Source organism: Paraburkholderia unamae (genome assembly GCF_003268775.1).
Lineage (GTDB): Bacteria > Pseudomonadota > Gammaproteobacteria > Burkholderiales > Burkholderiaceae > Paraburkholderia > Paraburkholderia unamae.
Genome location: NZ_QLSU01000006.1, coordinates 1 through 114549 on the forward strand (window position 1 = coordinate 1; position 114549 = coordinate 114549).

Consider the following 114549-nt stretch of genomic DNA (forward strand, 5'->3'; position numbering starts at 1 on the left):
CAGAGGCAGGCGGTACGCGAACAATATCTGCCCAAGCCCGATGTTCCGGTATTCCGGCCTCGGTTTTTTTGTGGCTTCTGCCATGCTAGACCCCTTGCAGCGAAAAATCGACTTCAAAGTTGAAAACGTCAGGACTGCGGAGCAACCTGATTAATGCGGTCTCTCTGAGAAGCCGGAAAGACCGGAACATCTGTGCGCCGCGCGCCGCCGTGACAATCCGGCACGGCAGCGCGGCGCGAGTCGCCTACCCCTTGCGTTGCACCACGAGATCATTGTCCCGGGCGAACTTCAGCACGAAGTCGAAGGCGTAGGGCGCGACCTCGCGCATCCGGGCGTCGAGCACGACACACTTCAGGTTGCCGATAATCATCGGGCACACATAGGGCGAATAGCCGATGTGCAGGTTTTCCCGCCTGACGCCGCGCGCCCGCGGCCCGAAGCAAGACAAGGCGCCGGCCAGGCGCTCGGACCAGTCACTGGGCCGGAATGTCTTGCCCTTGCTGGTGATACCTTGAATGACGTATGCAGAGGGATTCGCGGTGGTCATATGCAAATCTGTTCAGGCTCTGAAGAGGGGAGGCTCCTCAATGGAGGCGTTCAGTGCGCCAGTTCGACACGTCTGCTGCGCGCATTCGCATTCGCGTAGACAGCGCGGGCCTCGGGCATGTCGGGCTCGGTCGCGGCACGGTCCGCCGGCAAGCTCAGTTGCAGGATTTCGCTCGTCGTTTTCAACGACTCGCGCGCCTTGTCCGGATTCGACGAAAGCTGCGTGCCGAAACCCGGAATGATCTTGCGGATCGTCGCCTGCCACGCGGACGTGCGGAACTTGCTCTGAAACGCCCTTTCCAGCAGGTTCAGCATGATGGGGGCCGCCGTCGACGCGCCGGGGGAGGCGCCCAGCAGGCCCGCAATGCTGCCGTCCTGCGAGCAGACGATTTCGGTGCCAAGCTTGAGCACGCCGCCCCTCGTCTTGTCGCGCTTGATGATCTGCACGCGCTGACCGGCTTGCCAGAGTCGCCAGTCTTCCTGGCGGGCAAGCGGAAGATATTCCTGCAATGCCTGGAGGCGGTTGGCGTCGGAGAGCGTCAGTTGACCGGCCAGATACTTGATCAGCGAGAACTCGGAAAGCCCCACGCGCACCATCGGCACGATGTTGGTGATCTTCGTGCTGGCGAGCAGGTCGCTGTACGAACCGCTTTTCAGGAACTTGGTCGAGAACGTGGCGAACGGTCCGAACAGAATGGCCTTCTTGCCGTCGAGAATGCGCGTGTCCAGGTGCGGCACCGACATGGGCGGCGAACCGACAGAAGCCTTGCCGTATGCCTTGGCGAAATGGCGGGCCGTGATCTCGCTGCTGTCCGCGACGAGGAACGAACCGCCCACCGGAAAGCCGCCGTACTCTTTCGCCTCGGGAATGCCGGATTCCTGCAACAGCGGCAGGGAGCCGCCGCCTGCGCCCACGAAAACGAAGCGGGCATCGATCTGGCGGGTCTGCACGCGCGACTGCGTATCTTCCAGCGTCACGCGCCACGTGCCGTCGTCATTGCGCGAGATCTTCTGAACGTTGCTGTTCAGGAGCAGATCGAAGTTGGACTGACTGCTCAGGTAGCGCACGTATTGACGTGTGACTTCGCCGAAGTTCACGTCGGTGCCTTGCGGCGCCCACGTTGCGGCAACCTTCTGGCGGGGCTCGCGGCCTTCCATCATGAGCGGAACCCACTGCGCGATCTCGTCGTGCGATTCCGAATATTTCATGCCCTGAAAAAGCGCATTGGTCTGCAAGGCAGCGTAGCGATTTTTCAGGAAACGAGTGTTCTCGTCGCCCCAGACGAAACTCATGTGCGGCGTCGTGTTGATGAACGAGCGCGGCTGCTTCAGGATTCCGCGGCTGACACCCCAGGCCCAGAACTGCCGCGAGACCTGAAAGTCCTCGTTGATGCGCACGGCCTTCGTGATGTCGATGGCGCCGCTCGACGTTTGCGGCGTGTAGTTGAGTTCGGCGAGCGCGGTGTGCCCGGTGCCCGCGTTGTTCCAGCCGTTCGAACTCTCCGCGGCGACGCTGTCGAGCCGCTCGGCCATCATCATCGACCACTGGGGTTCGAGTTCGTGGAGCAGGACGCCGAGCGTCGCGCTCATGATGCCGCCGCCGATGAAGAGGACATCGACCCTGGCGTGGTCATTGCCGGATCCTGGTAGCGAGCGGCCAGAATGTTCCTGTCCCGATAGTGCTTCTCGATTCATTTGTGCCAAGATTCTCACCCGCTGTGGTTGATGCGGAAGTGGTTTGCCGTAATGGCCGCGTGAGCTGTTTCTTCCCGCAGGCCTTTTGTCGATCGATCCTGTCGAGCTCGCTCGTGGCGATCAGTCATGAAGAACGACAAAAATGGAATTCAGTTCGTTGACAGTGAATTGAAAAGGAAATCGCGAACCCATGATTGATTTCCTTCTTGTCCAGACGAACGCAATGGTACGGGCTCACTTCTGCTACATATAGCCGCAGTGTGGTAATGGACCTTTGCTTGATGGGTGTGAATTCTTGACGCAGGACGCGAGCGAACCTCGCATGCGCATTCTGCCGATGATTTCGCTTCAGTGTGTGCGAGTGTCAAGATTTCTTTTATTCCATTTCACGACTAATCGGCACTCGTGGGCTATGCCGTTGCGAGGCAATGGCGCGTCATGGAAGCCTGTTTGGCAACGGATGCGCGAATATGCGATGGCGCAGTCAATAGGGCCGCGAGCCGGCGCTCGGCTGAATCTAGGGGCTGCGGAAAAGATCAATAGCGTCGTCTGGAGCAGACTGTTCCAGAATCCGGGGTGAATCCTGGCAGCGGCGCGCCGCGTAGAAGGGAGAGTGAAAGGGTGGAAATGGAAGGCGTTATTTTACCGGGCGGTCGGTCAATCGATATATCGATGCCGTATTCACTGACTATTAAAAGAAGACGTCGGTAATACGAAATCGGTCAATACAGCATTTCCATTTCCAGCATTACGATTGCCTTGAGAGCAGGCGCAATTCGCGCAGTTCGCCAGCGGGGCGCATGGAAGGAACTCTTCCATTGCCAGCACTTAATCAGGGCGGGGCGGCAAACTATAGTTCGCGGCACAGCAGCACGTTACGCTGCGCGTGAGGAGTTTAGTCGTGAAAGTTATGCCTTGTCTCTTGGTCGCCATGTCGCTTTTCGCCACCGCTGCGTATGCACAGGGAAACCATGCCCAGCCGTCCGCCGCCACCGAAACCGCCACGCAGAATGAAGCGGCGCCGGCGGCGCACAAGTTTGGCCGCGTTGACCACGATCGCCGTGAAGACAAAAAGGACGACTGTGTCGGTCCGGTGTCGTTCTGCAATATCTATTTCGGTAGCTGAGCGTTTGCTTCTGCGAATCGCTGCGAGCAAGTCGGTGCTGGAAACGCATGGTATGGCCCGCCCATTGATCTGAATCGTTTTGCTGAACGGTTCGGAGGTGAAAATTGGACAACTCGAATGAGCATGTGTGGAAAAGCACCGTTGCTCTGCTCGGCCGGATCTCTTCGCCGGATGCCGGCGTAGGCAAGTACACAGTGAGCGGCCCCGATAATGGGCGGGGCCTCGCAAAAAGAGCCGCAGCGGCGCGCGCCGGAGGACGGCCGGCCGATCTGGCCAACTGCACCATCGTCGATCGCATTTCCGCCTGTTCCATCATGGTTCGCTGGGGCGACGCGACCGCGGGGCACTATGGCGAGCAACTCTGGAAGCGCGGCATCGCGCGGCGCTCGACGTATTGCATCTTGAGCGGCATGCGGGTCAGGCGGGGCGATATCGTGTACCGGCCCTGCACGCGTGGACTGCGTCCGGCGAATTGCGAAGAGGTGATCCTGGCGGGCGTGCTGGAAGAGGCTGACGGCGGCCTTTGCCAGGTATCGTGCGAGGTTTCGCCGGGCATCGACTAGAACGTTGCCCCGTGCGATCCTAGTGGCGCGAGAACTGGCGCAATTCAGACTCATTCTGCATGAGTGTCGAAGGAAGTTGCTCCCGCAACATCTCCACCCACAGCCGCACCTTCGCGTCGGGATAACTGCGCGAAGGATGGATCGCGTAGACGCCCAGCGCGCGCGACGTGTAGTCGGGCAATATCCACGCGAGCTCGCCGCTGCGCAGCCCGCGCATTGCCGTGTAGATCGGCAGGAGGCCCACACCCATGCCTTCGCGCAACGCGACGGCCAGGGCATCCGCAACGTTGACGCGGAACGTCGTCTGTTTCAGGTTGATCGTCTCTTCGCCCCAGGGGCCGCTGAAGCGCCATTGCGCGGGCGGGGCCTCGGGCGTTACGAGTTGCAGGCAGGTGTGCGCGGCAAGGTCGGCCGGCGTGCGCGGCACGCCGCGCTGTTCGAGATACCGCGGCGACGCGCACGCAATGCTGAACGTGCTGGCGAGGTGCTGCGATACGTAGCCTGAAGCCGGCTGCGCGGGCGCGAGAACGAGCGCCACGTCATAGCCCTCTTCGAGCAGATCGGGCGTTTGCTGCGTGAGTGTCAGCTCCACGCTCACATCGGGAAAGCGCCGCCGGAATGCGCCAACGGCGGGCACGACGTAATGCTGGCCAAAGCCCGTTATCGCGTGGACCTTGAGTTTGCCGGACGGATGAGGGAGCGTGTCGGTGGCTTCGACTTCCGCCTGATCGACGTAGGCGAGGATCTGCTCGCAGGAATTCAGGTAGCGTTTGCCCGCTTCCGTGAGCGCCATGCGGCGCGTCGTGCGGTTCAGCAGGCGCGTGCGCAGATGCGCTTCCAGATCCGATACCGCTCGCGACGCGCACGCAGTGGTGGAATTCAGGCGCCGGGCGGCGCCGGTGAAACTGCCGGCCTCGACCACGCGTACGAATACACGCATGTTTTGAAGCGTATCCATGCTCATCCTTCTTTTGACGCCGGGATTGTTACACGCTTCAAAAAAAGAATTGTCGCCTATATCGTGAATAATGCCTTCTAGCATTGTCGGTTATTCCGATGCCGTTCAAAAAATACAATGGCGCGTCGCAAACTAACGGCAAGTGAAGGAGTCAATTGTGCAGTCTCCGGTACCGAGAGGACTCGCCGCGCTCACGGTTCTTGCGTTCTCATTGATCATTGCGGGCTGTGCCAGTACCGGGGGAATCGCGCCGCAAGCGAAGCATGTGCAAGCATCGGAACTGGACGCGGGGTCGGCCATTCGCGCCGCCAACACCGACGCCCAGTGGCCCGCGAGCGACTGGTGGCGCAGCTACAACGACGCGCAGCTCAATGCCTGGATCGAAGCCTCGATCGCGGATAACCCGACGCTCGCGGCCGCCCAGGCGCGCGTGCGCGAAGCGCGCTCGATGGTGGGCGTGGCGCGCGCCGGCTTGCTGCCGCAGATCAACGGCAACATGTCCGTGCAGCGCCAGCACTGGTCCAACAATATTTATTACGGCCCGGGCGCGCTCGGTGATTCCAATTCCTGGAACAACACGGCGACGCTCGGTCTTTCCTATCACCTCGACCTGTGGGGCCAGGACCGCAACAACGCCGAGCGCGCGCTCGACATGGCGCACGCCACCGCGGCCGACGAACGCGCCGCCCGGCTCGAACTCGAAATCAATGTCACGCGCGCGTATATCGATCTTTCGATGAACTATGCGTTGCTCGACATCGCGAAACAGACGCTGGCGCAGCAGGAGAAGCTGCTTTCGCTCGCAAAGGGACGCTTTACGGGAGGGCTTGGCACGCAGCTCGAAGTGAGCGAGGCCGAAACGCCGCTGCCGGAGTACGAACGCCAGATCGATGCAGTCGAAGAGGACATTGCGCTTGGCAAGAACCGCCTGGCCGCGCTTGCGGGCAAGGGGCCGGGCGCCGGTGAGTCGATCGAGCGTCCGGCGCTCTCGCTTGCCGCGCCCGCGGGGCTGCCGTCTGCGCTGCCGGCCGAACTGATCGGGCATCGGCCCGACGTGGTCGCGGCGCGCTGGACCGTGGCGGCGCAGGCGCGCGGCATCGACGTGGCCAGGGCCGACTTCTATCCGAACGTGAACCTGCTCGTGTCGATGGGCGGCTACGCGGCCGCCGGCCCGCTGTTTCAGTTCCTGAAGTCGATGAGCGGCAGTTACACGGGCGGGCCCGCCGTTTCGCTGCCGATTTTCGACGGCGGGCGTCTGCGCGGCCAACTCGGCGCGCAGTCGGCGATTTACGACGTGGCCGTGGATCAGTACAACCAGACCATCGTGACCGCGCTCAGGGAGATTGCCGATCAGGTGGTGCGCATGCGCTCGCTCGCGACCCAGGAAGAGGACAGCCATCGCTCGGTGGCGAATGCCCAGCGCACGTTCGATCTGGCCACCGAAAGCTATCGGCGCGGGTTGCGCGATTATGTGAACGTCGTGATCGCGCAGAAGGACTTGCTGGCCTCGCAGCAGGGTCTCGTGCGCATTCAGGCCGAGCGCCTGGGCGCGCACGCGGCGCTGGTCGGCGCGTTGGGCGGCGGGGCGATCGATTCGTCAAGCAATCCTGCGCAGGCGGAGCAGCTTCCCGCGCACGGCAAAAAGAAACGCGTCTTGCCGCCGATGCCCGCGGCATGGCTGGCCCCCCCGCTGCCCGATGCGGGCGCGCAGCCCGCGGCACCGGTGGCGCGCCCCACTTCGCACGGTGGCTGATGCCGGCTATCCGCGAGTTTCTGTTTGTGTGCGCGGCCCACGCGTGCGTTCAGCCGGACCGTTGCCGTCCGGCCGGAGTTTTTCATGCCTCGTGACATTGCAGTTTTTGAAGCCCTCATTCCGACCGCCGTGCTGCTGTTTTTTCTCGGCGCGGCGCTCACCTGGATACTCGATTCGGCGCTCGCCCGCATCGGCGTTTACCGGTTCGTCTGGCACGTCTCCCTCTTTCGGGTGAGCCTGCTGGTCGTCGTGTGCTGCGCGCTGGGTCTCGTCGTCTATCGTTGAACTCGATTCGAAGAATTATGAAATTGCGCAATATCATCGGCTTCTTTGCAACGGCCATTATTTTTGCCGTTGCCATCGCGAGCGGCCGTGCCTTGTGGGTCCACTACATGGACGAGCCGTGGACGCGCGACGGCCGCGTGCGCGCCGAGGTGGTCAATATCGCGCCGGACGTGTCGGGCGCCGTGGTGGAATTGCCCGTGCGCGACAATCAATGGGTTCGCAAGGGCGACCTGCTCATGCAGATCGACCCGTCGCACTACCGCATCGCGGTCGAGCAGGCGCAGGCCAATGTCGCTTCGCGCAAGGCCGAATTGCAGATGCGCCGCGACGACGCGAAGCGGCGCGCCGACATGGACAGCCTCGTGGTCTCCACGGAAAACCGCGAGAATGCCTCGCACGCCGCCAATGGCGCGCAGGCGCAATACGATCAGGCGGTGGCGGAACTCGATGCGGCGAAGCTCAACCTGGAACGTACGCGCGTGGTTTCCCCGGTGGATGGTTATGTGACAAACCTGCAAGTCTGGAAGGGCGATTACGCGATCCTTGGCCAGCCGAAGCTGGCCGTGATCGACAGCAATTCATTCTGGGTTTACGGCTATTTCGAGGAAACCAAACTGCCCGGCGTGAAACTCGGCGAGAAGGCCGAAATGCGGCTCATGAGCGGCGCCAGGTTCGAAGGTCATGTCGAAAGCATCTCCAGCGGCATTTACGACCGCGATAATCCGCAAAGCCGCGAACTGCTCGCCGATGTCAATCCGACCTACAACTGGGTGCGGCTGGCGCAGCGCGTGCCGGTGCGCATCCATATCGACAAGGTGCCCGAGAACGTGCACCTGGCCGCCGGGCTCACCTGCACCGTGGTCATCAAGCCCGGAAAATAAGCGCGCGCTGAGCGGCGGCTGGATTCAGCCGCCGCTCAGATTTTTTCGAGCAGGCGCTCGCCGATCAACAGGGCGTCGATGTCGTTTTGCGCGAAGCCGCGCAGGGCGTCGGCCGGAGATTCGACGAGCGGTTCGCCCGCCACGTTGAACGACGTGTTGAGGAGCACCGCCATGCCCGTTTCGCGCTCGAACGCGCGCAGCAGCGCGTGGAAGCCGGGGTTGTCCTGCTGCGAGACCGTCTGTGGCCGCGCCGTGCCGTCCACGTGCGTCACGGCCGCCAGGCGCGCTCGCCATGCGGGCCTCACCGCGCAGATGCGCAGCATGTAGGGGCTCGGAAGGTCGAGTTCGAAATAGCGCGCGGCGTCTTCGGCCGGCACGCAGGGCGCGAACGGGCGGAACGCTTCGCGGCGCTTCACGTCCAGGTTCATGCGCTCGCGCGCGCTGGCGTGCTCGGGGCTCATCAACAGCGAACGATTGCCGAGGGCGCGCGGCCCCATCTCCGCGCGCCCGGCGTGCAGCGCCACGCAGCGCCCGGCCGCGAGCAGTCTTGCCGCTTGCGCGGCGAGTTGCGCAGGCGTGCCGCGCGTTTCGCGGTAGCGCAGATGGGGCGGCATGGCCGCGAGCGCCGCCTCCACGCTGGCGAGGCCGTATGGCCTGCCGCCATAGGGCGAGAACGGCCCGGGCCGGAACGGCTCGCCGAGCACGCCGTGCCAGCCCCACAACGCGGCGCCGAGCGACGTGCCGCAATCCGCGCCGGCCGGCCCGGCGAACACGGCGTCGAATCCCGCTTCGCGCCACACGAGATCGTTGGCGCGGCCGTTGAGCGACACGTTGCCCGCGAGGCACAGGCGGCGCATGCCCGTCATCGCGCGCACCGTTCGCGCGAGATGCAGCATGGCGCGCTCGCATTCGCGCTGCGCCGCATAAGCGAGCGCGGCGCGCGCCGCGTCGTCCGGCAGCGGCGGCGCGTGGAGCAGACGCGAGCCGTGTGCGTCGCAATCGTCGCTGTAGTCGACATTGAGCCCTTCGAAGCGGCCTCGAAACACCGGCGCGCGCGCCGGGTCGCCGTAGGGCGCGAGGCCCATGGTCTTGCCCGTTTCGCGCGCGCCGAAGCCGATGGCCTGGGTGACGGCCTCGTAGAGCGCGCCGATGCCGCACGACGTGCTGCGCGCCACTTCCTCGATCCGCTCGTCGCGTGCGATCCAGACGCTTTGCGACGCGTGGCGCGCGCCCTGATCGCGCCGATGGCCGTCGACGACGAGAATGGCCGCTTCGTCGAACGGCGAGCAGTAGTATCCGGCCGCCGCATGGCACAACGCGTGTTCGACGTCGAGTTGCGCGACGTTGCCGAAGTGCGGCGGCGCAAACGTCGCGCCGCCGCCCGCGACGCGCGCAACGAGCGCGGGCCGGGCGTGTTCGGGCAGCCCGAGCGCGCTGCGGCACGCGGCCGTGGCGTCGCTCGGGTAGGCGTTCGAATGCTTGATGCGGTCAAGGCGCTCCTGACTCGCATGCGCCACCGCGCGCTCGCCGTGCGCGCCGAGCACCCAGGCCGCGCCGGCGTCGGCGGCCGGTCCGGGTTGCAGGCCCAGTACGCCGCCGGCGCGGTCGTCGTCCGATATCGAGGAGGGAAATGCGGTTGACATGAGGCGGTCTTGCGTCGAGGGTTCGGGCGGCGGCGTGAGGCGAGCCGCGATCATACCCGCGCGCCCGCGCGAGCCCTGCGGCGCTGGCGCTGACGCTGAGCCGTGGCGGCGAATAGCCAGCTACCCGCGAAGACGGCCACGATGGCGTACCCGGCTGCGCCCAGGTGCGCGTCCAGCGCGCCTGCGCCGTCCCAGAGCGATCCGCGCAGCGCGAACTTGTCGCCAATCAGTCCGATGCCCTCGATCCCGCCAATCAGCAGCGCAAGCGCCGCCGAGAGCGCAGTGACGCCGACGTTGTAGCGGTGCTTGCGGGCGGGGTCGCGCAGCGCCCAGCCGTAGACGCCGAGCATCAGCATGCCGTCGGCAGTGTCGATGAGCGTCATGCCGGCCGTGAAGAGCGCCGGAAAGACCATGATCGACCAGATCGGCAAGTCATGCGTCGCGCTCGCGGCGGAGAGGCCGAGCACGCCGATCTCGGTCGCGGTGTCGAAGCCCAGACCAAACAGCACGCCGAGCACATACATGTGCCAGCTTTTCGTGACGATGCGCGTGAGCGGCCGCAGCACGCGCGCGAGCAGGCCGTGCGCATGCGGCGCGGCATCGTCGTGCGCGCCGCCGCGCCGCGCGCGACGGTACGACTGGATCACGGCGCGCAGCGTGAGCAGGTTGGAAATCGCGATCGCGAACAGAAAGATCGTCGAAACGGCGGTGCCGATGGTGCCCGCGACGTCGCGCACGGCGTCGAGCCGCTCGCGCAGGCCGAACGCGGCCGCGGCGATCGCCGCCGAGGCGAGCACCACGATGGTCGAGTGCCCCAGCGAGAACATCAGCCCGATCGTCACGGGCCGCTTGCCGTCGTGCATCAGCTTGCGCGTGACGTTGTCGATCGCGGCGATGTGGTCCGCGTCCACGGCGTGACGCAAGCCGAACGTGTAGGCCAGCATGCACGCGCCGAGCAGCGCGGGCCGCGAGCCGAACATCGCGATGGCCCAGCACCACGCGGCGAGATTGCACGCGAGAAGCATCGACAGCACGACGCCGATTTTCGCGCGCGTGGCGGAGCGTTTCGGGAATGACGGCGGGCGATGCGGGGGGGGAGGCAACGGAATATCCATCGTGTCTTGCTCGAATCGGTCGCCGGCCGTCTTGAGTGAACGGCGCGCCGGCGAAAGGCATTCGATCAAGCAACCTCCGTTCCACCTTGCGGGCCATGCCTGTGGCCCGCGCCATTAGAAGGGTTTCTCAGCGCGATACGTGGTCGCGCTTGCCGCCCGCCAACGGATTGCGCGCGCGGCGCAAGTGGTCACGACGTTTCCACTTTGGCGCGCGAATGGTTGCGTCGTAGCTACCCGCGCGGCCTGAACGCCGCGTCGCGACCGGCTTGTGACACACCGTCTGCGGAAGCATTTTTTCTTTTGTGATCTAGATCAACGGCATCTCCGACGCCGGTTTGGTGCACCCGTGCACGCAGTTGGCACGAATCTTGATCTTTGAGACCGCTAAACGCCGACAGGGGGGCGCCCGGAGACGCCGCCGTATGCCGGCGTCGCAGGGCCGAAGGCCATCAAGGAACCACACAGTGATCGAAACGTTTTATGAAGTCATGCGACGCCAGGGGATCTCGCGCCGCAGCTTCCTCAAATTCTGCTCGCTGACGGCGACGTCGCTCGGCCTCGGGCCCGCGTTCATGCCGAAGATCGCCCACGCGATGGAGACCAAGCCGCGCACGCCGGTGCTCTGGCTGCACGGGCTCGAATGCACGTGCTGCTCGGAGTCGTTCATCCGCTCGGCGCACCCGCTGGCGAAAGACGTCGTGCTCTCGATGATCTCGCTCGACTACGACGACCTGTTGATGGCCTCCGCGGGGCACCAGGCCGAGGCGATCCTCGAAGAAGTGATGACGAAGTATCGCGGCAACTACATCCTCGCGGTCGAAGGCAATCCGCCGCTGAACCAGGACGGCATGAGCTGCATCATCGGCGGCAAGCCGTTCGTCGATCAGTTGCGCCGCGTGTCGAAGGACGCGAAGGCCGTGATTTCGTGGGGCTCGTGCGCGTCGTGGGGCTGCGTGCAGGCGGCGAAGCCCAACCCGACGCAGGCGGTGCCGATCCACAAGGTCATCACCGACAAGCCGATCATCAAGGTGCCCGGCTGCCCGCCGATCGCCGAGGTGATGACGGGCGTGATCACCTACATGCTCACCTTCGACCGCATGCCGGAGCTGGACCGCCAGGGCCGCCCGAAGATGTTTTACAGCCAGCGCATTCACGACAAGTGCTACCGCCGTCCGCATTTCGACGCGGGCCAGTTCGTCGAGTCGTGGGACGACGAAGCGGCACGGCGCGGCTACTGCCTCTACAAGGTCGGCTGCAAGGGCCCGACGACCTACAACGCCTGCTCGACGGTGCGCTGGAACGGCGGCACGAGCTTCCCCATTCAGGCGGGCCACGGCTGCATCGGCTGCTCCGAGGACGGGTTCTGGGACAAGGGCTCCTTCTACGACCGGCTCACCCAGATCAACCAGTTCGGCGTCGAAGCGAACGCCGACAGGATCGGCGGCACCGCGGCCGTCGTGGTGGGCGCCGCCGCGGCGGCGCATGCGGCCGCTTCCGCGATCCAGCGCGCCCGGTCGAACCACGACGCGAAGCGGGACCTGAAGCAGGACGCGAAGCAGGACCACGACGGCCGATAGCCGCATCCAGCGTCCCCGCGCCGGGGCGCCGCCCACAAGTACAGGAAGCAGCACAGGAAGAAAACAAGCATGACAGCCATTTCCACCCAGGGGTTCCAGCTCGACAACAGCGGGCGGCGCATCGTCGTCGATCCGGTCACGCGCATCGAAGGCCACATGCGCGTGGAGGTCAACGTCGATTCGAACAATGTGATCCGCAACGCCGTCTCCACCGGCACCATGTGGCGCGGACTCGAAGTCATTCTCAAGGGCCGCGACCCGCGCGACGCGTGGGCGTTCGTCGAGCGCATCTGCGGCGTGTGCACGGGATGTCACGCGCTCGCCTCCGTGCGCGCCGTCGAGGACGCGCTCGACATCCGCATTCCGCCGAACGCGCACCTGATCCGCGAAATCATGGCGAAGACCTTGCAGGTGCATGACCACGTGGTGCACTTCTACCATCTGCACGCGCTCGACTGGGTCGATGTGGTCTCGGCGCTGAAGGCCGACCCCAAGCTCACGTCCGAATTGCAGCAACGCATCTCGCCCGCGCATCCGATGTCGTCGCCGGGCTATTTCCGCGACGTGCAGACGCGCCTGCGCAAGTTCGTCGAAAGCGGCCAGCTCGGGCCGTTCATGAACGGCTACTGGGGCAACCCCGCCTACGTGCTGCCGCCGGAAGCGAACCTGATGGCCGTGACGCACTACCTCGAAGCGCTCGACCTGCAAAAGGAGTGGGTGAAGATCCACACGATCTTCGGCGGCAAGAATCCGCACCCGAACTATCTCGTGGGCGGCGTGCCCTGCGCGATCAACATCGACGGCGATCTGGCCGCCGGTGCGCCGATCAACATGGAGCGCCTGAACTTCGTCAAGTCGCTCATCGACGAAGCGATCACCTTCTGCCGCAACGTCTATGTGCCCGATCTGCTTGCCATCGGCACGATCTACAAGGCGCGCGGCTGGCTGCACGGCGGCGGCCTCGCCGCGACCAACGTGATGGACTACGGCGCGTATCCGCTCGTCAACTACAACCCGTCCACCAACCAGATGCCGGGCGGCGCGATCCTCAACGGCGACTGGAACACGATCCTGCCGGTCGATCCGCGCGACCCCGAGCAGGTGCAGGAGTTCGTGGCGCACTCCTGGTATCAATACCCGGACAACGACCGCGGGCTGCATCCGTGGGACGGCATCACCGAGCCGCATTACGAACTCGGGCCCAACACGAAGGGCACGCGCACCGCCATCGAGTCGATCGACGAGAGCGCCAAATACTCGTGGGTCAAGTCGCCGCGCTGGCGCGGGCACGCCATGGAAGTCGGGCCGCTGGCGCGCTACATCCTCGGCTACGCGCATGCGCAGCAGGGCAATACGCATTGCGGGCGCATCAAGGAGCAGATCGACGCCTCGCTGGTTGCCGTAAACCAGGACATGCCGAAGCTGCTCGGCTTGCCGGAAACCGCGCTTGGCGCGAAGCAACTGCTGCCGACCACCATCGGCCGCACGCTCGCCCGCGCGCTCGAAGCGGAGTATTGCGCCGAGATGATGGCGGACGATTGGCAAAGCCTCATCGACAACATCCGCAACGGCGACACCTCGACCGCGAACGTCGACAAGTGGGACCCTTCGACGTGGCCCGCCGAAGCGAAGGGCGTGGGCGCGGTCGCCGCGCCGCGCGGCGCGCTCGGTCACTGGATCCGGATCAAGGACGGCCGCATCGAGAATTACCAGTGCGTCGTGCCGAGCACCTGGAACGGCGGTCCGCGCGACGCGAAAGGGCAGATCGGCGCGTTCGAGGCGAGCCTCATGAACACGCCCATGGCGAACCCCGAGCAGCCTGTCGAGATCCTGCGCTCGCTGCATTCGTTCGATCCTTGCATGGCGTGCTCGACGCACGTGATGAGCGAGGACGGCGCGGAAATGACCACCGTGACCGTGCGCTAACTCCACCAGGCCGCCACGGCGCCTGCGCTCGCCGGCGCCGTGGCGGCCAAGAAAGGATGATGACGATGCAATCGTATTCCCGACGCGAAGAGGCGCGCGACACCGTTCCGCCCGCCGAGGCGATTTACGTGTACGAAGCGCCGGTGCGCATCTGGCACTGGATCAACGCGGCGTCGATCGTGGTGCTGGCGGTGACCGGCTACCTGATCGGCTCGCCGCTTCCCACGCAGCCCGGCGAGGCGAGCGCGCATTTTCTGATGGGCTATATCCGCTTCGCGCATTTCACCGCCGCCTACCTGTTCGCCATCGGACTCGCGGGCCGCGCGTATTGGGCCATTGTCGGCAATCACCACGCGCGCGAAATGTTCTGGGTGCCGGTGTTCACGCGCGAGTACTGGCTCGACATGCTCGCGATGCTGCGTTACTACGCGTTCCTCGGGCCCACGCCGCGCCAGTTCAGCGGACACAATCCGTTGTCGCGATTCGCGATGTTCTTCGTGTTTCTGCTGGTCTCGCTGTTCATGATCGTGACCGGCTTCGCGCTGTACGGCGAAGGCGCGCAGGCGGGGTCGTGGCAGCAGATCGCGTTTGGCTGGGTGCGTCCGCTGCTCGGCCAGTCGCAAGGCGTGCACACCTGGCATCACCTCGGCATGTGGGCGATCCTGATCTTCGTGATCCTGCATGTCTATGCGGCGATCCGCGAGGACATCATGGGCCGCCAAAGCGTGGTCGGCTCGATGATCTCGGGCTACCGCACGTTCAAGAAGTGAGGCCGCGATGCTGACTTCCCCGCAAAGCGGCGCGCCCGCCATCGTCGTGCTCGGCATCGGCAACGTGCTGTGGGCCGACGAAGGCTTTGGCGTGCGCTGCATCGAGGCGCTCCAGCAGCGCTTTGAATTCGCCCCGCACGTGAGCCTCATGGACGGCGGCACGCAAGGGCTGTATCTGGTCCAGTACGTCCAGGCCGCCGACAGCCTGCTGATTTTCGACGCCGTCGATTACGGTCTCGCACCCGGCACGCTGAAGATCGTTGAGGATGACGAAGTACCGGCGTTCCTCGGCGTGCGCAAGATGAGCCTGCACCAGACCGGCTTTCAGGAGGTGCTGATGCTCGCGCGCCTGACCGGCCGGTATCCGCGCCGCGTGCTGCTGGTCGGCTGCCAGCCCGACGAAGTGGACGATTACGGCGGCAGCCTGCGGCCCGCCGTGAAGGCGTCGCTGGAGCGCGCGCTCGAACTGGGCGTCGAGCGCCTCGCCGCATGGGGCGGCGAGCCCTCGCCGCGCCGCACGCCGCTGCGCGCCGACGAGGCGGTCACGCTGCCGCATCTCGCGCTCGCGCGCTACGAAGGCGAGCGGCCGAGCGAGGCCGATGCCTGCCGTACCGGCGACGAGCGGGTGTTGCTGCGCTCGCGCCACGCGGAGCCGCCGTCGTGTGCATAGGCGTGCCGATGCGGGTGATCGAGGCGCAGGGTTTGCAGGCGTGGTGCGACGCGCGCGGCGAGCGCCGCCGCATCGACACTTCGCTGGTTGGCCCTTGCAGCGCCGGTGAATGGCTGCTGGTCTTTCTCGACGCGGCGCGCGAGAAGATCGACGCGGCGCGCGCGGCGGAAATCGACGCGACGCTCTCGCTCGTCGAACGGGCGCTGGCGGGCGACGCCGCCATGGCCCGCGCGAACGCGCATTTTGAATTGCCGTCCGCGCTCGGCGTGGACGACCTGATCCGGCTGACCGGCGGCGTGCGAACGGCGCGCGGCGGTCACCGGTCCTCCGAGGAATCGACATGACAAATACGAGCGGCGCCGCGCATGACGCGGCGCCCGTGGTGCAGCGGCTGATCGACGACGGACACGCCGTGTTCGTGGACGAACGCACGCTCGACGAATGGCTTGCGGACGGCGGCGAATGTGTCGTGCTGCTCGCGGGCGACCCGGTGCGCTTTCCCGAATCGCTCGACGTGGCCGTGGTGCTGCCCGAACTCGCGCGCCTCGCGGCGGCCCGCTTTGGCCGCACCTTGCGCGCGGCGGTGGCGACGCGCGCAAGCGAGGACGCGATTGCGCGCCGCTTCGGCTCGCAGCGCTGGCCCGCATTGCTGTGGCTGCGCGACGGCGGCTATGTCACGACGCTCGCGGGCATGATGGACTGGGACGATTACGTGGCCAACGTCGCCCACGCGCTCGCGCAGCCGACTACGCGGGCGCCTTCGGTCGGCATTCCCGTTCACGCCGCCGGCGCTTCGGCGGGCTGTCACTAATCGTCGTTAAGCGTCGATTGCACATCGATCAATCATCGGGATTGCCAACCATGTCCATGATTCCGTTTCCCGTTCCCGTCGTGCCGTTCGGCCCTGGCAGCCAGGACGAGGGCGATGCGGTGCTCGACTATCTGCCGATGCCGCAAGGCATGCGCACCTATGTCGCGCCGTCGCTGCCTGAGCGCGCCGATGCGCGCTCGCTCGACGCCGCGCGCGGCGTGCTGCGCGAAGTATTGCGCGTGCTCGCGGCATACGAACCCGGCACGCCGCCCGAAGTGGTCGATCTCACGACCTGCGACGCGGCGGCGCTGCGCATTCTCAACGACGTGCTGGGCGAGGGCGAGGTCAGCGCGCGCGTCGACGACGCGCAGCGCGGCAGCGTTCTGATCCAGGAGACCGTGTTTACCGGGCTGTGGCGCGTGGTCGAGCCCGGCGGCGCGAGCGGGGCCGACCGCCTCGAAATCGGCGCGGCTCCGGCGCTTCTCGCGCGGCCCGCGCAGGGCACGCAGCCGATGGCGCCCTTGCCGGCGTTGCTGCCGCCGGGCGTGATGAACGCGCCTTCGATCCTGAGCGAGGTGCGCGATCACGTCGCGCGCTGGCGTGCCGGCGATGCGCCTCACGTTCTCAATCTGACGCTCCTGCCGTTGTCGCCGGGCGACGAGCAAATGATCGACGCCGTGCTGGGCGAGGGCGCGGTGCAGGTGCTCTCGCGCGGCTATGGAAATTGCCGCGTGGGCAGCACGGCGATCGCGAACTGCTGGCGCGTGGCCTATTTCAACTCGCAGGACACGCTGATCCTGAACACGATCGAGATCACCGATCTGCCGGAGGTCGTGCGCGCCGCGCCGGAAGACCTCGCGGATTCGCGCGAGCGGCTGGCCCAGTTGATCGAGTGGGTGGGCGAGGCGTGACGATGGACGAGCGTACGAGGCAATTCGAGGGCAGCTATCTCGGCGACAGCAGCCGCATCGGGGCGCATACGCGGCTCGAATGCAAGATCTGCTGGTGGATCTACGATCCCGAACAAGGCGACCCGGTGTGGCAGATTCCGCCGCACGTGCCCTTCGCGGCGCTGCCCGCGCACTGGCGCTGCCCCGTTTGCGACGGCGCGGCGGACCAGTTCATGGTGCTGGGGGACGCGGCTTGACCGCGCGCGCTGTCGTGCGAGATGCGGTGAGCGATGCAGTGCAAGATGCGGCGCACGGCGATCCACGGGTGGCGGCGCTGGTCGCGCACTTCGAGACGGTCGCAAGCGGTGCGATGCGCGACATGCCGGTTGTGAATCGCGCGTTGCGCGTCGAAGCGATCGGCTTCGCGCCGAAGGCGGGCGAAGCCGGGGCGCGAGGCGCATGGCTTGGCGTGCTGATCACGCCGTGGTCGATGAATCTGCTCTGGCTGCCCGGCGCGACGCAGGACTCGGCGCCATGTCCGCGCCCAGGCGGCAAAGCGTGCTTGCGCGTAGGCAACGTCGATTTCGAATGGATCGGCGCGCATGCGCAAGACGTGGGGGCGTATGCGTGCTGCTCGCTCTTTTCGCCGATGTTCGAATTCGCCGGGCAGGAGAGTGCCGCCGCGACCGCGCGGGCCGTGCTTGCGCAGTTGCGCGGCGCAGAAGGCGGCGGCCAGGGCGAGGGGAAGGACGACGCATCGGCCGTCGCGCCGCGCGCGTCGCGTCGCGCGTTCCTGTTGCGGCCGGGCGCGTTCGGGAGCGCTGCATGAGCGCGGCGACACCGGCCGCGTTGGCTGCGCTGGCCGGGCAGTACCGGGTGCGCCCCGGTCGGCCGGACAGCATCGCGGGTGGCCGTCCGCCGCTCGCCGCCGCGCTGCTGCGCGGGCAACCGGCGGCAAGCGCCGCGTCGCGGCTTTCGGCGCTGTTTGCGCTGTGCGGACTCGCGCACAGGCTCTGCGCGGAACTTGCGGTCGGCGCGGCGGGCGCTTCCGTCGAGCACGAGCGGGAGGACGACGCGAACGCGGCTCATGCCGCGATGCTCACGCGCGAGACGCTCGCCGTGCATCTGCGCTGCATCTGGACCGACTGGCCCGTGCGGCTGGCCGCCGCCGCGCCGCATAGGCCGCCTGATGTCGGAACGGCGGTCGAAGCGGCAGGCGCGCCCGAATGGGTGGAGCGGCATGTTCTCGGCAAGCCCGCGCGCCAGTGGCTCGCGCACTGGACGGACGATCCGCGCGGTTGCCTGAGCGCCTGGAGCGCGCGGGCCGAGACGTTCCCGGCCCGGTTGCTGGCGGACTGCCGCGCCTATGCCGATACGACGCGTGCCTCGCCGCGGCCGCTCGTGATCGACGAAGCGCGGTTGAGCGAACTGGCCACGGCGATTGCCGGGAGTCCCGCTTTCGCGCAAGCGCCCTTGCAGCACGGCCTGCCCGCGGAGACCGGCGTGTGGACGCGTAGCGACGATCCGCGCGCGCTGGACTACGATACGCCCTGGCTGCGGCTTGGCGCGCGCGTCGCGGACGTGGCCCGGCTGGTGGCGGGCAGCGGCGGCGCAGGCGCGCTGCGCTTTGGCGCGCGGACCTGCGCGCCCGGCGAGGCGATCGGCTGGTGCGAGATGGCGCGCGGCGTGCTGGTTCATTGGGTGCGGCTCGCGCCGGACGATGCCGGGTTCGACGACATCCGCATCGAGGACTACCGCGTGGTCGCGCCGACCGAGTGGAATTTCCACCGCCAGGGCACGCTCGCGCAAGCCTTGTCGCGGCTCGACCCCGCGCCGGATGACGGCGCGCTGGCCGCGCGCACCGGCGTGTGGATGGGCGCGTTCGATCCGTGTATCGCCTATACGGTCGACACGGACGGCGCGTGAGTGCAGCGCGATGAAACGAAGCATGGAATACCGGGCGGGACCCACGATATGCATGAAGTAAGCCTGGCCGGCGGCGTGCTGGCATCGGTCGAAGCGGCCGCCGAGCGCGAGCGCTTTGTCCGCGTGAAGGTGCTGAGGCTCGAAGTCGGGCGCCTCGCGGGCGTCGAGGTCGAGGCGCTGCGCTTCGCCCTCGAAGCGATCGCCCCCGGCACCTGCCTCGCCGGCGCGCGCGTCGAGATCGAGGAACCCGCGGGCAGCGCGTGGTGCATGAACTGCAACGCGACCGTGCCGCTGGCCGCGCGGGGTGAGCCCTGCGCGCATTGCGGCGGCTACTGGCTCCAGCCGAACGGCGGCACGGCGCTGCGCATCGTCGACCTGATCGTCGACGATGCCTGACAATCATCGGATTAGCGCAAGGAGAAGCAACATGTGCGTGGTATGCGGGTGCAACAGCACCGGCGATCGGCAAAACGCCGCTCAGGGGCACGAGGGCGCGCAGGCGCACGGCCACTCCGGTTCTCAATTCCACGCCCAGCCGGGTGCAGCGGGCGCAGCGGTGGCTTCGGGTGCTTCGGGCGAGGACCTGCACTACGGTCTCGGGCCCGCGGGCGTGACGGTGCCCGGCCTCGACCAGGGGCGCACCATCAAGCTGGAGCAGGACGTGCTGGGCGAGAACAATCGCCATGCCGCCGCCAACCGGCAGCACTTCATGGCGCACGGCGTGCGTGCGCTCAATCTCGTGTCGAGCCCCGGCTCGGGGAAAACGACGCTGCTGTGCGCCTCGATCGCCGCGCTGCGCGAGCGGATGCCGGGCCTTCCCGTCGGCGTGATCGAGGGCGACCAGCAGACGGCGAACGACGCCGAGCGCATTCGCGCGGCCGGTGCGCCCGCGATCCAGGTGAACACGGGCAAGGGCTGCCATCTCGACGCGGCGATGGTGACGGCGGCCTTCGGGCGGCTGCCGCTGCACGACCATGCGCACGAGCACGAGCACGAGCACGAGCACGAGCACGAGCACGAGCACGAGCACGAGCACGAGCACGAGCACGAGCACGAGCATGGCCATCACCACGAGCACGGTCACGGCCACCACCATGACCACAAGCACGAACATGAACACGCGCCCGTCGCGACCAAAGCACCCAACACCCCGCGCAGCGTGCTGTTCATCGAGAACGTCGGCAATCTCGTTTGCCCCGCGCTGTGGGACCTCGGCGAAGAGGCGAAGGTCGCGATCCTCTCGGTGACGGAGGGCGAGGACAAGCCCCTCAAGTATCCCGACATGTTCGCCGCCGCGCGCCTCATGATCGTCAACAAGATCGACCTGCTGCCCTATGTGCAGTTCGACGTCGAGCAGTGCATCGCGTATGCGCGCCGCGTGAATCCGTCGCTCGAAGTGATCCGGCTTTCGGCCACGACCGGCGAAGGCCTCGATGCGTGGCTCGACTGGATCGCGCGTGCGCGCGACCCGATTGCCGAGCGCATCGGCATGCTGGAGAGCGAGCTTGCGGCGCTGCGCGCGCAGCAGCGGCGCTCGGGAGGCGCCGCATGACGGCGCGTGTGCAGCATCTGCCGCATGCCCTCGGCGATCAGACGGTGCTCGCCACGGGCGCGTGGCTGAAGAACGCCGCGTGCGTGTGCATCGGCGGCGAGGTGCACTGGTCGCCGCTGCACGGCGATCTCGACGACCCGGCGCACTGCGTGGCGCTCGATGCGTCGGTGGCCGCGCTCGTCGAGACCGCCGCGCGCGCGGGGCGGCCCGTGCGCGCGATCGCGCACGATCTGCATCCCGACTTCTACAGCACGCGCGTCGCGCTCGAATGGGGCGAGCGGCTCGGTGTGCCGACCGTCGCCGTCCAGCATCATCACGCGCACATCGGCGCGGTGGCGGCCGAGCACGGGCTGAACGAGCCCGTCGTCGGGCTTGCGCTCGACGGTGTGGGCCTGGGCACGGACGGCGCCGCGTGGGGCGGCGAACTGCTGGAAGTGGCGCCCGCCGGCTGGCGGCGCCTCGGCAGTCTCATGCCGCTTGCGCTGCCCGGCGGCGACGTCGCGGCGCGCGAGCCCTGGCGCATGGCCGCCGCCGCCTTGCACGCGCTCGGGCGCAGCGACGAAATCGAGCCGCGCCTTGCGGCCGCCGTGGGCGAGAGCGCCGCGCGCACGGTCGGTGTCATGCTCGCGCGCGGCCTCAATTGCCCGCCGAGCACCGGCGCGGGTCGCTGGTTCGACGCGGCGGCGGGACTGCTCGGCGTGTGCCTGCGCCAGCGCGCCGAAGCCGAGGCGGCCATCGCGCTCGAACGGCTCGCAAGCGGCTACCTCGTCGCGCACGAGGCTCCCGCCGTGGCGGGCCTGTGGCGAGTCGCGGACAACGGCGAGCTCGACCTGCGCGCGCTCCTCGCCGAGTTGCTGACGCTCGCGGACGCGGGCGAAGCCGCGCGCGGCGCGGCCGTTTTTCATCTTGCGCTGGCCGAGGCGCTCGCCCACTGGGCCGCGCACGCCGCGCAGGGGCGCGCCGTGCTGTTGGGCGGCGGCTGCTTTGCGAACCGGCTGCTCACCGCGCGCCTGCGCGAGTCGCTCGCGGCGCGCGTGGTGCGCACCCTCATGCCCGAGACGGTGCCCTGCGGCGACGCGGGCCTGGCGCTCGGCCAGGCCTGGGTTGCCGCAAACGATCCGCAGGTGTTATCCCTTCCCACGACCGCACGAGGAGTCAGCGCATGTGCCTAGCCATTCCCGCACGGCTCATCGAATGGTCCGACGCCGAAACCGGTGTCGTCGATCTCGGGGGCGTGCGCAAGACGGTGTCGCTCGCGCTCGTGCCCGACGCGCGCCCAGGCGATTACGTGATCGTGCACGTCGGCTTCGCGCTGGGCGTGATCGACCCCGAAGAGGCCGAGCGCACGCTCGCGCTGTTCGGCGAGGTCGCCCAGTCGCTTGGCGAGGCGCATGACGCGTCCGTCGCGCAACCCGGAGCCGCGCAATGAAATACGTCGACGAATTCCGCGACGGCGAAATCGCCGCGCGCATTGCCGGGCGCATCGAGGCGGAGACGCAGACCGGGCGCCGTTACCACTTCATGGAGTTCTGCGGCGGTCATACGCACGCGATCTCCCGCTACGGCGTGGCCGATCTCCTGCCTGACAACGTGCGGATGATCCACGGTCCAGGCTGCCCGGTTTGTGTGCTGCCGATCGGGCGCATCGATCTGGCGATTCGCCTCGCGCTCGAACACGGCGTGATCCTGTGCACCTATGGCGACACGATGCGCGTGCCCGCCTCGGACGGCCTGTCGCTCCAGCGGGCCAAGGCGCGCGGTGCGGACATCCGCATGGTGTATTCGCCGCGCGACGCGCTGCGCATCGCACGCGAGCATCCGGAGCGCGAGGTCGTTTTTTTCGCCATCGGCTTCGAGACCACCACGCCGCCCACGGCGCTCGTCGTGCGCGAGGCGGCGGCGAGCGGCGCGGAGAACTTCAGTGTGCTGTGCTGCCATGTGCTCACGCCCGCCGCGATCACGCATCTGCTCGCCGCGCCGTCCGTCGACGCGAACGCGGTGCCGCTCGACGGCTTCGTCGGCCCCGCGCACGTGAGCATCGTGATCGGCTCCGCGCCTTATGAGGCTTTCGCGCAGGGGTATCGCAAGCCGGTCGTGATCGCCGGTTTCGAGCCGCTCGACGTGATGCAGGCGATCCTCATGCTCGTGCGCCAGGTCAACGACGGCCGCGCCGAAGTGGAGAACGAATTCGCGCGCGCCGTCACGCGCACGGGCAATGCGGCCGCGCAGGCGCTCATGCAGGACGTGTTCGAAACGCGCGAGTCATTCGAATGGCGCGGCTTGGGCGAGGTCCCGGCGAGCGCGCTGCGCATTCGCCCGAAGTACGCGCGCTACGACGCGGAAAGCCGCTACGAACTCGCCTACCGGCCCGTCGCCGATCATCGCAAGTGCGAGTGCGGGACGATCCTGCGCGGTCTCAAGCACCCGCGCGACTGCACGCTGTTCGGCACCGTCTGCACGCCCGAGAATCCCATGGGCTCGTGCATGGTGTCGAGCGAAGGCGCGTGCGCCGCGCACTACTCTTATGGTCGTTTCAAGGATATCCCGGTCGTCGCAGCATGAGCCCAGCCCAACCCTCTCCGGTCAAGCCCGCCTACGTGCGGCCCCTGAACTTTCGCGACGGCCGCATCGACATGGGCCACGGCGCGGGCGGGCGCGCGTCGGCGCAACTGATCCGCGAACTGTTCGTCGCGGCCTTCGATAACGAGTGGCTGCGCCAGGGCAACGACCAGGCCGCGTTCGCGCCGCTCGCGCCCGGCCCCGGCGAGCGCATGGTGATGGCCACCGACGCGCACGTTGTCTCGCCGCTGTTCTTCCCGGGCGGCGATATCGGCAGCCTTTCCGTGCACGGCACCGTCAACGACGTCGCAATGGCGGGCGCGCGGCCTTCGTATCTCAGCGCGAGCTTCATCCTGGAGGAAGGCTTCCCGCTGGCGGACCTGCGCCGCATCGTCGAGTCGATGGCCGCGGCGTCGCGCGCGTGCGGCGTGCCGATCGTGACGGGCGACACCAAGATCGTCGAGCGCGGCAAGGGCGATGGCGTGTTCATCACCACGACCGGCATCGGCGTCGTGCCCGCGGGCATTCATATCGACGGCTCGCAGGCGCGGCCCGGCGACGTCGTGCTGCTCTCGGGCACGATCGGCGAGCATGGCGTGGCGATCATGTCGCAACGCGAGGGCCTGGGCTTCGAAACGGAGATCCGCTCGGACAGCGCCGCGCTGCACACGCTCGTGGCGGACATGCTCGCCGTCGCGCCCGGTGTGCGCGTGCTGCGCGACCCCACGCGCGGCGGGCTTGCCACCACCCTCAACGAGATCGCCGGCCAGTCGGGCGTCGGGATGCGCATTCAGGAGCGCGCGATTCCCGTGCTGCCGCAAGTCGATGCGGCGTGTGAGCTGCTGGGCCTCGATCCGCTTTATGTCGCCAACGAAGGCAAGCTGGTCGCGATCTGCGCAAGCGACGACGCGCCGCCACTGCTCGAAGCCATGCGCGCGCATCCGTTGGGCGCGGCGGCGGCGCGCATCGGCGAAGTGGTCGAGGACGCGCACGGCTTCGTGCAGATCGAGACGAAATTCGGCGGCCGGCGCATTGCCGACTGGCTCTCGGGCGAACAACTGCCGCGGATCTGCTGATCCTGTTTGCCTCGATGACGCCGGTGGTGACGATAAGTATCGGGAGACTCAAGGTATGATTGCGGATCGTCCGCCCTCCAGTCGCGTTGCGCTCGCGGGGAGCCCTGAAAGACCGGTTCCCCACGGCTTCGATCAAGCAATGAGTTCGCCCGTCCCCGCCAGTCCCGCCACGCTCCCGCTGCGCCAGCCCGCCACCGTGCTTGTCGTCGACGACGAGCCGCGCTTGCAGGAGACGACCCGGCGCGTGCTGGACGACGAGTTCGAGGTGTTGACGGCGGGCTCCGCCGACGAGGCGCGCGCGATCCTCCAGGAGCGCGCCGTCTCCGTGATCCTGTGCGACCAGCGCATGCCGGGGCAGACGGGCGTCGAATTCCTGTGCGAGGTGCGCGAGACCTGGCCCGACGTCGTGCGCATCATCGTCTCGGGCTACACCGATTCGGAAGACATCGTCGCGGGCATCAACCGGGCGGGCATCCACCAGTTCATCCTCAAGCCCTGGTTGCCCGATCACCTGATCGATACCGTGCGCCAGGCCGCCGAGGCCCAGTCGCTCCAGCACGACATGCGCCGCCTCGATCTCGAACTGCGCGGCAGCGTTCCGCTGTTGCGGCGGCGCAGCCATGAAAAGCTCGCGCGCGTGCAAAGCGAGTTCGGTTTCGATTCGATCGTGCGCTCGCCGGGCAGCCCGCTCGACCCGGTCTGCGTGCTCGCCGCGAAGCTTGCGCGCTACGACCTGTCGCTGCTCATTCTCGGCGAATCGGGCACGGGCAAGGAACTGCTCGCGCGCGCGATCCATTACGCGAGCCCGCGCGCGGCGGGGCCCTTCGTGGTCGAGAACTGCGCGGCCGTGGCCGACACGCTGCTCGAATCGGAACTGTTCGGCCACAAGCGCGGCGCGTTCACGGGCGCGTTCCAGGATCACACGGGCCTGTTCCAGCAGGCCAACGGCGGCACGATTTTCCTCGACGAGATCGGCGACATGTCGCTCTCGTTCCAGGTCAAGCTGCTGCGCGTGCTCCAGGAAGGCGAGGTGCGTCCCGTGGGCTCCACGCGCGCGGTGCCGGTGGACGTGCGCGTGATCGCCGCGACGCATCGCGACCTGGAACGCGAGGTCGAAGCGGGACGGTTTCGCGAGGACCTGTACTATCGGATTGCGACCGCGACGCTCTCGATGCCCCCGCTGCGCGAGCGCAGCGGCGACCTGGTGCCGATCGCGCAGAAGCTGCTTCAGGACATTGCCGGTCAGGTTCCGCAGCGCGGCGGGCTGGCGTTCGCGGGCAACGCGCTGGCCGTGCTGCTCAGCTATCCGTGGCCGGGCAATATCCGCGAGCTGCGCAACGAAATCTACCGGGCGGTGGCGCTGAGCGACGACGACCTGATCCGCGCGGACGCGTTTTCGCCGAAGGTGCTGCGCGGGCAGCCCGCCACGCCGGGCGCCTCCGGCATGGTCATGCATGCGACGACCGGCACCCTGCAAGAACGACTCGACGCGATGGAGGCCATGTTGATCAAGGAAGCGCTGTTGCGGCACCGCTGGAACAGGACGCGTGTTGCCGCCGAACTGGGTCTCTCGCGCGCCGGGCTGCGGCAGAAGATGCAGCGCTTCGGGCTGGAGGAGCGCACATGAGCACGGCGGCAACGGGCGCGTTCAACGTGCTGTGGCTCCAGTCGGGCGGCTGCGGCGGCTGCAACATGTCGCTGCTGTGCGCCGATACGGTCGATTTCGCGGGTACGCTCGTGCGCGCGGGCATCCACGTGCTGTGGCATCCGTCGCTGTCGGTCGAAACGGGCGCCGAGGCGCAGACCATCCTCCAAGCCTGCCTTGACGGCGAGATCGAACTGCACGCGCTGTGCGTGGAAGGCGCGATGCTACGCGGTCCTAACGGTACGGGGCGCTTTCACGTGCTCGCGGGCACCGGCGTGCCGATGATCGACTGGGTTGAGCGGCTTGCGCAGGTCGCGCACTACACGGTGGCGATCGGCACGTGTGCGGCGTTTGGCGGCATCAGCGCGGGCGGGGCGAATCACACCGAGGCGTGCGGCCTCCAGTTCGACGGCGAGCGGCCCGGCGGCCTGCTCAGGCAGGCTTACCGGTCGCGCCGCGGCCTGCCGGTCGTCAACGTCGCGGGCTGCCCCACGCATCCCGAATGGGTGCTCGACACGCTTGCAAGCCTGTCGATGAACCTGCTCGATGCAACGGGGCTCGACGCGCTCAACCGGCCGCGCTTCTACGCCGATCAGCTCGTTCATCATGGTTGCACGCGCAACGAGTTCTACGAATACAAGGCGAGCGCCGAAAAGCCCTCCGACCTCGGCTGCATGATGGAGCACATGGGCTGCAAGGGCACGCAGGCGCACGCCGACTGCAATACGCGCTTGTGGAACGGCGACGGCTCGTGTACGCGCGGCGGCTACGCGTGCATCAACTGCACCGAGCCGGGCTTCGAGGAACCGGGCCACCCGTTCCATCAGACGCCGAAGATCGCGGGCATTCCGATCGGCTTGCCGAGCGACATGCCCAAGGCCTGGTTCGTCGCGCTGGCTTCGCTTTCGAAGGCCGCGACACCGAAGCGCGTGCGCGAGAATGCGACGGCGGATCACACGAAAGTGCCGCCCGCCGTGCGCTCTACCGTGCGCAAGTAGGCCCCATGTCCCGGCTCGTGATCGGTCCATTCAATCGTGTCGAAGGCGACCTCGAAGTGCGCCTCGATATCGCGCACGCGCGCGTGACGAGCGCTCACGTGAACGCCACGATGTATCGCGGCTTCGAACAGATTCTCGTGGGGCGGGAGCCGCTCGACGCGCTCGTCTACGTGCCGCGCATCTGCGGAATCTGCTCGGTGTCGCAAGGCGTCGCGGCTGCGCGCGCGCTCGCTAGTCTCGCGCACGTGAGCCCGACGCCGAACGGACTCATCGCGACGAATCTGATGCTGGCCGCCGAAAATCTCGCGGACCATCTGAGTCACTTCTACCTTTTTTTCATGCCGGATTTCACGCGGCCCGTGTATGAGGGGCGGCCGTGGCATGCGCAGGCGGTCGAGCGATTCACGCCGTATCGCGGCGAGCGCCATCGCGTGGCGCTCGCCGCGCGGCAACGCTGGCTGCGCCTGATCGGCACGCTCGGCGGCAAGTGGCCGCATACGGGCTCCATCCAGCCGGGCGGCAGCGCGCGGGCGATCGAGCACGGCGAGCGGTTGCGCCTGCTTGCCTGCATCGGCGAATTCAGGCAATTTCTCGAAGAGACGCTGTTCGCCGCGCCGCTCGAAGAAGTCGCTCAACTCGACAGCGAAGCCGCGCTCGACGCCTGGCGCATGCGCGCGCCGCAGCGGGGCGACTTGCGTTTCTTCCTCTCGATCGTCGCGGATCTCGGGCTCGACAGGCTCGGGCCGGGGCCGGGCTTGTACCTCTCGTACGGGGCGTACCCGCAGCCGGACGGCACGCACGCGCTGAGCGGCGGCGTGTGGGACGCTCAAGCGAACCGGCTCGATGCGGTCGATCTGGCGGCCATCACCGAGGACGCCACGCATGCGTGGCTCGACGACGCGGGAGGCCCGCGCCATCCGTCCGTGGGCGTGACCGCGCCGCTGGCCGACAAGCCCGGCGCCTATACGTGGAACAAGGCGCCGCGCCTGAACGGCGCGGTGCTGGAAACGGGGGCGATCGCGCGCCAGTTGACCGACCGGCATGCGCTGATCGCCGATGCGACCGCGCGTTGCGGCGGCACGGTGTACACGCGCGTGCTGGCGCGCCTGCTGGAACTCGCGCGCGTGGTGCCGATGATGGAGCAGTGGGTGAAGGCGCTGGCGCCGGGCGAGCCGTACTTCGCGCCATTCACGCTGCCGCACGAAGGCAGCGGCGTGGGGCTGAACGAAGCGGCGCGGGGCAGCCTCGGGCACTGGGTCGAAGTGAAGGGCGGCCGGATCTCGTGCTACCAGATCGTTGCGCCGACCTCGTGGAATTTCTCCCCGCGCGATGCGTCGGGGCGGCCCGGCGCGCTGGAGGCCGCGTTGGTCGACGCACCGGTGCAGCCGGGAGAAACGACGCCGGTCGCGGTCCAGCACATCGTGCGCTCGTTCGATCCGTGCATGGTCTGCACCGTGCACTGAGGCCGAGCGCCGCCGAAGCCGAAGCAGCAGCCGTAGCCGTAGTTGCAGCGAAACCCTTACGAATGTCATGGCACGCAACCCATCCCATCGTCGCGATCGAACCCCGAAGCGCCAGAACACGCCAGGCGAGGACGCGCTCAGCCGCGCCGTCGCCAGCGGTGACGCGCCGCTCGGGATCGAGGGGCTCGACGACGCGGCCTGGCTGGAAGTCATCCACAAGATGGACGAGGTGTACGCGCAACTCGTCGAAGACGAAATCGCGCTGGAAGAGAAGAACGCGCAGCTGGAGCAATCGCAGCAGTTCATTCTCGGCCTGCTCTCGTCGATGTCGGACGTGCTGGCCGCCTGCAACGAGCGCGGCGAGATCGAGGAAACCAACGCCGCGCTGTGCGAGTTGCTCGGGCAGCCGGACAGCGTGTTGCGCGGCTCGCGTTTCGAGCACTGGCTGGCCGACGAAGCGAGCGCCGCCGCGCTGCGCGAAACGGTACGCGCCGGGGCACCCATGCGAGACGCCGGAATCGAGCTGAATTTGCGCAGCCGCGACGGCGTGGCCGTGCCCGTGGATTTCAGTTGCACGCCGCGCGGCGGGCCGCGTGGGCGGCGTGTCGGCTATCTGCTGGTGGGGCGGCCGATGGGCGAGCTCAAGCGCGCGTACCGGCAGTTGCGCGAGGCGCACGAGGCGCTCAAGCAGGCGCAGCAGCAATTGCTGCACTCGGAGAAGATGGCCGCGCTCGGCCGGCTCGTGGCAGGTGTGGCGCACGAGCTGAACAATCCGATCAGTTTCGTGCTGGGCAACGTGCACGTGCTCAAGCGCTATGCCGAGCGCCTCACGCGCTTCGTGGACGCTTCCGCGCAACCGGCCACGCCCGCGGAGCGCGCCCGCTTGCGCGAGACGCTGCGCATCGATTCGATCCTGACCGACCTGCCTTCGCTGATCGACGGCACGATCGAAGGCGCGCAGCGCACGGCCGATATCGTGATCGCGCTGCGGCGATTTTCGGCGGTCGATCGCGAGGAGCGCGTGGCCGTGGACCTGAACGATGTCGTGGAGCGCGCGATTCAATGGATCCGCAAAGGCGCGGGCCCGGACTTCGATGTGCACTGGACACGCGGCGCGCCGATGCTCGTGCGGGGCAATCCCGGCCAGTTGCTCCAGGTGCTGATGAATCTGATCCAGAACGCCTGCGACGCCGCCACCGGCGCGCAGCGCGAGCGCCCGGAATTGTGGATCGAGCTGGCCTGCCGCGAGGGCAAGGTGCGCGTGACGATACGCGACAACGGCCCCGGCATTGCCGACGAGCATCTGCCCCACCTGTTCGAGCCGTTTTTCACGACCAAACCGCCGGGCCGTGGCACCGGACTCGGTTTGTCGATCAGCTATGGCATTGTCGAGCGCCACGAAGGCCGGCTGACGGCGCGCAATGCGTCCGATGGCGGCGCGGTGTTCACGGTCGAAATTCCGCAACTGAGCGCCGAGGCGTGAGCGGCCGCGTCGGCCTGCGCTTACGCAATGAAAGGTCGATACGGTATCAGCCGATCGATTGAGATTAATCGCGAAATAATCATTTTCCTCTTTTGAAAAAGAAGCCAATTTATCTTTAAGAAGAGAAATGATGGACATACTTTTTCCGTGAATTATTTCGTTAAATATGCCTTTATAATTATGGCGGATATTGAAACGATGCAATGCGGGAATTCACATTTATTCTCCTCATCTCTATTGTTAGCATGATTGCTCATCGTTACCAAGCGAAGCGATGATGTTTTCCCCCGCTTAACCTCCTGCAACCTCGCACGGAGGTTTTTTTTCGCACCGTTTGCGGTATTTGCCGCGTTGTGGACCTTCGGCGCGGTGGCGAAAGAAGCGTCGATCCGGCTTTCGACATGCCGTCGATCAACCGGGGACTGGATGCAAAAGCAAAAAGAATGAGGAAGAAATTGAAAGAAGGAAGGCTTCGGCTTGGGGTGCTGTTTGCCGTATTGTGCGCGAGCACGACGTCTGCCTATGCGGACCAATGGGGTGTTCAATTCGCCGGCGGTGTGGCGGATCACAACGTTCGTAAAGCCGATCTCGGTATTGTTTGGGACCCGGGACTGAGCTGGTGGGAAATTGGCGGCTATCATTTCACCGTGGTGGGTGAAGCGCATGCCGCCTACTGGGATATTCAGGAAAAACCGGGCTCGCATCCGAACCTTTGGGAATTCGGGCTCACGCCGGTGTTTCGCTTCATCAAGAGTTCCGGTTATGTCCGGCCATTCGTCGAAGCCGGCGTGGGCGTGCGACTGCTGACTCACGTGGATGAAACGCCGGACCGTAGCTTCTCGTCTTCGTTTCAGTTCGCCGACATGGTGGGCGTGGGCGCGCAGTTCGGCGCGCACCAGAACTACCAGGCCGGCTTTCGCTTTCAGCATTTGTCGAACGCGGGTTTGAAACACCCCAACCCAGGCATCAACTTCAGTCAGGTCTATCTTCAGTACAACTTCTGATTGCGTTGTCGTGGAGACCCGATGCCGGAGCGCTGCCGAAGCCGTTAGAAGCGGGTGCGCAACCCGGCCGTCGCCACCACCTGATTCGCGGTGGAGGATGCACCGCCCGACGTGTTGATGAACGCGACGTACTGCTTGCCGCTCACGTGCTGGTACATGGCTTCGGCGTAGACATCGGTTCGCTTCGAAAGCGAGTAGATCGCCTGTGCGTTGACCTGATTCCACTTCGGGTCGGCGCCATAGGTCGTGCTGCCGGTCACATGGCCGTCCGTGTAGGCGTACGCGATGCCGAGCTTCAGCGCCGGGGTCACCGTATAGCGGCCGTTCAGTTCGAAGTTGTCGAAGCGCACTGTGCCGTTCGCCGAGCCGAACGACTTCGTGCCCTGGTACTGGCTATGGGAATACACGAAACCGAGCACGGCCGGACCCACCGTGTAGTTGATGCCGGCGGCGGCCACGCGCTGCACGTCGGCGCCGAGCAGGAATCCGGCCGTGCCGTTGGCCGTGGACTCCGCCGTGTCGATCGCGCCGGTCGTGTTCGTGCTGTTCGAGCCGTTGATCTGGAGATAGCTGGCCGCCACTTTCAGCGGTCCGTTGCCGTAGCTCGCGCCCACGCTGTATGCGCGGTTTGCGCTGAAGTCGGTGCTGTTCGAGAAGGCATACAGGCCGCCGAACTTGAAGCCGCCGATATTCGGGCTATTGAATTTGACGGCGTTGTTGATGCGGACCGAGTAGTCGAGATTGTCGTTGTCGAACGGATGGGAGAAGCCGGTCTTGCCGAACGTCGACGCCACTTCGGACAAGGGCGCGACGAAATCGACGCCCGAGTCGTACTGGCGGCCGAGTGTGAACGTCCCGTAGCGGGCGCTATCGAGGCCCACATAAGACTGCCGCCCGAAAAAGCGGTTGTTTTGCCCCATCTTGCCGTTCTGCACGTTGAAGCCGCTTTCCAGCACGAAGACCGCATGCAGGCCGCCGCCAAGATCCTCGCTGCCGCGCACGCCGAACTGGCTGCCGTTGATGTTGCCGCTGGTGGCCTGGACGAGCGAGCCCGCGCTCGTTCCTTTTTTTACGTTGTTCGTGTACATGAGCCCGGCGTCGATCAGGCCGTAAAGCGTGACGGAATTTTGCGCGTGGGCGAGTGGCGCAAGCAGGCTGGTTGTGACCGCCGCGCCCAGGAGAAACTTCTTGGACAAGGTTGACTCCGGGAAAAATGAGGGCACCGCGAGGTGTGCGAAAGGGAAGGGCGATCATAGGAGCGGGTGGATTTCACGCGAAGCGATCTCTTGTCATATGGAAATCGATGGCGCTGCTTTCGGGATTGAAGACGAGGGATGAATCGGCTATTGACTTGGCAATGCGAAATAAAATTAAGCAGGGACGCGAGGAGACGCGAAAGCCTTGTCGCACGGCGCTTTTCGGCACGTCAACAGTTCGCTGAAGGAGCGAGGAAATCATGCCGGCACTCAGGCTTGTGGACGCACCGCAGCGGGCCGCCGAAAATCGATTCCTCAGTGATCTGGAAGAGTCTCTTCCAGTTTTCGGCTGAAAGTCGTTGCGTGGAGCGTGCGTTGGCTGTGCTGGCCGCACGCTTGCCCTATATCACCATGCAACGCGACCGACTAGCCACCGCGCGAATAAATGTCCCTTCTCGATTGCGTGCTAATGCAAGGGGCGATTCCGGACGTTAGTGATACCAGTGATTTGCGTAGCTCACATGCGAGCGCGTCACTGATCCTCCGTTCCGGTTACTGTCACTATGATTAAAAATATTAGTATTCGCGCCCGCCTTGGCCTCGCCATGGGTTTTCTCGCGGCCCTGCTGGTGATGGGCGGCCTCATGGGCGTGGTGGGCGTCTTGATGAGCAACCGCGACGTAAAGGAGTTGTACGCGAACCGCCTCGCCTCTTCGCAGGCTTTGGGCCAGTCGAACGTGGCGCTTTCCAGGGCGCGTCTGTGGCTGTATCGCATCGCGCTCGATCCGGCGGGGCCGGAAGTCGAACAGGAAACGCAGACCGCGCACGATCTGCTCGATGCCTCGAAGACAGCGTGGAACGCCTATCGTGCGCTGCCGTTCTCGGGTCCGGAGGAAGCGCGGCGCGCGGCCGACGTGAACGGCAAGTACGACGCGCTCGTCGCCAACGGCCTTGACCAGATGTTCAGCGCGATCGCCACCCGCGACGCCGCGAAGATTCCCCAGGTATGGCGCAGCCTGCCTCCCGCGCTCTTTATCGACGTGTCCGACGGGATGGATTCGCTGGGCGAGATCCAGGTCACGGCCGCGCGCGCCCTGTTCGACAGCGCGCAGGCGCGATTTCGCTGGTTTGTCTGGGTCGCCGCTTTGGGTATCGCGATTGCGTTGGCGGCCGCCGTTTTCGCATGGTGGTCGCTGCAACGGGCCGTCGGTCTGCCGCTCGCTCGCGCGCTCGACCACTTCAAGGCAATTGCGGACGGCGACTTGACGAGCGCTGTCGAAGTCCATTCGGACGACGAAATGGGGCAGTTGATGTCGGGCCTCGACGCGATGCAAGGCAAACTCGTGTGGACCATTGGCGTCGTGCGCAAAACATCGCAGTCGATCAAAGTCACCACGCAGGAAATCTCGGCCAGCAATCTCGACCTGTCGCAACGCACGGAAGAACAGGCGGCGTCGCTCGAACAAACCGCGGCGTCCATGGATGAGCTCACCTCGACCGTGCGCCAGAATGCCGAGAACGCGAAGCAGGCGAACGAGGTGGTGCGCAACACGACGCAACTCACCGAGCGGGGCAATCGGGCAACGCAGGATGTCGTGCAAACGATGCGGGGCCTGTCCGATTCGTCGGGCAAGATCGCTGAAATCATCGGCGCTATCGAAGGTATCGCTTTTCAGACCAATATTCTCTCGCTGAACGCGGCAGTCGAAGCGGCTCGCGCGGGCGAACAGGGCCGCGGCTTCGCCGTGGTAGCCGGCGAAGTGCGCTCGCTCGCGCAACGCAGCGCGACGGCGTCAAGAGAGATCAAGGGCCTCATTACCGACTCGCTCAAACGCGTCGAAGCGGGCGCGAGGCAAGCGGACAGTGCGATCGCCACCATGGAAGCGATTCTGGATTCGATCAGGAAAGCCAGCGCCTTGATGAGCGAGATTGCCAGCGCGTCGGAAGCGCAATCGAAGGATATCGAGCAGGTCAATCGGGCCGTTTCGGAAATGGACCACGTGACGCAGCAAAATGCCGCGCTGGTCGAACAGGCCTCGGCGGCGGCGCTTTCGATGAAGGAACAGGCGGGGCAACTGGACAACGCGGTTTCGGTATTCGTCGTAGGGAAGCATTGAATATCCGATGGGTCGATCATTGTTGATTCTGGAAAAGGCTATTCCAGATCGGCCCATATAAGCCGAAAATACGACGCACTATCCTCCCGCCACTGATCGCAATCGGTCCGCAATTAGTCCGCAATTAATCGAATTGGCAAGCTCGTCGAGTTGCCGGAAAAAGTCCGTCCGGGGAGGCAAATCTAATGAAAAAAGTCGCGATTTTCGGCGCCATTGGCGCATTTTCCGCTGTAACGGCAACGTCGGCGTTCGCGCAGAGTTCCGTCACCTTATATGGACTCGTCGATACGGCAATCCGTTATCAGACGAATGCCGCGCCGGATGGCAAGGACCTGATCGGCATGACGGTCGGTCCGGAAACGCATAGCCGCTGGGGCCTGCGCGGCAGCGAAGATCTGGGCGGCGGTCTTTCCGCGATCTTCCGCCTCGAAAACGGCTTCGAACTCGGCGACGGGAAACTGCATGTGCCGAACACGTTGTTCAGCCGCCAGGCGTATGTTGGTCTTTCGAGCAGCCAGTTCGGCTCGGTCACGTTCGGCAACCAGTACGCACCGATGTACGACACGATGGGCGATATCTTCGACCCGATGGAGGTCGGCGACTACTGGCAAGACAGCTGGATGTACAACGGGATCGGCAATTACCTGACCGTGCCTAACTCGGTCAAGTACAAGTTCTCGTCCAACGGCCTGAGCGTCAACGCAATCTATGGCTTCGGCAACCATGCGGGGGCAATGGGCCTCGACAGCACGTATGGCGTGGAATTGACGTATGAGCACGGACCGGCGTCGATCAACACGGGCTATCAGCAGACTTCCGTTTCGTCCGTGAACGGCAGCTCGGTCAATGGCGCGAAGGTCAGCTTCCTGCACGTAAGCGGCGCGTATCAGATCACGCCGAGCGTCCGCCTGCTGGCGGGCTGGCTGCATGGTCAGGACCAGACCGGCACGACCGACTTCAACATGCAGCAATCCGGTGCGCCGACGCTGCACGGCGGCAGCCCGAACCGCATTGACGACACGTTCTACGTGGGCGGCAACTGGCAGGCCACCACCCCGTTGCTGATTACCGTGGCGGGCTACTATGGCCACACGCGCAATGCCGAAATGCTCGACGGCTCGCTTGGCCGCGGCATCAACTATTCGGCCACGGTGCTTGCCGAGTATTCGTTCTCGAAGCACACCGAGGTATACGGCACCGCGGACTTCGCGCGCGGCAACGGCGCCTTCGCCGCCGACTACCCCGGCGTGACCAACACGGCGACCGGCGCTGTCGACCGGGTCGGCCGCACCAACAATGTCGGTGTGGCGATCGGCATGCGGCAGATGTTCTGATTTTCGCGCGGCACTCACACCAATGCCGCATCGCGCGAACGCAGCCACAGCGTGAGCGCTTCGTGCGGCATGGGCTTCGCGTAGAGAAAGCCCTGCAATTCATCGCAGCCGATGCGGCGCAACGCGTTGGCTTCGTGTTCGTGCTCGACGCCTTCCGCCACCACCCGCAGGCCGAGTTCGTGGCCGAGTTCGACGATCGCGCGAATCACGGCGAGATCGGAAGGCTCGTTGAGCCGCCCGTGCACGAACGCGCGATCGATCTTGAGCCGGTCGAGCGGGTAGCGGTGCAGATAGCTGAGACTCGAATAGCCCGTGCCGAAATCGTCGAGCGACAGCTTGACGCCCAGCGCACGGATCCTCTTGATGGCGTCGAGATAGTGACCGACGCTTTCCATCAGCACGGTCTCCGTGATTTCGAGTTCGAGCCGGTCCGGTTCCACGCCATGCGCTTCGAGCGTCTCGCGTAGATGGGTGACGAGCCGTTCGTCGTCGCGCAACTGGATGGCGGAGAGATTGATCGACACGCGCATGTCGGGCAAACCGGCTTCGCGCCAGCGCGCGATCTGGCGGCACGCTTCCTCGATCACCCACGCGCCGATCGGCAGGATCAGCCGCGTTTCTTCTGCGATGGGAATGAACTCCGACGGCTGCACGAGGCCAAGATCGGGATGTTGCCAGCGCAACAAAGCCTCGACGCTCATCAGCTCGCCCGTCGATGCATCCACGCAAGGCTGGTACGCAAGCCACAGTTCATTGCGCTCGACAGCCGTGCGCAAGCGCGCTTCGATTTCAAGGCGATGACGCGTGCTTTCGGCCATGTCGGGCGAGAAGAACTTCACGAGATTGCGGCCGCTCGACTTCGCGCGGTACATGGCGGCGTCGGCGTTTTGCATCAGCGCTTCGATCGTCGTGCCGTCGTCGGGATACAGGGCGATGCCGATGCTGCACGCGACCTGCAAGGTCATGCCGCCGATCGAGTGGGGCTCGCGCATGAGCGGCAGCAGCCGTTCTTCGATGAGCCGTGCCACGTCGGCGCTGCCGCCCGCGCCCGAGAGCAGCACCGTGAATTCGTCGCCGCCGAGCCGGCTTACGGTGTCGCCCGCCCGCACCGATTGCAGCAGACGCCGCGACACCGAGCGCAAGAGGCCGTCGCCCGCGTGGTGGCCGAGCGTATCGTTGATGTCCTTGAAGCGGTCGAGGTCGATGAACAGCACGGCCACGCGGCCGCTTGTCTGGCGCGCGTGGTCGATGGCCGCCCCCACGCGTTTGGTGAAGAGCGCGCGATTGGGCAGCTCCGTGAGCACGTCGTGTTCGGCGAGAAACTGGATGCGCGCCTCGCTCTTCTTGCGGTCGGTGATGTCGATGAGCGTGCAGATATAGTGCGAGACGCTCGCGCGTTTGTCGCGCACGGCGCTGATCATGAGCCACGCGGGATAGTCGCCGCCCGCGCGACGGCGCACCACGGCTTCGCCGTTCCAGACGCTCGAAATGTCGACGAGGGCGGTCAGTTGCGGCATCAACGGTTCGCCGTTCGGCGAGGCCAGCACGAAATCGGGCAGCGTGCCGCACACGTCTTCGGCGCGATAGCCCGTGGCGCGATAGAACGAGGCATTCGCGGTGAGCAGGCGCCGGTTGCCGTCGAGAATCAGGATCGCCTCCGACGAAGCCTCGAACACCTTCGCCCATAGTTCGAGCCGCTGCTCCATGAGCTTGATCTGGTTGATCGGCGTGAATGCGGTCAACACGGCGTCGCGCCCCTGAAACGTGAGGTGGCGCGCCGAGAGCATGGCCCATGTGGGTTCTTCGCTGCCCATCCAGCGCACTTCGAACTCGTCCACGGCGTCGCGATCGGAAAGCTGCTGGAAAAAGCGCGCACGCACCGCGGAATCGAGGCCCAACGCCCACGGGTCGGACGTGCAGCCGTTGAGCCAGTAAAGGGCAGGGCGATTCGCGTGCAGCACCTCGTGGCCCGGCACGGCCGTGACCATCATCGGCACCGGCGTCGCTTCGACGAGCGCATGCTGCGCCTGCGAGGCGCGCGCCGTGGCCGCGAGTTCCTTTTGCACGTCGCGCTCGCGATCGAGCTGCACGAGCATGTCATTGAAGCCGAGCACGAGCTGGCCGATCTCGTCCTGACTGCGCCAGGTGGCGCGCACGCCGTGGTCGCCCGTGCGGCGCACGGTGTCCATCACGCGCGCGAGCTCGCGCAGCGGCCGCGAGATCTGCTGCGCAACGAGATAGACCATCGACAAAATCCCGCACAGCAGAAAGAGCGCGGTGCCCAGATGGAGCCACATGCGCGAGAAGAGGCCGCGTACGCGCGCGTGGAGCAGCGTGTCGAGCTCGGCTCCCGTGGCGCGCCATGCCTCGCCCACGCGCGCGACGAGCGCCTCATGCGCGGCCTGCGCGGCCGCGCGGCTCGCGGCGTTGCCGCCGGACTGCGCGACCACCGTGCGCGCCGCCTCGCGATATGCCTCTAGCGCGTCGAGCAGATTCGCGACCGGCGTGGCGAGCGCGCGCTTCACGTCCTTGTTGGCGGCGGCCGCTTCGGCGAAATCCGAGCGCAAGCCTTGCGCGACGGCGTCGAGCTGGCCTTCGAGCACGAGATAGCGCGTGCTCAGATCGCGGCGCGCGGGTGCACTGTCCGCGCCGATGCCGCCTTCGCGCAAACGTTGGCCGATGCCGTTCGCGGCGTCGAGCAGCGCCGGATAGCGCAGGATCGACAGCGACATCGAGTAATAGCTGTCCAGATCGGGGTCGAGGATCAGGTTGGACTGATTGCCCACACGCGTGATGAGTTCGCGGCACGCGTCGAGCGCCGCGCGCACGACCTCGGGCGCGGGCGGGTGCTCTGCGCGTGCGCCAACTGCGAGCGCGCCGAGCGCACCACGCGCGCGCGCGTTCAGCTCGCTGCTCTCCAGGTTCGCGCCATATTGCGCTTCGGCGCTCGCGAGCGCGGCCGTCAGGCGGGCGACCCGCTGCGTGTCGACGTGACCGTCGGCGCCGCTTTGGGCGACGTCGATCAGCACGTCTCTCAACGTGCCGAGATACGCATTGCCGATGATCTCTTTTTGCGAGAAGTCGATCGAAATATATTTTTCGTGAATCAGGATGCCGCTGATATACACCACCGCACTCAAATCGAGCAGATAGATCAGCAGCAGCTTGCGCCCGACACGCAAGCGTCCAAGCAAGCGAAGAAACGGATTGTGTTTCATCGGACGCGCCAAAACGACACCGGAAATTGCGCCATATTCATGACCGAACAAACGACGCGCCTGAGAGCAAGCGGCTCACGCCGGAGCGCGCTTGACTCTTGCGTAACGGCAATAGATTACGGCAACTTTAATATGCCAAAATCAATTCACTGTGTTGATGCGCGCTTGCTTCGGTGTGGTGCGTGGGTGCACCAAATGTGGGGGAATTGCGGGGTGGTTGCATGCGCAACCCATAACCGTCGTTCGCACTCCTTGGCGGCCACGACGGCTTTCGGGCTGAAACGGACGCTCGCCGCGTTGCGTTAGCAGGCCAGGCGTGCCGGAGAATCTTCCCCGCTTCGAGTTGTGCGTGTTCGTGCCGGCGTAGCCTTCGACTCAGGTCACGTGAAGCGCCAGCGCCTGCCGACTGGCACCGGGCGGCTGGCCGGTGATGCGCTTGAAAGCACGGCTGAACGCGGCTTGAGACGTATAGCCCAGGCGTTGCGCTACGGCTTCAATCGGCAGCCTGTCCTGGGTAAGCCACTGACTTGCCAGGTGCATTCGCAATGCTGTGGCGTAGCGCAACGGCGGCATGCCAACCGTGGCCTGGAAGCGTTCCGCGAAAACGGAACGGGAGGTATGGCACTGCGCTGCCAGCTCCGCCACGGTCCAGTCGCGTCCCGGCTGTCTGTGCAAGGCGAGGATGGCGCGTGCCAGTCGGGGATCCCGCAAGGCTGCGACGAGGCCAGATGCGTCGTCGCAGCCGCACTCCACCCAGCCGCGCACGATCATGGCGGCGACCACGTCCGCGAGGCGAGCGAGGATACCTGCGAAACCGATCCGCCCGGAGCAAATCTCGCGCTTCATCGAAGCGAGGATCGGCATGAGGCCAGGATAGCGCGGCTCGGTGGCATCCACCACCATGAGGTCGGGCATCAAGGGCGCGAGACCCTGCATGCCGCCAAGATCAAACTCCATGCATCCGTAAAAGAGAATGGCGCTGGGGATGACGCTGGTGCTGGGGCAGGTATCCACGCCGCTTACCGCGTCGCCGAGCGGGGCCACGTCGAAACTGTCGATGTCCTGGGCAGGCGTTTGCGGGCTCGACAAAAGTTGATGGCTAACGCCTTGTGGCACGAACACGGCATTCCCGGCCGACACTTCATGCAAGGTACCGTCGCTCGTGCGCAGGACGGCGGAGCCAACGGCCAGGTAGTGGAAGTAGGCGTGTCCGGGCCTCGCATCGAAGTGCAGGCCGAAAGTCGGCCCGGTCTGGATGCGGCGGTACTGGACGCCTCGCAGGCGCATTCCGGTCAGCAGTTCGCTGATGAGGTCGGAAGACAGCGCAAACGGGTCTGTCGAATTCATTTCAGGCGTTTCGATCAAAAATCCCAGACTCTCAATCATAGATCATCCTGGATCGCGAGCCTAGACTTCGGGTCGGCAATCGTTTTCAAGGGATATTTCTGTGATGAGTGATCGTGTTTATGAAGCTGCGCAAGACGCGCAGTCGGGGGCCGGGCCGGACGTGGAGCCTTCATCGGCGGCCTGGATGGCGGTGTTTTCGCTGACGATGGGGGTGTTCGGGCTATTAACGGCGGAATACCTTCCGGCCAGCCTCCTGACGCCCATGGCCGCCGGGCTGGGGGTGTCGGAAGCATTGACGGGTCAGGCGGTTACGGTAACCGCCGTGACGGCACTGTTTTCCGGGTTGCTCGTGCCGCGCCTCACGCGCCGGCTTGATCGCCGCATCGTCCTGCTGGGCTTTACCGCGCTGATGATCGCTTCCAACCTGCTGGTCGCCCTGTCGTCCAGCCTGGCGGTGCTGCTGACGATGCGGGTTCTGCTTGGCGTCGCCATAGGCGGATTCTGGAGTATGGCCGCGGCGGTGGCGATGCGCCTCGTGCCGGCGAGATCGGTGCCACGCGCGTTGTCGATTATCTTCAGCGGCATCGCGGTGGGCGCCGTCGTAGCGGTTCCACTGGGAAGCTATCTGGGTGGTCTGTATGGATGGCGCAGCGCCTTCATTGCCGCCGCGGCGGTTGGCCTGGTGACGTTGGCGTTCCAGTGGTTCACACTGCCGCGAATGGCGCCGCGCAACGTGGCACGAACCGCATCGGTCCTCGAGTTGCTGCGCCGGCCTGGAATCGGCATTGGGATGCTCGGTTGCGTGCTGGCGCACACCGGTCAATATGCGCTGTTCACCTACATCCGGCCCGCCCTGGAAAGCCTGGTGCACGTTGATGCCGACGGATTGGCCTTGATGCTGCTGGGATTTGGTATCGCCAACTTCGTCGGGACGCTAATGGCGGGTTGGCTGATGGAGCGCAGCCTGCACGCGACCCTCGTCGTGATGCCCGCGCTGGTTGGCGTGGCGGCGCTGGGCATGGTGGCACTCCCGGTTCAAATAACCGGGTTAATGGTGCTGGTGGTGCTTTGGGGGGCGGCGTTCGGCGGCGTGCCTGTGGCGTGGTCGAACTGGGTGGCACGCGCGTTACCCGATCAGGCGGAAAGCGCAGGCGGGATGGTCGTGGCAGCGGTGCAATCATCCATCGCAGCCGGTGCCGCTGTGGGTGGCGTGGTTTTCGGTTTTGGCGGAGTCACAGGGGTTTTCATTACCGCAGGCGTCGTGATGCTGCTTGCGGCTCTGGTGATTGCGCTTCGCGTTAAGGTTGACGCTGCCCGTCGCGGCGTTGAAGCCGGTCATGGCGTTCATTTCTAGGACGCTTCCGCTCTTGTTTTAGGTAACGGCATGGGATTAAACCGCTTCGCTATTTCCCAGTCGTTCCCAAATAACGAATAGTAGTCCGTATATTTGTGAAACGCGCGCCAATTTCGCCAGAAACCCGGTGGCTTTTTTTGAGGGTTATACGTCCTTTGCGTCATCTCCCGTACGTTCCATAATTTGCCCACGAAATCGAGTTGAGGCAAGCGCGGTTGCGCTTTGAATGTTTGGCATTGACCAATACGAAGCACAGAAAGGAACCTACAGATGAGGCTCAAAAATAAGTCGGCGTTGATCACGGGCGGCACGAGTGGCATCGGTCTTGCCACTGCCAGGCTCTTCATCGCGGAAGGCGCCCGAGTGGCGGTGACTGGCCGCGATGAATCCGCGTTTGAACGTGTGAAGGCGGAGTTAGGAGAGAATGCGCTCGTTCTCAAGGGCGATGTCCGTTCGCTCAAGGACATGCGGGCGATTGCCGCCGAGTTGAAAGAGCAGTTCGGCGGTCTGGACATCGTGTTCGCCAACGCGGGTTGGGCTTTTCCGTCCGCAGTCAACGATATCAACGAGGAGCTCTATAGCGAGATCATGGACATCAACGTCAAAGGCGTGGTGTTCACGCTTCAAGCGGTGCTGCCGGACTTGCGGGAAGGCGCGTCGGTCATCCTCAATACGTCGTTCGTCGCGCAGACCGGCCAGCATGGCATTTCGTTGACTGCGGCGGCGAAGGCCGCCGTGCGATCGCTCGCCCGCAGTTGGTCCTACGAGTTTCTCGACCGCAAAATCCGCTTCAACGCGATCGCTCCCGGCGCGATCAACACGCCCCTGATCTCAAAGTGGGGCATGTCCGATGAGTGGGTTCGCGACCGCAAGGCCGAGTTTGCCGAAGCCATTCCGGTGGGCTACATGGGCAAGCCCGAGGATATTGCCTACGCGGCGCTCTATCTCGCTAGCGACGAATCCACCTATGTCGTCGGGACCGAACTGGTTGTCGATGGCGGGGCCTCGCAGCTTTAAGGCTTCGGCTCCCGATTTCAGCCGTTTTCAGCCGCTGCGTGTCATCCCGGCTTATTCGAATTTGAATCAAGCGCCCGCCAGGCATTTCGTCGTGGTGGCTCGTTAATTTGGCCCAACCTGACTGCGCGTGCAGAGGGGCCGAAGTGCAAGGAGAAGTTCTCTTGACCGACAATAGCAACAATCACGCCGCTGGCAAGCCACTCACCAGAGCGGGCCACGCCCGTCGCGACGCGCTCAAGTTTGGAAGTGTTGCCACGCTCGGCGCCATCCTGGGCGGTGGAGCGCTGCTTGGCCACGCCACGCCTGTCCTTGCGCAGCCAGGCAGTAAGGCGGAACTCGCCCCGAATGAACCCCTCAATATTCTAATCGTGAATTACGACGGCGGCACGCTTCTCGATTTCGCCGGCCCCAGCGAGATTTTTCACCGGCTACCGAATACGAATGTTCGCTATGCGAGTCTCAATGGCGGCAACGTCACGCTCGAATTCGGCGTCGTTTATGGCAAGACCGAACGACTGGCCGATATCGAGCGGACTGACCTGATCCTGGTTCCCGGCGGGTCCGATTTGTCGGTGCCGATGCGTCCGGAGTATCAAGCGCAGATCCGGCGTCTGGCTGAAGGCGCCAAACACGTTACGTCGGTTTGCAACGGATCGCTCGTGCTCGCCGCAACGGGCATTCTCAACGGCAAGCGAAGCGCCTGTCATTGGGCCTTCATCAACAAGCTGTCCGAATACGGTGCGATCGGCGTTCCGGATCGCTTCGTAGAGGACGACAACGGCCGGTTCATGAGCGGCGGCGGCGTGACGGCGGGTATCGACTTCGCACTTCGTGTTGCGGCGAAGATGCGCGGTCAACAGGCCGCCGAATTCACGCAGCTTGTGATCGAATACGATCCCGCTCCGCCGTTCCATTCCGGTCACCCCAGAGACGCGCGGCCGGAGGTGATCGCGATGGTCGACAAGGAATTGCCCGGCGCATCCAGGGGGCTCGCACGCGTCCCAGGCGTGCGCTGAAGCGGTCGCAGGCAACGGATGTCGGACGTCCGCTGGTTTCGATGAAGCTGCGGCCGACATGGCTTGCGCCACCTGCCCAGGTTGGCGCGGCCACCTTCAATTCAAACCATGACGGGAAATCATTAGATGCGACGGATTCGTTTATTCGCTGCCGGCCTCGCAGCCTGCCTCTCCTTTTTCGCGTTTGCCGCGCCAGCAGCAGCCAGTGGCCCGCAGCCTCAAATCGAATCGGCCATCAAGGCCGAGAATGCACGGTGGGCGGAAGCCTTTGGACGCGGGGACTATGAGGCAATAGGCCGCCTCTACACGAAAGACGGCGCGCTTTTGCCGCCCGGGGGCGACAAAGTCATAGGGGGCAGCGCGATCGTTCAATACTTCGCAAGCGGGTATGCCGGGTCAAAGCCTCATACCGTATCGTTCAGCAATTACGAGTTCTACGGCAATAACCGGATGGTGACAGAGGTTTCGGATGCGGAAGTCCGTGACCATAGTGGAACGCTCACATATCGCGGTAAGCAGATTCTCGTCTTCCTGAAGCAGGGCGATACCTGGAAGTTGCATCGCGACATGTGGAACGATTACGGTCCGTTGAAATCTGACGACCACTGAGCAGGCGGCAAAATAGATCGCCCTATACCGAAAGCCCCCATAGGACGTTGGACGAACGCCGACCAGGCAGCGCGCTGGTCGGCGTTCGATCGATCAGCGCTCGCTGGTTAGCCGGCTTGCGCGTCGGATCGATTGCGGCGGATGTCCATGCAGTTTGACAAACGCCCTGCGCATGCGCTCCGAATCAGTGAATCCCACGGCTAGCGCAATCTGTTCGATTGGCTCACTCCCATCCTGAAGGCGCAATCGCGCGGCTTCCACTCGCAAGCGCTCGACGGCCCTGGCAGGCGTCTCACCGGTTTCCCGACGAAAGGCTCGTCCAAAATGCCGCAAACTCAATCGTGCCGCGTCGGCGAGTCGTTCGACCGGTAGCGCTTCAGCCAGATGTTCCCTGGCAAAATTCAGGGCGATGCGGATACGATCCGATTCGGGCTCCATTTGCGACATCGCAGAGAATTGGGACTGACCGCCGGGCCGACGATACGGAACGACCAGGAGCCTGGAGACCGTGCGCGCAATTTCCGCGCTCATATCCTTTTCAATCATGGCGAGCGCCAGATCGATACCGGACGCGATGCCCGCCGATGTCCAAACGTGGCCGTCCGCGATATAGATGCTATCGCCCTCGACCTTGGCAAGCGGGAAGCGCGACTGCAACTGAGTTGCGTATCGCCAGTGGGTCGTGGCTCTGCGGCCGTCCAGCAAGCCGGTTTCCGCAAGCAAGAACGCCCCCGTGCACACGCTTGCCACCCGTGTGGTTCTGGCGCCCAGTTTCCTCGCTGCGGCGATGTTCTCCGGTGTCTGCATCGGTTCGATATCGCCGCCCACGAAAATCACGGTATCGAACGTGCGCCTGCCGACCGGCTTTGTTTCGATGGGCAGGCCCGTGTTGCCGGGAATGGGTCCTCCCGCCTGCGAGATGATGTGAAGATCATAGGGGCTACGGCCAGCGGCAGTGGCCACCTGATTAAAAGTCGAGAGTGGCCCCGCAAGATCCAGCGCATCATGGCCACGGCAAACGAAGAATCCAACTCGGTGCATGATGAATCGCCAACTGAAACCGTCGATAAAGCATATTTTACGGAGAACCCTCAAATAGCGCCATTCGAATTTTCCATTCGAGGCGGCAATGAAGAGTTTCGGCAGACCATGATCATGATCGGGCCGCCGTGGTCCCCGACGGCGGCAGCGGTGGTGTACGCGATGTTCTCCGAGCGGATCCTTTCTGGACTGTGTCAATGCATGGTGCCGTGCCAGTTCCTGCTTCGCCAATTTGATCGGCCTGTGTGCGCTCGCGAACGATGCCACACCCCTTCCCGCCGCTGCGCAGCAAGCTGATCCACTATATTTTGAAATGCGAACTATCGCGTGGAGGGACCCGTGCGAGGAGCACTGCCCGACCAAACGGAGGGGCGTCGTGCCACCTGGGCGGTGCGTCACGCGCATGAAGGAGCAACGAGGATGCCGCGCATCATCAGGTTTGGAATGGTTGGCGTCATGGCGACCGGCGTTCACGTTTCGGTCGCCTGGGCCGTCTTCAACTGGCTGGTGCGCGACGCGACAATCGCGAATGTTGCTGCGTTCGTCGTCGCCAACATCGTTTCGTTTCTCATGCAGACGCTGTGGAGCTTTTCCTCTCGTCCGAGCGTTGCACGGTTCTCGCGCTTTGCCACCGTATCGGCCGCAGGTTTTCTGGCAGCCGCGACGATTCCCTGGGTGTGCGGCCGGCAGGCTATCTGGCTTCCTACCGTTGCTGTCGTCGTGTGTATTCCGGCGCTGTCTTATGTTCTGCATGCCAGATGGACTTATCGGGTGGCGTAGCCGCGCCCGATGTATGTCGCCATCCTGCATCTCAGTTGCGGTTAGCCAAACCCCCGAACCTTCCCGAATAATTCGATTTGAAGCCGCCTTGCCGGGTTCCGTCCGGCGATACCCGATGCAGGCAGGCGTGCTTCGAATCCCGGTCGTCACGCTGCGCCCGCGCGGGGCGCAGCATGCCTTCATGGCTTGCGCGCGACACAGAAAATCGTCAGGCCGCCTATGCGATTGAAGCGCATGAGTGCCAACTCCGTCGAGCAGAGCGACTGGAGGACCCGATTGACGAACGGGTGATGCGCATGCATCTGCGACTTCGGGGCATTGGCGGGCCGGTGTGTTCTTTCCGCAAGACGCAGTGCCGCGGCAATCGGCAAGACCAGGCCGAAGTAATAAGCGCTGTGCTCGATTTCGAGGCCGGCACCGCGCACGGTCCTCTCCAACTGACCGAGCGTGTAGCGGCGCTTGTGGCCGAGGAATGTGTCGTGTGTGCTCCAGAGGCACTGGAACGCCGGCACGGTAATCAGAAAGCGCCCACCCGAGGGCACCTTGGCGGCGTACTCGCGCAGCAGTCCCGCATCGTCGTCGACATGCTCCAGGACATCCATCAGCAGCACCAGGTTTGCGTCGACCGGCTCGACGGTGCGCAGGTAGCGAATCGGCTTGCCCGCTTCGCGAGCTTCGGAGTCAGCCGGATAGCTGATATCCACGCACCATGCTTCTTGTGCGCCCGCATGCGCGAGCAGGTATTTGGAAAAGAATCCGGAACCCGCGCCCACGTCGAGTACGCGCGCGCCCGGCGGCGTGCCGAGAAAGCGGCGCATGGCGCGCGCCTTTGACGCGTAGTACCAGTGCGCCCCGACTTCCGGGCCAAGGACATCGATCTCTTTCAGGTCCATGAACGAACTCCTGTTGTGGCGTACGTCATGCGGCGCGCCGCGTACGCACTGGATTGAACGCGTGGAGATGCGCAAGCTTTAACGCGAAGCGATGCGCAAGCGCGGCGCGGTACGTGTGCGCCGCGGCGCATCGGTTCGCGCCTGGCGGCTGCTCTCGCGCACCATGGGAAGCGTGCTGACCTTCGTGCGAACCTCGTAGCGGCGACGCACGAGATAGATCGGCCGGCCTTTGGACTCGTCGTAGATGCGTCCGACGTACTCGCCGATCACGCCGATGCCGACAAGCTGTATGCCGCTCATGAAAAGCACGACCGAAAGCATCGATGCGTAGCCGGGTACCGGATTGCCCAGGAGCACCGTGCGCGCGATGATGAAGCCGCCGTACAGGAACGCGAGCAGGGCAAGGACACAGCCGATGTACGTCCAGCTGCGCAGCGGCACCGTGCTGAAGCTCGTGATGCCTTCGAGCGCGAAATTCCAGAGTTTCCAGCCGGAGAATTTCGAATGCCCGGCGCTGCGCGGCTCACGCTCGTAGTCGAGCGTCACCGTGCGGAATCCGACCCATGCGAACAGTCCTTTCATGAACCGGTGCCGCTCCGGCAACTGGCGCAGCGCGTTGACCACGCTGCGATCGATGAGCCGGAAGTCTCCGACGTTTTCCGGGATCTTCACGTCGGAGAGCAGGTTGTGCACGCGATAGAAAAGCGCCGCCGTCGTGCGTTTGAGAAACGAGTCGCAGGCGCGGTTGGCGCGCCGCGCCAGCACGACCTCGGCGCCGTCGCGCCACTGCTCGATCATGCGGGGAATGAGCGACGGCGGGTCTTGCAAGTCCGCGTCGATGGCGATGACCGCGTCCCCGACGGCTTCGTTGAGCCCGGCGGTCAGCGCGGCCTCCTTCCCAAAGTTGCGCGTGAGGTCGATCACCCTGATGCGACCGTCGCGTTGGCTTGCGAGAACCAGCTTGTCCAGCGTGGTATCGCGGCTGCCGTCGTTGACGCAGACGATCTCGAAGCGGATCGATTCGATCGATTCCATCGTCGCGACGATCTGCTCGAAGAACACCCCGACACTGTCCTCTTCGTTGTAGAACGGCACGATGATGGAGACGACGGGGTTCGCGAGCGCGGATCCGGCGTGGCGCGCTTCCCCGGTAATGGTCTTGTTCATGATGTTTCCCCCCTCTTATTAACGCGCGGTCGCGTTGGTCATGACTGCCTGAGCGTTTCGCTCACGCGCGATCTGCGTGACCAGCATCCAGAGCGTGGCCATCGAGATGAGCGGCGTGAAGGGAACGTGCAGATGCGAAACGATCGTGAGCCCGGCGATGGGCGCGAGCCAGAGTACGGCCAGCCATTCGCGTTGTCCGCGCTGGAAACCGTGTTCTCTCGCGTGGTGGATCACCCACACAATCAGGATTCCATACCATGTGAGGTCGTAGTCGTAGAGGTATGGACTCACGAGCAGGCTGGCGCAAACGAGTACGGCGGCACGCAGGCCATAGGCGCTGGGCCGGCCCCATGCGTAGCAGACGGCAGCGGCGGCGCACAGGGCCGATACGGCCTGCACCGCGGCCGCAACCGTGGTCGGTGCATGGAGCAGCTTGAGCGCGGCGAAGGGCGTGGGCACGCGAAACATCAGCGCCCGTCCGGTTTCGACGTAGCTGTTGGCGAGCGCCACGTTGTGCAGGAATGCGGCCAGCGTTTCGCCGCCGAATGCCACGACCGAGAGTGCCAGCGAAATCGCCACTGCGGCCGTCATCGCGCCGAGCGCGCGCCATGAGCGCGAAGCCAGAAGCGCAAGCGGAATCAGCACACAAAGCTGCGGCTTCATGGCGACAAGCGCGAAGCACACACCGGCGAGTATCGGCCGACGGCGCAGCAGCACAAGCCCGAGGCCCACCAGCGAGGCCGTGAGGAAACTGTTCTGGCCGGACGTCAGCACGAGCGCGCAACCCGGGAAGGCCAGCGCGATAAGCGCCGTGCGCGGGTGCGGTGCGATCGTCTCGACGACTTTCACAAACAGGGCGAGCGAGCCGAACAGGAAGATTGGCGCAGCAAGCGTGAACGGCAGCAGGGCCAGCGGGTAGACGAACAGCAAGAAGGTGGGCGGGTAGAGCCACGGCAGGGTGCCCACGGCGCGCCCAGCGGCATGCTGCTCGATGGGACTCAGGATGGCGAGGTTGTAAGCGTCGGCGGCGTGTCCCTGCAAAGCCAGATGCGACGCGCTCCAGATCGGCAGTAAATCCACGGCCAGCGGGCCGAGTTGCGGATCCTTGAGCCACCACACGTGATAGGCGTAAGCCAGCGCCATCCCGGCGTAGTAGACGAGCGCGGCGACCGGATAGATCCACAGCCGCGTGCCGCTCAACCAGTGCGTGCGGCGTTCTTTGGCCGGGCGCGCGCATCCGGTGACGGACGCATTCGTGCCCATCGTGTCGGGGACGATTATCGGGTTCATTGACGGCCCCTCGTTTGTTGGGTGCGTGCGCGGCGCAGGATCGCGAGCAGCATGAGCAGCAGGATCAAAGGGCCGACTTGCGGCAGTTGCATCACCGGATTGGCGAATTCGAACACGGGGAGGAGCCAGGCGAGCACCAGCACTTGCTGCTCGCCCGGCAGCCACCCGCGACGCAATCCGGTCGCGAGAAGGCAAGCCGAGGACATACCGATCCACACCAGTTCGTAATGCCAAACGTAGGGGTTGACGATCAGCGTGGCCGTTGCGAGCGCGGCAGCGCGCAGTGCCGTATCACGCGACGTGCGCCAGACGCTGTATGCGCCGCAGGCGGCGATGAGGGCAACGGCTGCGTGCAGCAGTTCCGCCACGGCCAGTGACGCGCCCGTGATCCGGAGGGCGGCGAAAACGGTCGGGGAAGCGAGCCAGAAGCGCACGGCGTTCTCGAGGACGAGTTCGCGCGCCAAGTGGACATTGCCGGCGAAGAGTTGAAGTGAGTCGAGTCCATAGAGCGTCACGCTCGCCAATGCGAAAAGCAAAGCCGTCACCGCAGCAACGCCGAATACTTTCCATGCACGCGTCGCAATCAGAACGAGCGGAAACAGGATGGCAAGTTGAGGTTTGATCGCAAGCACTCCGATGCATATTCCGGCAACCACGGGGCGTTGCTTGATCGACGAGACGGCAAACGCGGCGAGCGCCGCAGTGATCAGTGCGTTTTGCCCGTAGACGGCGCAAAGCATGATGCAGGGCATGGCGAGCACGACGTACCGCGCCGCAGTCGTGCCGAGCAGGCTCTTCTCGAGTCCGGAAACGCGCAAGGTCGCGACGACGAATGCATACGCGCTGGCGCCTATGAAGGCGAAGTAGGAAAGGGCAAGCGGCAGCAGCGCGAGTGGCGTGACGAACAACAGGAACGTCGGCGGGTATAGCCAGGGTAGAAACTTGCCGCTGAGCACGCCGCCGGTGACTGCCGCCTCAATGTGGGAAAACGTCGGGTAGTCGAAGACCATGGACGCCTGCCCATGCAGCGCGGCGTAACTTGCCGACCAGAAGGCCGCGAAGTCGGCCCCCGGAAGCGCACCGCTACTAATGGCAAAGCCGTGAGTCGTCACCGCCCAGGTCACCATAAAGCCGGCGTCGACGATGAGCATTGCGGTGCTGTAGAGAATGAGCCGCTCGCGCGAAAGCCAGGATGGCACGGCCGAGTGCGAGCGTGTGGAGTTCCACTCAAGTGGATGCATTTTTTCAGCCCCCGCTGACTATTTTCAGTAGGCGGCACTGCCGCCGATTTCTATTTCCCCGTTCACGTAACGCGTGCGATGCACGTTGGTCCGTACGTGTTGCCGGGATTATTTGGAGATCGGCGCGCATCGAGCAATGCGGAGTGCATTGCAAGCGTTGGAGAGCGAACACTCCGTTGCGAAAGGCCCATTTCAATGAAGGGAGTGCTGAGGAATTAGAGGCTTTTGACGCGTCTTTTCAGGGTTTATATCGACGGGTAACTACTCAATTTGCGGTACGAGGAGATGCACGCGTGTTGGCATAAGCGTGTGCTTAATGATCGTGCCGGATGTTTTACCGATAGTTGACTTGTCCAGTTGTGTATTGATGGCTGTGTGAGTCACATCTCTTGTGTTGCCATCGTTGTTATGAGAAAAGTCCTAGAAATATAGGTGTAAATGAGAATCGAGATGTTTTGTCCATGAAGGAGAGGTGTCATGTCAGGGTTTCTATTAGTGGAGAACGCATGTTCTTTTTTGGGGGGTCGACAGCGAGTTTGGAGGTGTAGGTCACACGTGGCGTGTCAAATTGACCGATTTCGAGGGGTTCGACGCAGGAAGTCATTTCGCATGTGAGCAAGCGCACGAAGTTCCCGGTTTTCCACGCGTAGAACTGCGGCTAAGGCTGCTGCACTCAACCGGGTGACGTAGCCCCACCACCCTCAATACCACATGGAAACGGGGGTTAACCATGTTGAAAACCAGGAGATCAAAAATGCAAAACATCATCGCTAAGGCAAAGGGCTTCGTTCGTGACGAAAACGGCATCACGGCGCTCGAGTACGGGATCCTCGCTGGGCTGATTACGGTTCTGCTCATCGCGAGCATCACGTCGATCGGCAAAGCGCTTCAGGCGGTGTTCTCGGATATCGCCAACGACCTCTAACCGAAGCGTGGGCGAGCGGGTTTGCAGCGAACGCCACACTCGCCCAGTTTCGCCAGATACGAACGTTCGACCTGTAGACGTTTGAGACCACGCCGGGAAGCTCCGGACACCAGGCGGCCTTCGAGCTGGTTCAAAGGGAGAAAAAGATGCAACCGATCATCGTTCAGGCAAAAGCCTTCATTCGCGACGAAGACGGTATTACCGCTTTGGAGTACGGGATTCTCGCGGGCCTGATCTCAGTCCTGCTCATTGCCAGCATCACGTCGATCAGCTCGTCGCTCCAGAACATCTTTTCCGATATTGCTAGTGAACTGTAAGCCGTGCACGGGCGAGTGCGCTCGCAGCTCACGCACACTCGCCCGGCTTCTCGTGAATCGAACCGTGGAGTCGGACATGCTTGAGACCGGATCCGGAAATGCCCTGGTAGCAGATGGCCTTCTATCTGCCGCGCGCGCCGTGATGGCCGAGCCCGCCGGGTCGTTTTCCGAATGCGGCCTCGCTCCGGCACCTGAGTGTGAAGTTGTCGTATCGGCGCGGGCTGCCAATGCGAGCGCCTTCCGTATTTACCCTCATGCAGACGCCGAAGTGATGGCGCAACAAGATTAGCCGGGGAGCAACCAAATGGACCTCATGCTGTATTCCGTTCCGTTGCCGCAGCAGCCAGTGCCGCTGTGCGTGATGGCATTGGCCATCCTGGCGGCCAGCACGGATATCGTGAGCCGCCGGATTCCGAACCTGCTGATCGCGTTCGGACTCGTCGCGGCGCTGGCCGTCCAGTTCGCCCTGCACGGTGCGCTCCCGGGCGCTGCGATCTGGCTGGGCGGCGCACTCACCGGGTTCGGCCTGTTGCTGCCGTTCTATCTGCTGCGCGGCATGGCCGCCGGCGACGTCAAGTTGCTGATGATGCTTGGAGCCTGGCTAGGGGCCGCGGCGATTGTGAATGTCGCGGTAAGCACTTTCATCATCGGCGGCATCTGGTCACTGGGGATTGTCCTGGTGCGAGGGCGGTTGATGCGTCTAGCCGGAAATGTCGCGGCCTTGATTACCGGGTCTTGCCGCGCCATTCGCGGGATGGGCGTTTCGCCGGGTGCGGGGCGGGAGTCGGTGGGTTCGATTCCCTATGGTGTCGCCATCGCCGCGGGCACCGTGGCAGTGATGTTCGCGATGGTGCGCTAAAGCGCGGGACGAAGCTGGGTTGTCGTTCCGTCGAATATGAGTTTTCTGGAATGTCTACGGGGGATGTCATGAAAAACAGCCGCGCGTTCGCGATGCTTGCCATTGCCATTCTGGCCGGTCTGGCCGCAGTGGTGTTCGCTTCTAAATGGTTGCTGCAAACGTCGTCGGGGTCCACGGTGCCGGTTGCCGTCGCCTCCGACGATATCAATCTCGGCCAGCCGCTCAATGAAACGATGATCAGAACGGTCAGTTGGCCGAAGGACAGCCTGCCGCCCGGCACCTTCAAAGCGCCCAAGGACCTCGACGGGCGCGTGGTCCGCACGAACCTCACGCGCGGCGAGCCGGTGCTCGAATCGAAGCTCGCGCCCGTGGGCACGAAAGGCGGTCTCTCCGCCGTGATTGGCGAGGGGCGTCGTGCGATCACGGTGCGCGTGAACGATGTGGTGGGCGTCGCGGGCTTCGCGTTGCCGGGCAACTATGTGGACGTGATCGTCAACACGCAGGAGCCCGAGATAAAGAGCGATAACCAGCAGCAGAGCATTTCCAAGATCGTGCTCGAAAAGATTCTGGTGCTGGCGGTGGCGCAGCAGGTCAATCGCGACGATACCGCACCCAAGGTGGTGAACGCGGTGACCCTCGAAGTCACGCCCGAGCAGGCGGAAAAGCTCGATCTGGCGCGCAGCGTGGGCACGCTCTCGCTTGTCCTGCGCAACCAGGTGGACGACCACAAGCTGCTCACCGACGGCGTGACCAAGGAAACGTTGCTGGGCAGGCCGCTGCCGCCGCCCGTGCCGCTGCCGGAACCGGTGCGTGTGAAGTACGCCGGGCATGCGCCGGTGAAGCGCAACTGCATCGGCGTGCTTTCGGGTGTGACCGGCAGTCAGGAATGTTTCTGAAAGAAAGCAGCACGGTTGCCTGAATCCGGCGACGACCAACCGGGTTAAAGGCGCGTGAGCGGCGCAGCCGCCATTAAAACGCAGCTAAGTACGGGGTATAACGATATGGATACCAAAGTAAACGTGGGGTCCACGGGGGCCCGCGACGGCATTCGTCCGTGGCGCGTCGCAACGCTTGCGTGGGTATGCGCGGGGTTGATGACTTCGACGCCTGGCTGGGCGCAGCAGTCGAACGGGAACGCAGCACAGGACAAGTCTGCCGCAGGCGCTTCGGTGCCCATGGGCAAGGGCCCTATGCAAATGACCATCAGCATGGGGCCGGCGCAAGGCAGCAGCGCGCCGCCCAAAGCCGTGGCGGGACCGCTGCGCGGACCGAATTGCGTTGGGGCCATCCGCAACGAGAGCAACGTGATCGTGCCGCTTGGCAAGTCGACGCTCGTGCCGATCGACGAACCGGTGCGCAACCGCACCCTCGGCAATCCGGAGGTCGCCCAGGCGACCATGGTGTCGCCGCAAACGCTCTACATCGTCGGTCAGGCCGTTGGGACGACCAACATGATCATCCAGGGCAAGAGCGGCGCGTGCCAGGTGATCGACGTGATCGTCAGCGCCGATGCAGGCGGCCTCCAGGCCGCGCTCGCGCAACTCATGCCGCAAGAGCGTGATATCCGCGTATCGACGGCGGCCGACAACATCGTGCTTGCCGGTCATGTGTCGAGCGCACAGGCAGCCCAGCAGGCCGTGGAGATCGCCAGGGTGTTCGGTGTGAGCGGGCAGAGCAATAACGGCGCGCACACGGGCGGCGTGATCAACATGCTCGGCGTGGACTCGCCGCAGCAGGTCATGCTCGAAGTGAAGGTCGCCGAAGTCGACAAGACGCTGATCGACCAGCTCGGCTCGGCGGTCAACATCCAGGGCGGTTTCGGATCGTGGACGGGCGCACTCGTGAGCAATCTGCTCGCGGGTGTATCGAGCGCATTCGGTTTCTCGAAGGCGAACAACAATCCGCTCAAGTTGGCCATCGACGCGCAGAAGACCGACAACCTCGTGAAGATCCTGGCGGAGCCTAACCTCGTCACCATCAGCGGTCAGGAAGCCACTTTCCTCGCCGGCGGCAAGATCTTCATCCCCGTGCCGCAAAGCGGCGGCGGCACCTCGGCCACCGCGATCACGCTTCAGGAGGAGGAGTTCGGCGTGGGGCTCAAGTTCACGCCTACGGTGCTCAACGGCGGGCGCATCAACCTGAAGGTGGCGCCGGAGGTCTCGGAGCTGTCGCCCACGGGCGTCACGCTGAGCGCGTCGAACGTCAGCGGCGTCAGCATCCTGCCGCTCATCACGACGCGGCGCGCTTCCACCACGGTCCAGATGCACGATGGCGAGTCGTTCGCGATCGGCGGGCTCATCAACAACAACATTACCGGCTCGCTCAAAGCCGTGCCGGGCCTCGGTGAGGTTCCGGTGCTGGGCGCGCTGCTCAGAAGCACTTCGTTCCAGCAGGACCGCTCGGAGCTGATCTTCATCATCACGCCGCACCTCGTGAAGCCAGTGGCGGACGTCGCGCAACTCCAGTTGCCCACGGACAGCTTCTCGCAGGTCCACGAAGCCGATGTGTACGCGACGGGCAACATGGAAGGCCGCGCCAATCGCGACCAGGGACGTTTCGCACCGCCGCCCGCACCGGCCGGCACGCAAGCCGTACCTGGTGCACCCGCCGCACCCGCCGCACCTGGCGATGCGCCCGCTGTGCCCGCCATGCCGGCCGCACCGCAGACGCCCGCTGCGCTGCCCGCGCCGCAGGTCTCCTCCAGGCGCGAGGCAGCGCCGGCGCAAGCGGCGCCGCCTGCCGCTGAAGCGCTCGTGCAGCCCGTACCCGTGCAGCAGGTGAACGCGCAGGCGCTCGTGCCTGAACCCGGTGCCGACACCGCGGCGCGTGCGCAGCGCATCGAGCGCGAGGCGGCACGGATCGCGTCGAACGAATCCCCCGCTCATTGACCCGGCGATCAGGAGGCCAAAATGAAACTCGAAAACTTTGCATGCGTTCGCCGGTTCCTGTTGATCGCCCCGCTCGGCGCGGCGCTTGGCGGCTGCATGACCAGCACGCCGATCTGGGATGCGCACTTCGGACAAGCCGTGCGCTATTCGATGCAGGCGCAAATCATCGACCCGGATGCGGGCAAGCACGGCGCCGCGCAGCAGGGCGTGGACGGCAAGTCGGCGGCATCGGCGATGGACCTCTACGACAAGTCGTTCCAGCAGCCGCCGACCGCGTCGAGCCCCTACACGATCGGCGTGAGCGGCGGTGGTGGTGGCGGCGGCCAGTGAGCGGCGTCACGAGCAACCGTCCGGGGAAGGGAACAACAGCGGGGACCTACGATCATGATCGACATACTCATTACCTCGACAGACGCAGAGCGGCTTGCGCAGATCATGCGCACGATCGCGGGATGCGGCCCGTACCGCACGACGCGTAGCGTAGGCACACCGTTCGATCTCGTCGAGCGCGGCGACACGCTCGACGCCTTCGATGTCCTGATCGTCGACGCGCGAGGGTTGCAGGAAGCGCAGTTGCCCGCCGTGAGCGAGCTGTGCCGGCGCTGCGAGCGGCTCATGTGCGTGCTGCTGATTCCCGAGGCGTCGCCCGACGAGCTCATCGCGGCGATGCGCGCGGGCTTTCGCGACGTGGTCACGGGGCCGCAGGACGGCCGCGCGATAGGCGAGGCGTTGCAGCGCGCGATCGGCCAGCGCGCGCAAGGCAGCACGCGTGCGTCGCGCATTGTCTCGTTCATGTCGTGCAAGGGCGGCGTGGGCACGAGCTTCATCGCGGCGAACGTGGCGCATATCGTCTCGCAGACGCAGAGCCGCCGCGTGCTGCTGATCGACCTGAATCAGCTCTACGCGGACGCGGCGTTTCTCGTGACGGCGGATACGCCGCCGTCGACCTTGCCCCAGCTCTGCGCCGAAGTGGACCGCATGGACGTTGCGTTCTTCGACGCGAGCGTGATGCATGTGGCCGAGAACTTCGACATCCTCGCGGGCGCGGGCGATCCGATCAAGGCGGGCGAGATGCGTCAGGACCGGCTCGAATGGGTGCTCGGCGTCGCGACGCCGCGTTACGACTGCGTGATCCTCGATCTCGGCCAGACGATCAATCCGCTGTCCATGCTCGCGCTCGATCGCAGCGACGAGATTCACATCGTCTTGCAGGCGAGCATGCCTCATCTTCATGCTGGCCGCCGCCTCCTGGAGATCTTGCAGTCGCTCGGCTATGGGCCGGAGCGCATGCGCTTGCTGCTGAACCGGCAGACGCGTCACGGCGAGCTCATGCGCGAGGCCGCCGACAGCGTGCTCGGCATGAAGCCGTTGCTTGTCATTCCCGACGACGCGCGCGCCGTTGCGGAAGCGGTCAATCAAGGTGTGCCGATTGCCGTCGCGGCGCCCGGCAGCGCGGTGACGCGCTGTCTGCGCACGCTGGCGGCGAGCGTGGCGCCTCCGAACGCCAGCGGCGAGACAGCACGGGGCAAGGGCGAATCCGTGTTCGCGCGCATGCTCGGCCGCCAGACGCCGGCCAAACTCGGCTTGATGTAAAGGAGAAAAAACATGTCTCTTCGTGAGCAGATCTTTGCACAGCGTCTCGAGCCGACGATCGTCGAGCGCACCGACGCGGGCGGCCCCGCAACGGCCGCCGCCGCGGCGCCGGCCCGGGTGAAGACCGAGGCGTACCAGAAGCTGAAGTACGACATGCATCATGCGGTGCTCGAACGCGTGGAGCTGGAGCGGCTTTCGCGCATGCCGCAGGAGCAGATCCGCGGCGAGATCAACGCGCTCGTGGGGCGCATACTCGAAGAACAAAAGGCGCTGGCAAACGATATTGAGCGCAGACAACTGGCCATCGACGTGTACGACGAGATGTTCGGCTTCGGCCCGCTCGAGCCGCTGCTGCGCGACCCCACGGTCTCGGACATTCTCGTGAACACGTGGTGTCAGACTTATGTGGAGCGCCGCGGCAAGCTCGAACTCACCGACGTCAACTTCTACGACGACGCCCATCTCATGAAGGTGATCGAGAAGATCGTCTCGCGGGTCGGGCGGCGCATCGACGAATCGAGCCCGATGGTGGATGCGCGTCTGCCTGACGGCTCGCGCGTGAATGCCATCATTCCGCCTTCGGCGGTGGACGGGCCGCTCGTATCGATCCGGCGGTTCGCGGTCTCGCCGTTGAAGGTTTCAGATCTGATCGAGCTGCAAACGCTCACGCCGCCCATGGCCCAGGTGCTCGAAGGCCTCGCGCGGGCCAAGGTCAACATTCTCGTTTCGGGCGGCACGGGCAGCGGCAAGACGACCATGCTGAACGTGCTCTCGGGTTTCATTCCGAACGACGAGCGCATCGTCACGATCGAGGACGCCGCCGAGCTTCAGCTTCGTCAGGATCACGTGTTGCGGCTCGAGACGCGTCCGCCCAACATCGAAGGCAAAGGCGAGATCACCCAGCGCGCGCTCGTGCGCAATGCGCTGCGGATGCGCCCCGACCGCATCATCCTCGGCGAAGTCCGCGGCGCGGAAGCGCTCGACATGCTCAACGCGATGAACACCGGCCACGAAGGCTCGCTCGCGACGATCCACGCCAACACGCCGCGCGACGCGCTCACGCGTCTGGAGAACATGATCAGCCTGGGCGGCCTTGCGTTGCCGCCGCGCACGATGCGCCATCAGATCTCGTCCGCGATCTCGGTGGTCGTGCAAGCCGCGCGCCTGACCGACGGCCGCCGCAAGATCGTGAGCATTTCGGAGCTGACCGGCATGGAAGGCGACATGATCAACATGCAAGAGATCTTCACGTTCAAGCGCACGGGGATGGACTCGAACGGCAACGTGCGCGGCCACTTTTGCGCAACGGGCGTGCGGCCGAAGTTCTGCGAGCGGTTCGCGGCATTCGGCGTGAACGTGCCGGACGCGCTTTTCGATCCGGGCCGGCGTTACGAAGCGACCTGATGTTGCCATTGATGTTGTTGCCGAGGGTTTCGGGAATCTTCCGGGGGAGCATGGCATGAGCACAACCTTCATTCTGGCAATCCTGCTGCTCTTCGTGGCCGTCGTGCTGGCCAGCCAGGGCGCGTGGGAGTGGTGGAACAGCCGGCACGGCGCCGTCGCGCGGCGCCTCGAATCTCGCCTTCAGGCTGTGGCTACGGGCGGGGCGGGGCGCAAGGAGGCGATGTCCATCCTCAAGGCGCGCAAGCTCGACGGATCTACGGTGTTCGAACGCGCGTTGCTGCTGTTGCCGGGTATCCGCACGTTCGAGGCGTGGGTGCAGCAGTCGGGCGTGAGCTGGACGACAGCGCGCATCGTTGCATTGTGCGCGCTGATGCCGGTGCTCGTGGCCGTGGCGGGGATGTTCGTCTACGTGCCGTTGGCGATGCTGGCGGCCCTCGCGGTGGTGACGGCGCTGCTGCCGGTGATGTATGTGCGCTATCGGCGCGCAAAGCGGATGATGCGCTTCCAGAAGCAGTTGCCGGATGCCTGCGACATGCTTGCGCGTGCGTTGCGATCGGGGCATGCGCTGGCGGGGGCGATCGACATGGTCGGCACCGAATTCGCCAACCCGATGGGCGCCGAGTTCCGTATCACGTTCGACGAGATCAACTACGGCGCGTCGCTCAACGACGCGCTGCTGGGGCTCGCGCAACGCGTGCCGGCCGGAGACCTGCGCTACTTCGTGATTGCCGTGCTGATCCAGCGCGAGACGGGCGGCAACCTGGCCGAGTTGCTGGACGGCATTGCGACCCTCGTGCGCGAGCGTTTCAAGCTGTTCGACAAGGTGCGTGTGCTCTCGGCCGAAGGTGTGCTCTCGGCTCGGGTGCTGTCTCTGATGCCGGTGTTCACGGCGGGTGCCATCGCCTTCGTGAATCCGGGCTTTCTGGAGGTGCTCTGGAAAGATCCGGGCGGCGTGATGATGCTCCAGGCCTCGGCCGTGATGATGGTGATCGGCGCGATCTGGGTGCGGCGCATCGTGCGCATTCACGTCTGAGGACGCCAGGTCTTGCGCCGGTGGAAAAAAAGCGAAAAAGGGGGAATCATGTTAGCGCTCGATTCAACGCGGTTGCTGTTGTTGTTGTGTCTCTTTGCCGGCGTGTTCGGCGTGACGTTGGGCGCCATGTATCTCTTCGCTCCCAGGACTTTGCGCCGGCGCATCGAACAGGCGGGCGGCGGCCGTAGCGCGGCCGCGCCCGGTGCGCAGCCCGACGACGGCAACGAGGCGTGGTACGAAAAGCTCGTGCAGATCTCGGAGCCGCTTTCCCGGCTGTCCACGCCGAAAGAGGGCTGGGAGGTTTCGGCGCTGCGTGTGCGCTTGATGAACGCGGGCTGGCGCACGCCCGGCGCCGTGGCGGTCTTCTTCGGCGCCCGCACGGTGCTCGCGCTGCTGCTGCCCACGCTGGCCGCCATGTGGCTCATCAGTGGCGGGGGCGTGACCTCGGTCACGCAGTTCTCCGTGGTGCTCGTGAGTCTCGTGGCATTCGGCTACTACCTGCCGGGCATCGTCCTCTCGCGCATCGTGGCCCGCCGCAAGCGCGCGATCTTCGAGGACTTCCCCGACGCAATCGATCTGCTGACGGTTTGCGTCGAAGCGGGCCTCGGGCTGGATGCCGCGCTGATGCGCGTGACGGAGGAGATCAAGCTGCGCAGCGCGGTGGTCGCGAGCGAGCTGGAGCTCACGCTGCTGGAAATGCGCTCGGGCTATTCGAAGGAGAAGGCGCTGCGCAACCTCGCCTTGCGCACGGGTGTTGACGACGTCGATTCGTTCAGCACGATGCTCATCCAGGCGGAGCGTTTCGGCACGAGCATCGGCGATTCGCTGCGCGTGCTCTCGGATACGCTGCGCACGCGCCGCCGCATGCTGGCCGAGGAAAAGGCCGCGAAGATCGCACTGAAGCTCCTGTTTCCGCTGATGTTCTGCATCTTCCCGACGCTGCTGGTGGTGCTCATGGGGCCCGCGATGCTACAGATCTACCGGACGATGCTGCCGGCGATGAATGGTGGCTAGCCCGCGGCCGTAATGAACCAGGAAGGCGGACGAACAAAACAGACCAGGCCCGGGATGGGCGAATCGATCGGGGGTGTCATGGAATCAGCAAATATCGGCGCGCAGCCGCTCATGACGCGCGCGCAAAGGGGACGAGCGGGCGGGGCTCAGTCGCGGCCGGTGCGCCGGCGGCGCGCGCAGCGCGGCGTGGCGGCGGTCGAGTTCGCCCTGGTGCTGCCGCTGCTGTTGCTGCTGCTGTTTGGCATCGTGGAAATGGGCTTCCTCCTGTACGACAAAAGCGTGATCACCAGCGCGAGCCGCGCGGCGGCGCGGCAGGCGGTGGCGTTTGGCGAGGACGCTACGGGCGTGCCGGTTTATCTGAGCGCATCGAGCGTGCAAGGTATCGCGACGGGCGGACTTTCGACCTTGCTGGTCAACTTCGGCTCGGGCTCGCCGAGCGTCACGATCACGAATTCGACCTCGGGCGTGGTCACGGGATCGACGCAGGCATGTAGTTCCGGCGCTTCGTTGACGGTCGCCGTGAGCTACCCGTTCACCGGTTTCGGATTCGGCGCGTCGGCGGCGATCAATCCGCTGAGTACGGTGGCCAACGCGCTCACGTTGAGTTCGTCGACGACCATGAGCTGCGAATAGCCGGTGGACGAACCGGCATATCGACTGGGGATGAATATGTACAGGACAACTACAGGTTGCCGCAAGGTTCGGCGCCAAAAGGGTACGGTGGCGATTCAGGTCGCGCTGATGCTCGTTCTCCTTATCGGCGCGGCGGCGTTCGCGCTCGACGTGGCGCGCTGGGTGATCGTGCGTCACCAGCTGCAAAACGCGGCTGACGCCGCAGCCCTCGCCGGGGTGAAGCAGTTGCCTGGCCAGCTGGTTGCGGCCGCTTCAACCACCTTGTGGGCGTCGGCGGCGCCCGCCGCGAGCGCAGCAGCCGCCCAGTACGCGAGTGCGAATTCGGCCAACAACCAGGCGGCATCGGCGCAGTTGGTGATGGTCGGCTACTGGGACGTCAATCGCGCCAATGTGGCGACTAACGCGCTCCCGCTGGTGCAGACCATTGCTTCGCCAACCTCCAAGCCGGCCGTGATGGTCACGACGGGATTGCCGGGAGGAGCGAGCTTGCCGCTGATGCTCGGGAGCCTCCTCGGCGTGTCGAGCCTCAATGCCAGCGCTACGGCTGTCGCGGTCATATCGGCACCGGGCGCGGCGCTGCCGGGTGCGCTCTTTCCGATGGTCCTGAATCAGTGCATCTACCAGAATTCCACGTACTGGAGCAACGGGAAACCTGTGTCCGGTATGCCGCTTCAGATGGGCGTTGGCGGGGTAACCACGATTGCGGGCACGACTTGCGCGAGCGCCGCAGGTCAATGGACAACGCTGAATGACACCGCCTGTGGGTCGATCAACAGCGTGCCAGCGATTCAGTGTCTGATGCAAAACGGAAACTCGGGTCCGCTCACCACTACGAGCAATGCGCAAACGCCTTGTGTGCAGCAACCTGTCAGCTGTACTTACGTTCAGCCTGGCACGAAAGCGGAGCTATACGACAGCAGCAACTATCCCACCTTGCCGATCGTGGTGACCGTTCCGGTCGTCGCCGACGGGGCGACGGCGCTCAACGGCAGCAGTACGCCGATCCTCGGTTTCGCGTCGTTTTCGATCGATGCCGTGTATAAGGCAGGGACCTCGTCCCCTTGTGCCAAATGCATTGTCGGGCATCTCGTTTCGGGCGTCGCGGGCAGCACGACGGCGGGCGGCACGACGAGCAGTTACTATGGCGCTGTCACCCCGCCCAGTCTCGCCGTGCTGCCGACAAACGACTATTACTGAATCGTGACAGTCAGTCCGGCGTCGCGCTTCTCCGCGCGCCGTACGGCGAGCACGGCGGGGATGGCTCGATAGCGGCGAAGTGCACGTCGCACGGCGTGCCTGCCTGCCACGAGCGCCGTTTATCCTGGCCCTGAAAAGGGCGCAGGGCCGGTCCAGGCCGGATGGCCGCCAGGCGTCCCGCAAGGTCGTTTGTGGGCCGACGTACATAGCGGCGGTCAAATTTGACATTCCCCGCCTTGCCAGGTGGCAAGCTGGAGCCCCGATCTCCCAAACCAGCAGGACCGAGGCGCCATTGGCCAGAACAGAGTGTGAATCGCACGGGGAGTGCACGCATGGACTGGAGTCGCTGGTACAGCTTGAAAAGCTACGTGCGGTCCTCGCTGTGGACCGTGCCGCTCATTGCAGTCGCGATCTATGCCGTGGTGAAGCCGCTGACCGAAATGCTCGGAAGGTGGATGATCCGGCAAGGGATCCTCGATCCGAAAACGGGCTTTTTCGGGCTGTCCATGACCGGCGCCCGGTCGTTGCTCGCGGACATCGTATCCGCGGACCTGGCGTTTCTGGTCTTCACGTTCGGTTCACTGCTCGTCGCCATCCAGGTGGCCGGCGGCCAATACACGCCGCGCATCATCGCGACGACGCTGTTGCGCGACAACATCATCCGTGGCATTTCGGGGTTGTTCGTTTTCGCTTTGCTGTTCGCTAACAGAACGGCGGGCTGGATGGGCGAGGCTGAGGTCCACCAGCTTCAGGTTTTCATAGCGGCGCTGCTCGGCTTCGCTTCCGTCGTCGCGTTTCTTTTCCTGATCGACTACGCCGCGAAATTTCTGCGGCCGGTTAGTCTCGTGGCTCGCGTTGGGGAGCGCGGGCTCGCCGTGATCGACAGCGTCTATCCCGCGCCATCCAGCGGTGTCGCGACCGCGCCGGAGCGTGACAAGGAGCGCGGCACGCCCGATCGCGTTGTTCGCCTGGCAGGCAGCTCCGGCATCGTGCTGGCCGTGAACATGAAGATGCTCGTGGCCGAAGCGCGGCGCGCCAATATGATCATCGAGTTCGCACCGCAAGTCGGCGATTTCGTTGCCGTGGATGAACCGCTGTTCTATCTGTACGGCAACACGGGTGCCATCAATGAAACGCGGTTGCGCACGCTTGTTGCCTTTGGAACGGAACGCACGATGGAGCAGGACCCCATGTTCGCGTTTCGCATCCTGGTCGATATTGCGCTGAAGGCGCTGTCGGCGGCGATCAACGATCCGACCACGGCCGTCCTTGCCATCGACCAGTTGCACCGGCTCTTGCGGATGGTGGGAAAGCGCTCGCTGCGCATCGAAGAAATTGCGGACAAGTCCGGGCAGGTGCGCATGATCCTGCGAACACCCAACTGGGAAGATTTCGTGCATATCAGTTTTCGCGAGATACGACAGTGCGGAGCCGGCAGCATCCAGATTGCACGGCGTCTGCGCGCGGCGATCGAGAACCTCATCCAGAGCCTGCCGGAGCATCGTCATGATGCGTTGTACATCGAGTTGAGCCTGCTCGATCGCGCGATTGCTTCGAAGCTGGAGTTTGCCGAAGACGTTGCGTTGGCGCGCATTCCCGACTCGCAGGGACTGGGCGGTTCGGCAACCTCGATAGCGAACAACTAGCCCATCCGGAGGCAACCGATGCGCAAACTCATCATGGGCATTGTTGAATTTCGCGAGAAAATGTTGCCCCAATATGCCGAGCAGTTCAGCAAACTGGCGCTCGCGCAGACACCGGACGCGCTCTTTATCACGTGCTCGGACAGCCGGGTCGTGCCGGACCTGCTTGCCTCAACCCACCCGGGCGATCTGTTCACGATGCGCAATGTCGGCAACCTGATACCGCCGGCAACCGCCGAGGGGGTCTCGACCGGCGACCTTTCTGAGGCGAGCGCAATCGAGTACGCTGTGCTAGTGTTGAAAGTCGCGAATATCGTCGTGTGCGGGCATTCGGAGTGCGGCGCGATGAAAGCCGTGCAGACACGCAGCGCCAAACTGAAAGCGCCCAACCTCGATAAATGGCTGTATCACGCGAGCAATGCCGCGTTTCGCCTGGAGCAAGAAGGGCCGCTCGACGGCAGTTTGAAACCGCACGATCAATTGTCGCAACTCAACGTACTCGTGCAGCTCGAGCATTTGATGACTTACCCTATCGTTCGCCAGCAGGTTAGCGCCGGTGCGCTGGTATTGAGCGGGTGGTGGTTCGACATCGCGGCTGGCAATATGTACGCCTATGAGCGCACGAGCCGCACATTCGAAGTCATCGACCGCGCGATGGCGGAGCGCATGGTCGCGCGCCTTGCCACACGGGCGCGCTGAAGGGAGGTTTTCCAGTTCTGCCCGCAGCACAGAGTGGTCACAAGCCGGATGTCCCGCCCAGGCGTGGCCTGTCCGACCCGGATTACGACGAACGCTTTGGTGAGCATGGACAATTTACTGACTCTCGCTACGGATCCGGCCGCCTGGGCCGCTCTTGTGACGCTCGTCACCATGGAGGTGGTGCTCGGGATAGACAACCTCGTCTTCATTTCCATCGTCAGCAACAAGCTGCCGGCCGCGCAGCGCTACACGGCCCAGCGGATTGGCATCGGACTTGCCCTCGTGCTGCGCCTTGGTTTGCTCGGCACGGTGGCGTGGATCACGCGCTTGACCGAACCCGCGGTATCGTTGTTTGGTCATGCGTTTTCGTGGCGTGACCTCGTTCTGATTAGCGGCGGCCTCTTTCTCGTCTGGAAGGCGACGACGGAGATTCACCACAACGTCACGGGCGATGAGGGTGAGCATGCCGATAACGGAGCGCCGGCCGTGCACGCGGTGTTGACGCCGCAGGCCGCAATCGTTCAGATCCTGCTGCTCGACCTGGTGTTCTCCATCGACAGCATCGTTACCGCCGTGGGCATGACCAGTCATGTGGCGATCATGTACATCGCCGTTATCGTAGCGGTTGTCGCGATGCTGGTCGCGGCCGCTCCGCTCTCCAGGTTCATCGAACACAATCCCACCATCGTCATGCTGGCACTGAGCTTTCTCCTGGTGATCGGCATGACGCTCATCGCGGAGGGCTTCGGCTCTCACGTGCCCAAAGGCTACATCTACGCTGCGATGGCATTTTCGGGGTTCGTCGAAGGCATGAACATGCTCGCGCGGCGCGCCCGAATGCGCCGTCGTTTGCGCCAGGCTGCCCAGTAGCGGAGGTAAGGGAGGTAAGGTGTCTCGTCGAGATGAAATCAAACGTGACCCCTGAGGGAAAACGCTTCCACCGTCTATATTGACTACTATGCCGGGCGCTCCCGGACAGCACGACGTGTGAAGCGGAGGCAAAGATGGGCACCCGGTCCGGCAAGGCGTCGCAGGTCGTGCGGTGGTGTCTGAAGCCTGTGCTGTGGCTCATTGCGGCGGCGATCGTCGGATCGCCTGGCGGCTTACTGCGGACTTCGCTGGCAGGTGAGTCTCAAGGTGTGAATGCGTCGACTGAAAAGATCGGCCAGACCCCGGGGCAACCCTCCCTCGCCGATGAAGAGAAGGCCATTCACAAGCTACTCGACGAGAATCCGGACGGAGAGACGCGGCTTGCGCTGCTGATTGTGCTTGTTCAGGATTACTTCGACGCGGACGACCCCGCCGACGCGAGGCGGGTGATGGAAAGCATCGTTGATGACGCGCGGATCCCGGCTGGCCGACGCTCCCTGACCGCATCGGGACTCGCCCTTGCGTATGCGGTGGAAAACGACTTCGTGCGTAGCCAGCGGCTCGTGAATCAGGCGAAGACACTGGCCGACCAGACGCCCGCCGCCGAGCTTGAAACCCTTCCGGAAGAACCGGCCTACGAGTATCTCGCCGCCGAGGCGGAGCTTGCGCGCCGCGCGTTGAATCAACATGACACGGCGTTGCGCAAGGTGCGCGAGGCGGCCGATCTGGCGAGAAAAAATCTCGACAACCCGTTGCTCAGTGACCATCGTCACGAGGAAGCCGCGAATCAACTGCTCGACGAAGTCGATCATCTCGTGGATTTGCAAACGCAGAACAATAGGCGAACCGAGGCGCTGAACTACGCGAACGGGATGCTGTGGGACATCGACCACGATCCGCGGCTCAAACCTGACGCCGCCCAGCGCGCCCGCGTCGAGGTTGCCGTCACAATCGCGCTCATGTCCAACGACGACTACGATGGCGCACTCTTCTGGATCGACAAAGCCATCAAGGGGTATCAGGATGCCGGCGTGCTCCCCTATACGTTCACCTATGCGGACGCGCTGCGCTTGCGCTTGATGATCGGGCTTGCCACGAATCGCCTGGCCGACTACAAGGCCGATGCAGACGCTTTCCAGTACGCGGCGTCGATCAATCCGGTCGTGGCTAAAACCCCGAGCAAGGACGAGCGGCTTTCCGTGATACTCGCGACGCAGGGGAACTGGCCGGCAGCCGAGTCGAGCCTTTCACGCGTGCTGGCGTACAACCTCAAGGACCAGGGGGCGCAGAGTCCGTTCGTCAAGTATCAGTCTGCCATGTTGATGCTCTATCGCCTTGAGGACACCGAGAGACAGGTCAGCGAAAGCGATATCGCCCGATACGTGACGCCCATGCTTGGCCAGAACGACGATTGGGACGCGTCCGGTAGCGCGGGGGCATTTGTCGAAGACGGTGCGCTTGCCATGTGTCTGAGCCGCCTGATGGACGACGGCGCGCAAGGTCAGGCACTCGCCTTCCGTATCGCCGAATTGTTTCACATGAATGCGACCCAGGGCGCGATGAGCGATGGCGCAGCGCGCCTGGCGGCGCTCACGCCGGAACTGCGCAGCCTGGTCGAGCAGGAGCAGATGGCGCGCCGTGCGGAGGACACCGAACGAATGGGGCTTTCGGGGCTGAGCACACGACTCGCCAGAATCGGCACGGAAACTACCGGCGATAAAGGGAATGCGATCGCCAGTGTCAACGATGCCGAGAAAGCCATGAATGCCTCGGCCGAGGATCTGGCCACGCTGCACGCGCGCATCAACAAACAGTTTCCCGAGTACCGGCGGCTGGTGTCGCCCGCCGTTCCCACCCCGGAACAGGTCGGCGCGGCGCTGCATGCCGATGAGGTGTATGTCGACTTCTACGTCGGACGCGAGGCGACCTACGCGTTCGTCGTCAACCCCAAAGGCGCGCTGCATGCCATACGACTCAACGTCACGCGCGCAGACCTGAAAAAGCGGATCCTGGCGCTGCGCAACGCATTCGATGCGGGCGTTCCGCCGCGTCGGGCGGGGGACCTGGCCGGGTTCGACATGACAGCGGCAGCGGATCTCTACCGCTTGCTGATCTCGTCGATCCAGGCCGATATCGAAGGGGCGAAAACGGTGTACATCGCCACGAGCGGCGTTCTCTCGAGCCTGCCGTTCGACGTGCTCGTGACGGCACCCGCCACGGACCTGGCGAGTGCGCACTGGTGGATCGCCACGACCATGCCGGTGCGTATTCCGAATGCCTCGGCGCTTGTGCTCGCCCGCAGTCATCCGGCAACGCACGCTACCGGGCCGTTGATCGCGTTCGCCGATCCGAGCTTCGACGGCCGCGATCCAGCCACGATCGCCGCTCGCCCTGCGGACGGAACACCCGCACGAGCGTTTCCGGTTGAGGGGGGCGCTGCTGCGTTCGATTACCATCGCGTCGCGCCGCTGCCCGAGACACTCGACGAGGCGACCTCGATTGCGAAGACGCTCAATGCCTCCGATCACAGCGTGCTGTGGGGCAAGAGCGCCTCGCGCAGCGAAGTGATGAAACGGGATCTGTTGAACGATCGCGTTGTCCTGTTCGCCACGCACGGCATCGTGGCGGGCGAAGTGCCCGGCTGGCACAAGGCGGGACTCGCGCTGGCCTATGAGGGAAGCGGGCTGCGCGATTCGGTTCTCACGGCGGACGATATCGTGACCTTGCGGTTGAATGCCGACTGGGTGGTGCTGTCCGCCTGCAACACGGGACTCGTCACCGGTAACGCGGGAGATGCCATGTCGGAACTGTCCCGCGCTTTTTTTGCGGCGGGGGCGCGCTCGATACTCCTCACCCAGTGGGCCGTTGAATCTCGATCGGCGACCGAGGTGACAACCGGTGTATTCCGGACGTATGCCAACGATCCGTCGCTCTCGAAGGCCGAGGCACTGGCGCGTACCGAGCGCGACATGGCCGGCGGGAAGGAAGGGGAACTCTATCGTCACCCGTATTTCTGGGGCGCATATGCTCTTGCCGGTGACGCGGCCCGCTGATCTTCGGTCATGCGTGGCCAGTGGAAACCGGTCTCCTTCCCGTTGAGGGGAGATCCCGTGTGTGCGAATGCCCGTGTGCGGGTCAGCCGTCGAGTTCGTTCAGGAAGGCGAGCAGCAACCGGTTCACTTCCTGGGCGCGCTCGCGTTGCAGCCAATGGCCCGCACCTTCGAGCAGGTGAGAACCGCGCAACCCCGGCAGCACTTGCGGTAACGCGGCGACGCGCTGTTGCATGCCTGGAAACCTGAGCACGTCGTCGCGCGCGCCACCCAGGAAGAGTGAGGGCTGACGAATCGGGCAACCATACCAGGGGGCGAGCAGTTCCGCGCTCCTGCGGATCGCGCGGTACCAGTTCAATCCCCCACGGAAGCCGGTGCGCCGGAATTCGCCGACGACGTAATCGAGGTCGTCCTGAAGCAGCCAGTCCGGCAATGCGTCGGGGTCGACGGTGTTGTCGAGGATGCCCGCGCCCGGCGTGAGGATGCCGGCGACCATGCGGCCGGGGCCGTCGCCCGACATGCTGAACGTCAGGCGGCGCAGGGTCGCTGCGACATCGGCCTGGAGTTCTTCCTCAGCCACGCCCTCCTGCTGGAAGTACTGCATGTAGAAGGTCGTCACGCCTTGCCGCTCGAGTGCGCTCAGCAAGTCGGTCTTCACAGGCGGGGTATAGGGGACGCTCAGTCCGACGACGGCACGGAAGACATCGGGCCGTAGCAGCGCGCTGTGCCACGCGGCCGGTGCGCCCCAGTCGTGGCCCACGATCACCGCCGAACCGGCGCCGAGTATCCGCACCAGTTCCACCATGTCGCCGGCGTGATGCAGCATCGTGTACTGCGCGGGGTCGGCCGGCGCGTCGGTGCCGCCGTAGCCGCGCATGTCCGGCGCCGCGGCGCGGTAGCCCGCGTTAGCGACCGCGGCCATCTGCGCGCGCCAGGATATCCACGACTCCGGAAACCCGTGGCAAAACACCACGAGCGGCCCGTCGCCCTGAAGCGCCACACGCATGCGGATGGCCCCGACCTGAAGCGTTTCGAGCTGCACCTCACGGGGGGTGCTCATGCTGCCTCCGTTGCGGCAAGCAATTGCGCGATACGCTGCGCCGCATCCGAAGCCTTGGTTCCGACGGTTTTGATCAAGTCCTGCACGGCAGCGTCCATCACCACGCCCTTGAGCACCACAACCTGCCCGTTGAGGCGGCACTGCCTGAGCCAGGCGCTCAGGTCGGGGTTCTGCTGCCAGCGCGCGGCATTGGCGAGCGTCGGCAGCCACATGCGCAGGTAATCGACCGGCAGTTCGGGCGCGGGAACGGGCATGCTCATCGCGTTTTTTTCCTTCTCATTCGTCACGTGCGCTTCGATCCAGGCGATCACGCTGCCCGAAAAAACCGGCTGGCACCAGCGGACCATCAGGAGGTTGATCACATCGTCCTGGAACACCGGCACGTCCGGCACCGGCTGGATCGCGCAGGCAGTGCAGTCGATGTACAGCGTATCAGGATCGGCGGCGAGTTCACCGTTTTCCAGTATGATGCGCGACGGCTCGATCGCGTGCACGCGGCCAAGCCGCACGATCTCACCGATCTTGCGCAACTGGGCCATCTCGCCGCGCGAAACGAGTGCGCAGCGGTACGTCGTGGGGTTGATGGCAGGGTCGATGCGCATCAGCGCGCCGCCCGCTTCGAGTCGCCGGAACAGGTCGGGGACGTCGCTTGCGTCGCGGATCGCATCGAATTGCACCACGCTGTTCTCGAAATAGCGCCGCCAGCCCGTCGGGCCGGGCTGCATGTTGGCGCGGTCCATCACCCAGGCGTCGCGCGGCATGATCCAGCGGATACGCGCGTGCGGCACACCGTTCTCGATCAGCCAGATGCACGCGTCCATGCCGGTCTTGCCGGAGCCGACAACGGTGTAGCACGCGTAGGGCTGCATCACCTTCGGCAAGCCGTTGCAGGCAATGCATTGCACCCCGGCGGCCACGCGGTATTTGGGCGGGTGCGTGGACGGCACCTCGGTTTTCGCATGCGTGCCGTTCACCCATTTGCGCCGCGCGCGCACTTCGTACTCGGCGCCGGTCAGCAGCGAGCGGAAGCGGTGCGTGCGGCCGTCACTCGCGAAGTGATCGCATTTCGGGAACCACTGCACGCGACCGGAGGGAATGAAGCGCTGTTTCATCACCTGCTCGAAATGCGTGAGCACCTCGGCTCCCGAGGAAAGACCCAGCATGCCTTCGTTGAAGCCCGTGGTTTCATGCGACCAGTCGCTCAGTTCGCGCGACGCCACGCCATACCAGGCGGACGGTTGGTGCAGCCGCACATACGGATAGGCGTCGTTCCAGTGGCCGCCGGGACGGTGGTGGCGATCCACCATCACGACTTGCGCATCTGGCGACTCGGTGAGCAACGTATCGACGAAGGCCATGGCGCTGGCGCCCGTCCCTGTCACGAAGTAGTCGGACTCGATCGATGGCATGTCACCCTCCTGACCAGGAGACTTTAAAGCCGTGTCTTGACGATCCCGGTGCGGGACACGGTCGCTGCGTTTCTACGTAGCGCGATCCAAGGGAATATAAGCGATCAACGGGCGTGCACGCGGTCGGCTGGTTCTGGTTGTAATGGCTTCAGGCGGAGCATGGAGCGACGAAGCCTTCGAAAGCGGGCGAGGTCAATGGGGAAGGGTGCCTCTGGCCGGCGCGGCGGCAATCCGCGACGCCTGGCGGTTTTCGGCACGATTTCCTCAGGACCATAGGCGACGTGCAGCAAGCGGCAAGCGATTCCGGTGAAGAAGTGTCGGTGAGCGCACACAGCGAATAGCGGTATGCAAACAGACGTTCCGGCCGCTTGAAACCGACCCGGAGCGGACAATTCGGGGCCGAGCTCGGGCCCGAGCCCGAAAATGCCCGCTTGCAGTTTGCCTTCAGCCTTCGCGGTCAAGCGGCCTGGCGCTTCTGAATTCGAGCCACATCGGAATGTCTGGGGAATGGCCGTTCAGGCCCTTTCTTCTAGCCGTCGACGCTCACGAGGGGATTCCACTGCATGTCATCGTACAAAAGCGCTGTATGTGCTACCGTGGATGCCAGGAGCCAGCAGGACGTTTCAGTCGAACACCGTAAGGATGCTCATGGAATTCAACAATGGCGCTGTACTTGAAGCTCTTCGTCTTGCTTTGTATCGACAGATACCGTGGCACAAACGCCCGGCCATTTTCACGCCGCTTCGCTCGCAGGGGCTGATCGACACCATCGACCAGAAGCCGCCGCCTGGCACGAAATTCCTCCCGACACTCCAGATTGCCATCCTGACCGACAAAGGACAGAAAGAAATCCGGCGCATCGAGGCGTCAACGCATGTATCCGGTTGGCTGGACGACGATTATTTCGCAACGTTCCTTGCGGACGTGGCGTTTCCCTGATCACGCCTCGTTGCGCGCGTGCGGGTCCGTCACACGGCAGCCAGAAAGGACTAATCCGTCGATTGCGGTGCCCGGATTGCGTTTGATACTCGCCGCGTATCGACGCGCCAAACGATTGCGCTGAGATAACACGAAAAAGCCCAGCGGGTATTTTCGTGTCCATTTTCCGGATCGAGTCGGCGGACTTCAATCTCCGGGCCGCTATTCACGCCGCCATGCGCTGACCGAACAGTGCGTTGGGTCTGCTGCTGCACGAGCAGCCGCGTCAGTTCGCACGCCCGAAGATTGCCCCCAATCGCGAGCGTGAACATGGCCCACTCGCGGATATTCGAAGACATCGGCAGCCTGGCGCGAATCGTCCGGATTATCCGCGCGGCGATAGCACGACGTTTAGCCGCCGGGCTTCATCGCGCGCCGTGGCAAGCGTGACGTTCCTCATCCTGATCGAGCCGTGGTCGTTGACGGTCATCGTTGCAACGACGGCGGGTGCGTCGGCATCCGCGCCCGCCGCAAGCAGGGCGTTGACGGCTTCGAGGTTGCGAGACCAGATCGCGACGGCGAGCGGGTTTGCCTTGACCATCGGCGGAATCAGGCCTACGGTCTGCGCGCCGTGATGGCGTGCCGCCGCCAGCAGGCCGTCGAATTGCGGAATCGACGCGCTTTGCGCCTGCGTGAAGGTCAGCAGCCAGGGCGTTGAGAGCGCATGCCTGTCGAACGACGGCTGCGATGCTAGCAGCTTCAACGTTTGCGCAAAGTGCGCGTTGTTCGCCATGATCGGCGCTTCGAGGGTCGATCCGCCGCGTTTGCCAAACTCGGGGAGCGCCAGCGGCATCGTCTCGTTCAGATGCAGGTAGAGTGCGATGGCCTCGGTGTCGCAGGTTTCGATGGCGCGTGCCTTCGAGGCGTCGTCGAGCCCGTAGCCGAGGTGCTGGAGACGCCCGCGGTCATCCTGTGGCACGACGGCGCTGCGAATGGCTTGCGTGTCGTTCTGGAGGTTGCGCTCGCTGGCGGCGAGCGCATCGACCTTGCCGTGCAACTGCAACAGCGATTGCTGGAGCGTGCCGAGGGTCGGAATGGCGGAGCCGAGCGCACTCGGGTTGGGCGCGTCGCCGTGAGTGCACGTCGCAAACGCGAGCGCCGCGCCGCCGCTGCTGATCATGGCCGTGAGCCAGAGTTTGCGTGAGCGCGCATAGAACGCGAGGCGTCCCGGCATCGGTGTCAGGCGCCGGCGCTGCTGTTCGAGATGGCTGGCGCCGAACAACAGGAGGAGCAGGCACAGCGCGCCGAGCACGGCCGCGACGCGGCCGGCCACGTGTCCGAGCGCGGGCGCGAGCAGATCGAGCACGACCGTCGAGGCGGTCACGGTCGCATTGACCGGCGATACCCAGTCCGACGACAGTTTCAGTGCGCCGCGCACCGCTGAGTCGCCGTTCGGCGGGGTAGGCGGCACGGCAGCGAGATCGGGCTCTTCCATCAGGCGAACTCCGGCGGGTTGATCGGCGTTACTTGAAGGGCCACGACAGCCCGAGCGACTTCTCGAAGTGGTAAATCGCCATGAGCATGCGCAGCGTCAGTTCGCGATGGTGCAGATAGAACTGATGCATGGCGACGCAGAAGGCCAGCACGAAGAGCGGCAGCAGCACGATCGTTCCCGCGACCTTCAGATACCACGGCGTTGCGCGCTTGCCGTTGGCCACCCGCCGCGCAAACCAGCTATACAGCAGCACGCACAGCGGCAGTGCGAGCACGCCGGCCACGCCCATTTCGATGCGGTGATGGGTATAGATGCTGTATTCCGGCCCGTTGACGGCCACGTCCAGCAGGGCGCCGATGGCGGGAAAGCCGCGGCTCGTGAACCAGCACAACAGATCCACCAGCAACGTATAGACGGCGAGGCAGGACAGCGCGAGCGAGAACGAGCCGCGAAAGCCGAAGCGCACGCGCACGCCGCTGCCAAGACGCGCTGCGGCGCGCAGCGCAACGAAGTACCCGCAGACGGGCAACAGCACGAAAGTGAGCGTGAGCGCCCAGAAAAACGGGGCGAGCGGGCCGGCCACCAGAATCCAGAGGAACAGCAGACCGGCTGCGGCCAGGAAGGCCAGCACCTGGATGGGATCTTTCCAGTTGAGTTCGGTGGCGATAGCGCCGAGTGCCGACCCTGCCGCCGCCACACCGCCTGGCCCGTGCTGCGCCTGCTGGCGATAAGCCACTTTGATCTGTGCGCCAAGAGCCGTGTCGTAAGCGTTCACGCCGGCTTCCCGCTGCGTTTGCGGGCTCGCGAACACGCCCTGGCTGCCCGCCTGGAACGTGCCGTCCGGATTGCGTCCCTGTTCGTCGCTCATGGTGGGCTCCGCAGCGTCAATGCGCCATCTGCGAGGCCGACGGCACCGACACGACCCACGCGCGGTGATCGTCGGTGTTCTCGGCGAGGTCGTAGCCCATTGCAAACATTAGCTGTGCGAAGAGATTCATGCCGTTCGTGCTCACGAACGACTGCACGTAGCCCGAGCCTTGCGGGAAGTTGTTCTTCGGCGGGTTCGGGCCGGTGGTGCGGCGCGCGCCCGTGTTCGCCCCCTGCGCAAGCGAGCCGCCCCAGAGCAGGAACTGGCCGCTGTCGGCGGAAACGATGTTGTTCGGAATGTCGTTGCCGCAGAACTTCACGCCGTCGAAGTGCTGGCTGTGGCCTGCGTCGTGCCACAGCACCACGGAGACGTTCATGCAGTAGTCGGGACCGTACGAGAAGGTCCCGATGCTGTGCGCGTAGGCCGTGGCAGGCAGGCTGTTGATCGTGATGGCCGCGCGTGGCCAGCCGTTGCCGCCGTCCTGGAGCACGTGAGAGAGGCCCGAGTCCTTGAAGTGGCCCGGGCCCGGTCCCATGACGGTGGTGGTCATCCCGTTCTTGAGACCGTCCGTGAACTGCGAGACGGAATTGCCGAAGTTGGTCGAGCCGGCGCAACCGGCCAGCAGGCCGGCCAGCGCCGTTGCCGTGCCGAGTGAAGTGAGCAGAGCTTTTTTCATCGTGTGTCCTCTCGCTTTGAGCTTGACGTGAGCTTTATTGCTTGACGCAGAGGCCTTCGACGAAGAAGCCGTTGCCGTTGACTTCGTCGAGGTAGTAGAGGTTCGTCGACGAGACCGGCAGGAACATCATCGCGCTCTGCACGGTGTTGCCGTTGCTCGTGGTGCGCAGCAGCCCGGCCATCAATCCGTTCACGCCGCTTGCGAGCGCGGGTGTCGAGGACGATGACGCGGCGTTGAACGTCGCATTGAAATTCAGCGTGAACGGGGCGGCGTTCTGGCCGGATGGCGTGAACGTCGTGCCCGCAATCGTCACGCGATTCGCCACGATGTCGCCGAGCAACTGGTTGTTGTCGCTGGTGTTCGGTTCCGAGCACAGCCACGTGCCGTCGTATGCGCCGCTCGTCAGGGGCTGCGCCGTGTGGAACACCCACGAGCCGGTCCGGAACGTGCCGTCGCTGTTCGAGCCCGCCTGATCGAGCATCAGCGTGATGGCACCGCCGCTCGTGCTCGCGAAGAGGCGGCCGAAGGACTTGCCGTTCAGCGTCATGTCGAAGGCGCCTGGGTACGTGGTCTGGTCAGGATCGACGGTGATCGTGCCGGTGTCGGCGATGCTTGCGTTGCTGTCGTCCATACAGTTCGCGCCGTAGGCGGCGCTCGGGCAGGCGCGGAACGTGCCGTCGGCGTTGATCAGCATCTGGCCGCTGTCGGCGTCCTGCGAACCGACTGGTACGCCGGCTTTCGTGTAGTCGCCCGAGAGCTTGATGAAACTGTACGTGCCCGCGAGGCCCGCCACCGTGGTCACGCCGTTGTTCGATGCGGCAATCTGGCCGGAGAGCGTTTGCGATCCGCTGCCTGCCGTCACGTTCGGCACGTTGCTGAGCTGGCCGCTCAGGACGCCGTGGTTGCTGCTGTCGCTAACAACGCCGAACTGCATGCCAACCGCGTTCGCCCCGGCCGCGAGCGCGGCCGGCACCGTGCCGCTTGCCTGGAAAGACGTCACGATGTAATTGCCGTTCGTCAGCGTGTAGTTGCCCACGAGCTTGCCGGTGAGGCCGAACTGCGAATCGATGAAAGTCGTCGTCACCTGGCCCTTGGCCGGGGCGTCGATCTGCACGGAGATCGTGTCGCCGAAGCTGACCGTGCCGATATAGGTCTGCTGCGCGGCGAGCGGTTGCGCCTGCGCCTGTCCTGTCTGCGACCCGCTGCCCGACTGGCTCGAAGCGCTGCCGTTGCTGCTGCCGTTGCTCCCGCTGCCCCCGCCGCAAGCCGACAACACCGCGCACACCCCAATGCAAACCAGTGTCTTATTCATGCTGGATTCCAGATTCGATTATTTGACTTATGAAATTTGATTTTCTTGCCGACGGAAATTCCGCAAGACGGCCCGGCCATTCGATTTTTATCCGCTCGCAAACGTAAAACAGCGAAAAAATTCACTGCAAGTGCTATTCGTTTGAGCCGTAGATGCATTTCGCATAAGGGCCGCCAATAGCAGGTTGTCCACGCCTTTTGGCAGGGAATGTCCTTTACGGCCCGTCGGTGTGGCATTCTCCAGCGAGTGTGCCCGGGGGCGCATGATCAAAATTGATCATGTGAATGAAACAGGTCGGCCGCACACTAGATGCGAATTAGAAAGAAAAATATCCGAGGCCGATTGGCAGCTTATGGCAACACGTGAAGTCAAGACCGGTAAAGCGGACGCGCTCGATGCGATCCTCACGCAGTTCTACGACGCCGTGCTCGAACCGGACGCTTTGCTGCCGGCGCTGGCGCGCTTCGACCATTGGGTGGGCAGTACGCTGTGCCATATGCTCGGCTGGAATCGCGTGCACGATTGCGCGCAGTTCAGCTTCATGACGCGCCCGGAGTTTCTCGCGACCGGCGACGCGTATGCGAATTACTATGCCCCGAAAGATCCTCGACGCGCATTGGTCAACCGGCTGGCCGAGGGAATGGTCGTTCAGTGTGCGGACTATTTCGATAGCGGTTATGTCGATCGCAACGAGTTTTACCAGGATCTCCTGATTCAGAACTCGCTTCGATACAGCGCAGGCGGCTGCGCGTTTCGCGACGATTCCGTCGACGTGCTCATTGTCTTCAATCACTGCGTGGGTCAGCCGGCTTTTTCGACGGCGCAGATTCAGGGCCTCAAGCGGCTATTTCCGCATTTGCGGAAAACGCTGCACCTCATGAGCCGCACGGAAACGCTGCGCGCGGGGCTGTATGCCGGAGAGGCCGGTTTGCAGTCGATGGGGCAGGCATTGATCGTCCTTAACCGGCAGCAGGACATCCTGTTCTGCAACGAGGGCGCCGAAGCCATCTTGCGGGAGCGTCACACGCAGCGTGCGCTGCCGCTGCGGATGGCGGGCACGTCGTTGTGGAGCGCGGCGCTCGGTGATGTGCTGCGTCGCGTCCAGCTTACGCGCCGCACCGAAAGCCTGCTTGCACCCGCGCATGACGGCAGCCATGTCCTCACCGTCATCGCGCTGCCGCGCGAGGGCATCGGCCAGCGCGCGCAAACGGTCGCGCCGATGCACGGCCAGCCATCGTGGCGGGGCGGCGCCGTGCCGCCGGGGCTGATTCAGCCGTTTGGCCAGGCCGACCTCATGATTCTGATTTCGCGCCAGCATCACGAGGACGCGATTTCCGCCGCTCAACTCGCGCAGTTGTACGCACTCTCGCCCGCCGAGGCGCGCCTCGCCCATCACCTCGCGAAAGGGCTCTCGATCGAGGAGCACGCCGTCACCGCGGGCGTGTCGATCACCACGGCACGCAACCAGTTGCGCGCCGTGCTCGGCAAGACCGGTTACCGGCGCCAGCAGGACCTCGTGCGGGCGTTGTCGCGGTTGCCGGCGTCCTCGACATCGGTGCAGTGAGAGAACGGCAAGAAGCGAATCATGGCGCAACGTGAAGTCACGACCGGCAAGCCGGAAACGCTGGATGAGATGATCGTGCGGTTCTACGATGCGATCCTCGATCCGGGCGCGCTGCTCCGTGCGTTGACGGAATTCGATCGCTGGATCGGCAGCCGTCTGGCGCACATGGTCGGCTGGGACGCGCGCACGCAGAGCGCGCCGGTCAACCTGATGACGCGTGCCGAGTACATGCACGCGGGCGAGGCCTACGCGCAATACTACGGCAAGATCGACCCGCGCCGCGCAGTCGTGCTGCATCAGCCGGTGGGGCGCGTGTTCCAGTGCGCGGATTATTTCGACAACCGGTACGTGGACCGCAGCGAGTTCTATCAAGACCTGCTGATTCCCAACGGCATGCGTTACATCCTCGGCGGCTGCGTGTATCGCGAGGACGCGCTCGACATCTATCTGGTTTTCAATCATGCGGTGGGCCAGCCGTCGTTTTCTACGCAGCAGGTGCAAGCCGTAGACCGACTGATGCCGCATTTGCAGAAGACGTTGAAGCTCATGCTGCGCAGCGAGTCGCTGCGGGCCGGGATCGTCGCCGGCGAAATGGCGCTCGCGTCGATGGATCAGGCGATCGTCGTGCTCAATCCGGCCAACGAGGTCGTGTTCTGCAACCACAGCGCCGAAGCGCTGTTCAAGGCGCAGCGCATTTTGCGCGTGTCGGGGCGCCGCATCGAATCGGCGAGCTTCTGGAACGATACGTTGTCGGGCGCGATCGGCCGCGTGCGCGAGAGCGGCAAGCCCGAAAGCCTGCCCGTGGGCGCGGGCGCGGGTGCGGGCGCGCAGCAGCGCTATCTCACGGTGCTTGCGCTGCCGCGCGCGCTCGGCACCGGAAGCGGGCTCACGCTCGCGAGCGCCGACATCATGATCGTCGTGACCGAAGCGGAGCGCAGTGCCGCGGCCTCGGAACGGCAACTGTCCCAGTTGTTTGGTTTGACGGCTGCCGAGGCGCGTCTCGCACATGGACTCGCAAAAGGACTTTCGATCGAGGAACATGCGAATGCGTGCGGCGTGACAATTACGACCGCGCGTAATCAGTTACGCGCGGTACTCGCTAAAACAGGCTATCGCAGGCAGCAGGACCTGGTCCGCGCACTTGCGGTGTTGCCGGCGATCGCGGGCCCGCGTGTTGGTGAATGAATCGCTCGAATGGCGGCCCGGATCGTCCTGTGCTTAAGCGCGAAGGCAGGCACAGGCGTGCAGCACGGGGGGCATCGCATCGCGGATCTGCGTCGGGTATGGCCAAGGGGTGTTCGAGAACGTTACTTTGAGCGGCGGTTTCCGAGGCTGAGCCGACGCACGCATGAGCGCGATGCGCGACGGTGTTTTCTGGCCGGCTACCGCCCGATATTGTCGGACGGGAACCGCTGAATGGATCGAGTCAGCGGTTGTGTTGCGACCTGCTTTTCTTGCGGCCGCCCAACCACCACATCGTGGCTCCCCAAAAAATACCACCGACCATGAACATACCGATATTTCTGGCGACATCTGCCATTCCGACTTCGTGGTGCTGGAGAAACTGAATCGCAGTGAAAATGACAGCCGTAGCAATACCCCATGCCAGGACCCCACGAACTACGACAAATCGCAGCATTGAATTCTCCATACGAGTACGACAGGTTGATCAAATACACATAACACATCAGAAGCTTTTCAAAAGGCTCAACCTGGACAGCGAGATCGACAGATAGCGACGAATTGTCGACGGTTTTGCCCGCTCGGTCGAATTCGCGAAAGTGGTCGCGTCCGGAAGTCGAGGAGGCCGTATCGAACTCACGGGGAGTTGGAGTCTTGAACTTCCATTGTCGACCCGAAGTGGCCGGTTGGCCTCGCAGTGAGATGATGTCGCATTTCGGAGCGAAGCCGCCACGCGACTCACCGTGGGAACACCACTTGATTCAATGATTCAGACAGCGTCTGCGTCACACCGGACGAGCGTGCAGATTGCGGTATTCCCCTGGCGTAACCCCTGTCCATCCCTTGAAAGCACGCAGGAATGAGTTGGTGTCCTGAAAGCCAATCAGGAACGCAATCTCGCCAGGCGAGATTGCCGAGCGGGCAAGGTAGTAGCTAGCCAGTTCCTGTCGCGTGCCGTTAAGCACGTCCTGGTAACTGAGCGCTTCGTCGGCGAGATGGCGCTGTAGCGATCGCTTGCTCATTGCCAGACGGCTCGAAATATCGTCGATGCTGCTCTGGCCGCTCGGCAGCATATCGAGCAGCGCGCTGCGTACGCGGTCGCGAGCGCTTGCCTCGGCATCGAGTTTCGAGAGTCGCGCCTGAAGCGCCGGCTCGAAGAACTGCCACATGGCCACGTTCTCGGTCAGGAACGGTCGCGCGGCATCCTCTGCCGAGAAGCTGATGCGATTGTGGCTGCCTTGCTGTAAGCGGCAGCCGAGAAACGCTTCGCACGGTCCGGTCTGACTCGGCAGGACCGCCAATTCCGTCTCGATCGGGTTGATCGCGTGCCGCGTGGCGAGGCGCGCCAGTTGCGTGACGAAGACCACTTCCATCGCGCATAGGCTACGCGGTAGCGGACGATCGTAGCCGTAGCATTCGATGAGCACTTCAGTGCGGTGTCCACCGATGGCGACATCCAGCGCCAATGGTCCGCAAAGGCGCTTGTATTCGGCGAGCCGGGTGAGCGCGACATTCAGATTCGGGCTACACAGGCATGCAAAGAGCGACGGATCGAAAGCCTCGACCGAGATACCGCTACCGAGCCGTACCGGCAACTGTGCTTCTCCGACCATCGTCTCGAGACTGTGAAAGATGCGAAAGTATTCGGCAGGCGTCAGCGAGGCATCCTTGCGGCTAAACAGGTCGGCTGGCAGTTCGGCCAGCGCTAGCAAGTCGCCGGGCGCGATGCCCAGATCAACGACGATCAGTTTCCAGCCGGGATGCACGGAAAAGCGGGTGGCCTGCTTCATCAAGTTGCCTTCTCCATCGCCTGACGCGACATCTTCAACACTGTCTTGCGCGGCAGCAGCGGAACAATCCAATCGAGCATGATTTGCAGCTTGCCTTCATTGAAGGCCACGAGTTCGCCGCGCTCCATGGCCTCGTAGCCGCAGCGCGCCACTGATTCTGCTGACTTGGCGTTCTTCCAGACGCTCACGCCTTGCAGATCGCCGGCGGCGACGAAGCCGGTCGCCACCGCGCCCGGGCATAGCGCCGTGGCGGTCACGCCGTACTCGCGGACTTCTTCGGCAATAGCCTGAGTGAATGAGGTGACGTAGGCCTTGGTTGCGTAGTACACGGCCTGGAGAGGGCCCGGCATGAACGATGCGGTCGAAGAGACATTCAGGATACGTCCGCGCCGACGGCGCACCATGCCCTTCAGGTAGTGATGTGTCAGGTTGGTCAGCGCCACCATGTTGACCTGCATCATCGCCTGCTCGGCCTTGAGATCGCGCTCGACAAATTTGCCGTGGCCGCCAAAGCCAGCGTTGTTGATCAAGACTTCGATGGAAAGTCCCAGCGCCTCAGTGGCAGCGAAGACTCGATCAGCCGAACCGGGGTCGGCGAGGTCCTCTGCGATGACGTACGCTTTCACGCCATACTTCGTCTGGCATTCCTGCTTGATTGATTCGAGCTTGTCGCGCGAGCGCGCAACCAGAACGACATCGCCGCCTTTGCTTGCATGGATGCGCGCCAACTCCAGACCGATGCCGCTTGACGCGCCAGTGATCAATGCCATTGCGGGTTTCATGACTTTTCCCTGATTCGATTGGATAGCCAGATAGTAGACATTTGAACCACGGGAGGCACTAGCATAACGTGCCATGAATAATTCCGATCGCGCCAATTCGGTTGCGCACAACTCACGCGCCTTCGGGCAAGCGTTGGATGGAAGCACTGTCGCTTGAATGACAAGGCTGCGGATACAGCGGCTGGCCGACGTCTGCCCGGCGTGGCCGCCGGAAGCCGTTCGCACCGGGCGTTTCAAGCTTCGGTGTTCTCAAAGAAATACGCCGGCACGTCCGGGCCCCACAGATACAGAGAGTCTTCGGGCGGATGATCTCCGCCGGACCACTCGGTGCCGGCTCCGACGTAGTCGATATCGGCCGAGTATTCCCAGAACGACCCCCACGGGTCACGCACGTACTGAAAATAGTTCGATCCGAGCACGTGGCGCCCCACGCCCCATCCGTCGACATAGCCCGCGCGCTGCATCTGCATCTTGCCGAGTCCGACCGCGTCGATATCCGGAACGTCCCATGCGCTGTGGTGCCATCCCTTCGCCGCACCGTGCGCGAATGCAATCAGATGATGATCGCTGCCATGGCGCGCATGCAGGAACGCCACGATACCCTCAGACCCGTCGGATAGCGTGAGACCCAGTGCGCGTTCGTAGAATGCGACCGCGCCCCGCACGTCTGGCGTGAACATCAGGACATGAGAAAGCCGCGAGGGCCGTGTAACCGGTGCGTCGGCGCGCGCGCATGCACCGCGCAACCGCAAGGGCGCCGATTCCCGGCCCAAGGCCAGCTTGCAGCCGGGCGACGTCTTGACGCCCGCCTTGAGCTGCAACAGGTTGCCATCCAGATCGTGGAACCAGAAGCCATCGTCCGGCGCGAGCCGTGCGGGCGCGGCGGCGGTGGCACCGGCTGCCAGGATCTGCTCGCATAGCGGCGCGAAGTCGTCGGCGAAACAGTTCAACGCCAGATACGCGAGTTGCTTGCGCGTGCCCTCGCGGACCTTCGCCCACACGTGATCGCTGTGCGGCGTGCGCAGCAGCAACTCTCCCGGCCGCGATTCCAGCTCGAAGCCAAAGGTGTCGAGAAAGCGCGTGGCTTCCTGGAGGCCCGGCACATCGAGCGCGAAATGGTCGATCGAATGAACGCCGAAACGCGCGCGCTTTGTCGTTGTCGTTGTCGATGTCATAACGTCTACTCCCGTGTCACGCGGCCACGCCGTCTGCATGCTTCGCTGCACCATTCGTTGTGCGTGGTGCGACGCCGAGCACCTGTGTCAGCACGCGCCGCAGTTCCATCGCGGGGTCCGCCGCGCGCGTGCGGCAGCGCCAGGCGACGAAGCGGTCTGGCCTCACCAGCACACAGCCATCGTCCTCCATTTCGCGCTGGGCGGCCCACTGGCCGTACGCGTCGAACGTACCGGTCGCGTGCGCGATCGAGATCGCCTCGATCCTGATGCCTAACTCGTCGCCGATCTGCCGCGCCGCGTCCAGCCAGGCCTCGCCGCCGCGCCCCGTAATCACCGTGAACACGCCGTTGCCGACCACATCGAGCGTCGATACCTGCTTGCCCTCGCGCTCGATCCAGGCGTGGGGAAGAGACGCGCCGGGCGTCGTGGTGGGGTGGTAATACAGTTCGGGGTCGCGCCATGCGGCAGGGAAGGTGGCGCCATCGCGCACGATCGCAGCCGACTCGTAGCGCTGCCCCAACTCGACGCCATGACAGTTGAACTGATAGTTCTGCTGATCGATGGCTTGCGCAAGTGTCTTGCGGCGCGCCTTGCCGGTCTCGCTGTCCGAGAACAGTTCATCGAGCGAGGCCCAGCCGTCCGCGGCGCTTTGCCCTTGCGAGAAACCGAGGGCGCCCGCAATCGGCAGCATCTCGCCGACCGATTTGATTGCGCGGTTCACGACGCCCTGGGCAACCGGTTGCCGCTCGTCGGAGTAGGTTTGCAGGAGCGCGGGCGATGCCTCGCCCTTGACGATCATCGCGAGTTTCCAGGCCAGATTGAACGCGTCCTGCACGGAGGTATTCGAGCCGAGCCCGTTGGCCGGCGGATGCCGGTGTGCGGCGTCGCCCGCAATCGCCACGCGGCCCTTGACCATGGTGCGCGCGACCATCCGGTTGATGGTCCACTTCGAAACGGCTTTCACGCGCACGGGGATGTCGGCCTCGCCGATGGTGGCGCGGGCGCGCGCGATGACCGCTTCCTCGCTGAGGTCGGGCTCGCCTTCCTTCGGGTCATACATGAAAAGCAGTACCCATTCGTTCCACGGGCGCACGCAGATCCAGGTGCCGCTGCCCACCCAGTAGTCGCTGCCCGGCTGGGTCATCCAGTACAGCACGCCGGGGCGGTGCGCCGTGTACTTCGTGAGATCGACTTCCAGCCAGCAGTTGACCGCGCAGCCCAGTCCCATCTCGCCGTCCATCTCGAAGCCGAGATCCCGCACGACCACGCTCTGTGCGCCGTCCGCGCCCACGGCGTAGTCGGAGATCACTTCGATCTCTTCGCCGGTCAGGCGATCGACGAGCCGCGAATACACGGCCTCTTCAGTCTGCCGGATCGACACCAGTTCTGTATTGAAGAGAAACTTCGCACCGTATTCGCGTGCGGCCGAAAGGATGACCGGTTCGAGCAGATGTTGCGGTGCATTGCACATCTGCGACGGGCTTGCCGCCTCGTAATCGGCCTTGCGGGCAACGCCCGTCCCCCATGTCTGGAGCCGCGCGAGTTCCGTGCCGGCAAAGCTGGTCGCCCACACGTTGTTCGACATCAGCTCATGGGATGTGGCGAGGGCGCGGACGCGATCCTCGATGCCGAGATCGCGAAACACCTCCACGGTGCGCTGATTCGTGATGTGCGCGCGAGGCGAATGGGCCGTGCCGGGATAGCGCGTGATCGCCAGCACCTCGACGCCGTATTTCGCCAGCAGTGCGGCGGTGGTGAGCCCGGCGGGGCCCGCCCCAACCACGAAAACCGGGACGCGAATCTGTTTCATGTCTCCTCCTTCAGGGGAACCTGGCGATCGATCAACGCTGGATCGACGTGTCTTCATCGACAACGACGTTGCGCAGTACGCCAAGACCTTCGATCTCGACTTCGCATACGTCGCCGGCCCGCATGATGAGCTTCGGCTCACGCGCCCAGCCGATGCCTGCGGGCGTGCCGCTCACGATGACATCGCCGGCTTCGAGCGTGATGGCTTCGCTGATGACCGAGATGAGCGAGGCGACGTCGTGCAGCATGTCGCTCGTGTTCGCCGATTGCACGACCCGGCCATTCAGGCGCGTTTCGAGCTTGAGGCCCGCGCCTCCCGGAGGCAGTTCATCGGCGGTGACGAACATCGGGCCGAACGCGCCGGTGCCGTCGAAGTTCTTGCCGAGCGTCCATTGCGGCGACTTGAACTGGTACTCGCGCACGGAGCCGTCATTGAAGATCGAGTAGCCCGCCACGCACGAAAGCGCTTGCTGCCTTGAAATATGGCGGCCGCCGCTGCCGAGAATGACCGCCAGTTCGCCTTCGAAATCGAGCGAGTCGGAAATGCGCGGGCGAATCATGGGCGCCTCGTGTCCGATCAGGCTTGAGTTCAGACGCGCAAAGATCGTTGGATAGTCGGGCTGTTCATACGGGCTTTCCTTCGTGTGATCCGCATAGTTGAGCCCAATGCACAGCAGCTTGCCGGGGCGTGCGAGCGGCGGCAGATACGTCACGGCGGCGCTCGAGAATTCCTCGGCGTCCGCGCGTCGCGACGCCCCCCAGGAAGCGAGATCGACACCACGCGCGAGCAAATCGTCGAGGGTCGTTTCGCCGAGCGAGTGAATGGTGTTGCCCTGCACGATGCCGAGCAGTCGGCGGCGATTGTCGGGAGAAAAGTGGATGTACCGCATGATGTCTCCGGGTGTTGTCAGTGTGATGGCATATCGAGGCTCGATGAGGGAAGAATAGAAATGGACCGGCAGCCGCGGTAGATCGCGCGGCCGCACAGAGTGTCCTGCCAAAGGAACAATGGATGAGGGTCAATCGAAGCGCGAGGCGCTCACTCATCCTTCTGGATGTGCGTGGCGAGATAGTCGATCAGCAGGCGAACGGCCGGCAGCAGGCCGCGGCGAGACGGAAAGACCGCATGGACCAGGCCGCCCTTGGGCTTCCAGCCTGGCACCACATCGACGAGCGCGCCTTTCTCAAGCTCGTTCTCGACGACCATGAAGGGCAACTGCACGACGCCTACGCCTTTCAGCGCGGCCTGCCGAAGCACGGTCATGTCGTCGGTGATGTAGCGCGGCGCGTGTGGCACGCGCGCCTCGGCGGCGTCCGGGCCGACCAGCGTCCAGACGTGATCGCGCTGCGGGCCCCAATCGAGACTGGGCATGCCGGCGAGATCCGCCGGATGCGCAATCTGTGCGTGCTGGTTCAGGAGCGCCGGAGCGGCAACGAGGCGCTGCGGACTTCCGGAGAGCACGCGCATGACGAGCCCGCTGTCTTCGAGCGGCGGGAAACGCACGCGCAGCGCGAGATCGAATCCTTCGGCCAGGACATCGACCCGACGGTTGGTGGCGTCGAGCAGGATTCGCACCTTCGGGTACAGCATCATGAAGTCGGCCACGTGGGCCCCGATGCGGTATTCGAGCAGCGTAGTCGGGCAGCTCACGCGCACCACGCCCTGGGGCTCCGAGACCCTGCGCTCCATGACTTCACGAGCGGCATCGGCTTCCACGAGCACCGCGAGGCAGCGCTCGTAGAACTCCTGCCCGGTTTCCGTGACCGAAAAATGGCGAGTGGACCGATTGAGCAGGCGAACGCCGTACCTCGCCTCGAGGTCGGCGACGCGCCGGCTCAGCTTGGACTTGGGCATGTTGAGCGCCCGGCCTGCCTGCGTGAAACCGTGGTTTTCGACCACTTTCACGAAGTAGAAGATGTCGTTCAGGTCGTCCATGAGTGTTCCTTTGGCAGAACAATCGAGACATCTTAAGGCATGCCATGCCGGCGATCGCCGTTGTTCTTTTCATGGAACACAGTCGGCTTCTTTCGGGACTTCAAGGCGGCGGGGCGCCCGCATAGGATTGCCCGTGCATGCAGAGCCGATGCCTCAAGCATCGATCCTCGGGATCCCACTTTCACTTCCTGCACTGTTTCTGGAGCCAACCATGGCAAGCGAACCTATTCGCGACCCCGCGAACGATCATCTGCTCACCCCGCAGAATGCGGCATTCATCGTTATCGATTACCAGCCGGTCCAGGTGAATTCCATCGCTTCGATGGATCGTCAACTGCTGATCAACAATATCGTGGGCGCCGCCAAAGCCGCGGTCACTTACAAGCTGCCGGTCGTGCATTCGACGGTCAACGTGAAGACGGGCCTGAACAAGCCCCCGATTGCGCAACTGCGCGCCGCGCTTGGCGACTATCCGACCTACGATCGCACGAGCATCAACTCGTGGGAAGACGTCGAATTCCGCAAGGCCGTCGAAGCAACCGGCCGCAAGAAGCTCATCATGACGGCGCTCTGGACGGAAGCCTGCCTGACGTTCCCGGCGCTCGATGCGCTGAAGGCCGGCTACGAGGTCTATGTCGTCGTCGATGCGGTTGGCGGCACATCGGTCGCGGCGCACGACGCCGCGCTGCGCCGTATCGAACAGGCAGGCGGCAAGATGATCAGTGTCGCGCAACTGTTCTGCGAGTTGCAGCGTGACTGGGCGCGCAGCGAGACCGTCCCGGCATTCATTGACCTGTTCATTCAAACCGGCGGCACGGCCGGCATTCAGTTCTCGTACGACAAGAGCTGATGTGTCACACGCGCGGCCGGTCGCGGTAGCCGTCCGCGCGTATCCGTCATGTTCGTGCATGTAGGGAAACGAGGTGCTCGCGAACAACAAGGCTCACCCGATCACCACAGCGGTGCAGTACCACTTCTCGAAGCGGACGATGGCGTATGTCGAGGCCGTCTATCAGCGAGCAAGCGGCGACTCCGAACCGACGCAAGCATGGATCAATGGGTTGCTTGAACCCAACGCGGCTGCAAGCAGCCGTTCACAGACACTGGCGCGCATCGGGTCGCAGACGAAATTCTGATGGCTCGCCCGGAACGAGCTTGGTGAACCCGTCCGATTGTTCCATCAATGAGACACAGAGGGCGACTTTCACCCTCTACCGCCGTCATCGTCGCGCGACTACCCTGTATTCATGCAACCACGGCCGCGGGCCGTTAAACAGGACTATTCGATGATGAAGAAGATTCTCGGCGCTTACAGCAATCCCAACGCGCATTGGGTGGGCGACGGCTTTCCCGTGCGCACGCTGTTTTCGCATCACACCATGGGCCGCCACGTGAGCCCTTTTCTGATGCTCGACTACGCGGGACCGAAAGGCTTTGCGCCCACGGACCGCCGGCTGGGTGTAGGGCAGCATCCGCACCGTGGCTTCGAAACCGTGACCATCGTGTACGAGGGCGAACTGGAGCACCTCGACTCAACGGGTGGCGGCGGGCAGATCGGTCCCGGTGACGTGCAGTGGATGACGGCGGGCGCTGGCATTCTGCATGAGGAGTTCCACTCGCGCGCGTTCGCGAAAACCGGGGGGACGCTCGAAATGGTCCAGCTCTGGGTCAATCTGCCAGCCGAGCACAAGATGACGGCACCCGGCTATCAGAGCATCGTGGCCAGCCAGATTCCGTCCGTCGACCTGCCGTCAGGCGCAGGCTACGTGCGGGTGATTGCCGGCGACTACGCAGGCAAGGCGGGGCCAGCGCGCACCTTCACGCCGATGGATGTCTGGGACGTGCGGCTCAACGCAGGACGCGGTGCAGCCTTGACGCTACCTGCGGGCCGCACGCTTGCGCTCGTCGTGCTGCGCGGTCAGGTTCGCGTGAACGGCGAGGAGCGGGTTATCAGCGACGCGCAACTGGTTCTGCTTGCACGGGAAGGCACCGACGTCCAGCTTGACGCCATCAGCGACGCAATTGTCCTGGTGTTGAGCGGCGAACCTATCGACGAACCCGTTGCCGCGCATGGCCCGTTTGTCATGAACACGACGGAAGAGATTCGCAAGGCGGTAGACGACTTCAACAGTGGGCGTTTTGGGCAGATGGTTCCGAAGGACCAACGCGCCATGGCACAGTAAGCACCGCCGTAGTATGCGAAGCGATCCCTTTCCTGACGCCGGACGTGGCGCCGGGAAAGGCGCTCCGGGCCGCGAACAGACTCCGTCGTGCTCGCGACCGGGCGATGCTGCGGGTTGAGCGGTTGGCCAGCGCCGACGTTGGTGTCCGCTGGCCGCTGAGGGGAGAGGACTTGACGCTTGAGCGGCCGCTCGAAGCCAAGCACGAGTGACGCTTCATGGGCCGACTGCGGCCCGACGTGTCGCGCGAAACTGCCCCGCTCGTGTCAATCGATCTGCCGCACATGGGGTCAACGAATCAGGAGGGCCTTGACCGCTGGCCAATTAAGCGCACGATAGACGAACGCAGCGTTTGTGGCCGTACTGGTGCCAAGAGTCGGCAGCACGCCCAGGCGCGGCGGCGACTCGAGGAGCGAACGATGAAATTCTATGCGCACGAGTATGAAGGGCGGCTGGAAGTGTTTAGCTTCGACGGTGTTTATAGAATTCGCATCACTCAGTTGTGCGGCGCGGCAAAAAAAGCGTTCGCAGATACTGTCCAGCTATGGATAAGTGACGGCGTATCGGCAGACGAAGCCATTGCACGAGAGGCCGAGTCGTTGGCCCGATTAATTAAGGAATACTAGAAAATAAGATGCTGCGGTGCGCGTAGAAATAAGACTCCATCCTTCTCGAATGATGAAGGCGAACATAGCGCAATTGCAGTGCGAAACAGCGGGGTATCAGCGGGAAAGGCCGTCGCTTGTTCGGTGAGTACCCTCTGCGCAATCACGGCCTTCGTCGGTCTCGTGCTGCCTGCCTGACGCCGATGTGGTCGCCCGAAGCCGACCCTCAGACGTCGTTCGGTTCCTCGACGCCGCGATGCCCGCATTGGGGGGCTTCAGACAGTAACGCCGGGCTTGGACTCCGGAAATATCCGGGCGGGCATGTCAGGTCTGTGCTGCAATCGCAACCTGTTTTCCCGTGCGACGCGAAAAGCCGGCAGTTTTCGGCGACCGTCAACTCCGGTGTCAAGGGCTATCGCCGCCATAGCGCATCTCAATAAGCTTGTCGAAAGAATGGGCTATGCTGGGCTGGCGGGTTGTGCCCGCCTGCATGTCGTGGTGCTGGCATGGCCTTTGAACAACCGTGACCTAGAGAGAGAACGATGCCATCCGAAGCTCAATGCCCGTTCTCGGGCGATGCCTCCGTTGCCACACGCGTCGTCGCTGGCACCATGTCCAATCAGGATTGGTGGCCCAACCAGCTACGCGTCGACCTTCTGAATCAACATTCCGACAGATCGGATCCACTCGGTCGGAAGTTCAACTACCGCGAGGCGTTCAAGACACTCGACTATGCAGCGCTCAAAGCCGACCTGCGCAAGCTCATGACCGACTCGCAGGCATGGTGGCCGGCCGACTTCGGTCACTACGGCCCGCAATTCATCCGTATGGCCTGGCATGCCGCGGGTACCTATCGCACGGTCGACGGGCGTGGCGGCGCAGGCCGCGGCCAGCAGCGCTTCGCGCCATTGAACTCGTGGCCCGACAACGTCAACATCGACAAGTCGCGACGCCTGCTGTGGCCGATCAAGCAGAAGTACGGCCAGAAAATATCGTGGGCCGACCTGCTGGTTCTGACGGGCAACGTCGCGCTCGAGACGATGGGTTTCCGCACCTTCGGCTTCGGCGCCGGCCGCGAAGATACCTGGGAGCCGGACAACGACGTGTACTGGGGCGCGGAAACGACCTGGCTCGCTCTGAGCAACGATCCGGCCAACAAGCACAGCCGTTATTCGGGCAAGCGCGATCTCGATAATCCGCTCGCCGCCGTGCAGATGGGCCTGATCTACGTCAATCCTGAGGGTCCGGACGGCAATGGCGACCCGGTTTCGGCGGCGGTCGACATCCGCGAGACCTTCGCCCGCATGGCAATGAATGACGAAGAGACCGTCGCGCTGATCGCGGGCGGCCACTCTTTCGGCAAAACCCACGGCGCGGGACCGGCGGAGCACGTGGGGGCCCCTCCCGAAGCGGCTCCTGTCGAATTGCAGGGCCTCGGCTGGGCCAGTAACTACAAGTCGGGCTCGGGCGGCGACGCGATCGGCAGCGGCATCGAGGTCACATGGACACAAACGCCCGCGCAATGGAGCAATGCCTTCTTCGAGAATCTCTTCAAGTACGAGTGGGAACAGGAAAGGAGCCCTGCGGGCGCCATCCAGTGGGTCGCCAAGGATGCCGACGCGGTCATCCCCGGGCCGAGGCCCGATTCGCCCAAGCGCAAGCCGACCATGCTCACCACCGACCTGTCGCTGCGCTTCGACCCTGCGTACGAGAAGATCTCGCGGCGTTTTCTCGACGATCCGCAGGCGCTTGCCGAAGCGTTCGCACGCGCCTGGTTCAAGCTGACTCACCGCGACATGGGCCCAAAGGCGCGCTACCTCGGCCCGGAAGTGCCGCGTGAAGACCTGATCTGGCAAGACCCGCTACCTGCGGCGACGCACCATCCGGGCGAGGCCGACATCGCCGATCTCAAGGCGAAGATCGCGGCTTCGGGCTTGTCTGCTTCGGAGCTTGTCGCGGCTGCGTGGGCTTCGGCCTCGACCTTCCGTGGGTCGGACAAGCGCGGCGGGGCCAACGGCGCGCGCATCCGTTTTGCGCCTCAGAGCGACTGGGCTGTCAATCAACCCGTTGCCGGCACGCTGGCGAAGCTGGAAGAGATCCAGAAGGCCTCGGGCAAGGCTTCGCTCGCTGACGTGATTGTGCTAGCCGGTAGCGTCGGCATCGAAATGGCTGCGAAGGCAGCGGGCCTCACGCTCACGGTGCCGTTTGCGCCGGGCCGCGTCGATGCCACCGCTGCGCAGACCGATGCAGTCGCGATGGCTGTTCTTGAACCCGTGGCCGATGGCTTCCGCAACTATGAGAAGACCAGGTCGCCGGTTCCGACCGATGCATTGCTGATCGACAAGGCCCAGTTGCTGACCCTGACGGCTCCGGAGATGACCGCGCTGATCGGTGGCCTGCGCGCAATCAACATCAACGCCGATGGCGGCAAGCACGGAGTCTTCACGAAAACACCGGGCGCGCTCACCAACGACTTCTTTGTCAATCTGCTCGACATGGGTACTGAGTGGAAGCAGGCCGGCGGGATCTACGAAGGCTATGACCGCCAGACGGGCCAGCTCAAGTGGACGGGTACCCGCGTGGACCTCGTGTTTGGCTCGAACTCGATCCTGCGCGCGCTGGCCGAGGTGTACGGCAGCGCCGACGGCAAGGACCGTTTTGTCAGCGACTTCGTGTCCGCCTGGGTCAAGGTGATGAACCTTGACCGCTTTGACCTGGCCTGACACGAGACGACGGCGGGCGGCTGCCGGACATGAGCCGCGCGAGCAGTATGCAATGCCGGGGGTTTGCGCCTCCGGCTTGCCCGCGCGTGTGCCCCGGACCGGCCACGCGGTCTATCATGATGGGGCTGCATTCATCCGTGCAGGAGCCCATCATGCCCTCCCATCCATCCGCCGGGCCGACCGGCAACGCTCCCGACGCCACGCGCCCTTCCAACGGTACGACCGGCCAACCCGATCGGCCGCCCGGTCAGACGGGCCTCCCAAATCCGGCCCCCGACGACCTGCCTGACGCCGACGCGGCCGAGCCTGAGCCGCACGAACATCTCCCGTCCAGAAGCGACGACAACTGATTCGGCACCGCCGGTGCCGGGCGTCGGCTTGTCATCCACCTGCAACACCCGCTCGCCATGTCCTCCCGCGAGGACTGGCGGGTTTCTTGTTGGTAGCTCCCTGAAGGTAGCTCCCTGAACGGACAATTCTTCTGGCTCCAGTCCCTACACCCGTCGCCGCAACGCGCCCTCCGGACCAGATACTCACTTGAACAGAAGCGGGACTGGCGGATACAGGGTACCCGGTGCGTGCAAGCAGCATCCGGAGGCGGAGATGGACGAGGTCGCTCTTGAGGGATGTTGTGCGGACGTCGGCATGCTCTGGCGGGACCCGCCGCGGGGTGCCGCTGCGCGGCTGACGCAACATGTCATCGCGTGGTGGAGCGGCCGGCACGTCGTTTTCGCATCCCTGCGCGATGTCCGGCCAGAAAACTCACTGTAGACATGACTGTCACCAATAGGCCGCCTCAACGCGACATAGTACCGATGATTGTCCCGCTGGTGCAACAATTCATCGCGCCCGGATGGATTTATCCAGTCCTGATTACCCCGGAGAATGGCCTCACTCGCGCCACACTGCGCGCCCCAAACTGAAGCCTGAGACCACGATGACCACGATCCTGCAAATCAATTCCGCCGCCCGCTCGCAAGGCGCCCAGTCGACGCTCCTCATCAACGAATTGACGGAGAAGCTGCAACAATCGAATCCGGGTGCGCAAGTCGTCACGCGCAACCTCCAGGCCGAGCCGCTGCCGCACCTCGACGACGCCATTCTTGGCGCGTTCTTCACGCCTGCCGAGCAGCGCACGCCGGAGCAGCAGGCTATCGCCGCACGCAGTGAAGCGCTCATCGCAGAATTGCAAGCCGCGGACGTTATTGTGATCGGCGCGCCGATGTACAACTTCGGCATTTCGTCGCAACTGAAGACGTATTTCGACTTCATCGCGCGAGCCGGCATTACGTTCCGGTATACCGCAAACGGCCCCGAAGGCCTCGTTACGGGCAAGAAGGTCTACGTTGTGACGGCGCGCGGCGGCAAGTATCACGGTACCCCGCACGACAGTCAGACGCCGTACCTGACCTCGTTCCTCGGCTTCCTCGGCATGACCGATGTGAGCTTCATCCACGCTGAAGGCCTGGCGATGGGCCCGGACGCAGCGAGCGCGGCGCTCGCTTCCGCCCGCGAGGCGATTGCCGCCGTGTAAGGACTGCCCGCTCGCCGCCGCCGCGGTGGCTCCTGACGGCGGTGGGTCGATGCAGTGAAAAACGCCACTGGCTTGTGCCAGTGGCGTTTTTTCTTGTTCATCGGCCGTCTTCGGTCTGCCGACAGCAGAGCAAAGTTAGTTGAAAAATCAATGAAACGAACAAGCAGTTACCCGCTGCGGACCTGTGCTGTTTGATGTGCTCATGCCAGTCTCCTTTCGATTGAAGTGAGATTCAGTTTGTGCTCTGAACAACGGGCGATAGTCGACCCTGAGCAGCCTCTCGAACGGGCACTACGCCAATGTCTGCTTTCATTGAGTACGACTTCCGGGGCATCTTCCCCCGTTTGCGGAGCATGGCCAGCGTCCTCGGACGGCCCACACTCTACTCGCCCTGGTTGCCCGACAATCCGGGCCGCCAGATTTAAACAGGCATTGGCGACTCAACGACGCATACAAATTGCTTTCAATGTCATTTATAGTTGATTTATCAACTTGATTGACGGAGGAGTGATGACAACCGGGCAACAATTTGTCGGAACATTGGAAGCGCGATTGCTGGATGTGCTGGCTGATGGAGCGCAACAGAGCGCCGCGCAGTTGGCCGCCGCCTCGGGTGTAGCTGGCCGGCGACTCACAAACGCGCTTAGGGCACTAGTGTTGAGTGGCGACGTGCATGTTTCGCAGCGCGACAGCCGAAGTGGCGAGCGTCATTTCAAGCGTGGTCTGGCACCCGTCAAAGACCGAACACCACGTATGCAAACTGCGAAAAAGTCGCCCACGATGGACCCGGTCTCCGCGGCCTTTCATGCGATGGTCGCCCTTGGACACCACCCTGAGCAATGCTGATCATGAACTGCAAACCTAAAATTGTTCACTGGGAGGACGTTGAACCTACGCGTTCTTTCCTGAAGTATTCGATTCCTGCCGGGGATCTTGGTCTGTGCCTGGACGAATGGCCCCTGTTCCTCGAAACGAGCATGGGTAGCGGCAAGCCATTCGAGCGCATGCAGCGGCTGGAAGAGGGGACCTTGTACCGGCAGGGCAGAGATCTCGTCCTGCTTGTGCTTGAGCGGAAGGTCCGGTCAGGTCCCTTTCGGGAAAAAGTCCTCTCGATGGGTGTTTCTTGACGAATCAGGATAAGCAGTCTTTATTTCACACTCCTCAGAGCAATCCGCCGTTCCGGGAAAAGCCGCTTTGCGAACAGACCTTTGACATCGCGGCACCGCACTTTACAGTGTGGCTGGCACAACAGCGAATACTCGTGGCATTCGTCGGCTCCCAGAAACGACCGGTGCCGTCGCGCCGATTGGTTGAACCCACAATGAGCGCGCTCAACGCACCGCCGCGGGTCAGCCCGTTTCCATCGACTCCGCCGTGGAGTCGCCGCGCATATTGAGGCGCTCGTATTCTGCGATCAGTTGCGCGCCAAATAACATCAGCGTCGCGAGCGCTTCGAGGCTGAACAGCACAACAATCGCCGTCGTCAGCGACCCATAGACGACGTTCACCTGCGAAAGCTTCGCGAAGTACCAAACCAGCACGCGTCGGGTGATTTCCCACAGAACCGTGGCCGCAAGCGCGCCGACGAGCGCATGCCGTAGTGTCGTGCGTCCCGCCGGGATCACAAAATAGATTGCCGTCAGCACGAATATCTCGCCCGCAAGGCCGCACAGATAGAGCACGACGCGGGTCACGCCAGTCAATAACACCCCATAGCCGAACAGATCGATGCTACCGGTCGCAATAGCCCGCAGGCCGCTGGAGACGAGCGTCACGAGCAGCACACCGAGACCTAGTGACAGGCTGAAGAGATAGGGCAGGATTGCCGACAGCAGGAAGTGCCTGCGCCGGACCTCGACGCGATGCACGAAGATGATTGACAGGGCATTCTCCAGAACCGTGAACGCAAGCGAACTGAAAAAGATCATCGTGATGACGAGGTACCAGCCGACCACGGAGCGATGCTCGAAAAAGGTCGTGAGCTCACGCACGAGTGCTTTTGACTGCCCCGGTATCAGCCATTCGAGCAGCCGTCCTAGCGTGTCGAACAGCAACGGCTCGCCGATGAAGTGACCGCACGTGATTACAACGAGGATGAGCAGCGGCACGATTGACAGCAACGCGTAATAGGCGATGGCGCCCGCGAGCAGGAGCCCCTGGTTTTGACGGAACGCGATGCAGACCTGGAATAAGAATCGCGCTGGATGCGCCGCAACAAAGCGCAACGCGCGCTTGCCTGTCTCATCGGTTGTGTTCACATCAGGCTCCGCCCGTTCATTGCACTCGCGCCGCCCTCATCGCACGCGTTGAACGCGGCGCGCGCGGTTCACTCCGCGCAAGCCGCCGCACCGTCACGCCAGGCACCACGCCATTGCCGCGGCGCGCGGCTGCACCGCAAGTCCGTTCGCTGACAGCCCATCGCGGGCGAGATCCGTTGCATCGAGCGCGGGGTTATCCGATCTTACGGCGACCAGAGCCGGCCGCGTAGTGTAGCGACAGGGCATGCCGCGTTCAGAGGAAGTTCCTGATTAACATCGTCACCCACCACCAGGCACCGCCGCACCCCGCGGCCCGGCAGCGCGCATCGGGATCCGCCAGAAGGCGGCCATTGGCGTCGATCACCGAACTTGAGTTGCGCAGGAAGTACGCCACGCTGTCTTGCAAGGGATCGAGCCCGTCTTCAGGGATATCCATCCACAGCCCGTTTTCGGTATTCAAGTGGGCCGACAGCGAATCGAAATTGAAACTGCCGAGATAATATCGATGGCCGTCGATGACGACCAGCTTGGCGTGCATCATGCGGTTCTCCGGATCGGAATATTCGCGCACCTCGATCCCGGCATTCACCAAGCCGGGCAGATCGTTGGCGTAGGCGCGCCCGACTGCGGGGAATTCCTGCGTGATGCTCGCCAGCGAGGCACTTACCAGGATCACGTGGACACCTTCGCGCCGCTTGCGCTCAAGCGCCTCGCGCAGTTCCGGCACCAGGATCAGGTAGGGGTTGATGATCAGGATTTCGTGCTGCGCCGTATCGAACGCTTGTAGCATGTCCTGCAACGTGCCTGGCGAACGCTTGTCAGGCCAGTCGTGGACATAGCGCAGGCGCTCGCAGGCGATCGGCATCCAGGCGGGATCAAAATATGCCCCGGGAGCGGGCGCTGCGACGGGATCATTGGGCGTATCGGAGGCCGTGGGTGTATCGGTCGCGGCCTGGTCCGTCGCCGGGGTTGCAGCATCGAGCGGAGCCAGCAGCCATTCGCGCCAATAATGGATGCGCGCCGGGTCCAGCGTCGGATAACCCTGCGAGTCGCGATAAGGACTTTCGAGTTTGAGAAATTTTTCCGGCTCGGGGCGAACCACTTCCGGGCTATTCCAGAACAGGGCGAAATGCTGGTACATGGCGTGCAGGGAGGACGCATCCTGGCCGGCGTCGCCCGACACCATCAGATCGCGCTCGCTGAGCCAGTTGCGGAAGCTCTCATCCCAGATCGAGGTACTGCCGATCACGCCCGTGTCGCCAACCAGGAACAGCTTGTCGTGCATGCGATGCGAAATCTCGACGAGATTGGATCGTGGATGGAAGATTCGGAGTTCAATGCCGGGAGCCACCTCGTGCAGGGCGACGATGAGTTCGTCCTCGAACGGGTAGTGCGGCTCGGGGCCGATGCCGTCGATCAGCAGCTTGACCGGCACGCCTCGGCGCGCAGCTTCGACCAGATGACGCAACAGCAGGCCGCCGGTCTGATCGATTTCGAAGATGTAGGCGAGGATGCGGATCTGTTCGGTAGGCGTGGCACGGTCGACCAGCGCAATGCGCGACTGCATCAACTGACCGTCGTCAAGACTGGCGACCAGGTCGACACATTGCGCGTGGCCGTGCTGAGAAGAGGCAAACACGCATGCCAGAATGAGCGCCAGGCTTCTTGTTGTGGTCATGATGTGGCGAACGGGTTCGATGTGTCTCCGGCGCTACGTCCTTGAAGGTCTGGAAGGCTTTGTCGCGTTCGAGCGGTCAAGTAGCTCGCTGTTACGACGGCGAATCTCTGTACATCAGGCACGCAGTGGACAGGACATCGGCGCAGTTGAAAGAACGGCTTTCCAGAATGTCCGAATGTCCGATTGTCGCCGATCTATGAGCACTGTTCCATCGTCCGAGCCTGAGCGGCAACCGCCTCCTGCGGCCGCCCGAAGCCGACCCGTTTCCGTCATTTTGAGCCTCTACGCTGCCGCGACAATTTCCAGGGCGATTCTGACGCAAGGCGCTACGCGTAGCGGACACCGCTGCACCTGTTACATGTCCAGGCGTTCGCTACGGGGCTTGCGGAATCCTCAAAAAACGCGCGGCATCGATCGGGGCGGGAATCCACATAAGGGGGGCTCCGGTGCGAGCCGTTAGAGCGTGTCCACGCATGAAATGAAACGTCCAAGCTTATTGGACGATTCTATGTCGCTTGCATTCTATGGGCTTCTTTGCTGGCGGCCGCAGTCTGGTCGCGCTGTGTTCCTGTGCCGGAATGCCATTTCTAACGTTACGAAACGTGCAATGACCTGCTGCGATCCGGCACGCGTTCGGCGCACATTTTCAAATGGTCGGATATAACGCCTGTGATACGGAGTCCGAATGTTGCCAGCCATGCAGGACGCATGGCACGGAACATGCGCTAATTCGCAGGGGAAGGAATGAGAGAAACCGAACCCGAACCGATGTCTCGCGAGATGCCGTGGCAACCGGGGAGGGCGGCCGCCGCACGGCAATCGTGGCGATGTCTGCGAAAACTCGCGGCCCTCAGCATGCTGCTTGTGGCGGCCGCGTGCGGCGACAGCACCGCGCCGCATCCCGGCGACCCGCTCCTCCAGTACGAGTGGTACGTGCAGAACACCGGCCAGGATGTATTTACGGGCGTGCCGGGCACACCAGGCATCGACCTCGACGTGATGAACGTGTGGCACCAGGGCATCACGGGTTCGGGTGTCAATGTGATGGTCGTGGATAGCGGCGTCGAGATTGCTCACCCTGACCTGCAAAACCGCATCGACAGTTCGATGCTCCGCAACTTCGATCCGGCAGCGGCCAACCCGGGCGACCCGACGCCGCTCGCAAACGGGGTCGCCCGTGAAGCGCACGGCACCGAAGTGGCCGGCATCATCGCAGCCTCGGCGGACAACGGCCTGGGCGGGCGCGGCGTGGCATTCAATGCGTCGCTGGGCGCCGTGCGCTTTCTGTGCAATGGGTGCCAGTTGCCGGTCAACCTGTTCAGCATTTATGGCGGCGCGCCCTTTTCGCAGGCCGTGGACGTTTTCAATGCCTCGTATGGCGCCACTTACGACAGTCCGGAGCCCTTCAACATTGGAGTCGACTACACGAGTGTCGTGATTCAGCATCTCGAGACGATGCGCAATGGTCTCGGCGCGACGCGCGTCCAGTCGGCCGGCAACGAGTTTCAGGACGCGAGCGACCTGGATCCCGCGCTGTGCGCGAATGCCATGAAGTATGGCGTCACGTGCTTCAGCGCGAACAACGACCCGCAGCGCACCATGCCCCAGGTCGTCACTGTGGCCGCGGTCAACGCCTCTGGCGTGCACTCGAGCTATTCGTCCGGCGGCGCGAATGTGCTCGTCTCCGGTCTCGGTGGTGAATTCGGCTTTGCAGCGAATCCTTATGGATATCCGGCAGGCCCGGGGCTCGTCACAACCGATCTGACGACATGCTCACAAGGCACATCCAATACGTCGGCGGTGAACGCGCTATCGAATCCGTTCGACGTGCCGGGCTCGTCAATCAACCAGCAACTCAATGCCGGCTGCGAATACACCGCAAGCATGAATGGGACGTCTGCCGCAGCACCCACCGTCAGTGCCGTGATCGCACTGATGCTTCAGGTCAACCCGCAGCTTACGTGGCGCGACATCCGGACGATCCTGATGAAAACCGCACGCCGGATCGACGCGCAGCGGGTTCCGGTCGCTGTCGAGTTCGCTTCTGGCCAGCAGTACGAACCGGAACCGGCATGGACGCGAAACGCAGCGGGCTTCTGGTTCGATAACCTCTATGGATTCGGCCTCGTCGATGCGACAGCGGCCGTCAACATGGCGCGTGGATACGGTACACAGCTCACCGGCTCGATGCTCGAAAACGGGGGCGGCGTCACGCTTACGGAAGACGGTTCGGGGGAGCCTGTGCCGCAAGCCAGCGCGACCGGGCTCGAAGTCGATGTGCCCGTGAGCGGCCCGGCGCACACGGTCGAATTCGTGCAGGTGATGATCAGCATGCCACAGGCGAACCCCAGCGACCTTGCCATCGAACTGATATCGCCCTCTGGCACGCGCAGCGTGCTACAGAATGCGTATAACGGCTTCGAGAACGACACCATGGAGGTGGAAAACTGGGTGCTCGCCTCCAATGCGTTCAATGGAGAAAGCGCACAAGGCACGTGGAAGGTGCGCTTCATCGACGTCGACACGCGCGAGGGCGAGCCAATGCGTGCGCAAACCGTGGCGCTCGATGTGATGGGTCACTGAGCGACGAGGGAACGGCAATGAACAGCATCGTCACACGACTTCTCACGGCAACCGCCGCGCTGCTGGTGTGCACCGCGCTCGCGCAGGCTCAGGATGCGACGTTGAAGCAGGGCATGCGCGCAAGCACGGCCGAGGTTCAGTCACTCGCGCGGACGCTGCCGGTCACCATTGGCAAGAGCCGCGTGTGGCCGATGCCAAACGCACCCGCGCTCGACGCGGACGGCATCGTTCAGTTGAATGCCACCCTCGTGATCCGCGCAAACGACCGGCGCGTGGGCCTGAGCTCGAACGATCTCGTCGTGATCTACGCGGATACCGGCGCCGTGAGCGCGGCCGCGAGCGGCCTCGCGCAGCAGGTGAGCGCATTTCCGACGCTGGGCGTGACCGTGCTGAAAGTGAGCACTTTCGCGCAACTGCAACCGCTCTATCAGACCCTCTCGGCGAAGTTTCCGGGCGCGCAGTTCGACTTGCCGGTGAGCTATGCGAAACAGCGCGCGCAATAGCGGCTGCGCCCACGTGCCGGCTACGCGCAACCTCGGGAGCCGAGCGTGAGTGGCGAAACCGGGCAAAGCGCGCAGCGCAATCGCAGCGACCACTGGAGCCGCCACCCGATGCTCATGTCGGCGATCGGCATTCTGCTGACGGGTGTGGTGGGCACGACGATCACGTTCGTCTACAACCGGCTCAGCGCGGAACGCGAACAGGTCAACAGCCGTATCGCCGCGCGGCGTACGGCGATTCTCGAGACGCATCGCGCGCTATTCGCCTACCAGGGCGCGGCGTTTCATCTCGAAACGGAGATCGGTAACACGGTGCCACGCGAGGCGATGCTGAACGCATTCAGGCTGTATCAGGATGCAGCAGGACGCGCGTATGCGGCGATTCCTGGCGCGGACTATGTGCTCTACCAGCAGGTATCCGGCAGCGAGGCGTCCGGTCAAGACGTGGCGCAGAGCATGAAAGACTTCGAAAGCGCAATGACCGATGTGGTCGATAACCGGCTCTTGCCGCTGCTCAGGTCCACCGACGCGTGCATCTCATCGCGATACGCGCTCGCGGCCGCAGGCGGCGCGAGCGCGGCATCCGACGATTGCGGCGACGCCGCCGCGCTCCCGGCGGCATACCCGCGAATTCCCCACAATCGGGTTGACCGCCTGCACGCCTATGGCGAATGTGCGGAAGCCTTTACGTCGATCATGCTCGCCATGGGCACCGATCCCGATGAGACGCTGTGGAGCAAGCATTCGCTTGATCCATCATTCGTAGCCCGAATTAAAAAAACACTCGACCTGATGTGTCCTCCACTCGGCCCGGCGAAAAGCGATTGAGCCGTCAGCGCACTTCTTGCTCGCGGCTTCTCGTGATTGCGTTCCGCCAACGCAGGCAAGCGCGTCAAAGATGCCCGGCGATCGGACCACGGTACTTTTGTCGACTCCGGCCGACTAACGTCTCATCTCGATCGTCATCGTCGCTTTTGCCAACTGCTGGTAATGCGCAACGAATCCGACGACCGCGGGCGTCGCGCTTGCATCGACCGGGAGCTTCGGGACTTTCAGCGCCGTCACCGTGATCACATAGCGATGCGTATCGCCCTGCGGCGGGCAGGGGCCGAGATACGCCGTACTTCCGTTGTCGTTGCGGATCGGCAGCGCGCCGGCCGGCAACTTCGCCGCGTCGTTGCCGGCACCCGCCACGAGCGAGTGAACGGACGCGGGAATATCCGCCACGACCCAGTGCCAGAAACCCGATCCCGTCGGGGCGTCGACGTCGTACATCGAGACCATGAAGCTCCGCGTTTCGCGTGGTTCGCCCGACCACCGGATCTCTGGCGACACATTGCCTCCATGACAGCCGAAGCCATTTGATATCTGCGCATCGCGAAACTGACCGCGTCCAATATCGTTGCTCTCGATGGCAAGGTCACCGGCTCGTGCATGGCTCACACACATGACAGCGGCGCTAAAAACGGCTGTCCACATTGTCTTTTTCATCGGATAGCTCCCAGGGCAGGTCACGCGATGACTCGTCGAATGCCGAGCCTGAACGTGATTGTTGCGATCCCCGCCGATGTGAACAAGACAAGCAGCGATACCGGTATTCGAGGTACTCGGCAGACGTCGACGATCATTCGACCCACCCTGTAGCGGCCGCTTCCAGCGGTACAACAGCCGCTAGCCCACGACCGGGCGCAGTTGCTGCCTTCCTTACTGCTCGCCCTCAGGAAAGAAACACCCGCCCTTGCGGACCAGTGACTTCATCTCTTGAATGCCTTGCGCCTCAAGAAAGGCAAGTCGGGAAGCCAGGAGATTGGTCGCGATTCCTTCTTCCGATTTCAGGAATTCCCCGTACGTTTTCTTGCCCGTGAAAACGATGTCGCGGACGATCAGCAGCGACCACCTGTCGCCGAAGATCTCCACGCCGTAGTTCACTGCGCAATGGGACCGAACGCCTTCTTTGTCTGTCGTTTTCATGACTGGATCCTAACATCACTTGCATGTTACAAGTAAATTTTCGCCAATCGCTTGTATTTTACAAGTGATATGATTAGCATGACCCATAGGTTGAGCGCAGTGGTGGGATCGAGTCACTACCTCACGAACAATTCACCCCATGTCGGCAAGGAGCCTCGGAATGAAAATTGGTTTTATCGGCGCTGGGCCTGTCGCACAGACGATTTCCAGACACGCTCTGTCGGTTGGTCACCAGGTTGTACTTAGTAACTCGCGTGGGCCTGAGTCGCTTGCCGGGCTTGTGGCGGAATTGGGTTTCGGTGCCGCCGCCGGCACGGTGCAGGAGGCGGCCGGGCAGGATCTTGTCGTGCTTGCCACCAAATGGTGGAACGTGCAGGCAGCGTTGTTTTCAGTCAGCAACTGGAAGGGCCGGATTCTGGTGGATACGACCAACCGCGTTGCCAGCATTGAGCCTTTGACGCTAGGCGACACCGCCGGTCGCACGTCGAGCGAAATCGTCGCCGATCTCGCGCCGGGAGCGAAGGTCGTCAAGGCGTTCAACACGGTTCCGATGTCCTGGATCTCGGACTTTTCGCCGTCGAAGCGCAAGACCGCGTTCTTCGTATCCGGGGACGATGCGGACGCTAAAAAGCGGGTGTGCGACCTGATCGAGGAGATCGGTTTCTACAGCCTCGATCTCGGTGCCCTTGCGGTTGGTGGCAGGCTCCAGCAAACCGGCGGACCTCTCGTGGGCGTCAATCTTACGTTCAATGAACGGTTCGTCCTGCCTACGATTGACTGAGCGATTGGGGCAACGCGACAGCCCGCGTTGACCTCGATGAACGGCGTGTATTTGCCGCCTGCTGCTTGCTACCTGATACGGTGGGCAAAAGCCGGGCCTCAACCGTCACTCGACCCAGTGACGCTTTGATGGCAGCGACCTGGGGACGATTCAACGGTCACTTGCGCCGATGAGACCGAAGCGCGACAGAGCGCAATGCTCGACGTGACCCGTAGAAGAAGTGAGTTTGGTTATTACCTGCCATGTAATTGGCGGGACTCGCGCGTCTGACTAATCTGTGCGTGTCGCATGAACGTTGTCAGCGATAACCTCGACCTTCAAGGAAATATCATGGCTAACTTTCCCCTCTATACGCTCGAATCCGCGCCCGAACAATCGAAGCCCGCGCTGAAAGGTCTGGCGGAAATCTTCGGCATGGTGCCTAACATGCCCGCCCAGATGGCGGGCTCGCCGAGACTGATCTCTGCTCTGGTTGCGGTGTTCAATCAGGCGCACGGCGGCAACTTCAACGAAGAGCAGATGCAGGTGCTGCTGCTCACGAATGCGGTGACGAACAGTTCCGCCTGGCCGGTCGCATTCCACTCGTACCTCGGGATTAAGGAAGGCCTGAGCGAGGCGGACGTGCAGGCGATCCGCGAGCGCCGCTACCCGAAGGACCCCAAGCATGCCGCGCTGTCGCGCCTGGCACGCACGCTGATTGAAAAGCGCGGCCGCATCGACGACCATGACGTCGCCGCGTTCACCGAGGCGGGTTTCGATCAGGCACGGGTGCTCGATGTGGTCCTCGTGGTCGCTGCCTCGACAATGACCAACTACACCGCGAGCGTCACACAGTCACCGCTTGAAGAGATCTTCCAGCCCTACGCGTGGAACGCTTGAGGTGAGTTTGCGCGGCGGGAAAACAATTCAAACGAACCGCCGCAGAACGCGTTGTTAAAGCCCTTTCCCGCTGGGAGAGGGCTTTTTGGATTATCTGCTTCCGGGGAGAGGCTAACGCGCGTTCCCCCAATTTCGACCCCGTCGCGCCTTACAGTCGATGGCGCCAGGCTTTCCGGGTTGATCGATCGATTGGAGTTTTCGTCATAAACAGGCGGACCGGCCTGCGAGACAACGGCGGCTTACTGGGCGAAGACGTCGCCTGAATGTCCGATCGTTGTTTTAGTCGAATGACGCTTCATGGCCGAACTCGGAAGTTCACGCGCAACGGATCGCGCTGACTGCGAGCTTCCGTACCCCACGCGTTGCCGACCTTGAGCGCATAACAACCGCAACGGCGGCTTTCAGGGTGCAGCAGTCACCCGGTAGGAGCGCACCATGGCCCGCTCAAGGCATTCGTCCCCCCGGCATTCAGAGTCCGGAGGTCCACGCGGTCGCGCACGCATGTTCGCGATCGTGCAGCCTGCTCGGGTCAATGAACGCCCAGCGCCTGGACGCCCTCAGCCTTCGAGATGCCAGGACTCATCAAAGCGGCAGCCTGGAAACCAGACGTAACAAGCCTGTCGGACCAAGGTCTCATTGACCCGCCCGAAGTTCAGCTGTCTTATGGTGTGGGGAGGGTTCGCGTGTCCGGAGCCGGATCTGCGCAAGCAGGACCTCCACGCGACGCTCTTGCTAGCCCCGGCCGAGCTGTCCGCACCGGGCTCGGATACGTCCTCGCCGCCCGGCGGATCCGTTTCGGCTTCTGGCAGGGATGACTTCGCGAAATTCGAGCAGGCTGCCATGGTGTTGTTTTCGTTTTGCTGATGTTCCTGTCGACGCCCAAACCATCCGGGCAGCGAACCACGCAACGCAGGGGACGTTTCTGTGACTGCCAGGAACGTCTCCTGGTCCGCGCCAACAAGCCGCCGGAAGGAGTGGCCATGAGCAACTGGAAAGCCCGAGGGGTGAGCGCCTTATTCTTATGGTTGGTTTTGCTGGCGACAATTTCGGCGTGTGCAGATCACGGCGCGGCGGGGCTCCCGTCATCAGGCCCCGCGCCATTGAGCACGGCGCCAGCTGCTCCCCCGGTATCAGCCCCCGCGCCATCGGCCGCTGAGCCATTGGGGCCCGCACCATTCAAACCAGAGGAGATCGATGCGCTCGTCGCGCCGATTGCGCTCTACCCGGACGCCTTGCTGGCGCAGGTGTTGATGGCGTCGACCTATCCGCTGGAGATCGTGCACGCTGCGCGTTGGGTGAAAGCGAATCCGAAGGTGAAGGGCGACGACGCCGTGAAGGCGGTACAGAACGAGCCGTGGGATACGAGCGTGAAATCGCTGGTGGCGTTCCCGCAAATACTTGAGCCGATGAATGACAAGATCGACTGGACCCAGAAGCTCGGCGACGCCTTTCTTGCCCAGCAAAAAGACGTCTTCGCTGCTGTGCAGCGGTTGCGGGCGCGCGCGCAGCAGTCGGGCAACCTCAAATCGAACGAACAGCAGAACGTGATCGTCGAACAGGCACCCGCTGGCGGCGGGCAGACCATCGTGAAGATCGAGCCCGCCAATCCGCAGGTGATCTATGTGCCCGCCTATGACCCGGCGGTCGTGTACGGCGGGTGGGGCTACCCGGCCTATCCCCCTTACTACTGGCCACCGTACCCGGCCTACTATCCCGGCTACTACCCCGGCGCGGGCCTCGCCTTCGGCGTCGGCCTGATCGCTGCTGGTGCGATCTTCGCGGACTGCAACTCGTGTTGGGGCGGAGACGACATCAACATCAACTCCGACCGGGCCAGGAACGTCGACCGTAACTTCGACAGTTCGAAACTCAAGAACGGAGAGCGGGGCGGCCGCTGGCAACACGATGCGGGCCATCGTCAGGGTGTTGCCTACCGGGATAACGCAACGCGCGACAAGTTCGCCGGGGCGTCCGGGGCCGACGGGCGGTCCCAGTATCGCGGGCGCGGCGCCGAGGCAGGTAACCGCATGGCCAACTCAGACCGGGCGGGAGCGGGCAATCGTGCGTCGGTGGGAGATCGGGGCGGTGTAGCCGATCGCAGTTCCCGCGGCAATGTGAATCGGGTAAGTAGTGGTAATGGCGGGGGATATGGCGGCGGGCGCGACGGCGCGTTCTCGGGCGTCGGGGGGAGTGGCGGCGCTTCGCAACGCAACTTCGACAGGGGAAACCGAAGCATGCAGGGGTCCGGCTTTAACCGGCCCGCTGGCGGCGGTGGCATGCGCGGCGGCGGTGGACGCGGTGGCAGGCGCTGAGGAGCGAACCATGAACGGTTATTCACGTGGTGTGCAAAGGTTGTTGACGCTGACGCTCGCGAACCTCTCTCTGGTCATGGCGTTGTGGGTCGTGACGATGTGTCCGGCGCACGCACAAAAGAGCTTCAGTTCACCGGAGGCCGCGATGAACGCCTTTGGCGACGCGGTCATCAAGGATCGGGAGGACGTCCTGCGCACGATCTTCGGCAGCGACTTTCGTAAAATGATTCCCCCGTTCGGCGCGCCGGTCAGGGACACCTTCATTGCGGAGTGGGCAAAGTCCCACACCGTCGAGTCCGGGGAACCGGGACACGCGCGTGTTGTTGTGGGCGACCAGGGCTGGACGTTTCCGGTACCGCTCGTGAAGAACGATGAGGGGTGGCATTTCGACACGCGGGCCGGCGCAGAAGAGATACGCTTGCGGCGCATCGGCCGCAACGAGCTGGCCGTGATCCAGGCGATGCTGGCCATCTTCGACGCGCAGCGCGAATATGCACAGACCAATCACGACGGAGTCGGCGTGCTCGCCTACGCTTCGAAGATGGTGAGCACGCCAGGCAAACACGATGGCCTGTACTGGTCAACCGGGCCCGAAGACACGCCAAGTCCCCTTGGCGCGGCGTTTGTCGATGCAAGTTCGCGCAATGCACAGAACGCCGGCTACTACGGGTACCACTTCAAGCTGCTGGAGTCCCAGGGGCCAAACGCGCCCGGTGGCGCCTATGACTATGTCGTGAAGGGCAAACTTTTTGGGGGCTTCGCTGTCATTGCCTGGCCGGTCAAGTACGGTGACACAGGCATCAAGACGTTCATGGTGAGCCATTCCGGCCAGGTCTATGAACGCGATCTCGGGCGAGACAGCGCAGCGAAAGCGCAAGCCACGAAGTGGTTCGATCCGGGGCCGGGGTGGAGCAAGGTTCCCGATCGTGATAGCGAGTGAGGCGTACGACGGTACGCGGAACATCGGCCCCGAAAAACTGCCGGAAAACCTTGGCATGGCCGACGATCGAGGGCTAGGTGCGGTGGCGAGTAGCATCGGTCCGCCCGCATTTGCGCTAGTGGCCACAACGCATTTCACGACTCGGGGCGACGATCGCCTCGGGGCGTGTTGCTTCCTTCAAAAGGCAAAAGCCGACCCTTCTCGGTCATTCAACGCAGAAAAGAATGACCGGCAGTTCCCGAAGGCGCAACGGTTATTCATTTCGCAGCAGCTAAAGGCCGGCGCAGGCATAAGTGCGTCTCACGATGGCGATTCCTCACTCGGCTGGGCACCATGAGCTCGCCATCTGGAAACGCTACAGCCGAACTCGCGGCTAAACCAGTGCGAAAAGGTACTGGTAGCTGAAAAGCCAAGAAGTGCAGCGACTTCCGAGAGCGGCCGTTCGCGATTTTCGATGTAGCGCGTGACCATGTCGACGCGAGCCGCGTTGAGAATCGACGAATAACTCTCGCCGTAGTCGGACAGCTTGCGGTGAACGGTGCGCCGGTCGACGCCAAGGTGCATGGCAATCCGCTCAAGCGAGCAAACGCCCGCAGGCAGCAACGCGAAGACCAGTTTTCTAACCCTGTCAGGCATGGTCGTGTCCGACTGGACCAGCAACGTATCGAGATACTGCCGCACCTGATGCGCCATCGCGGGGTCGTACGTGGGCAGGGACTGTTCGAGGTCGGCCGCGCGACAGACGATGCCATCGAAGTCCTGATTGAACTGCGCCGGCATGCCGAACAGCCGCGTGCATATCGCGAGGCTGCGCGGCGCCGTATGCATGAAGCAGATGCTGCGAGGACGCCACGCGGCGCCCAGAAAGAGGGAGATGGTGCGGTACAGCACGCCGACTGCCAGCTCGATGGCCTGGCGTCGCGCGCCGACCGTCTGGAGCTCCTCGCTGATGATCACGAGGCCCTCGGCCTCCTCGATGCGGATCATGAGCGCCTCGTTCTGCAAGTGCAGATAGCGCACCATCGATTCGAGCGCCTTGCGCAACGTCGGCTCTTCGCGCACCGCGAAGGCGAGCGGCCCCATGTTGGAAAGCTGCCGTGATTCCGCCATGCGCAGGCCCAGATCATCGACGTCGGCGGCCTCTGCCGATGCCTCCAGCAGGCGCACGACGCTATCCACGGGAATCTTCATGTCCGGGTCCAGCAGGGCATACCGGCTGATTCCTGCCTCAGCCAGTTCCTTGTATGGATCCAACCCTACTGAGCGCGCGGTCTCGATGTAGTTGGTCAGGGCGGTGCTGCGCAGCATGTACGACATAGTGCTTACCCGTAGTGTCTCAAAGACCAAAGCAAATGTCACAAAAAAGCAAATGTCATGTTAGCTGAATTCCGATACTAGCTCCATTGCCACCCAGTTGGCCCAACACATTTCTACCCAGGAGGTACTCATGAACTTTATCGACGGATCGCTTTATCCAGAAAACCAGGAAAAACTGGTTATCACAGTCGCCCCTTATGGACCTCAGTTTGAGGTCAGCGATTTCCCGGAAGACATTCCGGTGACGATGGAAGAGCAGATCCAGAAGGCAGTCGATTGCTACAACGCCGGTGCCACAGTGTTGCACCTGCACGTGCGCGAACTCGATGGCAAAGGCTCCAAGCGCTTGTCCAAGTTCAATGAATTGATCGCCGGCGTGCGCGAGGCAGTGCCGGACATGATCATCCAGGTGGGTGGTTCCATTTCTTTTGCACCCGAGACGGAAGGCGATATCGCCAAGTGGCTCTCCGACGATACCCGCCACATGCTGGCCGAATTGACACCCAGGCCGGACCAGGTGACCGTGGCCATCAATTCGAACCAGTTCAACATCATCGAGGCACTCTCCGAAGCGGATGTCGCGGGCACCTCGTTCGCCGACCCGGCGAAGCAAACCGCTTACAGGGAAATGACCATCCCCGCTGGCCCGGCATTTCTCGAAGAGCACATCAAACGCCTCACGGATAACGGCATTCAGATCCAGTTTCAGCTGGGTAACATCAATTCCCTGGAAACGGTTGAGCGCATGATGCGCCGCGGTGTCTGCAACGTGCCGTTGATCCTGACCTGGATCCCGATTGGTGGCGGTGCTGACTCCATGACCCCGTACAACATGACGAACTTCCTTAACGCCGTGCCGGACGGCGCCGTGCTGACCTTCGAAGCCCAGATGAACAACGTGTTGCCGCTCAACATGATTGCCATCGCGCTCGGCCAGCATGTGCGTTGCGGGATTGAAGACACAATCTGGACGCCAGATCGTTCGCGCAAGATGAGCAGCGTTGAGCAGGTCGAACAACTGGTGCGCTTTGCCAGGGAATGCGGCCGTCCGGTCGCCAATGCCAGGGAGGCTCGCGAGATCTACAGGATCGGCACTTTCTACAAGAATGCCGACGAAACGCTCGCCGCAAACGGTTTTGCGCCGAACCGCAAACCAGGCCAGAAGGGCTTCACGCGGCACGCCTGATTCTGCGAAGGTGGCCGGTGCGGAGCCGGCCGCCGGATGCATCAGGGCCCATCCCGCGCCGCATCCACTGAGTACCATTTTTCATGTGGCGGCCAGCGAGCAACAAGCATTGCATCCGCTGGCGACCGTGGCTGCCCGGCAGGGCTTCATTGACTTCCATCGTCGGCCATTTACCTTGTGAGTCTGTTTATGAGTACCCCGAACAAAGTCATCATCACCTGCGCTGTCACAGGCGCGATCCACACCCCGTCGATGTCCCCCTACCTGCCGGTGACGCCTGAAGAAACTGCCGATGCGGCAGTCGGGGCTTGTGAAGCGGGCGCTTCCATCATTCATCTTCACGCTCGGGATCCCCAAACGGGAAAACCTGATCAGCGTCCCGAAGCATTTGAACCGTTCCTCAAATCGATCCGCCAACGCAGCCCGGCCATTATCAATCTCACGACGGGTGGCTCGCCCTACATGACGGTTCAGGAGCGCATGCTCCCTGCCAAGGTATTCAAACCGGAAATCGCGTCCATGAACATGGGAACGATGAACTTCGGCCTGTTCCCGATGTTGAACCGTTTCAAGGAATTCAGATATGAGTGGGAGCGGCCGTTCCTCGAAGGCAGCAAGGACCAGGTGTTCCGCAATACCTTTGGCGATCTGGAAACCGTGTTCGAGGAGCTTGGGCCCAACAACACACGCTATGAGTTCGAGTGCTACGACACCGCTCACCTCTACAACCTGGCGCACTTCGCACAGCGAGGTCTGATCAAGCCGCCATTCTTCATCCAGACCGTGTTCGGCATCCTGGGCGGTATCGGTACCCACCCCGACGACGTGATGCACATGAAGCGTACCGCCGACCGCCTGTTTGGTGACGCCTACCGTTGGTCTGTGCTGGGCGCTGGCGTAAACCAGATGAAAATCGCAGCGATGGCAGCTTCCATGGGGGGGCATGTGCGCGTAGGACTGGAAGACAGCTTGTGGCTTGGCAAAGGTCAATTGGCCAGGACCAACGCGGAGCAAGTGACAAAAGTACGCCAGATTCTCGAAGGTCTGGGCCTTGAGGTGGCAACGCCAGACGAAGCGCGCGAAATCTTGCAACTCAAGGGTGCAGACCAGGTAGCGATCTGACACCCGCGTATCGTGTGCAGTTGCAGGTCGCGCACCATCGATTCGAGCGCTTTGCGCATCGCTGGCGCCTTCGGGCGCAGGCTATCGATTTAGTGGGTCAGGGCGGCGCCTCGCAGCATGGACGGCATAGTGCTTACCCGAGGTGTCCCAAAAACGAAACCGAATGTCACAAAAAAACAAACCAGACATTACCTGATCTTCGATACTACGTTCCATGCCTTTCGGCACCTTCGACGAGTCCAGCGTCAACACAAGCAAGGATCACGCATGAAATCTCTGGACGATTCTGCGTGACAGATGCGGTAACGGGCCGCCCACTGCGGCGGGCCGGCATACGTTGAGCACGGAAGCGCTTTCGACGTAAAAGCTTCCTCCCTGGAGACACTCATGAATTTACTCCCCGGCACACAGCCGGACGGTGCTGGCGACGACTACCTTGTCAGTCGTCCGCATGCATGGTTCGCGTTTGCAATGACGTTTGCCCTGATGCTCTTCGATTACATCGACCGTCAGGTGATCGTATCGCTGTTTCCGCACCTGAAACTTGCCTGGAACCTGTCGGACAAGCAGCTGGGCGCGCTGGTCTCGGTTATCTCGATCGTCGTCGCGGCAGGTGGCATTCCCGTGGCGCTGTGGGCGGACCGCTTCAGCCGTGTGAAGAGCATCTTCGTGATGGCCGCGCTGTGGAGCGTCGCATCGATCTCGTGCATGTTCGTGCGCAACTACGGCCAGATGTTCGCCGCGCGCGCACTCGTTGGCGTGGGCGAGACCGGCTACGGTTCAGTCGGCGGGGCCTTGATCGTGAGCCTCTTTCCGAAGCGTCTGCGCGCGACCTTGCTCGGCGCTTTCCTCGCAGCTGCCTCGATCGGCTCTGTGCTTGGCGTCGTTCTCGGCGGTGTCATTGCGGCACACTGGGGCTGGCGTGCGGCCTTTGGCGTCGTTGGCATACCTGGGCTTGTGCTGGCCTTCCTTTACCTGCTCGTGCCGGACTACAAGACCGTCGCGCTGGCACCGAGCGCGGGTCATGCTCCGCAGACCGCGCGGACGTTCACGAAGCAGCTCCTGAACGTGCTGGGAAGCTCTCCGGCAATGTGGTGGACATGCCTTGGCGCCGCCCTCCAGCTGATCGTGGTTTCCACCATCTGGTCCTGGCTGCCGAGCTATTTCGTTCGCTACCATGACGCCCGGCCGGATCAGGCTGCCATTCACGCGGCGGCGATCGTGCTGTGCGGGGCTGCTGGATCAGTGGTATGGGGCTTCGTAGCTGACCGCCTTGCCGTACGCCGGCCACGCCATAGCCTCAATATGATGGCAGTCCTCACTGTCTTCACGACGCTGGTTCTTGCCGCCGTTTTCGCCGGAGTGGTTCCGGCTCGCTGGGAAACCGCAGCCATCGCGCTCGGAGGGTTCCTGATGACGTGCACGATGGCGCCCGCCGCAAGCGTCGTCTTCAACGTGATTCATCCGGGCGTGCGTTCCACCGGGGCTGCGGTTCTCTCGCTGTTCCAGAACCTCTTCGGCCTCGCGGTGGGACCGTTCGTGGCCGGCGTGCTGTCCGACGCCTGCGGACTGAAGGGCGCGCTCGCCATCATGCCGGCGTTCGGGCTGCTCGCGATGGTGTGCTTTCTGTTCGCCCGACGTACCTACGAAGCCGAAGTGGCGGCCATGTCGACAGGTGTTCAACTGGACGCCGGATCCGCACCGGCCGGCGCGAATACTGCGCTCTCTGCTTAAGCGCCGTATTGACGCCAGAATTGACCACCATCGTCCGCGGAGCGCATCAAGGTCGCGCTGTCGGCTCGCGGCGAAAAGCATCCGGCGCGGGCGCAGCAGAAGGCTGCGCGACCCGCACCGGCACATTCAGACATCAGGTAATACAGGAGCATCACATGGCAAAGTCAATCCGCTTTTATGAAACCGGGAGCCCCGAGGTTTTGCGTTACGAAGATAGCCAGGTGGGAGAGCCCGGGCCCGGGCAGGTGCGCCTGCGCCACGAGGCTGTCGGGCTGAATTTCGCCGACATCTACTTCCGCACCGGCCTGTATCCGGCGGCGTTGCCCTCCGGCATCGGCACCGAAGCCGCGGGCGTGGTCGAGGCAGTGGGCCCGGACGTCACCAGCGTCGCCGTGGGCCAGCGCGTGACATACACGGGCGCGTACAACACGCTCGGCGCGTACACGACAGAACGTCTCATCGACGCGGCGCCGCTCATCAAGCTGCCTGAGGCGATCAGCTGCGAAACCGCTGCCGGCATGACGATGCGTGGCCTGACTGCCTCGTACCTGATGCGCCGCATCTACGCGTTCAAGCGCGGCGACACCATCCTGCTGCATGCAGCGGCGGGCGGCGTGGGGCTGATCGTGTCGCAATGGGCGAAGCTGCTCGGCCTGACCGTGATCGGCACGGTGTCGAGCGAGGCCAAGGCTGAAGTCGCGCGTGCGCATGGCTGCGACTACACCATCAACTACAGCCAGGAAGACGTCGCGAAGCGCGTTCGCGAGCTGACCGGTGGGACAGGTGTCAACGTGGTCGTCGACAGCGTGGGCAAGGACACCTTCGAGGCCTCGCTCGACTCGCTCAAGCGCCGCGGCCTGCTGGTCTGCGTGGGGACCGCGTCGGGGCCGATTCCGCCGTTCAACCCGCACATTCTGGCGCTCAAGGGCTCGCTCTTCGTGACGCGGCCCGCGCTGGCCGATTACATCGCCGACCCTGCGGAGCGCGCGGAACTCGCCGACGAGCTGTTCGGCCACGTTGCGGCAGGCCGGATCAAGATCGGGATCAACCAGCGCTATGCCCTCGAAGACGCTGCCCAGGCGCACCGCGATCTCGAATCCCGCAAGACGACCGGGTCCTCGGTCTTCGTGATCTGACGTTTTCAGGAATGGCAATATCATGCGTATCGAACAACTGACCCACGCGCTCGGCGCGGAGCTGACAGGTGTCAATCTGGCCGACGCCGTCCACGACGAAGGATTGTTTGTCGAGATTCGCGCGGCACTGTTGCAGCACCGCGTGCTGTTTCTGCGCGACCAGGAAATCAGCCGCGCGGAGCACGTCGCGTTCGCGCGGCGCTTTGGCGAACTCGAAGATCATCCCGTTGCCAGCAGCGACCCCGAGCACCCGGGCCTCGTGAGAATCTACCGCACGCCGGAACAGCCGAACGACCGCTACGAGAATGCGTGGCACTCCGACGCCACCTGGCGCGAAGCGCCGCCGTTCGGCGCCGTGCTGCGTTGCGTGGACTGTCCGCCGGTGGGCGGCGACACCATGTGGGCGAACATGGTGCTTGCCTACGAGAAACTCCCGGCGCATGTGAAGGACGAAATCGCTGACCTGCGTGCGCG

The 114549-nt window shown here is 63.8% G+C and carries 106 protein-coding genes and 1 pseudogene (1 of these 107 only partly in view); 74 read left to right on the top strand and 33 right to left on the bottom strand.

What is annotated here, in order from left to right; translation table 11 throughout:
• From C7401_RS45535 to mqo, 3 genes and pseudogenes are all read right to left on the bottom strand, one after another.
• Positions 1–84, bottom strand: a pseudogene (locus C7401_RS45535) (succinate dehydrogenase, cytochrome b556 subunit); the annotation flags it as partial.
• A 160-nt stretch (positions 85–244) separates the two neighbouring features.
• Positions 245–547, bottom strand: coding sequence for a DUF3579 domain-containing protein (locus C7401_RS11395; protein WP_112171491.1), 303 nt, complete (start codon positions 545–547; stop codon positions 245–247).
• A 50-nt stretch (positions 548–597) separates the two neighbouring features.
• On the bottom strand, positions 598–2250 hold the full coding sequence (mqo, locus tag C7401_RS11400; protein WP_373864435.1) for a malate dehydrogenase (quinone): 1653 nt from the start codon (positions 2248–2250) through the stop codon (positions 598–600).
• A gap of 901 nt (positions 2251–3151) precedes the next feature.
• Here mqo and C7401_RS11405 point away from each other — a divergent pair.
• Positions 3152–3367, top strand: a complete 216-nt coding sequence (locus C7401_RS11405) for a hypothetical protein (RefSeq protein ID WP_112171493.1) — start codon at positions 3152–3154, stop codon at positions 3365–3367.
• Between the two features lie 104 nt (positions 3368–3471).
• Positions 3472–3930, top strand: a complete 459-nt coding sequence (locus C7401_RS11410; protein WP_112171494.1) for a DUF3331 domain-containing protein — start codon at positions 3472–3474, stop codon at positions 3928–3930.
• Between the two features lie 19 nt (positions 3931–3949).
• On the opposite strand, the gene C7401_RS11415 is transcribed toward C7401_RS11410, so the two are convergent.
• The gene (locus C7401_RS11415) at positions 3950–4888 is read right to left on the bottom strand and encodes a LysR family transcriptional regulator (RefSeq protein ID WP_112171495.1); all 939 of its coding nucleotides are present in this window, start codon (positions 4886–4888) and stop codon (positions 3950–3952) included.
• 157 nt (positions 4889–5045) lie between these two features.
• Here C7401_RS11415 and C7401_RS11420 point away from each other — a divergent pair, with 157 nt between their 5' ends.
• The 3 genes from C7401_RS11420 (at position 5046) to C7401_RS11430 (ending at position 7807) form a co-directional block, all read left to right on the top strand.
• Complete coding sequence (locus C7401_RS11420; protein ID WP_112171496.1) at positions 5046–6641, top strand: efflux transporter outer membrane subunit; 1596 nt, start codon at positions 5046–5048, stop codon at positions 6639–6641.
• An 84-nt stretch (positions 6642–6725) separates the two neighbouring features.
• Entirely contained in the window at positions 6726–6926 is a 201-nt protein-coding gene (locus C7401_RS11425; RefSeq protein ID WP_112171497.1) for a DUF1656 domain-containing protein, read from the top strand.
• A 17-nt stretch (positions 6927–6943) separates the two neighbouring features.
• Positions 6944–7807, top strand: coding sequence for an efflux RND transporter periplasmic adaptor subunit (locus tag C7401_RS11430; protein ID WP_112171498.1), 864 nt, complete (start codon positions 6944–6946; stop codon positions 7805–7807).
• A gap of 35 nt (positions 7808–7842) precedes the next feature.
• Here the strand turns inward: C7401_RS11430 and C7401_RS11435 are convergent, their stop codons facing one another.
• Together C7401_RS11435 and C7401_RS11440 are read right to left on the bottom strand one after the other, a co-directional pair.
• Complete coding sequence (locus C7401_RS11435; protein WP_112171821.1) at positions 7843–9450, bottom strand: carbamoyltransferase C-terminal domain-containing protein; 1608 nt, start codon at positions 9448–9450, stop codon at positions 7843–7845.
• 50 nt (positions 9451–9500) lie between these two features.
• Positions 9501–10565 (bottom strand): HoxN/HupN/NixA family nickel/cobalt transporter, encoded by a 1065-nt coding sequence (locus tag C7401_RS11440; protein ID WP_112171822.1) that lies wholly within the window; start codon positions 10563–10565, stop codon positions 9501–9503.
• Positions 10566–11032: 467 nt separating this feature from the next.
• Here C7401_RS11440 and C7401_RS11445 point away from each other — a divergent pair, with 467 nt between their 5' ends.
• From C7401_RS11445 to C7401_RS11545, 21 genes are all read left to right on the top strand, one after another.
• The gene (locus C7401_RS11445; RefSeq protein ID WP_146757917.1) at positions 11033–12142 is read left to right on the top strand and encodes a hydrogenase small subunit; all 1110 of its coding nucleotides are present in this window, start codon (positions 11033–11035) and stop codon (positions 12140–12142) included.
• Between the two features lie 69 nt (positions 12143–12211).
• Positions 12212–14068: a nickel-dependent hydrogenase large subunit gene (locus C7401_RS11450; protein WP_112171500.1), complete on the top strand. Its 1857-nt coding sequence runs from the start codon at positions 12212–12214 to the stop codon at positions 14066–14068.
• Positions 14069–14127: 59 nt separating this feature from the next.
• Positions 14128–14838: a Ni/Fe-hydrogenase, b-type cytochrome subunit gene (gene cybH / locus C7401_RS11455; RefSeq protein WP_112171501.1), complete on the top strand. Its 711-nt coding sequence runs from the start codon at positions 14128–14130 to the stop codon at positions 14836–14838.
• Between the two features lie 7 nt (positions 14839–14845).
• Positions 14846–15508 carry a HyaD/HybD family hydrogenase maturation endopeptidase gene (locus C7401_RS11460; RefSeq protein WP_112171502.1) on the top strand — a complete coding sequence of 221 codons (663 nt, stop codon included), beginning with the start codon at positions 14846–14848 and terminating at the stop codon, positions 15506–15508.
• 8 nt (positions 15509–15516) lie between these two features.
• A complete protein-coding gene (locus C7401_RS11465) occupies positions 15517–15852 on the top strand; it encodes a HypC/HybG/HupF family hydrogenase formation chaperone (protein ID WP_220092814.1) in 336 nt (111 codons plus the stop codon).
• Positions 15849–16319: a thioredoxin domain-containing protein gene (locus C7401_RS11470; RefSeq protein WP_112171504.1), complete on the top strand. Its 471-nt coding sequence runs from the start codon at positions 15849–15851 to the stop codon at positions 16317–16319. Before C7401_RS11465 ends, C7401_RS11470 begins: the two co-directional genes overlap by 4 nt.
• 50 nt (positions 16320–16369) lie before the next feature.
• Positions 16370–17230, top strand: coding sequence for a hydrogenase expression/formation protein (locus C7401_RS11475; protein ID WP_112171505.1), 861 nt, complete (start codon positions 16370–16372; stop codon positions 17228–17230).
• A 2-nt stretch (positions 17231–17232) separates the two neighbouring features.
• Positions 17233–17466 (top strand): rubredoxin, encoded by a 234-nt coding sequence (locus tag C7401_RS11480; protein WP_112171506.1) that lies wholly within the window; start codon positions 17233–17235, stop codon positions 17464–17466.
• A 26-nt stretch (positions 17467–17492) separates the two neighbouring features.
• Positions 17493–18038 carry a [NiFe]-hydrogenase assembly chaperone HybE gene (gene hybE, locus C7401_RS11485; RefSeq protein WP_258396990.1) on the top strand — a complete coding sequence of 182 codons (546 nt, stop codon included), beginning with the start codon at positions 17493–17495 and terminating at the stop codon, positions 18036–18038.
• Entirely contained in the window at positions 18035–19135 is a 1101-nt protein-coding gene (locus C7401_RS11490) for a hydrogenase maturation factor HoxV/HupK (RefSeq protein ID WP_112171508.1), read from the top strand. Before hybE ends, C7401_RS11490 begins: the two co-directional genes overlap by 4 nt.
• Positions 19136–19183: 48 nt before the next feature.
• Positions 19184–19531: a hydrogenase maturation nickel metallochaperone HypA/HybF gene (locus C7401_RS11495; protein WP_112171509.1), complete on the top strand. Its 348-nt coding sequence runs from the start codon at positions 19184–19186 to the stop codon at positions 19529–19531.
• Positions 19532–19562: 31 nt separating this feature from the next.
• Positions 19563–20687 carry a hydrogenase nickel incorporation protein HypB gene (hypB, locus tag C7401_RS11500; protein ID WP_258396991.1) on the top strand — a complete coding sequence of 375 codons (1125 nt, stop codon included), beginning with the start codon at positions 19563–19565 and terminating at the stop codon, positions 20685–20687.
• The gene (locus tag C7401_RS11505; RefSeq protein ID WP_112171510.1) at positions 20684–21859 is read left to right on the top strand and encodes a Kae1-like domain-containing protein; all 1176 of its coding nucleotides are present in this window, start codon (positions 20684–20686) and stop codon (positions 21857–21859) included. Before hypB ends, C7401_RS11505 begins: the two co-directional genes overlap by 4 nt.
• The gene (locus C7401_RS11510; RefSeq protein WP_112171511.1) at positions 21850–22116 is read left to right on the top strand and encodes a HypC/HybG/HupF family hydrogenase formation chaperone; all 267 of its coding nucleotides are present in this window, start codon (positions 21850–21852) and stop codon (positions 22114–22116) included. Before C7401_RS11505 ends, C7401_RS11510 begins: the two co-directional genes overlap by 10 nt.
• Positions 22113–23249 carry a hydrogenase formation protein HypD gene (gene hypD / locus C7401_RS11515; protein ID WP_112171512.1) on the top strand — a complete coding sequence of 379 codons (1137 nt, stop codon included), beginning with the start codon at positions 22113–22115 and terminating at the stop codon, positions 23247–23249. Before C7401_RS11510 ends, hypD begins: the two co-directional genes overlap by 4 nt.
• On the top strand, positions 23246–24322 hold the full coding sequence (gene hypE, locus C7401_RS11520) for a hydrogenase expression/formation protein HypE (RefSeq protein WP_112171513.1): 1077 nt from the start codon (positions 23246–23248) through the stop codon (positions 24320–24322). The genes hypD and hypE overlap by 4 nt, the downstream gene beginning before the upstream one ends.
• A gap of 139 nt (positions 24323–24461) precedes the next feature.
• Entirely contained in the window at positions 24462–25949 is a 1488-nt protein-coding gene (locus tag C7401_RS11525) for a sigma-54-dependent transcriptional regulator (protein WP_112171514.1), read from the top strand.
• Positions 25946–26965 (top strand): NADH-quinone oxidoreductase subunit B family protein, encoded by a 1020-nt coding sequence (locus tag C7401_RS11530; protein ID WP_112171515.1) that lies wholly within the window; start codon positions 25946–25948, stop codon positions 26963–26965. Before C7401_RS11525 ends, C7401_RS11530 begins: the two co-directional genes overlap by 4 nt.
• Before the next feature lie 5 nt (positions 26966–26970).
• Positions 26971–28428: a nickel-dependent hydrogenase large subunit gene (locus C7401_RS11535; protein ID WP_112171516.1), complete on the top strand. Its 1458-nt coding sequence runs from the start codon at positions 26971–26973 to the stop codon at positions 28426–28428.
• A gap of 67 nt (positions 28429–28495) precedes the next feature.
• Complete coding sequence (locus tag C7401_RS11540) at positions 28496–29911, top strand: sensor histidine kinase (RefSeq protein ID WP_112171517.1); 1416 nt, start codon at positions 28496–28498, stop codon at positions 29909–29911.
• A gap of 443 nt (positions 29912–30354) precedes the next feature.
• On the top strand, positions 30355–30915 hold the full coding sequence (locus C7401_RS11545; RefSeq protein WP_112171518.1) for an acyloxyacyl hydrolase: 561 nt from the start codon (positions 30355–30357) through the stop codon (positions 30913–30915).
• A gap of 44 nt (positions 30916–30959) precedes the next feature.
• Here C7401_RS11545 and C7401_RS11550 read toward each other — a convergent pair whose 3' ends face one another.
• Positions 30960–32111, bottom strand: coding sequence for a porin (locus C7401_RS11550; protein ID WP_112171519.1), 1152 nt, complete (start codon positions 32109–32111; stop codon positions 30960–30962).
• Between the two features lie 563 nt (positions 32112–32674).
• Here C7401_RS11550 and C7401_RS11555 point away from each other — a divergent pair.
• Together C7401_RS11555 and C7401_RS11560 are read left to right on the top strand one after the other, a co-directional pair.
• Entirely contained in the window at positions 32675–34228 is a 1554-nt protein-coding gene (locus tag C7401_RS11555) for a methyl-accepting chemotaxis protein (protein WP_112171520.1), read from the top strand.
• Positions 34229–34413: 185 nt separating this feature from the next.
• Complete coding sequence (locus C7401_RS11560; RefSeq protein ID WP_112171521.1) at positions 34414–35562, top strand: porin; 1149 nt, start codon at positions 34414–34416, stop codon at positions 35560–35562.
• Between the two features lie 14 nt (positions 35563–35576).
• On the opposite strand, the gene C7401_RS11565 is transcribed toward C7401_RS11560, so the two are convergent.
• Positions 35577–38780, bottom strand: coding sequence for an EAL domain-containing protein (locus C7401_RS11565; protein WP_112171824.1), 3204 nt, complete (start codon positions 38778–38780; stop codon positions 35577–35579).
• A gap of 375 nt (positions 38781–39155) precedes the next feature.
• Positions 39156–40166 (bottom strand): AraC family transcriptional regulator, encoded by a 1011-nt coding sequence (locus C7401_RS11570; protein WP_112171522.1) that lies wholly within the window; start codon positions 40164–40166, stop codon positions 39156–39158.
• 64 nt (positions 40167–40230) lie between these two features.
• Between C7401_RS11570 and C7401_RS11575 the strand changes: the two genes are divergently transcribed.
• From C7401_RS11575 to C7401_RS11590, 4 genes are all read left to right on the top strand, one after another.
• Positions 40231–41481, top strand: coding sequence for an MFS transporter (locus C7401_RS11575; RefSeq protein WP_112171523.1), 1251 nt, complete (start codon positions 40231–40233; stop codon positions 41479–41481).
• A 270-nt stretch (positions 41482–41751) separates the two neighbouring features.
• Positions 41752–42498 (top strand): SDR family oxidoreductase, encoded by a 747-nt coding sequence (locus tag C7401_RS11580; protein ID WP_112171524.1) that lies wholly within the window; start codon positions 41752–41754, stop codon positions 42496–42498.
• A gap of 161 nt (positions 42499–42659) precedes the next feature.
• Positions 42660–43514, top strand: coding sequence for a DJ-1/PfpI family protein (locus C7401_RS11585; protein ID WP_112171525.1), 855 nt, complete (start codon positions 42660–42662; stop codon positions 43512–43514).
• 126 nt (positions 43515–43640) lie between these two features.
• The gene (locus C7401_RS11590) at positions 43641–44123 is read left to right on the top strand and encodes a YybH family protein (RefSeq protein ID WP_112171526.1); all 483 of its coding nucleotides are present in this window, start codon (positions 43641–43643) and stop codon (positions 44121–44123) included.
• A gap of 93 nt (positions 44124–44216) precedes the next feature.
• On the opposite strand, the gene C7401_RS11595 is transcribed toward C7401_RS11590, so the two are convergent.
• On the bottom strand, positions 44217–45164 hold the full coding sequence (locus C7401_RS11595; RefSeq protein ID WP_112171825.1) for a GlxA family transcriptional regulator: 948 nt from the start codon (positions 45162–45164) through the stop codon (positions 44217–44219).
• 420 nt (positions 45165–45584) lie between these two features.
• Between C7401_RS11595 and C7401_RS11600 the strand changes: the two genes are divergently transcribed.
• Complete coding sequence (locus tag C7401_RS11600) at positions 45585–45944, top strand: GtrA family protein (RefSeq protein WP_112171527.1); 360 nt, start codon at positions 45585–45587, stop codon at positions 45942–45944.
• A 179-nt stretch (positions 45945–46123) separates the two neighbouring features.
• On the opposite strand, the gene C7401_RS11605 is transcribed toward C7401_RS11600, so the two are convergent.
• The 4 genes from C7401_RS11605 to C7401_RS11620 all read right to left on the bottom strand — a co-directional run bounded on the left by C7401_RS11605 (position 46124) and on the right by C7401_RS11620 (position 50445).
• Positions 46124–46837: a class I SAM-dependent methyltransferase gene (locus C7401_RS11605; protein ID WP_112171528.1), complete on the bottom strand. Its 714-nt coding sequence runs from the start codon at positions 46835–46837 to the stop codon at positions 46124–46126.
• A gap of 78 nt (positions 46838–46915) precedes the next feature.
• A complete protein-coding gene (locus tag C7401_RS11610; RefSeq protein ID WP_112171529.1) occupies positions 46916–48004 on the bottom strand; it encodes a glycosyltransferase family 2 protein in 1089 nt (362 codons plus the stop codon).
• A gap of 18 nt (positions 48005–48022) precedes the next feature.
• Positions 48023–49294 carry a glycosyltransferase family 87 protein gene (locus C7401_RS11615; RefSeq protein WP_258396994.1) on the bottom strand — a complete coding sequence of 424 codons (1272 nt, stop codon included), beginning with the start codon at positions 49292–49294 and terminating at the stop codon, positions 48023–48025.
• Positions 49291–50445 (bottom strand): glycosyltransferase family 87 protein, encoded by a 1155-nt coding sequence (locus tag C7401_RS11620; RefSeq protein ID WP_258396995.1) that lies wholly within the window; start codon positions 50443–50445, stop codon positions 49291–49293. The genes C7401_RS11615 and C7401_RS11620 overlap by 4 nt, the downstream gene beginning before the upstream one ends.
• An 844-nt stretch (positions 50446–51289) precedes the next feature.
• Between C7401_RS11620 and C7401_RS11625 the strand changes: the two genes are divergently transcribed.
• The 17 genes from C7401_RS11625 to C7401_RS11700 all read left to right on the top strand — a co-directional run bounded on the left by C7401_RS11625 (position 51290) and on the right by C7401_RS11700 (position 68663).
• Positions 51290–51460, top strand: coding sequence for a Flp family type IVb pilin (locus C7401_RS11625; protein WP_112171531.1), 171 nt, complete (start codon positions 51290–51292; stop codon positions 51458–51460).
• Positions 51461–51606: 146 nt separating this feature from the next.
• Positions 51607–51777 carry a Flp family type IVb pilin gene (locus C7401_RS11630; RefSeq protein WP_112171532.1) on the top strand — a complete coding sequence of 57 codons (171 nt, stop codon included), beginning with the start codon at positions 51607–51609 and terminating at the stop codon, positions 51775–51777.
• Positions 51778–51853: 76 nt separating this feature from the next.
• Entirely contained in the window at positions 51854–52066 is a 213-nt protein-coding gene (locus C7401_RS44330) for a hypothetical protein (RefSeq protein WP_146757903.1), read from the top strand.
• A gap of 24 nt (positions 52067–52090) precedes the next feature.
• A complete protein-coding gene (locus C7401_RS11635) occupies positions 52091–52636 on the top strand; it encodes an A24 family peptidase (protein ID WP_112171827.1) in 546 nt (181 codons plus the stop codon).
• Between the two features lie 68 nt (positions 52637–52704).
• The gene (gene cpaB, locus C7401_RS11640; protein ID WP_112171533.1) at positions 52705–53532 is read left to right on the top strand and encodes a Flp pilus assembly protein CpaB; all 828 of its coding nucleotides are present in this window, start codon (positions 52705–52707) and stop codon (positions 53530–53532) included.
• A 105-nt stretch (positions 53533–53637) separates the two neighbouring features.
• Positions 53638–55524, top strand: coding sequence for a type II and III secretion system protein family protein (locus C7401_RS11645; protein ID WP_112171534.1), 1887 nt, complete (start codon positions 53638–53640; stop codon positions 55522–55524).
• A gap of 21 nt (positions 55525–55545) precedes the next feature.
• Complete coding sequence (locus C7401_RS11650; RefSeq protein ID WP_112171535.1) at positions 55546–55854, top strand: hypothetical protein; 309 nt, start codon at positions 55546–55548, stop codon at positions 55852–55854.
• Positions 55855–55908: 54 nt separating this feature from the next.
• Complete coding sequence (locus C7401_RS11655) at positions 55909–57117, top strand: CpaE/TadZ family protein (protein ID WP_112171536.1); 1209 nt, start codon at positions 55909–55911, stop codon at positions 57115–57117.
• Between the two features lie 12 nt (positions 57118–57129).
• Positions 57130–58521: a TadA family conjugal transfer-associated ATPase gene (locus C7401_RS11660; protein WP_112171537.1), complete on the top strand. Its 1392-nt coding sequence runs from the start codon at positions 57130–57132 to the stop codon at positions 58519–58521.
• Between the two features lie 55 nt (positions 58522–58576).
• A complete protein-coding gene (locus tag C7401_RS11665) occupies positions 58577–59554 on the top strand; it encodes a type II secretion system F family protein (RefSeq protein ID WP_112171538.1) in 978 nt (325 codons plus the stop codon).
• Between the two features lie 48 nt (positions 59555–59602).
• On the top strand, positions 59603–60568 hold the full coding sequence (locus tag C7401_RS11670; protein WP_112171539.1) for a type II secretion system F family protein: 966 nt from the start codon (positions 59603–59605) through the stop codon (positions 60566–60568).
• Positions 60569–60646: 78 nt separating this feature from the next.
• Positions 60647–61201 carry a TadE/TadG family type IV pilus assembly protein gene (locus C7401_RS11675; RefSeq protein WP_258396996.1) on the top strand — a complete coding sequence of 185 codons (555 nt, stop codon included), beginning with the start codon at positions 60647–60649 and terminating at the stop codon, positions 61199–61201.
• A gap of 36 nt (positions 61202–61237) precedes the next feature.
• Positions 61238–62398, top strand: coding sequence for a pilus assembly protein TadG-related protein (locus C7401_RS11680; protein ID WP_220092815.1), 1161 nt, complete (start codon positions 61238–61240; stop codon positions 62396–62398).
• 332 nt (positions 62399–62730) lie between these two features.
• Positions 62731–64044: a DUF2254 domain-containing protein gene (locus C7401_RS11685; RefSeq protein ID WP_112171541.1), complete on the top strand. Its 1314-nt coding sequence runs from the start codon at positions 62731–62733 to the stop codon at positions 64042–64044.
• Between the two features lie 18 nt (positions 64045–64062).
• The gene (locus C7401_RS11690) at positions 64063–64740 is read left to right on the top strand and encodes a carbonic anhydrase (RefSeq protein ID WP_112171542.1); all 678 of its coding nucleotides are present in this window, start codon (positions 64063–64065) and stop codon (positions 64738–64740) included.
• A 105-nt stretch (positions 64741–64845) separates the two neighbouring features.
• Complete coding sequence (locus C7401_RS11695; protein WP_181565555.1) at positions 64846–65610, top strand: TerC family protein; 765 nt, start codon at positions 64846–64848, stop codon at positions 65608–65610.
• A 134-nt stretch (positions 65611–65744) separates the two neighbouring features.
• Complete coding sequence (locus C7401_RS11700; RefSeq protein ID WP_112171543.1) at positions 65745–68663, top strand: CHAT domain-containing protein; 2919 nt, start codon at positions 65745–65747, stop codon at positions 68661–68663.
• Between the two features lie 82 nt (positions 68664–68745).
• Here the strand turns inward: C7401_RS11700 and C7401_RS11705 are convergent, their stop codons facing one another.
• Positions 68746–69720, bottom strand: a complete 975-nt coding sequence (locus tag C7401_RS11705; RefSeq protein ID WP_112171544.1) for an alpha/beta fold hydrolase — start codon at positions 69718–69720, stop codon at positions 68746–68748.
• Complete coding sequence (locus C7401_RS11710) at positions 69717–71129, bottom strand: NAD(P)/FAD-dependent oxidoreductase (RefSeq protein WP_112171545.1); 1413 nt, start codon at positions 71127–71129, stop codon at positions 69717–69719. The genes C7401_RS11705 and C7401_RS11710 overlap by 4 nt, the downstream gene beginning before the upstream one ends.
• Before the next feature lie 648 nt (positions 71130–71777).
• Here C7401_RS11710 and C7401_RS11715 point away from each other — a divergent pair.
• Positions 71778–72068, top strand: a complete 291-nt coding sequence (locus C7401_RS11715; RefSeq protein WP_146757905.1) for a hypothetical protein — start codon at positions 71778–71780, stop codon at positions 72066–72068.
• A 50-nt stretch (positions 72069–72118) separates the two neighbouring features.
• On the opposite strand, the gene C7401_RS45940 is transcribed toward C7401_RS11715, so the two are convergent.
• The 5 genes from C7401_RS45940 to C7401_RS11735 are packed head-to-tail and all read right to left on the bottom strand — an operon-like array spanning position 72119 to position 76398.
• Complete coding sequence (locus C7401_RS45940; protein ID WP_146757906.1) at positions 72119–72379, bottom strand: hypothetical protein; 261 nt, start codon at positions 72377–72379, stop codon at positions 72119–72121.
• Between the two features lie 53 nt (positions 72380–72432).
• Complete coding sequence (locus C7401_RS11720) at positions 72433–73542, bottom strand: hypothetical protein (protein WP_112171547.1); 1110 nt, start codon at positions 73540–73542, stop codon at positions 72433–72435.
• Positions 73543–73570: 28 nt separating this feature from the next.
• Entirely contained in the window at positions 73571–74410 is an 840-nt protein-coding gene (locus C7401_RS11725; protein ID WP_112171548.1) for a hypothetical protein, read from the bottom strand.
• A gap of 16 nt (positions 74411–74426) precedes the next feature.
• The gene (locus C7401_RS11730; protein WP_112171549.1) at positions 74427–75086 is read right to left on the bottom strand and encodes a hypothetical protein; all 660 of its coding nucleotides are present in this window, start codon (positions 75084–75086) and stop codon (positions 74427–74429) included.
• Between the two features lie 34 nt (positions 75087–75120).
• Positions 75121–76398, bottom strand: coding sequence for a hypothetical protein (locus C7401_RS11735; RefSeq protein WP_112171550.1), 1278 nt, complete (start codon positions 76396–76398; stop codon positions 75121–75123).
• Positions 76399–76660: 262 nt separating this feature from the next.
• Between C7401_RS11735 and C7401_RS11740 the strand changes: the two genes are divergently transcribed.
• Together C7401_RS11740 and C7401_RS11745 are read left to right on the top strand one after the other, a co-directional pair.
• Positions 76661–77962, top strand: a complete 1302-nt coding sequence (locus tag C7401_RS11740; RefSeq protein WP_146757907.1) for a helix-turn-helix transcriptional regulator — start codon at positions 76661–76663, stop codon at positions 77960–77962.
• A gap of 21 nt (positions 77963–77983) precedes the next feature.
• Complete coding sequence (locus C7401_RS11745; RefSeq protein ID WP_112171552.1) at positions 77984–79147, top strand: helix-turn-helix domain-containing protein; 1164 nt, start codon at positions 77984–77986, stop codon at positions 79145–79147.
• Between the two features lie 241 nt (positions 79148–79388).
• Here C7401_RS11745 and C7401_RS11750 read toward each other — a convergent pair whose 3' ends face one another.
• The 7 genes from C7401_RS11750 to C7401_RS11780 form a co-directional block, all read right to left on the bottom strand.
• Positions 79389–79601, bottom strand: coding sequence for a hypothetical protein (locus C7401_RS11750; RefSeq protein ID WP_112171553.1), 213 nt, complete (start codon positions 79599–79601; stop codon positions 79389–79391).
• A 328-nt stretch (positions 79602–79929) separates the two neighbouring features.
• On the bottom strand, positions 79930–80934 hold the full coding sequence (locus C7401_RS11755) for a helix-turn-helix domain-containing protein (protein ID WP_112171554.1): 1005 nt from the start codon (positions 80932–80934) through the stop codon (positions 79930–79932).
• Positions 80934–81704, bottom strand: a complete 771-nt coding sequence (locus C7401_RS11760; RefSeq protein ID WP_258396997.1) for an SDR family NAD(P)-dependent oxidoreductase — start codon at positions 81702–81704, stop codon at positions 80934–80936. Before C7401_RS11760 ends, C7401_RS11755 begins: the two co-directional genes overlap by 1 nt.
• A 245-nt stretch (positions 81705–81949) precedes the next feature.
• Entirely contained in the window at positions 81950–82930 is a 981-nt protein-coding gene (locus C7401_RS11765; protein WP_309251990.1) for a VOC family protein, read from the bottom strand.
• Entirely contained in the window at positions 82908–84701 is a 1794-nt protein-coding gene (locus C7401_RS11770; protein WP_112171557.1) for an FAD-dependent oxidoreductase, read from the bottom strand. Before C7401_RS11770 ends, C7401_RS11765 begins: the two co-directional genes overlap by 23 nt.
• A gap of 31 nt (positions 84702–84732) precedes the next feature.
• Complete coding sequence (locus tag C7401_RS11775) at positions 84733–85590, bottom strand: fumarylacetoacetate hydrolase family protein (protein ID WP_112171558.1); 858 nt, start codon at positions 85588–85590, stop codon at positions 84733–84735.
• A gap of 149 nt (positions 85591–85739) precedes the next feature.
• Positions 85740–86636, bottom strand: a complete 897-nt coding sequence (locus tag C7401_RS11780; RefSeq protein ID WP_112171559.1) for a LysR substrate-binding domain-containing protein — start codon at positions 86634–86636, stop codon at positions 85740–85742.
• A 211-nt stretch (positions 86637–86847) separates the two neighbouring features.
• Between C7401_RS11780 and C7401_RS11785 the strand changes: the two genes are divergently transcribed.
• The 9 genes from C7401_RS11785 (at position 86848) to C7401_RS11820 (ending at position 94805) form a co-directional block, all read left to right on the top strand.
• Positions 86848–87486 (top strand): hydrolase, encoded by a 639-nt coding sequence (locus C7401_RS11785; RefSeq protein ID WP_112171560.1) that lies wholly within the window; start codon positions 86848–86850, stop codon positions 87484–87486.
• 73 nt (positions 87487–87559) lie between these two features.
• Positions 87560–87772: a hypothetical protein gene (locus tag C7401_RS11790; RefSeq protein WP_181565556.1), complete on the top strand. Its 213-nt coding sequence runs from the start codon at positions 87560–87562 to the stop codon at positions 87770–87772.
• 153 nt (positions 87773–87925) lie between these two features.
• Positions 87926–88819, top strand: coding sequence for a pirin family protein (locus C7401_RS11795; protein ID WP_112171830.1), 894 nt, complete (start codon positions 87926–87928; stop codon positions 88817–88819).
• A gap of 416 nt (positions 88820–89235) precedes the next feature.
• Positions 89236–89442, top strand: a complete 207-nt coding sequence (locus C7401_RS44340; protein WP_146757908.1) for a hypothetical protein — start codon at positions 89236–89238, stop codon at positions 89440–89442.
• Between the two features lie 521 nt (positions 89443–89963).
• Complete coding sequence (gene katG, locus C7401_RS11805) at positions 89964–92144, top strand: catalase/peroxidase HPI (protein WP_112171562.1); 2181 nt, start codon at positions 89964–89966, stop codon at positions 92142–92144.
• A gap of 152 nt (positions 92145–92296) precedes the next feature.
• Complete coding sequence (locus tag C7401_RS11810) at positions 92297–92494, top strand: hypothetical protein (protein WP_112171831.1); 198 nt, start codon at positions 92297–92299, stop codon at positions 92492–92494.
• A gap of 587 nt (positions 92495–93081) precedes the next feature.
• Positions 93082–93678 (top strand): FMN-dependent NADH-azoreductase, encoded by a 597-nt coding sequence (locus C7401_RS11815; protein ID WP_112171563.1) that lies wholly within the window; start codon positions 93082–93084, stop codon positions 93676–93678.
• A 510-nt stretch (positions 93679–94188) separates the two neighbouring features.
• Complete coding sequence (locus C7401_RS44345) at positions 94189–94524, top strand: hypothetical protein (RefSeq protein ID WP_146757909.1); 336 nt, start codon at positions 94189–94191, stop codon at positions 94522–94524.
• Positions 94518–94805: a hypothetical protein gene (locus C7401_RS11820; protein ID WP_112171564.1), complete on the top strand. Its 288-nt coding sequence runs from the start codon at positions 94518–94520 to the stop codon at positions 94803–94805. Before C7401_RS44345 ends, C7401_RS11820 begins: the two co-directional genes overlap by 7 nt.
• Positions 94806–95027: 222 nt before the next feature.
• On the opposite strand, the gene C7401_RS11825 is transcribed toward C7401_RS11820, so the two are convergent.
• A complete protein-coding gene (locus tag C7401_RS11825; RefSeq protein WP_258396998.1) occupies positions 95028–95903 on the bottom strand; it encodes a YihY/virulence factor BrkB family protein in 876 nt (291 codons plus the stop codon).
• 286 nt (positions 95904–96189) lie between these two features.
• Positions 96190–97614 (bottom strand): phospholipase D-like domain-containing protein, encoded by a 1425-nt coding sequence (locus tag C7401_RS11830; protein WP_258396999.1) that lies wholly within the window; start codon positions 97612–97614, stop codon positions 96190–96192.
• An 855-nt stretch (positions 97615–98469) separates the two neighbouring features.
• On the opposite strand from C7401_RS11830, the gene C7401_RS11835 reads away from it, so the two are divergent.
• From C7401_RS11835 to C7401_RS11845, 3 genes are all read left to right on the top strand, one after another.
• Positions 98470–100197: a S8 family serine peptidase gene (locus C7401_RS11835; protein WP_181565557.1), complete on the top strand. Its 1728-nt coding sequence runs from the start codon at positions 98470–98472 to the stop codon at positions 100195–100197.
• A 17-nt stretch (positions 100198–100214) separates the two neighbouring features.
• On the top strand, positions 100215–100700 hold the full coding sequence (locus C7401_RS11840; RefSeq protein ID WP_112171568.1) for a hypothetical protein: 486 nt from the start codon (positions 100215–100217) through the stop codon (positions 100698–100700).
• Positions 100701–100814: 114 nt separating this feature from the next.
• Positions 100815–101525 (top strand): hypothetical protein, encoded by a 711-nt coding sequence (locus C7401_RS11845; protein ID WP_146757910.1) that lies wholly within the window; start codon positions 100815–100817, stop codon positions 101523–101525.
• A gap of 114 nt (positions 101526–101639) precedes the next feature.
• On the opposite strand, the gene C7401_RS11850 is transcribed toward C7401_RS11845, so the two are convergent.
• Both C7401_RS11850 and C7401_RS11855 read right to left on the bottom strand, forming a co-directional pair.
• Positions 101640–102188 (bottom strand): YbhB/YbcL family Raf kinase inhibitor-like protein, encoded by a 549-nt coding sequence (locus C7401_RS11850; protein ID WP_258397000.1) that lies wholly within the window; start codon positions 102186–102188, stop codon positions 101640–101642.
• A 213-nt stretch (positions 102189–102401) separates the two neighbouring features.
• Positions 102402–102668, bottom strand: a complete 267-nt coding sequence (locus tag C7401_RS11855) for a winged helix-turn-helix transcriptional regulator (protein WP_112171571.1) — start codon at positions 102666–102668, stop codon at positions 102402–102404.
• A 160-nt stretch (positions 102669–102828) separates the two neighbouring features.
• Between C7401_RS11855 and C7401_RS11860 the strand changes: the two genes are divergently transcribed.
• The 4 genes from C7401_RS11860 to C7401_RS11880 all read left to right on the top strand — a co-directional run bounded on the left by C7401_RS11860 (position 102829) and on the right by C7401_RS11880 (position 107580).
• Positions 102829–103449, top strand: a complete 621-nt coding sequence (locus C7401_RS11860) for an NADPH-dependent F420 reductase (protein WP_112171572.1) — start codon at positions 102829–102831, stop codon at positions 103447–103449.
• A 288-nt stretch (positions 103450–103737) separates the two neighbouring features.
• Positions 103738–104328, top strand: coding sequence for a carboxymuconolactone decarboxylase family protein (locus C7401_RS11865; RefSeq protein WP_309251991.1), 591 nt, complete (start codon positions 103738–103740; stop codon positions 104326–104328).
• Positions 104329–105308: 980 nt separating this feature from the next.
• Positions 105309–106640: a DUF3300 domain-containing protein gene (locus C7401_RS11875; protein ID WP_112171575.1), complete on the top strand. Its 1332-nt coding sequence runs from the start codon at positions 105309–105311 to the stop codon at positions 106638–106640.
• A 10-nt stretch (positions 106641–106650) separates the two neighbouring features.
• Entirely contained in the window at positions 106651–107580 is a 930-nt protein-coding gene (locus tag C7401_RS11880) for a DUF2950 domain-containing protein (RefSeq protein ID WP_112171832.1), read from the top strand.
• A gap of 300 nt (positions 107581–107880) precedes the next feature.
• Here the strand turns inward: C7401_RS11880 and C7401_RS11885 are convergent, their stop codons facing one another.
• Positions 107881–108897, bottom strand: coding sequence for an AraC family transcriptional regulator (locus tag C7401_RS11885; RefSeq protein WP_112171576.1), 1017 nt, complete (start codon positions 108895–108897; stop codon positions 107881–107883).
• Between the two features lie 130 nt (positions 108898–109027).
• Here C7401_RS11885 and C7401_RS11890 point away from each other — a divergent pair, with 130 nt between their 5' ends.
• The 5 genes from C7401_RS11890 to C7401_RS11910 form a co-directional block, all read left to right on the top strand.
• Positions 109028–110083, top strand: coding sequence for a beta-keto acid cleavage family enzyme (locus C7401_RS11890; protein ID WP_112171577.1), 1056 nt, complete (start codon positions 109028–109030; stop codon positions 110081–110083).
• Between the two features lie 189 nt (positions 110084–110272).
• Positions 110273–111205 carry a 3,5-dioxohexanoate:acetyl-CoA acetone transferase gene (kce, locus tag C7401_RS11895; protein WP_112171578.1) on the top strand — a complete coding sequence of 311 codons (933 nt, stop codon included), beginning with the start codon at positions 110273–110275 and terminating at the stop codon, positions 111203–111205.
• 387 nt (positions 111206–111592) lie between these two features.
• A complete protein-coding gene (locus C7401_RS11900) occupies positions 111593–112939 on the top strand; it encodes an MFS transporter (protein WP_112171579.1) in 1347 nt (448 codons plus the stop codon).
• Positions 112940–113094: 155 nt separating this feature from the next.
• Positions 113095–114075 (top strand): quinone oxidoreductase family protein, encoded by a 981-nt coding sequence (locus C7401_RS11905; RefSeq protein ID WP_112171580.1) that lies wholly within the window; start codon positions 113095–113097, stop codon positions 114073–114075.
• 22 nt (positions 114076–114097) lie between these two features.
• Positions 114098–114549, top strand: the 5' portion of a protein-coding gene (locus tag C7401_RS11910) for a TauD/TfdA dioxygenase family protein (RefSeq protein ID WP_112171581.1). The gene runs 397 nt beyond the window's last position; the window shows 452 of its 849 coding nt (coding positions 1–452); its start codon is at positions 114098–114100; the stop codon falls past the right edge of the window.

Bases quoted from the DNA above. Each gene is read 5' to 3' on its own strand.
- C7401_RS11570 (WP_112171522.1), bottom strand. From the start codon at position 40,166: ATGATTGAGAGTCTGGGATTTTTGATCGAAACGCCTGAAATGAATTCG.
- C7401_RS11405 (WP_112171493.1), top strand. From the start codon at position 3,152: ATGCCTTGTCTCTTGGTCGCCATGTCGCTTTTCGCCACCGCTGCGTAT.
- C7401_RS11645 (WP_112171534.1), top strand. From the start codon at position 53,638: ATGGATACCAAAGTAAACGTGGGGTCCACGGGGGCCCGCGACGGCATT.
- C7401_RS11855 (WP_112171571.1), bottom strand. From the start codon at position 102,668: ATGAAAACGACAGACAAAGAAGGCGTTCGGTCCCATTGCGCAGTGAAC.
- C7401_RS11770 (WP_112171557.1), bottom strand. From the start codon at position 84,701: ATGAAACAGATTCGCGTCCCGGTTTTCGTGGTTGGGGCGGGCCCCGCC.
- C7401_RS11535 (WP_112171516.1), top strand. From the start codon at position 26,971: ATGTCCCGGCTCGTGATCGGTCCATTCAATCGTGTCGAAGGCGACCTC.
- C7401_RS11690 (WP_112171542.1), top strand. From the start codon at position 64,063: ATGCGCAAACTCATCATGGGCATTGTTGAATTTCGCGAGAAAATGTTG.
- C7401_RS11885 (WP_112171576.1), bottom strand. From the start codon at position 108,897: ATGTCGTACATGCTGCGCAGCACCGCCCTGACCAACTACATCGAGACC.
- C7401_RS11865 (WP_309251991.1), top strand. From the start codon at position 103,738: ATGAACGTTGTCAGCGATAACCTCGACCTTCAAGGAAATATCATGGCT.
- C7401_RS44330 (WP_146757903.1), top strand. From the start codon at position 51,854: ATGCTTGAGACCGGATCCGGAAATGCCCTGGTAGCAGATGGCCTTCTA.
- C7401_RS11875 (WP_112171575.1), top strand. From the start codon at position 105,309: ATGAGCAACTGGAAAGCCCGAGGGGTGAGCGCCTTATTCTTATGGTTG.
- C7401_RS11540 (WP_112171517.1), top strand. From the start codon at position 28,496: ATGGCACGCAACCCATCCCATCGTCGCGATCGAACCCCGAAGCGCCAG.
- C7401_RS11430 (WP_112171498.1), top strand. From the start codon at position 6,944: ATGAAATTGCGCAATATCATCGGCTTCTTTGCAACGGCCATTATTTTT.
- C7401_RS11700 (WP_112171543.1), top strand. From the start codon at position 65,745: ATGGGCACCCGGTCCGGCAAGGCGTCGCAGGTCGTGCGGTGGTGTCTG.
- C7401_RS11675 (WP_258396996.1), top strand. From the start codon at position 60,647: ATGGAATCAGCAAATATCGGCGCGCAGCCGCTCATGACGCGCGCGCAA.
- C7401_RS11600 (WP_112171527.1), top strand. From the start codon at position 45,585: ATGCCGCGCATCATCAGGTTTGGAATGGTTGGCGTCATGGCGACCGGC.
- C7401_RS11635 (WP_112171827.1), top strand. From the start codon at position 52,091: ATGCTGTATTCCGTTCCGTTGCCGCAGCAGCCAGTGCCGCTGTGCGTG.
- C7401_RS11695 (WP_181565555.1), top strand. From the start codon at position 64,846: ATGGACAATTTACTGACTCTCGCTACGGATCCGGCCGCCTGGGCCGCT.
- C7401_RS11900 (WP_112171579.1), top strand. From the start codon at position 111,593: ATGAATTTACTCCCCGGCACACAGCCGGACGGTGCTGGCGACGACTAC.
- C7401_RS11725 (WP_112171548.1), bottom strand. From the start codon at position 74,410: ATGAGCGACGAACAGGGACGCAATCCGGACGGCACGTTCCAGGCGGGC.
- C7401_RS11545 (WP_112171518.1), top strand. From the start codon at position 30,355: ATGAGGAAGAAATTGAAAGAAGGAAGGCTTCGGCTTGGGGTGCTGTTT.
- C7401_RS11835 (WP_181565557.1), top strand. From the start codon at position 98,470: ATGCTGCTTGTGGCGGCCGCGTGCGGCGACAGCACCGCGCCGCATCCC.
- C7401_RS44340 (WP_146757908.1), top strand. From the start codon at position 89,236: ATGAAATTCTATGCGCACGAGTATGAAGGGCGGCTGGAAGTGTTTAGC.
- C7401_RS11475 (WP_112171505.1), top strand. From the start codon at position 16,370: ATGTCCATGATTCCGTTTCCCGTTCCCGTCGTGCCGTTCGGCCCTGGC.
- C7401_RS11850 (WP_258397000.1), bottom strand. From the start codon at position 102,188: ATGAAAAAGACAATGTGGACAGCCGTTTTTAGCGCCGCTGTCATGTGT.
- C7401_RS11740 (WP_146757907.1), top strand. From the start codon at position 76,661: ATGATCAAAATTGATCATGTGAATGAAACAGGTCGGCCGCACACTAGA.
- C7401_RS11610 (WP_112171529.1), bottom strand. From the start codon at position 48,004: ATGAACAAGACCATTACCGGGGAAGCGCGCCACGCCGGATCCGCGCTC.
- cpaB (WP_112171533.1), top strand. From the start codon at position 52,705: ATGAAAAACAGCCGCGCGTTCGCGATGCTTGCCATTGCCATTCTGGCC.
- C7401_RS11810 (WP_112171831.1), top strand. From the start codon at position 92,297: ATGCCCTCCCATCCATCCGCCGGGCCGACCGGCAACGCTCCCGACGCC.
- C7401_RS11775 (WP_112171558.1), bottom strand. From the start codon at position 85,590: ATGCGGTACATCCACTTTTCTCCCGACAATCGCCGCCGACTGCTCGGC.
- C7401_RS11470 (WP_112171504.1), top strand. From the start codon at position 15,849: ATGACAAATACGAGCGGCGCCGCGCATGACGCGGCGCCCGTGGTGCAG.
- C7401_RS11435 (WP_112171821.1), bottom strand. From the start codon at position 9,450: ATGTCAACCGCATTTCCCTCCTCGATATCGGACGACGACCGCGCCGGC.
- C7401_RS11765 (WP_309251990.1), bottom strand. From the start codon at position 82,930: ATGCAGACGGCGTGGCCGCGTGACACGGGAGTAGACGTTATGACATCG.
- C7401_RS11880 (WP_112171832.1), top strand. From the start codon at position 106,651: ATGAACGGTTATTCACGTGGTGTGCAAAGGTTGTTGACGCTGACGCTC.
- C7401_RS11750 (WP_112171553.1), bottom strand. From the start codon at position 79,601: ATGCTGCGATTTGTCGTAGTTCGTGGGGTCCTGGCATGGGGTATTGCT.
- kce (WP_112171578.1), top strand. From the start codon at position 110,273: ATGAGTACCCCGAACAAAGTCATCATCACCTGCGCTGTCACAGGCGCG.
- C7401_RS11905 (WP_112171580.1), top strand. From the start codon at position 113,095: ATGGCAAAGTCAATCCGCTTTTATGAAACCGGGAGCCCCGAGGTTTTG.
- C7401_RS11505 (WP_112171510.1), top strand. From the start codon at position 20,684: ATGACGGCGCGTGTGCAGCATCTGCCGCATGCCCTCGGCGATCAGACG.
- C7401_RS11465 (WP_220092814.1), top strand. From the start codon at position 15,517: ATGCGGGTGATCGAGGCGCAGGGTTTGCAGGCGTGGTGCGACGCGCGC.
- C7401_RS11760 (WP_258396997.1), bottom strand. From the start codon at position 81,704: ATGGCATTGATCACTGGCGCGTCAAGCGGCATCGGTCTGGAGTTGGCG.
- C7401_RS11525 (WP_112171514.1), top strand. From the start codon at position 24,462: ATGAGTTCGCCCGTCCCCGCCAGTCCCGCCACGCTCCCGCTGCGCCAG.
- C7401_RS11580 (WP_112171524.1), top strand. From the start codon at position 41,752: ATGAGGCTCAAAAATAAGTCGGCGTTGATCACGGGCGGCACGAGTGGC.
- C7401_RS45940 (WP_146757906.1), bottom strand. From the start codon at position 72,379: ATGTTCACGCTCGCGATTGGGGGCAATCTTCGGGCGTGCGAACTGACG.
- C7401_RS11495 (WP_112171509.1), top strand. From the start codon at position 19,184: ATGCATGAAGTAAGCCTGGCCGGCGGCGTGCTGGCATCGGTCGAAGCG.
- C7401_RS11480 (WP_112171506.1), top strand. From the start codon at position 17,233: ATGGACGAGCGTACGAGGCAATTCGAGGGCAGCTATCTCGGCGACAGC.
- C7401_RS11395 (WP_112171491.1), bottom strand. From the start codon at position 547: ATGACCACCGCGAATCCCTCTGCATACGTCATTCAAGGTATCACCAGC.
- C7401_RS44345 (WP_146757909.1), top strand. From the start codon at position 94,189: ATGACAACCGGGCAACAATTTGTCGGAACATTGGAAGCGCGATTGCTG.
- C7401_RS11595 (WP_112171825.1), bottom strand. From the start codon at position 45,164: ATGCACCGAGTTGGATTCTTCGTTTGCCGTGGCCATGATGCGCTGGAT.
- C7401_RS11780 (WP_112171559.1), bottom strand. From the start codon at position 86,636: ATGGACGACCTGAACGACATCTTCTACTTCGTGAAAGTGGTCGAAAAC.
- C7401_RS11755 (WP_112171554.1), bottom strand. From the start codon at position 80,934: ATGAAGCAGGCCACCCGCTTTTCCGTGCATCCCGGCTGGAAACTGATC.
- C7401_RS11890 (WP_112171577.1), top strand. From the start codon at position 109,028: ATGAACTTTATCGACGGATCGCTTTATCCAGAAAACCAGGAAAAACTG.
- C7401_RS11415 (WP_112171495.1), bottom strand. From the start codon at position 4,888: ATGGATACGCTTCAAAACATGCGTGTATTCGTACGCGTGGTCGAGGCC.
- C7401_RS11560 (WP_112171521.1), top strand. From the start codon at position 34,414: ATGAAAAAAGTCGCGATTTTCGGCGCCATTGGCGCATTTTCCGCTGTA.
- hypB (WP_258396991.1), top strand. From the start codon at position 19,563: ATGTGCGTGGTATGCGGGTGCAACAGCACCGGCGATCGGCAAAACGCC.
- C7401_RS11530 (WP_112171515.1), top strand. From the start codon at position 25,946: ATGAGCACGGCGGCAACGGGCGCGTTCAACGTGCTGTGGCTCCAGTCG.
- cybH (WP_112171501.1), top strand. From the start codon at position 14,128: ATGACGATGCAATCGTATTCCCGACGCGAAGAGGCGCGCGACACCGTT.
- katG (WP_112171562.1), top strand. From the start codon at position 89,964: ATGCCATCCGAAGCTCAATGCCCGTTCTCGGGCGATGCCTCCGTTGCC.
- C7401_RS11680 (WP_220092815.1), top strand. From the start codon at position 61,238: ATGTACAGGACAACTACAGGTTGCCGCAAGGTTCGGCGCCAAAAGGGT.
- C7401_RS11795 (WP_112171830.1), top strand. From the start codon at position 87,926: ATGAAGAAGATTCTCGGCGCTTACAGCAATCCCAACGCGCATTGGGTG.
- C7401_RS11715 (WP_146757905.1), top strand. From the start codon at position 71,778: ATGGAATTCAACAATGGCGCTGTACTTGAAGCTCTTCGTCTTGCTTTG.
- C7401_RS11425 (WP_112171497.1), top strand. From the start codon at position 6,726: ATGCCTCGTGACATTGCAGTTTTTGAAGCCCTCATTCCGACCGCCGTG.
- C7401_RS11670 (WP_112171539.1), top strand. From the start codon at position 59,603: ATGTTAGCGCTCGATTCAACGCGGTTGCTGTTGTTGTTGTGTCTCTTT.
- C7401_RS11830 (WP_258396999.1), bottom strand. From the start codon at position 97,614: ATGACCACAACAAGAAGCCTGGCGCTCATTCTGGCATGCGTGTTTGCC.
- C7401_RS11565 (WP_112171824.1), bottom strand. From the start codon at position 38,780: ATGAAACACAATCCGTTTCTTCGCTTGCTTGGACGCTTGCGTGTCGGG.
- C7401_RS11720 (WP_112171547.1), bottom strand. From the start codon at position 73,542: ATGGAAGAGCCCGATCTCGCTGCCGTGCCGCCTACCCCGCCGAACGGC.
- C7401_RS11655 (WP_112171536.1), top strand. From the start codon at position 55,909: ATGATCGACATACTCATTACCTCGACAGACGCAGAGCGGCTTGCGCAG.
- C7401_RS11730 (WP_112171549.1), bottom strand. From the start codon at position 75,086: ATGAAAAAAGCTCTGCTCACTTCACTCGGCACGGCAACGGCGCTGGCC.
- C7401_RS11440 (WP_112171822.1), bottom strand. From the start codon at position 10,565: ATGGATATTCCGTTGCCTCCCCCCCCGCATCGCCCGCCGTCATTCCCG.
- C7401_RS11450 (WP_112171500.1), top strand. From the start codon at position 12,212: ATGACAGCCATTTCCACCCAGGGGTTCCAGCTCGACAACAGCGGGCGG.
- C7401_RS11555 (WP_112171520.1), top strand. From the start codon at position 32,675: ATGATTAAAAATATTAGTATTCGCGCCCGCCTTGGCCTCGCCATGGGT.
- C7401_RS11625 (WP_112171531.1), top strand. From the start codon at position 51,290: ATGCAAAACATCATCGCTAAGGCAAAGGGCTTCGTTCGTGACGAAAAC.
- C7401_RS11650 (WP_112171535.1), top strand. From the start codon at position 55,546: ATGAAACTCGAAAACTTTGCATGCGTTCGCCGGTTCCTGTTGATCGCC.
- C7401_RS11685 (WP_112171541.1), top strand. From the start codon at position 62,731: ATGGACTGGAGTCGCTGGTACAGCTTGAAAAGCTACGTGCGGTCCTCG.
- C7401_RS11705 (WP_112171544.1), bottom strand. From the start codon at position 69,720: ATGAGCACCCCCCGTGAGGTGCAGCTCGAAACGCTTCAGGTCGGGGCC.
- C7401_RS11605 (WP_112171528.1), bottom strand. From the start codon at position 46,837: ATGGACCTGAAAGAGATCGATGTCCTTGGCCCGGAAGTCGGGGCGCAC.
- C7401_RS11745 (WP_112171552.1), top strand. From the start codon at position 77,984: ATGGCGCAACGTGAAGTCACGACCGGCAAGCCGGAAACGCTGGATGAG.
- C7401_RS11840 (WP_112171568.1), top strand. From the start codon at position 100,215: ATGAACAGCATCGTCACACGACTTCTCACGGCAACCGCCGCGCTGCTG.
- C7401_RS11845 (WP_146757910.1), top strand. From the start codon at position 100,815: ATGTCGGCGATCGGCATTCTGCTGACGGGTGTGGTGGGCACGACGATC.
- C7401_RS11590 (WP_112171526.1), top strand. From the start codon at position 43,641: ATGCGACGGATTCGTTTATTCGCTGCCGGCCTCGCAGCCTGCCTCTCC.
- C7401_RS11820 (WP_112171564.1), top strand. From the start codon at position 94,518: ATGCTGATCATGAACTGCAAACCTAAAATTGTTCACTGGGAGGACGTT.
- C7401_RS11630 (WP_112171532.1), top strand. From the start codon at position 51,607: ATGCAACCGATCATCGTTCAGGCAAAAGCCTTCATTCGCGACGAAGAC.
- C7401_RS11620 (WP_258396995.1), bottom strand. From the start codon at position 50,445: ATGCTCATCGTCGACGCCGGCTTTATGGTGACCTGGGCGGTGACGACT.
- hypD (WP_112171512.1), top strand. From the start codon at position 22,113: ATGAAATACGTCGACGAATTCCGCGACGGCGAAATCGCCGCGCGCATT.
- C7401_RS11815 (WP_112171563.1), top strand. From the start codon at position 93,082: ATGACCACGATCCTGCAAATCAATTCCGCCGCCCGCTCGCAAGGCGCC.
- C7401_RS11785 (WP_112171560.1), top strand. From the start codon at position 86,848: ATGGCAAGCGAACCTATTCGCGACCCCGCGAACGATCATCTGCTCACC.
- C7401_RS11660 (WP_112171537.1), top strand. From the start codon at position 57,130: ATGTCTCTTCGTGAGCAGATCTTTGCACAGCGTCTCGAGCCGACGATC.
- C7401_RS11860 (WP_112171572.1), top strand. From the start codon at position 102,829: ATGAAAATTGGTTTTATCGGCGCTGGGCCTGTCGCACAGACGATTTCC.
- hypE (WP_112171513.1), top strand. From the start codon at position 23,246: ATGAGCCCAGCCCAACCCTCTCCGGTCAAGCCCGCCTACGTGCGGCCC.
- C7401_RS11460 (WP_112171502.1), top strand. From the start codon at position 14,846: ATGCTGACTTCCCCGCAAAGCGGCGCGCCCGCCATCGTCGTGCTCGGC.
- C7401_RS11490 (WP_112171508.1), top strand. From the start codon at position 18,035: ATGAGCGCGGCGACACCGGCCGCGTTGGCTGCGCTGGCCGGGCAGTAC.
- C7401_RS11510 (WP_112171511.1), top strand. From the start codon at position 21,850: ATGTGCCTAGCCATTCCCGCACGGCTCATCGAATGGTCCGACGCCGAA.
- C7401_RS11575 (WP_112171523.1), top strand. From the start codon at position 40,231: ATGAGTGATCGTGTTTATGAAGCTGCGCAAGACGCGCAGTCGGGGGCC.
- C7401_RS11710 (WP_112171545.1), bottom strand. From the start codon at position 71,129: ATGCCATCGATCGAGTCCGACTACTTCGTGACAGGGACGGGCGCCAGC.
- C7401_RS11615 (WP_258396994.1), bottom strand. From the start codon at position 49,294: ATGAACCCGATAATCGTCCCCGACACGATGGGCACGAATGCGTCCGTC.
- C7401_RS11735 (WP_112171550.1), bottom strand. From the start codon at position 76,398: ATGAATAAGACACTGGTTTGCATTGGGGTGTGCGCGGTGTTGTCGGCT.
- C7401_RS11665 (WP_112171538.1), top strand. From the start codon at position 58,577: ATGAGCACAACCTTCATTCTGGCAATCCTGCTGCTCTTCGTGGCCGTC.